Source organism: Streptomyces sp. NPDC002884, from assembly GCF_040295245.1.
In the GTDB taxonomy this organism is placed as follows: Bacteria; Actinomycetota; Actinomycetes; order Streptomycetales; family Streptomycetaceae; genus Streptomyces.
On the sequence record NZ_JBEOVB010000027.1, the window covers coordinates 1 to 111,509 of the forward strand.

Annotated in this window: 114 protein-coding genes and 2 pseudogenes (1 of these 116 running past the window's edge); 57 read left to right on the top strand and 59 right to left on the bottom strand. The window is 70.9% G+C overall.

Translation table 11 applies throughout. The annotated features are described in order from the left end of the window. Window positions 1-66: 66 nt before the first annotated feature. From ABT070_RS34755 to ABT070_RS34780, 6 genes are all read right to left on the bottom strand, one after another. Entirely contained in the window at window positions 67-1,740 is a 1,674-nt protein-coding gene (locus ABT070_RS34755) for a DoxX family membrane protein (RefSeq protein WP_351766640.1), read from the bottom strand. A gap of 205 nt (window positions 1,741-1,945) precedes the next feature. Next, window positions 1,946-2,887: a 23S rRNA (guanosine(2251)-2'-O)-methyltransferase RlmB gene (rlmB, locus tag ABT070_RS34760; RefSeq protein WP_351766641.1), complete on the bottom strand. Its 942-nt coding sequence runs from the start codon at window positions 2,885-2,887 to the stop codon at window positions 1,946-1,948. Window positions 2,888-2,988: 101 nt separating this feature from the next. Then, window positions 2,989-4,389 carry a cysteine--tRNA ligase gene (gene cysS, locus ABT070_RS34765; RefSeq protein WP_351766643.1) on the bottom strand — a complete coding sequence of 467 codons (1,401 nt, stop codon included), beginning with the start codon at window positions 4,387-4,389 and terminating at the stop codon, window positions 2,989-2,991. A gap of 131 nt (window positions 4,390-4,520) precedes the next feature. Beyond that, window positions 4,521-5,030: a 2-C-methyl-D-erythritol 2,4-cyclodiphosphate synthase gene (ispF, locus tag ABT070_RS34770; RefSeq protein WP_351766645.1), complete on the bottom strand. Its 510-nt coding sequence runs from the start codon at window positions 5,028-5,030 to the stop codon at window positions 4,521-4,523. After that, on the bottom strand, window positions 5,020-5,772 hold the full coding sequence (gene ispD / locus ABT070_RS34775) for a 2-C-methyl-D-erythritol 4-phosphate cytidylyltransferase (RefSeq protein WP_351766647.1): 753 nt from the start codon (window positions 5,770-5,772) through the stop codon (window positions 5,020-5,022). Before ispD ends, ispF begins: the two co-directional genes overlap by 11 nt. A 357-nt stretch (window positions 5,773-6,129) precedes the next feature. Next, window positions 6,130-6,612, bottom strand: a complete 483-nt coding sequence (locus ABT070_RS34780; RefSeq protein WP_003953493.1) for a CarD family transcriptional regulator — start codon at window positions 6,610-6,612, stop codon at window positions 6,130-6,132. 756 nt (window positions 6,613-7,368) lie between these two features. On the opposite strand from ABT070_RS34780, the gene ABT070_RS34785 reads away from it, so the two are divergent. After that, window positions 7,369-8,055: a copper chaperone PCu(A)C domain-containing protein gene (locus tag ABT070_RS34785; RefSeq protein WP_351766649.1), complete on the top strand. Its 687-nt coding sequence runs from the start codon at window positions 7,369-7,371 to the stop codon at window positions 8,053-8,055. 187 nt (window positions 8,056-8,242) lie between these two features. On the opposite strand, the gene phoP is transcribed toward ABT070_RS34785, so the two are convergent. Together phoP and phoR are read right to left on the bottom strand one after the other, a co-directional pair. Continuing rightward, window positions 8,243-8,914, bottom strand: coding sequence for a two-component system response regulator PhoP (gene phoP, locus ABT070_RS34790; protein ID WP_005476807.1), 672 nt, complete (start codon window positions 8,912-8,914; stop codon window positions 8,243-8,245). A 5-nt stretch (window positions 8,915-8,919) separates the two neighbouring features. After that, window positions 8,920-10,257 carry a two-component system sensor histidine kinase PhoR gene (phoR, locus tag ABT070_RS34795; protein WP_351766651.1) on the bottom strand — a complete coding sequence of 446 codons (1,338 nt, stop codon included), beginning with the start codon at window positions 10,255-10,257 and terminating at the stop codon, window positions 8,920-8,922. Between the two features lie 277 nt (window positions 10,258-10,534). On the opposite strand from phoR, the gene phoU reads away from it, so the two are divergent. The 3 genes from phoU to ABT070_RS34810 all read left to right on the top strand — a co-directional run bounded on the left by phoU (window position 10,535) and on the right by ABT070_RS34810 (window position 12,039). After that, window positions 10,535-11,278: a phosphate signaling complex protein PhoU gene (phoU, locus tag ABT070_RS34800; protein ID WP_351766653.1), complete on the top strand. Its 744-nt coding sequence runs from the start codon at window positions 10,535-10,537 to the stop codon at window positions 11,276-11,278. A gap of 169 nt (window positions 11,279-11,447) precedes the next feature. Further along, window positions 11,448-11,606 carry a hypothetical protein gene (locus ABT070_RS34805; protein WP_199825037.1) on the top strand — a complete coding sequence of 53 codons (159 nt, stop codon included), beginning with the start codon at window positions 11,448-11,450 and terminating at the stop codon, window positions 11,604-11,606. A 184-nt stretch (window positions 11,607-11,790) separates the two neighbouring features. After that, complete coding sequence (locus ABT070_RS34810; RefSeq protein WP_351766656.1) at window positions 11,791-12,039, top strand: SCO4226 family nickel-binding protein; 249 nt, start codon at window positions 11,791-11,793, stop codon at window positions 12,037-12,039. 115 nt (window positions 12,040-12,154) lie between these two features. Here the strand turns inward: ABT070_RS34810 and ABT070_RS34815 are convergent, their stop codons facing one another. Further along, window positions 12,155-12,598 carry a DUF4232 domain-containing protein gene (locus tag ABT070_RS34815; RefSeq protein WP_351766658.1) on the bottom strand — a complete coding sequence of 148 codons (444 nt, stop codon included), beginning with the start codon at window positions 12,596-12,598 and terminating at the stop codon, window positions 12,155-12,157. A gap of 76 nt (window positions 12,599-12,674) precedes the next feature. Here ABT070_RS34815 and ABT070_RS34820 point away from each other — a divergent pair, with 76 nt between their 5' ends. Together ABT070_RS34820 and ABT070_RS34825 are read left to right on the top strand one after the other, a co-directional pair. After that, window positions 12,675-13,124 (top strand): hypothetical protein, encoded by a 450-nt coding sequence (locus tag ABT070_RS34820; protein ID WP_351766660.1) that lies wholly within the window; start codon window positions 12,675-12,677, stop codon window positions 13,122-13,124. A gap of 160 nt (window positions 13,125-13,284) precedes the next feature. Next, window positions 13,285-15,102, top strand: a complete 1,818-nt coding sequence (locus ABT070_RS34825) for an FAD-dependent monooxygenase (RefSeq protein WP_351766661.1) — start codon at window positions 13,285-13,287, stop codon at window positions 15,100-15,102. Between the two features lie 92 nt (window positions 15,103-15,194). Here ABT070_RS34825 and ABT070_RS34830 read toward each other — a convergent pair whose 3' ends face one another. Further along, window positions 15,195-15,602 (bottom strand): NUDIX hydrolase, encoded by a 408-nt coding sequence (locus ABT070_RS34830; RefSeq protein WP_351766663.1) that lies wholly within the window; start codon window positions 15,600-15,602, stop codon window positions 15,195-15,197. A 330-nt stretch (window positions 15,603-15,932) separates the two neighbouring features. Here ABT070_RS34830 and ABT070_RS34835 point away from each other — a divergent pair, with 330 nt between their 5' ends. Then, on the top strand, window positions 15,933-16,337 hold the full coding sequence (locus tag ABT070_RS34835) for a hypothetical protein (RefSeq protein ID WP_351766664.1): 405 nt from the start codon (window positions 15,933-15,935) through the stop codon (window positions 16,335-16,337). 500 nt (window positions 16,338-16,837) lie between these two features. Here the strand turns inward: ABT070_RS34835 and ABT070_RS34840 are convergent, their stop codons facing one another. After that, window positions 16,838-17,266, bottom strand: coding sequence for a hypothetical protein (locus ABT070_RS34840; RefSeq protein WP_351766665.1), 429 nt, complete (start codon window positions 17,264-17,266; stop codon window positions 16,838-16,840). A 406-nt stretch (window positions 17,267-17,672) separates the two neighbouring features. After that, window positions 17,673-17,810, bottom strand: a pseudogene (locus ABT070_RS34845) (ATP-binding protein); the annotation flags it as partial. Between ABT070_RS34845 and ABT070_RS34850 the strand changes: the two are divergent. Both ABT070_RS34850 and ABT070_RS34855 read left to right on the top strand, forming a co-directional pair. After that, a pseudogene (locus ABT070_RS34850) lies at window positions 17,806-17,985 on the top strand (site-specific integrase); the annotation flags it as partial. The pseudogenes ABT070_RS34845 and ABT070_RS34850 overlap by 5 nt on opposite strands. A 40-nt stretch (window positions 17,986-18,025) precedes the next feature. Then, the gene (locus tag ABT070_RS34855; protein WP_351766666.1) at window positions 18,026-18,301 is read left to right on the top strand and encodes a ribosomal protein L7/L12; all 276 of its coding nucleotides are present in this window, start codon (window positions 18,026-18,028) and stop codon (window positions 18,299-18,301) included. Between the two features lie 357 nt (window positions 18,302-18,658). Here ABT070_RS34855 and ABT070_RS34860 read toward each other — a convergent pair whose 3' ends face one another. Then, on the bottom strand, window positions 18,659-19,132 hold the full coding sequence (locus ABT070_RS34860; RefSeq protein ID WP_351766668.1) for a hypothetical protein: 474 nt from the start codon (window positions 19,130-19,132) through the stop codon (window positions 18,659-18,661). A 997-nt stretch (window positions 19,133-20,129) separates the two neighbouring features. Then, the gene (locus tag ABT070_RS34865; protein ID WP_351766670.1) at window positions 20,130-20,948 is read right to left on the bottom strand and encodes a class I SAM-dependent methyltransferase; all 819 of its coding nucleotides are present in this window, start codon (window positions 20,946-20,948) and stop codon (window positions 20,130-20,132) included. Between the two features lie 58 nt (window positions 20,949-21,006). On the opposite strand from ABT070_RS34865, the gene ABT070_RS34870 reads away from it, so the two are divergent. From ABT070_RS34870 to ABT070_RS34925, 12 genes are all read left to right on the top strand, one after another. Beyond that, window positions 21,007-21,723, top strand: a complete 717-nt coding sequence (locus tag ABT070_RS34870) for a GntR family transcriptional regulator (RefSeq protein ID WP_351766838.1) — start codon at window positions 21,007-21,009, stop codon at window positions 21,721-21,723. Window positions 21,724-22,363: 640 nt separating this feature from the next. Continuing rightward, complete coding sequence (locus tag ABT070_RS34875) at window positions 22,364-22,621, top strand: DUF6284 family protein (RefSeq protein WP_351766672.1); 258 nt, start codon at window positions 22,364-22,366, stop codon at window positions 22,619-22,621. Further along, window positions 22,621-22,908, top strand: a complete 288-nt coding sequence (locus ABT070_RS34880) for a DUF6303 family protein (RefSeq protein ID WP_351766674.1) — start codon at window positions 22,621-22,623, stop codon at window positions 22,906-22,908. The genes ABT070_RS34875 and ABT070_RS34880 overlap by 1 nt, the downstream gene beginning before the upstream one ends. Then, window positions 22,905-23,879: a DUF2637 domain-containing protein gene (locus ABT070_RS34885; RefSeq protein ID WP_351766675.1), complete on the top strand. Its 975-nt coding sequence runs from the start codon at window positions 22,905-22,907 to the stop codon at window positions 23,877-23,879. Before ABT070_RS34880 ends, ABT070_RS34885 begins: the two co-directional genes overlap by 4 nt. Continuing rightward, window positions 23,879-24,220: an RRQRL motif-containing zinc-binding protein gene (locus ABT070_RS34890; RefSeq protein WP_351766677.1), complete on the top strand. Its 342-nt coding sequence runs from the start codon at window positions 23,879-23,881 to the stop codon at window positions 24,218-24,220. Before ABT070_RS34885 ends, ABT070_RS34890 begins: the two co-directional genes overlap by 1 nt. Window positions 24,221-24,298: 78 nt before the next feature. Further along, window positions 24,299-25,861 (top strand): hypothetical protein, encoded by a 1,563-nt coding sequence (locus ABT070_RS34895; RefSeq protein ID WP_351766679.1) that lies wholly within the window; start codon window positions 24,299-24,301, stop codon window positions 25,859-25,861. Window positions 25,862-25,863: 2 nt separating this feature from the next. Further along, window positions 25,864-27,987, top strand: a complete 2,124-nt coding sequence (locus ABT070_RS34900) for a hypothetical protein (RefSeq protein ID WP_351766681.1) — start codon at window positions 25,864-25,866, stop codon at window positions 27,985-27,987. A 234-nt stretch (window positions 27,988-28,221) separates the two neighbouring features. Beyond that, window positions 28,222-28,533, top strand: coding sequence for a hypothetical protein (locus tag ABT070_RS34905; RefSeq protein WP_351766683.1), 312 nt, complete (start codon window positions 28,222-28,224; stop codon window positions 28,531-28,533). 89 nt (window positions 28,534-28,622) lie between these two features. After that, window positions 28,623-29,483 carry a bifunctional DNA primase/polymerase gene (locus ABT070_RS34910; protein WP_351766685.1) on the top strand — a complete coding sequence of 287 codons (861 nt, stop codon included), beginning with the start codon at window positions 28,623-28,625 and terminating at the stop codon, window positions 29,481-29,483. Then, on the top strand, window positions 29,476-30,951 hold the full coding sequence (locus ABT070_RS34915; protein ID WP_351766687.1) for an AICE element replication initiation protein: 1,476 nt from the start codon (window positions 29,476-29,478) through the stop codon (window positions 30,949-30,951). Before ABT070_RS34910 ends, ABT070_RS34915 begins: the two co-directional genes overlap by 8 nt. A 444-nt stretch (window positions 30,952-31,395) precedes the next feature. Beyond that, window positions 31,396-31,638: a helix-turn-helix domain-containing protein gene (locus ABT070_RS34920; RefSeq protein ID WP_351766689.1), complete on the top strand. Its 243-nt coding sequence runs from the start codon at window positions 31,396-31,398 to the stop codon at window positions 31,636-31,638. Between the two features lie 82 nt (window positions 31,639-31,720). Beyond that, entirely contained in the window at window positions 31,721-32,959 is a 1,239-nt protein-coding gene (locus ABT070_RS34925; RefSeq protein ID WP_351766691.1) for a tyrosine-type recombinase/integrase, read from the top strand. 78 nt (window positions 32,960-33,037) lie between these two features. Here the strand turns inward: ABT070_RS34925 and ABT070_RS34930 are convergent, their stop codons facing one another. Next, on the bottom strand, window positions 33,038-33,799 hold the full coding sequence (locus ABT070_RS34930; protein WP_351766693.1) for a phosphoglyceromutase: 762 nt from the start codon (window positions 33,797-33,799) through the stop codon (window positions 33,038-33,040). A gap of 242 nt (window positions 33,800-34,041) precedes the next feature. Here ABT070_RS34930 and ABT070_RS34935 point away from each other — a divergent pair, with 242 nt between their 5' ends. Further along, window positions 34,042-35,379, top strand: coding sequence for an MDR family MFS transporter (locus tag ABT070_RS34935; RefSeq protein WP_351766695.1), 1,338 nt, complete (start codon window positions 34,042-34,044; stop codon window positions 35,377-35,379). A gap of 216 nt (window positions 35,380-35,595) precedes the next feature. Here ABT070_RS34935 and ABT070_RS34940 read toward each other — a convergent pair whose 3' ends face one another. Next, the gene (locus ABT070_RS34940; RefSeq protein WP_451100819.1) at window positions 35,596-36,123 is read right to left on the bottom strand and encodes a DUF2000 family protein; all 528 of its coding nucleotides are present in this window, start codon (window positions 36,121-36,123) and stop codon (window positions 35,596-35,598) included. An 85-nt stretch (window positions 36,124-36,208) separates the two neighbouring features. Here ABT070_RS34940 and ABT070_RS34945 point away from each other — a divergent pair, with 85 nt between their 5' ends. Continuing rightward, complete coding sequence (locus ABT070_RS34945; protein WP_351766697.1) at window positions 36,209-37,018, top strand: helix-turn-helix transcriptional regulator; 810 nt, start codon at window positions 36,209-36,211, stop codon at window positions 37,016-37,018. 24 nt (window positions 37,019-37,042) lie between these two features. After that, window positions 37,043-37,636: a hypothetical protein gene (locus ABT070_RS34950; protein WP_351766699.1), complete on the top strand. Its 594-nt coding sequence runs from the start codon at window positions 37,043-37,045 to the stop codon at window positions 37,634-37,636. Window positions 37,637-37,735: 99 nt separating this feature from the next. On the opposite strand, the gene ABT070_RS34955 is transcribed toward ABT070_RS34950, so the two are convergent. Further along, complete coding sequence (locus ABT070_RS34955) at window positions 37,736-38,239, bottom strand: type III secretion system chaperone family protein (RefSeq protein ID WP_351766701.1); 504 nt, start codon at window positions 38,237-38,239, stop codon at window positions 37,736-37,738. After that, window positions 38,232-39,569 carry a D-inositol-3-phosphate glycosyltransferase gene (mshA, locus tag ABT070_RS34960; protein WP_351766703.1) on the bottom strand — a complete coding sequence of 446 codons (1,338 nt, stop codon included), beginning with the start codon at window positions 39,567-39,569 and terminating at the stop codon, window positions 38,232-38,234. The genes ABT070_RS34955 and mshA overlap by 8 nt, the downstream gene beginning before the upstream one ends. A gap of 364 nt (window positions 39,570-39,933) precedes the next feature. Here mshA and ABT070_RS34965 point away from each other — a divergent pair, with 364 nt between their 5' ends. From ABT070_RS34965 to ABT070_RS34975, 3 genes are all read left to right on the top strand, one after another. Next, the gene (locus tag ABT070_RS34965) at window positions 39,934-40,752 is read left to right on the top strand and encodes a class I SAM-dependent methyltransferase (RefSeq protein WP_351766705.1); all 819 of its coding nucleotides are present in this window, start codon (window positions 39,934-39,936) and stop codon (window positions 40,750-40,752) included. Window positions 40,753-40,996: 244 nt separating this feature from the next. Beyond that, entirely contained in the window at window positions 40,997-42,088 is a 1,092-nt protein-coding gene (locus tag ABT070_RS34970) for a C40 family peptidase (protein WP_351766707.1), read from the top strand. A gap of 290 nt (window positions 42,089-42,378) precedes the next feature. Further along, window positions 42,379-43,860, top strand: coding sequence for a PP2C family protein-serine/threonine phosphatase (locus ABT070_RS34975; RefSeq protein ID WP_351766709.1), 1,482 nt, complete (start codon window positions 42,379-42,381; stop codon window positions 43,858-43,860). A gap of 173 nt (window positions 43,861-44,033) precedes the next feature. Here the strand turns inward: ABT070_RS34975 and ABT070_RS34980 are convergent, their stop codons facing one another. The 3 genes from ABT070_RS34980 to ABT070_RS34990 form a co-directional block, all read right to left on the bottom strand. Next, on the bottom strand, window positions 44,034-44,381 hold the full coding sequence (locus tag ABT070_RS34980) for a DUF2516 family protein (protein ID WP_351766842.1): 348 nt from the start codon (window positions 44,379-44,381) through the stop codon (window positions 44,034-44,036). 163 nt (window positions 44,382-44,544) lie between these two features. After that, window positions 44,545-45,222: a hypothetical protein gene (locus ABT070_RS34985; protein WP_351766710.1), complete on the bottom strand. Its 678-nt coding sequence runs from the start codon at window positions 45,220-45,222 to the stop codon at window positions 44,545-44,547. Window positions 45,223-45,308: 86 nt separating this feature from the next. Continuing rightward, window positions 45,309-45,737, bottom strand: coding sequence for a helix-turn-helix domain-containing protein (locus ABT070_RS34990; RefSeq protein WP_351766712.1), 429 nt, complete (start codon window positions 45,735-45,737; stop codon window positions 45,309-45,311). A gap of 162 nt (window positions 45,738-45,899) precedes the next feature. Here ABT070_RS34990 and ABT070_RS34995 point away from each other — a divergent pair, with 162 nt between their 5' ends. After that, entirely contained in the window at window positions 45,900-46,640 is a 741-nt protein-coding gene (locus ABT070_RS34995) for a patatin-like phospholipase family protein (protein ID WP_351766713.1), read from the top strand. 82 nt (window positions 46,641-46,722) lie between these two features. On the opposite strand, the gene ABT070_RS35000 is transcribed toward ABT070_RS34995, so the two are convergent. Then, on the bottom strand, window positions 46,723-48,873 hold the full coding sequence (locus ABT070_RS35000) for a HelD family protein (protein ID WP_351766715.1): 2,151 nt from the start codon (window positions 48,871-48,873) through the stop codon (window positions 46,723-46,725). A gap of 49 nt (window positions 48,874-48,922) precedes the next feature. Then, window positions 48,923-49,567 carry a TetR/AcrR family transcriptional regulator gene (locus tag ABT070_RS35005; protein WP_351766716.1) on the bottom strand — a complete coding sequence of 215 codons (645 nt, stop codon included), beginning with the start codon at window positions 49,565-49,567 and terminating at the stop codon, window positions 48,923-48,925. Window positions 49,568-49,677: 110 nt separating this feature from the next. On the opposite strand from ABT070_RS35005, the gene ABT070_RS35010 reads away from it, so the two are divergent. Next, complete coding sequence (locus tag ABT070_RS35010) at window positions 49,678-50,709, top strand: zinc-binding dehydrogenase (RefSeq protein ID WP_351766718.1); 1,032 nt, start codon at window positions 49,678-49,680, stop codon at window positions 50,707-50,709. Between the two features lie 105 nt (window positions 50,710-50,814). Here ABT070_RS35010 and ABT070_RS35015 read toward each other — a convergent pair whose 3' ends face one another. Together ABT070_RS35015 and ABT070_RS35020 are read right to left on the bottom strand one after the other, a co-directional pair. Then, window positions 50,815-52,920 (bottom strand): phosphotransferase, encoded by a 2,106-nt coding sequence (locus tag ABT070_RS35015; RefSeq protein WP_351766843.1) that lies wholly within the window; start codon window positions 52,918-52,920, stop codon window positions 50,815-50,817. Between the two features lie 360 nt (window positions 52,921-53,280). Further along, window positions 53,281-54,138: a GntR family transcriptional regulator gene (locus ABT070_RS35020; protein ID WP_351766720.1), complete on the bottom strand. Its 858-nt coding sequence runs from the start codon at window positions 54,136-54,138 to the stop codon at window positions 53,281-53,283. Between the two features lie 174 nt (window positions 54,139-54,312). Between ABT070_RS35020 and ABT070_RS35025 the strand changes: the two genes are divergently transcribed. Continuing rightward, window positions 54,313-54,495 carry a hypothetical protein gene (locus tag ABT070_RS35025; RefSeq protein ID WP_351766721.1) on the top strand — a complete coding sequence of 61 codons (183 nt, stop codon included), beginning with the start codon at window positions 54,313-54,315 and terminating at the stop codon, window positions 54,493-54,495. 12 nt (window positions 54,496-54,507) lie between these two features. Here the strand turns inward: ABT070_RS35025 and ABT070_RS35030 are convergent, their stop codons facing one another. Both ABT070_RS35030 and ABT070_RS35035 read right to left on the bottom strand, forming a co-directional pair. Further along, window positions 54,508-55,254 (bottom strand): HAD family hydrolase, encoded by a 747-nt coding sequence (locus ABT070_RS35030; protein WP_351766723.1) that lies wholly within the window; start codon window positions 55,252-55,254, stop codon window positions 54,508-54,510. A 29-nt stretch (window positions 55,255-55,283) separates the two neighbouring features. Further along, window positions 55,284-56,162 carry a winged helix-turn-helix domain-containing protein gene (locus tag ABT070_RS35035; protein WP_351766724.1) on the bottom strand — a complete coding sequence of 293 codons (879 nt, stop codon included), beginning with the start codon at window positions 56,160-56,162 and terminating at the stop codon, window positions 55,284-55,286. Between the two features lie 153 nt (window positions 56,163-56,315). Here ABT070_RS35035 and ABT070_RS35040 point away from each other — a divergent pair, with 153 nt between their 5' ends. Further along, window positions 56,316-56,510 (top strand): hypothetical protein, encoded by a 195-nt coding sequence (locus tag ABT070_RS35040; RefSeq protein WP_351766725.1) that lies wholly within the window; start codon window positions 56,316-56,318, stop codon window positions 56,508-56,510. Here ABT070_RS35040 and ABT070_RS35045 read toward each other — a convergent pair. The 3 genes from ABT070_RS35045 to ABT070_RS35055 form a co-directional block, all read right to left on the bottom strand. Then, entirely contained in the window at window positions 56,500-57,408 is a 909-nt protein-coding gene (locus tag ABT070_RS35045) for a FadR/GntR family transcriptional regulator (protein WP_351766728.1), read from the bottom strand. The genes ABT070_RS35040 and ABT070_RS35045 overlap by 11 nt on opposite strands. 362 nt (window positions 57,409-57,770) lie before the next feature. Further along, window positions 57,771-59,036 (bottom strand): GNAT family N-acetyltransferase, encoded by a 1,266-nt coding sequence (locus ABT070_RS35050; protein WP_351766729.1) that lies wholly within the window; start codon window positions 59,034-59,036, stop codon window positions 57,771-57,773. Between the two features lie 113 nt (window positions 59,037-59,149). Beyond that, a complete protein-coding gene (locus ABT070_RS35055; protein WP_351766731.1) occupies window positions 59,150-59,716 on the bottom strand; it encodes an RsiG family protein in 567 nt (188 codons plus the stop codon). A gap of 159 nt (window positions 59,717-59,875) precedes the next feature. On the opposite strand from ABT070_RS35055, the gene dtd reads away from it, so the two are divergent. Next, window positions 59,876-60,301 (top strand): D-aminoacyl-tRNA deacylase, encoded by a 426-nt coding sequence (gene dtd / locus ABT070_RS35060; protein ID WP_351766733.1) that lies wholly within the window; start codon window positions 59,876-59,878, stop codon window positions 60,299-60,301. Between the two features lie 227 nt (window positions 60,302-60,528). On the opposite strand, the gene ygfZ is transcribed toward dtd, so the two are convergent. From ygfZ to ABT070_RS35090, 6 genes are all read right to left on the bottom strand, one after another. Then, the gene (ygfZ, locus tag ABT070_RS35065; RefSeq protein WP_351766734.1) at window positions 60,529-61,494 is read right to left on the bottom strand and encodes a CAF17-like 4Fe-4S cluster assembly/insertion protein YgfZ; all 966 of its coding nucleotides are present in this window, start codon (window positions 61,492-61,494) and stop codon (window positions 60,529-60,531) included. Between the two features lie 10 nt (window positions 61,495-61,504). Continuing rightward, window positions 61,505-61,951, bottom strand: coding sequence for a Fur family transcriptional regulator (locus ABT070_RS35070; protein ID WP_020130354.1), 447 nt, complete (start codon window positions 61,949-61,951; stop codon window positions 61,505-61,507). Between the two features lie 16 nt (window positions 61,952-61,967). Next, a complete protein-coding gene (locus ABT070_RS35075) occupies window positions 61,968-62,543 on the bottom strand; it encodes a heme-binding beta-barrel domain-containing protein (protein ID WP_351766736.1) in 576 nt (191 codons plus the stop codon). A 231-nt stretch (window positions 62,544-62,774) separates the two neighbouring features. Then, window positions 62,775-63,869, bottom strand: coding sequence for a hypothetical protein (locus ABT070_RS35080; protein ID WP_351766738.1), 1,095 nt, complete (start codon window positions 63,867-63,869; stop codon window positions 62,775-62,777). Continuing rightward, a complete protein-coding gene (locus ABT070_RS35085) occupies window positions 63,866-64,714 on the bottom strand; it encodes a hypothetical protein (protein WP_351766740.1) in 849 nt (282 codons plus the stop codon). The genes ABT070_RS35080 and ABT070_RS35085 overlap by 4 nt, the downstream gene beginning before the upstream one ends. Continuing rightward, window positions 64,711-65,394, bottom strand: coding sequence for a hypothetical protein (locus ABT070_RS35090; protein ID WP_351766742.1), 684 nt, complete (start codon window positions 65,392-65,394; stop codon window positions 64,711-64,713). The genes ABT070_RS35085 and ABT070_RS35090 overlap by 4 nt, the downstream gene beginning before the upstream one ends. Window positions 65,395-65,697: 303 nt before the next feature. Between ABT070_RS35090 and ABT070_RS35095 the strand changes: the two genes are divergently transcribed. Further along, the gene (locus tag ABT070_RS35095) at window positions 65,698-66,060 is read left to right on the top strand and encodes a DsrE family protein (protein WP_351766744.1); all 363 of its coding nucleotides are present in this window, start codon (window positions 65,698-65,700) and stop codon (window positions 66,058-66,060) included. Window positions 66,061-66,069: 9 nt separating this feature from the next. Here ABT070_RS35095 and ABT070_RS35100 read toward each other — a convergent pair whose 3' ends face one another. The 8 genes from ABT070_RS35100 to ABT070_RS35135 all read right to left on the bottom strand — a co-directional run bounded on the left by ABT070_RS35100 (window position 66,070) and on the right by ABT070_RS35135 (window position 71,634). After that, window positions 66,070-66,342 carry a DUF3099 domain-containing protein gene (locus tag ABT070_RS35100; RefSeq protein WP_351766745.1) on the bottom strand — a complete coding sequence of 91 codons (273 nt, stop codon included), beginning with the start codon at window positions 66,340-66,342 and terminating at the stop codon, window positions 66,070-66,072. 143 nt (window positions 66,343-66,485) lie between these two features. Then, a complete protein-coding gene (locus ABT070_RS35105) occupies window positions 66,486-66,773 on the bottom strand; it encodes a DUF1416 domain-containing protein (protein WP_004986406.1) in 288 nt (95 codons plus the stop codon). Between the two features lie 39 nt (window positions 66,774-66,812). Continuing rightward, window positions 66,813-67,652, bottom strand: coding sequence for a sulfurtransferase (locus ABT070_RS35110; RefSeq protein WP_351766747.1), 840 nt, complete (start codon window positions 67,650-67,652; stop codon window positions 66,813-66,815). 137 nt (window positions 67,653-67,789) lie between these two features. Further along, on the bottom strand, window positions 67,790-67,873 hold the full coding sequence (locus ABT070_RS35115) for a putative leader peptide (RefSeq protein WP_351766844.1): 84 nt from the start codon (window positions 67,871-67,873) through the stop codon (window positions 67,790-67,792). A 256-nt stretch (window positions 67,874-68,129) separates the two neighbouring features. Next, the gene (locus ABT070_RS35120; RefSeq protein WP_351766749.1) at window positions 68,130-68,867 is read right to left on the bottom strand and encodes an LmeA family phospholipid-binding protein; all 738 of its coding nucleotides are present in this window, start codon (window positions 68,865-68,867) and stop codon (window positions 68,130-68,132) included. Between the two features lie 164 nt (window positions 68,868-69,031). After that, window positions 69,032-70,501 carry a hypothetical protein gene (locus ABT070_RS35125; protein WP_351766751.1) on the bottom strand — a complete coding sequence of 490 codons (1,470 nt, stop codon included), beginning with the start codon at window positions 70,499-70,501 and terminating at the stop codon, window positions 69,032-69,034. Between the two features lies 1 nt (window position 70,502). Continuing rightward, the gene (locus ABT070_RS35130) at window positions 70,503-70,757 is read right to left on the bottom strand and encodes a MoaD/ThiS family protein (protein WP_020130366.1); all 255 of its coding nucleotides are present in this window, start codon (window positions 70,755-70,757) and stop codon (window positions 70,503-70,505) included. A gap of 37 nt (window positions 70,758-70,794) precedes the next feature. Next, window positions 70,795-71,634: an alpha/beta hydrolase gene (locus ABT070_RS35135; protein WP_351766753.1), complete on the bottom strand. Its 840-nt coding sequence runs from the start codon at window positions 71,632-71,634 to the stop codon at window positions 70,795-70,797. Window positions 71,635-71,836: 202 nt separating this feature from the next. Here ABT070_RS35135 and ABT070_RS35140 point away from each other — a divergent pair, with 202 nt between their 5' ends. From ABT070_RS35140 to ABT070_RS35175, 8 genes are all read left to right on the top strand, one after another. Next, window positions 71,837-72,625 (top strand): winged helix-turn-helix transcriptional regulator, encoded by a 789-nt coding sequence (locus ABT070_RS35140; RefSeq protein ID WP_351766755.1) that lies wholly within the window; start codon window positions 71,837-71,839, stop codon window positions 72,623-72,625. Window positions 72,626-72,730: 105 nt separating this feature from the next. After that, entirely contained in the window at window positions 72,731-73,753 is a 1,023-nt protein-coding gene (locus tag ABT070_RS35145) for a LacI family DNA-binding transcriptional regulator (RefSeq protein WP_351766757.1), read from the top strand. Window positions 73,754-73,961: 208 nt separating this feature from the next. Next, a complete protein-coding gene (locus ABT070_RS35150; protein WP_351766759.1) occupies window positions 73,962-75,206 on the top strand; it encodes a S1C family serine protease in 1,245 nt (414 codons plus the stop codon). 29 nt (window positions 75,207-75,235) lie between these two features. Beyond that, on the top strand, window positions 75,236-75,445 hold the full coding sequence (locus ABT070_RS35155; protein WP_351766760.1) for a hypothetical protein: 210 nt from the start codon (window positions 75,236-75,238) through the stop codon (window positions 75,443-75,445). Between the two features lie 118 nt (window positions 75,446-75,563). Beyond that, window positions 75,564-76,301 (top strand): response regulator transcription factor, encoded by a 738-nt coding sequence (locus ABT070_RS35160; protein ID WP_020130372.1) that lies wholly within the window; start codon window positions 75,564-75,566, stop codon window positions 76,299-76,301. Beyond that, complete coding sequence (locus ABT070_RS35165) at window positions 76,298-77,761, top strand: HAMP domain-containing sensor histidine kinase (protein WP_351766762.1); 1,464 nt, start codon at window positions 76,298-76,300, stop codon at window positions 77,759-77,761. Before ABT070_RS35160 ends, ABT070_RS35165 begins: the two co-directional genes overlap by 4 nt. A gap of 118 nt (window positions 77,762-77,879) precedes the next feature. After that, window positions 77,880-79,982 carry a pectinesterase family protein gene (locus ABT070_RS35170; protein ID WP_351766763.1) on the top strand — a complete coding sequence of 701 codons (2,103 nt, stop codon included), beginning with the start codon at window positions 77,880-77,882 and terminating at the stop codon, window positions 79,980-79,982. Between the two features lie 53 nt (window positions 79,983-80,035). Beyond that, the gene (locus ABT070_RS35175; protein ID WP_351766845.1) at window positions 80,036-80,806 is read left to right on the top strand and encodes a response regulator transcription factor; all 771 of its coding nucleotides are present in this window, start codon (window positions 80,036-80,038) and stop codon (window positions 80,804-80,806) included. A 130-nt stretch (window positions 80,807-80,936) separates the two neighbouring features. Here ABT070_RS35175 and ABT070_RS35180 read toward each other — a convergent pair whose 3' ends face one another. The 4 genes from ABT070_RS35180 to ABT070_RS35195 all read right to left on the bottom strand — a co-directional run bounded on the left by ABT070_RS35180 (window position 80,937) and on the right by ABT070_RS35195 (window position 85,301). Beyond that, entirely contained in the window at window positions 80,937-82,745 is a 1,809-nt protein-coding gene (locus ABT070_RS35180) for an ABC transporter ATP-binding protein (protein ID WP_351766765.1), read from the bottom strand. 136 nt (window positions 82,746-82,881) lie between these two features. Next, complete coding sequence (locus ABT070_RS35185; protein ID WP_351766766.1) at window positions 82,882-83,016, bottom strand: hypothetical protein; 135 nt, start codon at window positions 83,014-83,016, stop codon at window positions 82,882-82,884. Window positions 83,017-83,107: 91 nt separating this feature from the next. Next, window positions 83,108-83,242 (bottom strand): hypothetical protein, encoded by a 135-nt coding sequence (locus ABT070_RS35190; protein ID WP_351766768.1) that lies wholly within the window; start codon window positions 83,240-83,242, stop codon window positions 83,108-83,110. 256 nt (window positions 83,243-83,498) lie between these two features. Continuing rightward, complete coding sequence (locus tag ABT070_RS35195; protein WP_351766770.1) at window positions 83,499-85,301, bottom strand: bifunctional metallophosphatase/5'-nucleotidase; 1,803 nt, start codon at window positions 85,299-85,301, stop codon at window positions 83,499-83,501. 249 nt (window positions 85,302-85,550) lie between these two features. Here ABT070_RS35195 and mshD point away from each other — a divergent pair, with 249 nt between their 5' ends. Then, window positions 85,551-86,477: a mycothiol synthase gene (gene mshD / locus ABT070_RS35200; RefSeq protein ID WP_351766772.1), complete on the top strand. Its 927-nt coding sequence runs from the start codon at window positions 85,551-85,553 to the stop codon at window positions 86,475-86,477. Window positions 86,478-86,687: 210 nt separating this feature from the next. On the opposite strand, the gene ABT070_RS35205 is transcribed toward mshD, so the two are convergent. The 5 genes from ABT070_RS35205 to ABT070_RS35225 all read right to left on the bottom strand — a co-directional run bounded on the left by ABT070_RS35205 (window position 86,688) and on the right by ABT070_RS35225 (window position 91,468). After that, window positions 86,688-87,401 (bottom strand): ABC transporter, encoded by a 714-nt coding sequence (locus ABT070_RS35205; RefSeq protein WP_351766774.1) that lies wholly within the window; start codon window positions 87,399-87,401, stop codon window positions 86,688-86,690. Further along, the gene (locus tag ABT070_RS35210) at window positions 87,389-88,939 is read right to left on the bottom strand and encodes an ABC transporter permease (RefSeq protein WP_351766777.1); all 1,551 of its coding nucleotides are present in this window, start codon (window positions 88,937-88,939) and stop codon (window positions 87,389-87,391) included. The genes ABT070_RS35205 and ABT070_RS35210 overlap by 13 nt, the downstream gene beginning before the upstream one ends. Continuing rightward, on the bottom strand, window positions 88,936-89,814 hold the full coding sequence (locus ABT070_RS35215) for an ABC transporter ATP-binding protein (protein WP_351766779.1): 879 nt from the start codon (window positions 89,812-89,814) through the stop codon (window positions 88,936-88,938). The genes ABT070_RS35210 and ABT070_RS35215 overlap by 4 nt, the downstream gene beginning before the upstream one ends. Window positions 89,815-90,006: 192 nt before the next feature. After that, window positions 90,007-90,849: a cupin domain-containing protein gene (locus ABT070_RS35220; RefSeq protein ID WP_351766781.1), complete on the bottom strand. Its 843-nt coding sequence runs from the start codon at window positions 90,847-90,849 to the stop codon at window positions 90,007-90,009. A gap of 67 nt (window positions 90,850-90,916) precedes the next feature. After that, the gene (locus ABT070_RS35225; RefSeq protein WP_351766783.1) at window positions 90,917-91,468 is read right to left on the bottom strand and encodes an RNA polymerase sigma factor; all 552 of its coding nucleotides are present in this window, start codon (window positions 91,466-91,468) and stop codon (window positions 90,917-90,919) included. Between the two features lie 121 nt (window positions 91,469-91,589). Here ABT070_RS35225 and ABT070_RS35230 point away from each other — a divergent pair, with 121 nt between their 5' ends. The 11 genes from ABT070_RS35230 (at window position 91,590) to pstB (ending at window position 103,549) form a co-directional block, all read left to right on the top strand. Then, window positions 91,590-92,039 (top strand): GntR family transcriptional regulator, encoded by a 450-nt coding sequence (locus tag ABT070_RS35230; protein ID WP_351766784.1) that lies wholly within the window; start codon window positions 91,590-91,592, stop codon window positions 92,037-92,039. Beyond that, complete coding sequence (locus ABT070_RS35235; RefSeq protein ID WP_351766786.1) at window positions 92,036-92,977, top strand: ABC transporter ATP-binding protein; 942 nt, start codon at window positions 92,036-92,038, stop codon at window positions 92,975-92,977. The genes ABT070_RS35230 and ABT070_RS35235 overlap by 4 nt, the downstream gene beginning before the upstream one ends. Next, window positions 92,974-93,993 (top strand): ABC-2 membrane transporter-related protein, encoded by a 1,020-nt coding sequence (locus tag ABT070_RS35240; protein WP_351766787.1) that lies wholly within the window; start codon window positions 92,974-92,976, stop codon window positions 93,991-93,993. Before ABT070_RS35235 ends, ABT070_RS35240 begins: the two co-directional genes overlap by 4 nt. Then, window positions 93,990-95,012, top strand: coding sequence for an ABC-2 membrane transporter-related protein (locus tag ABT070_RS35245; protein ID WP_351766789.1), 1,023 nt, complete (start codon window positions 93,990-93,992; stop codon window positions 95,010-95,012). The genes ABT070_RS35240 and ABT070_RS35245 overlap by 4 nt, the downstream gene beginning before the upstream one ends. A 178-nt stretch (window positions 95,013-95,190) precedes the next feature. Next, the gene (locus ABT070_RS35250; protein WP_351766790.1) at window positions 95,191-97,548 is read left to right on the top strand and encodes an RNA degradosome polyphosphate kinase; all 2,358 of its coding nucleotides are present in this window, start codon (window positions 95,191-95,193) and stop codon (window positions 97,546-97,548) included. Continuing rightward, window positions 97,529-98,632 carry a CHAD domain-containing protein gene (locus ABT070_RS35255; protein WP_351766792.1) on the top strand — a complete coding sequence of 368 codons (1,104 nt, stop codon included), beginning with the start codon at window positions 97,529-97,531 and terminating at the stop codon, window positions 98,630-98,632. The genes ABT070_RS35250 and ABT070_RS35255 overlap by 20 nt, the downstream gene beginning before the upstream one ends. 22 nt (window positions 98,633-98,654) lie before the next feature. Then, window positions 98,655-99,098: an NUDIX hydrolase gene (locus ABT070_RS35260; RefSeq protein WP_351766795.1), complete on the top strand. Its 444-nt coding sequence runs from the start codon at window positions 98,655-98,657 to the stop codon at window positions 99,096-99,098. A 256-nt stretch (window positions 99,099-99,354) separates the two neighbouring features. After that, window positions 99,355-100,482 (top strand): phosphate ABC transporter substrate-binding protein PstS, encoded by a 1,128-nt coding sequence (pstS, locus tag ABT070_RS35265; RefSeq protein ID WP_351766797.1) that lies wholly within the window; start codon window positions 99,355-99,357, stop codon window positions 100,480-100,482. A 142-nt stretch (window positions 100,483-100,624) separates the two neighbouring features. Further along, a complete protein-coding gene (gene pstC / locus ABT070_RS35270; protein WP_351766799.1) occupies window positions 100,625-101,644 on the top strand; it encodes a phosphate ABC transporter permease subunit PstC in 1,020 nt (339 codons plus the stop codon). Further along, entirely contained in the window at window positions 101,641-102,705 is a 1,065-nt protein-coding gene (gene pstA / locus ABT070_RS35275; protein ID WP_351766801.1) for a phosphate ABC transporter permease PstA, read from the top strand. Before pstC ends, pstA begins: the two co-directional genes overlap by 4 nt. A gap of 67 nt (window positions 102,706-102,772) precedes the next feature. Continuing rightward, window positions 102,773-103,549: a phosphate ABC transporter ATP-binding protein PstB gene (gene pstB / locus ABT070_RS35280; RefSeq protein ID WP_351766803.1), complete on the top strand. Its 777-nt coding sequence runs from the start codon at window positions 102,773-102,775 to the stop codon at window positions 103,547-103,549. Between the two features lie 125 nt (window positions 103,550-103,674). Here pstB and ABT070_RS35285 read toward each other — a convergent pair whose 3' ends face one another. Both ABT070_RS35285 and ABT070_RS35290 read right to left on the bottom strand, forming a co-directional pair. Continuing rightward, complete coding sequence (locus tag ABT070_RS35285; protein ID WP_351766805.1) at window positions 103,675-104,673, bottom strand: inorganic phosphate transporter; 999 nt, start codon at window positions 104,671-104,673, stop codon at window positions 103,675-103,677. A 7-nt stretch (window positions 104,674-104,680) separates the two neighbouring features. After that, window positions 104,681-105,301: a DUF47 domain-containing protein gene (locus tag ABT070_RS35290; RefSeq protein ID WP_057579445.1), complete on the bottom strand. Its 621-nt coding sequence runs from the start codon at window positions 105,299-105,301 to the stop codon at window positions 104,681-104,683. Between the two features lie 230 nt (window positions 105,302-105,531). Between ABT070_RS35290 and ABT070_RS35295 the strand changes: the two genes are divergently transcribed. Next, window positions 105,532-105,882 (top strand): metal-sensitive transcriptional regulator, encoded by a 351-nt coding sequence (locus ABT070_RS35295; protein WP_351766807.1) that lies wholly within the window; start codon window positions 105,532-105,534, stop codon window positions 105,880-105,882. On the opposite strand, the gene ABT070_RS35300 is transcribed toward ABT070_RS35295, so the two are convergent. Together ABT070_RS35300 and ABT070_RS35305 are read right to left on the bottom strand one after the other, a co-directional pair. After that, on the bottom strand, window positions 105,883-106,083 hold the full coding sequence (locus tag ABT070_RS35300; protein WP_351766808.1) for a hypothetical protein: 201 nt from the start codon (window positions 106,081-106,083) through the stop codon (window positions 105,883-105,885). A gap of 130 nt (window positions 106,084-106,213) precedes the next feature. Next, window positions 106,214-107,050 (bottom strand): SCO4651 family lipoprotein, encoded by an 837-nt coding sequence (locus ABT070_RS35305; protein ID WP_351766810.1) that lies wholly within the window; start codon window positions 107,048-107,050, stop codon window positions 106,214-106,216. 142 nt (window positions 107,051-107,192) lie between these two features. Here ABT070_RS35305 and ABT070_RS35310 point away from each other — a divergent pair, with 142 nt between their 5' ends. Both ABT070_RS35310 and ABT070_RS35315 read left to right on the top strand, forming a co-directional pair. Continuing rightward, window positions 107,193-107,363 (top strand): hypothetical protein, encoded by a 171-nt coding sequence (locus ABT070_RS35310; protein WP_351766811.1) that lies wholly within the window; start codon window positions 107,193-107,195, stop codon window positions 107,361-107,363. Between the two features lie 111 nt (window positions 107,364-107,474). Next, a complete protein-coding gene (locus tag ABT070_RS35315) occupies window positions 107,475-109,031 on the top strand; it encodes an FAD-binding oxidoreductase (protein WP_351766813.1) in 1,557 nt (518 codons plus the stop codon). Between the two features lie 9 nt (window positions 109,032-109,040). Here the strand turns inward: ABT070_RS35315 and ABT070_RS35320 are convergent, their stop codons facing one another. Both ABT070_RS35320 and ABT070_RS35325 read right to left on the bottom strand, forming a co-directional pair. Next, window positions 109,041-109,751, bottom strand: a complete 711-nt coding sequence (locus tag ABT070_RS35320; RefSeq protein ID WP_351766815.1) for a phosphatase PAP2 family protein — start codon at window positions 109,749-109,751, stop codon at window positions 109,041-109,043. A 168-nt stretch (window positions 109,752-109,919) separates the two neighbouring features. Next, window positions 109,920-110,927 (bottom strand): C40 family peptidase, encoded by a 1,008-nt coding sequence (locus ABT070_RS35325; protein ID WP_351766816.1) that lies wholly within the window; start codon window positions 110,925-110,927, stop codon window positions 109,920-109,922. A 306-nt stretch (window positions 110,928-111,233) separates the two neighbouring features. Between ABT070_RS35325 and ABT070_RS35330 the strand changes: the two genes are divergently transcribed. Further along, window positions 111,234-111,509 carry the beginning of a carbonic anhydrase gene (locus tag ABT070_RS35330; protein ID WP_351766847.1) on the top strand. Its footprint extends 426 nt past the window's final position, so only the first 276 of its 702 coding nucleotides appear in the window; the start codon lies at window positions 111,234-111,236; its stop codon lies off the right edge, out of view.

Consider the following 111,509-nt stretch of genomic DNA (forward strand, 5'->3'; position numbering starts at 1 on the left):
TCAACATCCTCGGGGGCGCCGGCGGGGTATCCCGCGGCCCCCACCCTCGGTGCTTCATTGCCGTCCCTACCCGAGCAGGCCGCCCACCAGGCCCGGCTGGCCGGAAGAGGACGAGCCGCCGTCCGAGCCGCCGCCACCGCCGCCGCTCGTCGAACCGCCCGAGGTGGCCGAGCCGCCGGAGGACGGGCCCGAGCTGGTCGCGGGGGCCTGCTCCACCGGGGTGGACTGCTCCGGCGGGGCCTCGCCCGCGGTGCCCTGCGTCTGACTGGGCGCGCCTGCGTCGCCGCTGCCGGTGGTGCCGGAGTCCTGCTCCGCGGAGGGCTCGCTGTCCGTGCCCGCCGTCGGGGCCGCCGAAGTGGCGCCCTGGGTGGGCGAGCTGGACGCGACGGGCTTCCGGGAGGCCTTGTGCGTGCCGGACTTCTCCGGCAGCGGCGAGCCGGGCAGCTCGTTGCGCGGGGGCTCGCCCGGGCCGGGCACGACCACCCGGTCGGCGTCGCGGACCGCGCCGCCGAGCAGCGAGCCGACGAGCAGGGTGAGCCCGACGGCGATCGCGGTGACCAGGGCCCCGCGACGCAGCACGTACCGGCGCAGCTCCCACAGGTCGGAGCGCGGGCCGAGCCGGCGCCACGCACCGGCGGCGAGCCGGCCGTCCACCGAGTAGACGGGGGCGCCGGCGATGATCAGCGGCGACCAGGCGGCGAGGTAGATGATGTCGGGGGTGTCGTAGACCGGGACGGTCTTCCAGCTGACGGTCACGATGAGCGCGGCCGAGAGCCCGGCGCCGACGACCGCGGCGACCCGCTGCCAGCACCCCAGGACCGTGAGAACGCCCACGACGACCTGGAGGAAGGCGATGACGAGGCCGGAGCCGACGGGGTGGTGCAGGGCGAACTGGCGCAGCGGCTCGGCGACTTCCCACGGGTGCAGGGTGACGAGCCACTTCACCATGGAGCCGCGCTTGCCGCCGTCGAAGTAGACGGGGTCGCACAGCTTGCCCATGCCGGCGTAGATGGAGATGAAGCCGAGGAAGATGCGCAGCGGGAGCAGCACCACGCCGAGGTTCATCCGGCGGCCCGGGTAATAGGCGTGCCGGGCGGGGTCGTCGGCGTGCCGCCGGCTGCGCGGCGCCGGTCCGGGATCGTCGTCGGCGTCCCCGAAGTCCTCGAACTGGGCGTCGTCGTAGGCGGGTTCGTCGTAGGCGCTGCCGACGCCCCGCATGTTCGGCAGGATCCGCTGCTCACCGCCGACGGGCGCCCGCTGGGCGCCGACGATCGGGGTCTCCAGGGTCTGCGCGGCGAGGCCGCCGTCGTACCCCCGGCCGCCCGCGTCGAGGCGGGGGATGACCTGGGTGGCTCCGGCGTCGGCACCGGGCGGTTCGCCGTGGCCTACGCTGCCTGCCCGCACGGCCTGGAGCAGTCGGTGGGCGCCGGTGTCGTCCGGGGCGGACTTGCCGCTCCACACGACGGCCCGCCGACGGCCACCGGAAGCGGCGCCCGCTCTGACCGCCGCCCCGACGGCGGAGACGCGCGCGGTGTCATCGATGGCGCTCACGTGCCGGGCGATCCGCGGGGATTGGTTACGCCGCGCCGACGCGCCCAGCTGCACACGGAAGCTCGCGTGGCTGACGATGATCTGCGCCGGATCGCTCGGCACCTTCACCATGCTCAGCGCGGGAGCGTCGTCGAATCCCGACGAGCGGTCCCCCGTGGGTGTGCGGGGTGTTCTGGTGTCCACACTCATCTAACCGAGTGACGTGTGTTTAGGACACTGCTTTGACCCGCCGGATCTGTCCGGACTCCGTCAAGGTCGCACTACCCGTCGGCATTAACCCGTCCGAGTGAACTGTTTCCCTCTGCCGCCCCGGCACGCCACGTGGCTCCGGACGGCTGCGCCGGCCTGAGACCGGCGGGCTCCGCCGGCCCGGGCCGGCGGAGCGGAGCCTGCCTCAGCCCCGGCGCCGCGAGGCCTCGTACAGCACGATCCCGGCCGCGACACCCGCGTTCAGGGATTCCGCGCCGCCCGGCATCGGGATCCGTACCCGGAAGTCGCAGGTCTCGCCGACCAGGCGGGAGAGGCCCTTGCCCTCGCTGCCGACGACGATGACGACCGGACCGTCCAGAGCCTTCAGCGTGCCGACCTGGTGCTCGCCGTCGGCGGCCAGGCCGACCACCGCGATTCCGGCCTTCTTGTAGGCCTCCAGGGCGCGGGTGAGGTTGGTGGCACGGGCGACCGGGGTACGGGCGGCCGCACCGGCGGACGTCTTCCAGGCGCCGGCCGTCATACCGGCCGCGCGGCGCTCGGGGACGACGACGCCGTGGCCGCCGAAGGCGGAGACGGAGCGGACGACGGCACCCAGGTTGCGCGGGTCGGTCACGCCGTCGAGGGCGACGATCAGCGGGTCCTCGCCGTTGTCGTAGGCGGCCGAGGCCAGGTCCTCGGGGTGCGCGTACTCGTACGGCGGGACCTGGAGGACCAGACCCTGGTGGTTGAGGCCGTTGGTCATGCGGTCCAGCTCGGGACGCGGGGCTTCCATGAGGTGGATGCCGCCGCGCTCGGCGGCGAGCTGGAGCGCCTCGCGCACCCGCTCGTCGTTGTCGATGAACTGCTGCACGTACAGCGTCGTCGCGGGCACGCCCTCGCGCAGCGCCTCGACGACGGAGTTACGGCCGACGACCATCTCGGACGTGCCCTTGCCGCCACGGCCGCGCTGTGCGGGCCGGCGGACGGCCTGCTTCGCCTTGGCGGTCGCGATGCGGTTCGCCTTGTGCTTCTTGCGCATCTCGGCGGGCGGGGTCGGACCCTTGCCCTCCAGGCCTCGGCGCCGCTGGCCGCCACTGCCGACCTGCGCGCCCTTCTTGCCGGACATGCGGCGGTTGTTGGCTGCCATGAATCTCTCGTCTCCGTGAGCTTTCGTACGTACGTCTTATGCAGTGTGCCGCCCGGAAGGCCGGGCGGCACAGTCGATCAAGGACAGGCCCTGAGGCCGCCCTAACGCGGGCCGAGGCTCCAGCGGGGCCCCTGCGGGCCGTCCTCGATGGCCAGGCCGGACTGGGTGAGCTGGTCACGGATGGCGTCCGCGGTCGCCCAGTCCTTGCGCGCGCGGGCCGACTCGCGCTGGTCGAGGACGAGTCGTACGAGGCTGTCGACCACGCCGTGCAGGTCCTCGCCCCGGCTCTCCTCGCCGGCCCAGTGCGCGTCGAGCGGGTCCAGACCGAGGACGCCGAGCATGGCGCGGACCTCGGCGAGGCGGGCCACGGCGGCTTCCTTGTCGTCGGCGGCGAGGGCCGAGTTCCCCTGCCGGACCGTCGTGTGCACGATGGCCAGTGCCTGCGGGACGCCCAGGTCGTCGTCCATCGCCTCGGCGAAGGCGGGCGGCACCTCGGCCGCAGGCTCGACGACCCCTCCGGCCTTCTCGACGACGCGCTGCACGAAGCCCTCGATCCGCGCGAACGCCGACTCGGCCTCGCGCAGCGACTCCTCGCTGTACTCGATCATCGAGCGGTAGTGGGGCGTGCCGAGGTAGTAGCGCAGCACGATCGGGCGCCACTGCTTCACCATCTCGGAGACGAGGACGCTGTTGCCCAGCGACTTCGACATCTTCTCGCCGCTCATGGTGACCCAGGCGTTGTGCACCCAGTACCGCGCGAACTCGTCGCCGTAGGCCTTGGCCTGGGCGATCTCGTTCTCGTGGTGGGGGAAGATCAGGTCGAGGCCGCCGCCGTGGATGTCGAAGACGGGGCCCAGGTACTTGTGCGCCATCGCCGAGCACTCGAGGTGCCAGCCGGGACGCCCGCGGCCCCAGGGGGTCTCCCAGCTCGGCTCGCCCGGCTTGACGGACTTCCAGAGCGCGAAGTCGCGTTGGTCGCGCTTGCCGGTCTCGCCGTCCGCCGAGGGCTGGAGCAGGTTGTCCAGCTCCTGGTTGGACAACTGGAGGTACTCCGGGAACGAGCGCACGTCGAAGTAGACGTTGCCCTCGGACTCGTAGGCGTGACCCCGCTCGATCAGCCCGCGCATCATCTCGATCATCTCGGGCACGTGCCCGGTGGCGCGGGGTTCGTACGTCGGCGGCAGGCAACCCAGCGCCTGGTAACCGTCGTTGAACGCGCGCTCGTTCTCGTACCCGATCGACCACCAGGGGCGACCCTGGTCGTGCGACTTGGCGATGATCTTGTCGTCGATGTCGGTGACGTTGCGGATGAACGTGACGTCGTAGCCGCGGTGGGCGAACCACCGGCGCATGATGTCGAAGTTCAGGCCCGAACGGATGTGCCCGATGTGCGGAGCCGCCTGCACGGTGGCACCACACAGGTAGATCGAGACACAACCCGGCTGGAGCGGGGCGAAGTCACGGATCTGCCGGGCACTGGTGTCGTACAGGCGAATGGTCACCACTCCAGGGTAGTGGGCGCGGAGCGATGCCCCGAGCCCCTTCCGCCCAAGGGCCACACATTCGTGACATGCCATGGCATATGTCGGCCGGCGCGGCCGTCGCCGGCGCGGCCCGCCGGTCAGCCGCCCGGTCAGCCCGCCGGTCGGCCGGTCCGCGCCACCAGTGCCGTCGCGATCGCCATCAGGCCCTCGTCGCGTCCCGGGAACCCGAGCCCGTCCGTCGTCGCGCCCGACACCGACACCGGGGCTCCCGCCGCCTCGGACAGGACCTTCTGGGCCTCGTCGCGCCGCTTGCCGATCTTGGGGCGGGGTCCGACGACCTGAACGGCGATGTTGCCGATGTCGAAGCCGGCCGCGCGGACGATCCGGGCCGCCTCCGTGAGCAGGGTGACGCCCGAGGCGCCGGACCACTCGGGGCGCCCGGTGCCGAAGTGCTGCCCCAGGTCGCCGAGGCCGGCCGCGGAGAAGAGCGCGTTGCAGGCGGCGTGCGCGACGACGTCCGCGTCGGAGTGCCCGGCCAGTCCGGTGCCCTCCCCTTCCCACTTCAGGCCCGCGCACCACAGCTCGCGGCCCTCCTCGAAGGCGTGGATGTCGGTGCCGATGCCGACCTGGGGAAGCGGGGGCCTCGTCTCAGAAGCCATCGTTGAGCCTCCTGCGGGCCAGGACCGCCTCCGCGAGGACGAGGTCGAGGGGCCGGGTGACCTTGAAGGCCTCCTCGTGACCGGGGACGACCACGACGGTGAGACCCAGCTGCTCGATCATGCTCGCGTCGTCGGTGACGTTGTCCGTGACCGTCTCGTGGGCGCGGACCAGGGTGGCCCGGTCGAAGCCCTGCGGGGTCTGCACGGCACGGAGGCGGGCGCGCTCGGGCGTCGCGACGACCGGCTCGGGGTCGCCGACGGTCCCGGCCGGTTCGACCTCCTTGACGGTGTCCGCGAGCGGCAGCGCCGGGACGACGGCGGGGGCGCCCTCGCGTACGGCCTCGATCACGGCGTCCACCGTGTCGACGGGGACGAGGGGCCGGGCGGCGTCGTGCACGAGGACGATGTCGTGGCCGGGCGGCAGCGCGTCCAGGCCGAGCTTCACGGACTCCTGACGGGAGTCACCGCCGGGCACGACCAGGAAGTCGGTGCGGTCGGGCAGCGCGTGCGCGTCGAGCAGCGACCTCACCTCGGCGGCGCCGTCCGGCGGCGCCACGACGACGACCAGGGAGACGGCACGGGAGGCGGCGAGGGCGCGCACCGCGTGGATCAGCATGGGTGTGCCGCCCAGCGTGCGGAGCGCCTTGGGGGCGCCCGGACCGAGGCGGACGCCCCGCCCTGCGGCCGGAATCACCGCGGCCGTGCGGGCGGGCGCGGGGGAGGGACGCGAATCGTCAGACATCGGTTCCTGTCAGGTTTGTGTTCCGGCCCGGCGTGGGTATGGCCCTGGAAGTGCCGGGCGCGACGCCTTGACCGGACCCTTCCGTGACGTGCCGGTCGAGGCAGCAGCCCGGGCCCGGCACACCAAGTATCGAAGCATCGGTCGCATTATCGGGGGCGGTTCGGGGCTGTGCCGGCCGACCACCCCTTCGGGGGTGGGGCGTACGGCGGTTGTCCTGGCGCGAACATGCCGCAGCGCCCGGCGACGGGAAATTCGTCATCGGGCACCGCGGCATTTCAGTGTTCTTCGGCGTGCGTGTTCTTCAGCGTGCCGAGACCGGTCTCGGGCCGGAGTCAGCACGTGAAAAACGCGTCGAGCTCAGGACGCGAGCACCTCGTCGAGCAGGGCTTCGGCCTTGTCCTCGTTGGTGTTCTCCGCGAGAGCGAGCTCGCTCACCAGGATCTGGCGGGCCTTGGCGAGCATGCGCTTCTCACCGGCGGAGAGTCCGCGCTCGCGCTCACGACGCCACAGGTCACGCACGACTTCCGCGACCTTGATGACATCGCCGGAGGCGAGCTTCTCCAGATTTGCCTTGTAACGACGCGACCAGTTCGTGGGCTCCTCGGCGTACGGCGCGCGCAGCACCTCGAAGACCCGGTCCAGCCCGTCCTGACCGACCACATCACGTACGCCGACGAACTCCGCATTGTCCGCTGGCACACGTACCGTCAGGTCACCCTGGGCGACCTTCAGCACCAAGTAGGTCTTGTCCACGCCTTTGATCTGGCGAGTTTCGATGGCCTCGATCAGCGCGGCCCCGTGATGGGGATAGACCACGGTGTCGCCAACCTTGAACGTCATGTGACAGGTACCCCTTCCGTGGCTATCCAGGGTAACACGGAAACTGCGGGTTCTGAATGGCGTTTTCGCAGGTCAGGGCATATCTCGGGGCTTGACAACAGTAACAGGAACGTGCTGCGCAGGGCCGACGGAAGCAGGTATTCGCAGGTCGGAGGCGCTCTCCGAGGGGGGAGAAACGCGCACGTTACACACATCCGAAGCCCCGCCCGAACGGCCGAACGTCCACATATGTCCGCTTTCAGGAGTGCGACTTCCGCTACTCCGTTCGGTTCACGTGGCCGGATACGAGTCGTTTCCGGAATTGATCATCGACCCCTCGGCCCGGGCCGTGATCAATTCCGGGGATGACCTCGCATTCCTTCACCGAAAATCCGTGAGCGGACGTCCGGTGCGGTTATGCGAATGGCCGGTGAGCCGGAAGAGGACCGGAAGACGGCAGGAAGAGGAGAGGAAGACGACGGGAAGGCGGGCGGGAAGGCATCCGCGAAGACGGACGAGAAGACCGACGAGAAGACGGACAAGAAGACGACGGGTGAAGCCGAGGTGACTCGTGGGTCACTCGCGGGTCACTTGTGGCGGTCGGGACAGGTGGTACCGGAGACCGTTCAGCTCGTCCGTCGAGGCACGGGATCGCTCTAGAGGCGGGTCGGGTGCGGTGGTGCGAGAACGGCTCGGTAACCTAAGGCCGCTGACAGACCCTTAGGACGGCTTTATCCAAAGGAAAGCCGCCCGTGTGTTCAAGGAGTTGCCGCCGCCGTGAGCAGCAGCCTTCGACGCGGTGCCCTCGCCGCTTCCGCCATCGCGTTCTCGATCGCCTCGCTCGCCGCCTGTGGGGCCGGCAACGACTCCCAGACCCTGGAGATCAAGCCGGACAACGCCGCCACGAGCGTCGGCGACATCAAGCTTCAGAACGTCATCGTCATCACCCAGCCCGACCCGGAGTCGACCGGTCCCGCCGTGATCTCGGCGACCGTCTTCAACAGCGGCAGCACAGCACAGACGCTGGAGTCCATCACCCTCGACGGCGGCAAGTCCGCCACGCTCTCGCCCGCCAAGGGCAAGGGCGCGCTGACCGTCCCGGCCGGCGGTTCGGTCGTCATCGGCGGCGCGAACAACGCCTCCGCCGTCCTGTCGAGCAGCCGCGAGGCCGTCAAGGACGGCGACGCCCAGAAGGTGACCTTCACCTTCAGCGACACCGGCGACATCAGCCTGCGCGCCTTCGTCGTCCCCGCCGAGAGCTACTTCACCAAGTGGGGTCCGAGCGACATCCCGAGCGCCGCGGAGTCCCCCTCCAAGAGCGCGTCGGCGTCCCCCTCCGGGTCGGCTTCCGGCGCGGCCGGGGAGAACGGCACCTCCGAGTCCGGATCGGCGTCCCCGTCGGACTCGGCCTCCGCGTCGGACTCAGCTTCCGCGTCGGCTTCGGAGTCGGCCGCCGGTCACTGACCCGTACGCGCACCCGTACACACGAGGAGGGCGGCACCCCACCCGGGGCGCCGCCCTCCTCGCTCACTCGTCCGTCCCCGACACGAGCCGGTCCACGGCTCGGACGCGCAACCCGGGCCGCGGACCACGACCAGGTACCGCGGGGCGCCCGGGCCGGGCTCGAGCACCCGTCCCCGACGGCCCGGGTCTACGGCTCGAACTTGTAGCCCAGACCGCGGACCGTGACCAGATAGCGCGGGGCCCCGGGGTCGGGCTCGATCTTGGCCCGCAGGCGCTTGACGTGGACGTCGAGGGTCTTGGTGTCGCCCACGTAGTCGGCGCCCCAGACCCGGTCGATGAGCTGCATACGGGTCAGCACGCGGCCGGCGTTGCGCAGCAGCATCTCCAGCAGGTCGAACTCCTTGAGGGGGAGGTCGACCTTGGAACCGGAGACCGTCACGACGTGGCGGTCGACGTCCATACGGACCGGGCCGGCCTCCAGAGCCGCCGGGGTCACCTCCTCCGGCTCACCGCGGCGGCGCAGGACGGCCCGGATACGGGCGACCAGCTCGCGCGAGGAGAAGGGCTTGGTGACATAGTCGTCGGCTCCTATCTCCAGGCCGACGACCTTGTCGATCTCGCTGTCCTTCGCGGTCACCATGATCACGGGGACGTTGGAGCGGCCGCGCAGCTGACGGCACACCTCCGTACCGGGCAGGCCCGGCAGCATCAGGTCGAGCAGCACGAGGTCGGCGCCGTTGCGCTCGAACTCGTCGAGTCCGTCGGGCCCGGTGGCCGCGATGGCGACCTCGAAACCCTCCTTGCGGAGCATGTACGACAGGGCGTCGGAAAAGGACTCCTCGTCCTCGACGACGAGCACTCGGGTCACGGAAGGACCTCCGGGGCGGAAAGCGTCCGGTACGCGGACGAATCGGGGGATGAGGCGCGGGGTGTTGTCTGGGTCGTGCGGTGAGGGGAGGAGTGGCCGACCTCGTCGAGGCCGTCGACGTCATCGAGGTCGTCGACGTCGTCGACCTCGTCCGGGTCGGGGTGCTGATGCGCGCGGTCGCGGGCCACGCCCGCCTCCGGAAGACGCAGGGTGAACGTGGAGCCCTGGTTCTCGGCGCTCCACACCGTGACCTCCCCGCCGTGCGAGGCGGCCACGTGCTTGACGATCGCCAGGCCCAGTCCCGTACCGCCCGTCTGGCGGGAGCGGGCCGGGTCGACGCGGTAGAAGCGCTCGAAGATGCGCTCCTTGTCCTTGTCGGAGATGCCGATGCCCTGGTCGGTCACGGCGATCTCGATCAGGTCCCCGCCCGGCGCGCTCACCCGGCGGGCGGCTATACCGACGCGGGTCCGGGCGGGTGAGTAGTTGACGGCGTTCTCGACCAGGTTGCCGAGGGCCGCGGCCAGCTGGCCCCGGTTCCCGAAGACGCGCAGGTCGGCGGTGCCGCCGGCGGCCATCGTGATCTGCTTGGTGCCCGCCTGGTGACGGCAGCGATCGACGGCCTCGGCGACCAGCTCGTCGATGCCCACCGGCTCGGCGTCCTCGAGGGGATCGTCGTTCTGGACCCTCGAGAGGTCGATGAGCTCCTGGACCAGGCTGGTCAGCCGGGTGGCCTCGATCTGCATACGGCCGGCGAACCGCTCCACCGCCTCCGGATCCTCCGAGGCGTCCATGACGGCCTCGGAGAGGAGGGAGAGAGCGCCGACCGGCGTCTTCAGCTCATGGCTGACGTTCGCCACGAAGTCCCGCCGGACCGCCTCGATGCGACGGGCCTCGGTGAGGTCCTCCACGAGCAGGAGGACCAGCCGGGAGCCCAGCGGAGCCACTCTGGCGGACACGGCGAGAGCCTCGCCGCGCCCGGTCCCGCGCCGGGGAAGGTCCAGCTCGACCTGGCGTATCTCTCCGTCGCGTCTGGTGTCCCGGGCCATCTTGAGCATGGGCTCGACGCTGAGCCGGCCGCCGCGCACCAGCCCGAGGGCGTAGGCGGCGGAGCTGGCCTTCACGACGGCGTCAGCCTCGTCGAGCACGACGGCGGAGGAGCGAAGCACGGAGAGGACGGTGTCCACACCCGGCGGAAGCACCGGGTCCGTGTGCAGGGAGGTGCGCGTGGGGCGCTTCTGCTCCCGCTCGCTCCAGCGGAACGCCAGCATGGCGATGACGCCGGTGAGTACCCCGGCGATCGCTGCTGCTGCGGCGACCGCCGCGTTCACGTCCATGCCACCAGGTTAGGCACGCGATCGGTCCTGGCCACAGCTATCGAGGTGCGACCTCGAACACTCGTCGCCCAGAGTTCACCTTGGAGCCAGTGGTGGTTCATTTGAGGTGCCGGAAATCGACGCGTACGGGGCGGACCGTGGCACCGTGGGGTTCGCAGCACCGGTTCCACGGCCGGTCGGCGCCGGTGCAGCAGCCGGTTCCGGCTCGGTTCGCAGCCGGTTCTGGCCCCCGGAACCGAACCCGAACCCCAAGCACGACGTACGAGAGGGAACCCTGATGCGGGACGCGTACCACGAGGAACTGGACTCGATCGGCGACAGCCTGGTGGAGATGGCCCGGCTGGTCGGGTCGGCGATCGGACGCGCCACGACCGCCATTCTCGACGCCGACCTGAAGCTCGCCGAGAGCGTCATCGAGGCCGACAAGAAGGTCGACGAGCTGCAGCACGACCTGGAGGCACGGGCGATAGCGCTGCTGGCCCGGCAGCAGCCGGTGGCGACGGACCTGCGGATCGTGGTCACGTCGCTGCGGATGTCGGCCGACCTGGAGCGCTCCGGCGACCTGGCCCAGCACGTGGCGAAGCTGGCGCGGCTGCGCTTCCCGAACCGTGCGGTCCCGCAGGACCTGCACGCCACGATCCTGGAGATGGGCCAGCTCGCGCAGCGCCTGATGGCGAAGGCGGCGGAGGTCGTCGTCACCAAGGACGTCGACCTCGCGCTCCAGCTGGAGTCGGACGACGACGCGATGGACCTCCTGCACCGCACCCTCTTCCAGCACCTGCTGGACGACCGCTGGAAGCACGGCATCGAGACGGCCGTCGACGTCACGCTGCTGGGCCGCTACTACGAGCGGTTCGCCGACCACGCGGTGGCCGTCGCCAAGCGCGTGGTGTTCCTGGTGACGGGCGAGCACGCGGACGATCTCCAGGCGGACATCCAGCCGGACATCCAGCCGGCGCCCGGAGCGGGCACGGCAGCCGGCACGGGAGCGGGAACGGGAGCGGCAGCCGAGGAGGTCTGAGCCCGGCCGTGACGGGTGTGACCACGGGTGTGACCACGGGGGCGTCCGGCCGGAGGCGTACCGGATCCCTCCTGGGCGCGCGCAAGCCACCGTGCGCCCTTGAGCCGTTGATGCGCCCAGCGGAACGGGCATGCAATGGGCACAGGTCCTACGCCTCCGGGAGGAACCCATGGCCGAGTCCCCCGTCACTCCCACGCCCGACCCCGCACAGGAACGCCCGACCGAGCAGCCCGCCGAGATCAGGAACCTGATGCTCATCGGCGCGTGCGGCTGCGGTTCCGGGTGCGGCTGCGGGTGCCAGTCGGGCAACCCCTGCCAGTGCGGCTGAAGACGCCCGACGAACGCAGGTGACGAGGGGCCCGGTGCCGAGGTCGGCGCCGGGCCCCTCGTCATGCCCGGGCCGCTCCCCGTCGGGTCGCCGCGCGGGGAGCGCGAGCGCAGCATGGAAGAGCGGGCGCGCGAGCGCCGGCACGGACGCAGGCACGACGAAGACCGGAAGGGGGCGGGCAGTCATGACCCGCTTCATGGACGTCCACCACGGCATGCAGGGCATCACCGCCGACCAGCTCCTCGAGGCCCACCGGGCGGACCTCGCCATCGAGGGCGAAGAGGGTGTGCACTTCGACCGAGCCTGGGCGGACCCGGAGTCCGGCACCGTCTACTGCCTCTCCGAAGCGCCCTCGGCGGAGGCCGTCCTCCGCGTCCACGAGCGCACCGGCCACATGGCGGACGAGATCCACCCGGTGCCGCTGACGGTGTGAGCTCCTCGCCCGGACCGTCCGCCGAACGACGTCGACGGACGGTGTGAGCTCGCTCGGCACGTTCACCGAAGAGCGCCGAAGGACGCCGAAGGACGTCGAAGGACGTCGCCGCGGGTCAGGAAGGCTTGACCGCCGAGACGGCGGTGACGGTCACCTTGTTGTCGCACTGCGCGAACTGGCCGTCGTCCAGGGCGACCTGGTGCTTGCCCGCGCCCGGCAGTCCGACGACGAGCGTGGGGTACACCACGGGCTCCGCACCGGACTCGCAGAACCCGTCGGCCTCCCCCTGCACCTGCACGAAGGTCAGCTTCACCCACGCCTTGCCCTTGGGGGCCAGCTTCACCGACGAGGCGGTTCCGGTCGTCGTGACGGAGAGCGGGGCGTTCTTCTCGGGAGAGCCGTTGCCGGCTCCCGCGACGGTCGGATGCCCCTTGAGGACGCAGGCCTTGGCCGAGCTGTTGGTGAACTCGACCACCGCCGCCCCGATCCCCGTACCGGCCGGCCGATCGGCGGCCTGCCGGGCGGCGACCTTCAGGCTCCCCGCGGAACAGACCGGCACGGCACCACCCGGAGGGCTGGCCACGGCGGGCGTCACGACAGCGGTGCTCTCGGCGGACGAGGCGGAGGGGGACGCCGTGGAAGGGGACGCCGTGGAAGGGGAGGTCACGGGGGCGGGTGTGGCGGAGGAGGGCGTGGCGGAGGAGGGGCCGGCGGAGGCGGGATCGACGGAAGCGCTGGAGGACTCCCCCGCATCGCATCCCGTCAACGTCAGAGCGGCGGAGGCCACGACGGCCGCCATCACGGAAGCCCGCATTCCGAACCTGTTCCAGCGCATGTGCCCGTTCCCGTTCCTGTTCGTGTTCGCGTTCGCGTTCGTGTCGGTGTTGCTGTTGGTGTTCGCGTTCTCGTCGGTGTTGGTGTTGGTGTTGCTGTTGGTGTTCGCGTCGGTGTTCCCGTACTGCATGCCGCGCCCCCGAATCCGATCGCCGAGGGCGTCGGCCCTCGGCACCCACCCACCCGCGTGCCGTCCGTCGACACAGACAGAACGGGCAGGCGCCCAGGTTCTTCTGACGGTCGATCTGTGACGCATCGGTGACGATAACGGGCCACATCGACCGAACCCCGCACATCGGAACAAACGGTCGATCGTGGCGGCTACCCGCCCGGCTCGCCCTCCGGCCGCAGCCGGGTGACCATGGATGACGGGACCGCGCCGGGGGCCGAGCACCGCACTGGGAGGCACCCGTGACACACCCCGGAACAACCGACGTACTGATCGCGGGCGCCGGCCCGGTCGGGCTGAGCGCGGCCGCGGAGTTGCGCCGGCAGGGGGTGCGCTGCCGGCTCGTGGACCGCCTGCCCGCCCGCCTCCCGTACGCGAAGGCCGTCGGGATCCAGCCACGCACCCTGGAGATCTGGGACCGGATGGGCCTGGCCCGCACGATCCTGGAGGCCGCCGCGACGCTGCGCGGTCAGTTGGTCTACGTCAACGGCGAGGAGCGGGCGCGCATCGAGCTCACGCTGCCGCCCGAGGTGCCCTACGCGTTCGCCGCGCTACCGCAGTACGAGACCGAGCGCCTCCTGGAGGAGTACGTCGCCGGCCTCGGCACCTCCATCGAACGCGGCACCGAGCTGCTGTCGTTCACCCAGGACCAGGACGGTGTCACCGTCCACCTGCGCAAGGCCTCCGGTGCGGAGGAAGAGGTACGGGCCGGCTACCTGATCGGCTGCGACGGAGCCCACAGCACGGTGCGCAAGGGGCTGGGCCTCGACTACGAGGGGGCGGCCTTCGACGAGGAGTACATGCTGGGCGACGTCGAGACCGACTGGGACCTGCCCCACGACTACGCCATCCGCTCCAGCCACCTGGCCGCCGACGGCTCCACCGACGACCTGCTGGTCTGCGTCCCGCTCCCCGGCCCCGGCCGCTACCGCATGTCGATGCGCGTCCCACCCGAACTCTCCACACGAACGATCACCACCGACGAGGCATCCGGCGACGGTGTGGCAGGCGGCGACCGTGTGGCGGGCGGCGACGGTGTTGCGCACGGCGACGGTGTGGCGCACGGCCTGGAGAGTGGCCGCGCCCCTGAGCTGCACCACCTCCAGGCCGTGGTCGACCGCCTCGCCCCGACCCCGGCGCTCCTCTCCGGGCTGCGATGGTCCTCCGTCTTCCGCATCAGCCACCGCATCGTCGACCGATACGCCGACGGACGGGTCTTCGTCGCGGGCGACGCCGCCCACATCCATCCGCCCACCGGCGCCCAGGGCATGAACACCGGCATCCAGGACGCGTGCAACCTGGCCTGGAAACTCGCCCTCGTCGTCCGGGGAGAGGCCGGACCCGCCCTCCTCACCACCTACGACGCCGAACGCCGCCCGATCGGCGAGGAGGTCGTCGGCCGGACGGTCCGCCACGCCACCCGGGGCATCGAGGCCGACCCCGACGACCCAAGCACCGTCTTGCTCCGAGAGGCCCAACTCCTCGTCGCCTACCGCAGCGGCCCCCTCACCCCCACCGCGCCCGGCGCGCCCGGCGCACCCGGCGCACCCGGCGCACCCGGCGCACCCGGCGCACCCGGCGCACCCGGCGACCATGCCACCGACGGCCCGCCCGAAACCCCCCGTCCCGGCGACCGCGCCCCGGACTGCACCGGCCTGACCGCTCCCGGGTCCGCCTACCCCTGGCGCCTGCTCGACGTCCTGCGCGGACGCACGGCCCACGTGGTCCTCTTCTACGCGACGGCAACGGACCCCAGCTCGGTGGCGGCGGTGGCGGCAGCGGCAACCGAGGCCATGAAAGCAACCGCGGCCGCCGCTCCCGACCTCCAGGTCATCGCCGTACTCCCCCGCGAGACCACCCCCGACGCCCTGCCCGTCGCCGCCTACCGCGACGCCGCAGGCGAGTTCGCCCGCCTCTACCGCCCCGACGGCCCGACCGCCTTCGTCATCCGCCCCGACGGCCACCTCGGCACCCGCTTCCCCCTCCCCGACACCGCGGCGGCCCTGCCCGCCTACCTGGCAGCCCTGTCCACAACACCGCGCACACCCGACGTCACCTGACCCCGCTCACGTTCGGAGGCGTGATCACGAAAGCGGCGCCGGCGATTGCCGTGGCAACCGCTGCACTCCACCGCGGTACAGCGGTCACGGGATCAGGAGAGCCGTCCGGCCTCGTGCAGCGCATCGAAAGCCATCTCGTCGACGGCCGAGACCCGGTCCCGATCGACGTAGCGGAACCACGCCTTCTCGGCGATCTCCCTCGACGGGGTCAACTCACCGCGGTGATCGGCCGTGTAGCAGATCATCCGGAAGGGGCCGTGATCCGGATGGCCCTCACCGATCTCGAACGTGCCGAAGTGCACCATGGAACGGGGGTCGATCGCCGCCCGCAGTTCCTCGTCGATCTCCCGCACCAGGGTCTCGCCGTCGGACTCGCCCGGCTCACGATGACCGCCCGGGAGGTAGAAGCGATCCCTGCCGTGACTACGCGTCACCAACACCCGGTCGTCCCGGACCAGGACCCACGCCACCTTCTCCGGCACACCGTCGCCCTTCGCCATGGCTCGGGACCGTATCGAAGGGCATCGTCCACGTCAGCACCGTCCGGACCCTGAGCTCGGGAAGCCCGGGCGCCGGATGTCGACTTCCGTATGCGCCCTCAGAGCACGACATCTGACGCCATGAAAGCCGTGCCGAAGCACGAAACAGCACGAAACAGCACGGAACAGCACGGGAAACGAGGGGGCCAGCGGGAACGAGATGGCCCGTGATCGCGCGGTGAAAAAATATGATCGAAGAGTGTGCCCACCTGACATAGGGTCACTACCGCTCGCCGGACTGCCCGCGCGGGCACAAACAGGGGGTACACGATGCGCCACAAGATTGCGGCCTTGGCCGCGACAGTTCTTCTCGCCGGCGGGGCACTCGCCAACGCGACGTCGGCGTCGGCGACTGTCGATCCGCCCAGCGGTGGTTGGGACCACACGTGGACCACCTCGGACTCCAACCCGGGTGGCACGGCCTACATCGCCGAGTACGGCGACATCGTCTCGGTCTGTGACACGGACGCCGACGGAGTCTCGCCCCGGGTCCAGATCGCCGTCCAGTACCCGAGCGGCGCGTATCACATCCGCTACACACTCACCGCCTCGGGCGGAGAGGGCGCATGCGCCTCGGCTCGTGCTTCGCAGGGGGGCATCTACGACCTCCCCGAGGACACTTCGATCAGCGTCGCGGTCTGGCTGGGCCCGGACTACGGCAGCGTGACCACGCACTACTACGTCAACGACCACTAGCCGGGCCGCAGGGGCGGAAGTGCCCCTGCGCGTCCTGCGCCGCTTCCCGCCTCGTCGTCGAACCTCCGAGGCCGACCGAGACGGGAACTGAGACGGCAGAGCGAAGAGGGCGGCACCCCGCGCGGGGTGCCGCCCTCTTCGCTCCCGCCCGGCAGGCCCAAGAACGACATCCGGGTCCCCCGCAGACCCCGCCACACCAAGGTCCCCCAGAGGTCCCAGGCCGCGCAAATCCCCCCACCCCACGCCGTATGCGCAGGCCGGGGACATGATCACGATCCCCACTTCGCCTTGCCCTGGGTCTTGCCGGGGATCTTGGTGAGCTGGGTTTTTGCTGGTCAGGGTCGGTCGGACCGTGCGCCTGGCGGCTGATCACTGTGCGTGCGGCACGGGTGCAGGCCGGGCTGGAGCGGGGCGGAGTCAGGAGCGTAGGCCCGGCCGGGGGTCGGGGCGCGCGCGGGGTGTGGAGCGAGCCGCCTTGAATCAGTAGAGAGAGTTGTGACTCAGTCGGCTGTCAGGGGCTGTTCGGCCTCCGCCGCAGGGTGGCTGTGGGGCGCTGCCTCGTCTCGGAGCCGTTGGTCCGAGGCTCGGAACTCGTCCAACAGCTCGAAGAACATCTCCATGGCCGGCCTGTCGGCCCGCTCCGCCTCGTGCTCGATTTCCACTGCCCAGCCCAATGAGGATTCGCGGCCGAGTCGTTGGCACAGCCAGTCGGAGAAGCGCCCCGGGCGGCCGAGGTTCCAGAAGTCGAACGGCTCCGCGACATCGTGCACCCCAAGGGCGACACGGTATCCGGTGAGCATGGAGTCCAGATGCTGCAACGAACCTCGACGGACCCACATGTTTGGACGCAGCCGCACTTCCTCCAGGAAGTCGTACACATCGGTGAGTTCGTCGAAGGGCTTTGGCCTTGGCTTGCGCGTCTCCGTCATAAGAGGACCCTAAGGACATGCGTGGGCTGTCCAACCCTTGTCGTGGGGCTTGAAGTCATCTGCACATGAAGGAAGTTCGATGCCTTGGCGGTGTGCCATGGACAGGAGAAGCACTGGTCGGACCGTCCATGTGATGCGCGTGCTGACGTGGGTGACGGACACCGTCCAGGGCTCCCGGCGCAGGCGGGCTTGTCTCGTGTCGATGCGGTCGTCGTGGAGCCGCGTCCACGCTTCCGTAGAAGCTGCCGTGTCGAGGGCCGGTGAGATCGTGCGCAGATCGTCGCCAACCAGTTGTTCGCCTCGACCGCCGAGCAGGCGTCGAAGGTTCCGAAGAGCGCCGGCGGCTGCTGCCCGCCCAGCCCTTCCGTCCAGCACTCGCACCAGAAGCCCGGACCGGTCGTCGTCCTCAGCATGGGTGGCCTCCTCGGCGTACGTCCGTGAAGGGCTCCGCGGAGACCGTGTGGCCGCCGTCGCTGTCGTGGATCACGACTCGATGGGCGATCGCGCTGACCATGCCGAGGCCTCGGCCGTGTTCGGCGTCCTCGGTGCTCCTGGACGCCGGGGAGAACATCAAGGCTCTCGCCGAGTACCTGGGCCACTCGGACCCGGGCCTGACGCTCTGCGTGTACGCGCACCTCATGCCGTCCAGCCAGGAGCGGACACGCAAGGCCGTAGCCGCCGTCTTCGACGCCGCCGAAACGATGCGACATGGCGGCTGAGGGCTCGTACCCTCCGAATCGGAGAGGGGCGGGGAGAGCGATGGCAGACGAGTACTTCTTGCTGGTGTGCGACGACGTGCCTCATGACGTGGTGCTCACCGACCCAGGTGTCCGCGTGATGGACGTCGTCCAGGTCGTGCGTCGGCTTACGGGGCTGAGCCTCTGGCGCAGCAAGATCCTGACGACGCTGGTTCCCGCCGTCGTCCTCACCTGCGTGCCGGAGGAGGACGCGGCGGCAGCCGTCTCAGTCCTCCGCGATGCGGGAGCCCGGGCAGAGACGAGAGAACAGTCGGAGCCGGATCTCCTGAAGCGCTGAGCACGGCCCGATCAATCGGCTGACGGCCCAGGGACCGCCCAGCCCCACCAAAAAGCCCCCGACCGGCCGAGAAAACGCAGGTCGGGGGCTTGCTGGCGTCCGGTTACTTCTTCTTGCCCTGGGTCTGGCGGGCCCGCATTTCGCCCCTGGTCAGAGGCGTGCATACCCCAACTGACCTGCGGTTGGGCCGTCGTTGTTGGTCGTTGTTGGTCGTCGTCGGTCAACCTTGGAGGGCCCAGAGAGGGCCCGGCGGCGTCACCCTGGGCCTCACTCACGAAGAGGAGCAGCCTCCGCCCGGCTTGCGAGCGCAGCCTTCCCCTCGCCCGCAGGTCCGCGCCAGCGCCGGCCCCTCTGCCGTCAATAGTTGCGATCCACGGCAAGGCCATGCTTGTCGCTTGTCTCTCCATGGATCGTTACGAAAACTGCCGGCGGCTCGTCGTCTTCGCTCCGGGCCGTCTCTTCCAGAAGTGTCAGCAATTGCTCGGCCGCGTTCAGCTCGAACCACTCGCTGGTACCTGTGGCGACGGTCAACCACCTAGCAGCAGTGGACAGGCCAGGAACGAAGACCTCTAGGACGAACTGTCCATCCGCGTTGTCGTCAGCTTCGCGCACTCGGGCGCTCACGATGTCCTCGCCTCGCACCCACGTGCTGGCTGCTGAGCATCGCGTGTCCAACCAGACACGCGGCCTCTGGGCCGTGAATGCACCCTGCAACACTGCGTACGTCACGGCCGCGAGACCCTCTCCAACCGCGTCGGTCAACTGGCCTTCGCCTGTCCGGTTCTCGGCACGCTTGGCCTGCGCCGCAGCCTTCTTCTCCCACGTCGACACGAATCGTCCCCCTCCGTTGGTTGCCTATCGGTCCTGCTCTCCCCACCACCGCGACCGACACACCTGTCGGGGGCAGCGATTCGATCGAGACCCGGCACCACGGCGGTTTCCAAGAGCGTCACGCAGTCCGCATCCCTAGCCTGTCTGACCTGCTAAAGCGTCATCCCGGCAGCCCTCGTTGGCCAGAGGATGGCCGCAAGGCTCGCTATGGCTGGCGAGATCCGCCACCGGACGAACCGCCGCCCCGCACCATCTGTGCCAGCGGAACCACCACGGCGACGACACCAGCGGAAGTCCCGATTGGTGCCGCCAGGCTAGGGAGGGCTAGAACCAACGTCACCACGGCGATCCCGAGCACGGTGAGACTGGCCACCGCGAGCCCCCAGCCTCGGGGTGACTTCGCACGACTCGGCCCATTCACATCGCCATCAACACCCTCCCGAGAGTGCGGCGGCTCGGGCTTCATGGGTACGGTCATGGCAGACCTTTCTCACGTCTAGGGGCAAGGTCGGGGCGGCTCCCGTTGGCGCGGGGGCCGCCTTTTCTGCGACCACGCCACCCGTCAGCAGCAATAGTGACAGCGTCTTGCGGGTCCGCCAATCTGGTCATCCACAACCCCTGTGGATAACGCGTCGATCACTGTGGGCAAGCGGGTTTTAGCTGTGCACGACCCGGTGGATAGGGCTGCGAACAACTAACAGATGAAGCCCCAAAATGTCCCTTGACCAGGGCAAACAGTATTGCCGCACTAGGACAGAAAAAAACTTTTGAGACCGGACCTAGATCACTCCAAGTCGCAATGGAAGCCTTGATTCCATCCTTATCTCTATCCGCGTAGATACGCTCGGTAAGCGCCACTCATTGATTGCATCCCTTACCGGATATGGAGCTGCTAGCGCCCCAATCGCCCCATCTCGCCGCACCCCATCAAGGGGACTAGATCGTGAATTCCTCGATCGCTCCGGTTGCTCGTATCCAACTTGGGCCACAGAGCCAGTCAGGCAGAGGCACCGGCCGGCGCCCGCCCCACGGCGAGCAGGTGAGAGCTCGCGGCGAGCAACTCCGGGTACGGCTCAGCCATACGAGCAGCTGCGATGGCAGAAGCAATCAAGTCCTCGGTGGGGCCGTCGCCAGGCTGCTGTTCGACTGCCTTGACAAGTGACCAAGCTGGGCCCTCGATGCCGAACACCTGCACGTCAGTGAGCCCCGACTCGCGTAGCTCGTCGGCCAGTTCTTCCGCGCGGTGGAAGTAGGCCAGGGTGAAGTGTTCCCCGTCGTGTACGGCTGTGCGAAGAATCTTGGACACCGGTTCGTGCATGCGCTCGGTGTGCAAGTGGGCATACGTGACGTGCTCGAAGAGTGAGGCATAGCGGTTGATCGCCGCTGCCGCTACGAGTCCGCCTGGCTTGGCCACCCGCCGTGCTTCAGCAAGCGCCGTACGGCGATCAGCGGCATCGGGCAAGTGGTAGAGCGGGCCGAGTAGTTGAACCACGTCGTAGCTGTCGTCGCTAGCGTCCAACGCTCGGGCGTCCCCAATGGACGCCGAGCAGATGGCTGCTGCCTGCTCAACATGACGCGGGACGGGATCCACCAGGTGCACGGTGTACCCGTCCTTGACCAGCCACTCGGCGTGCACTCCTGGACCCCCGCCGACGTCCAGCACGCTCGCGGGCGCCGACGGCAGGAAGCGCCGCAGCAGCTCTTGAGTGCGCATCAGCTCAATGCGGCCATCCGCTGAGCGATGCAGGCGCCTGCTCTCGTCCACCGTTTCGCCGTAGAAGCGCAGAACGGAAGGAGCCAATCCGACATTCGACATAGCGGCAGTATGCTGTGTACCGGTGGACCAGTCCAGCACGCCCGGTAGAGAGGCAGCCATGGCACTACTGAAGTACGAGGAGATCGCCGAATCGCTACGCGCCCGCATCGCCTCCGGCGAGTTCGCCCCGGGCGAGATCATTCCGTCCGGGCGTGACCTGGCGGAACAGTGGTCAGTGTCGCGTGCGACAACCGTCAAGGCGTTGGACGTGTTGCGAAACGATGGTGTCGTCACGGCCAAGCAGGGGACAGGCTTCGTAGTGACGGAGACGCCCGTCGCACGGCCTGCGGGGGCGCGACGGGCGGGATCCGCTCGCATAACGGGTGGCATGCCCTTCCTGCGCGTCGGTGAGCCGGATTGGGCGGAACCGCCAACGCGGGTGGCTAGCGTGCTTGGGATGGCTCCCGGCGCCACCACTCTGCGGCGGATCCGTGTCCTGCAACTCCCGGACGGAAGTCCGCACAGCTACGCGGAAGCGTGGTTCCCGCCGGACATCGCGGAGGCTTCCCCCAGGCTCGCGCAGACTGCACCCATCCCGGAGGGAACAACTCGCTACGTGCGCCGGCAGACTGGCCGCTCTCCCGCTGAGGGAGTGGACGTGACTACGGTGCGCCTGGCAACCGAGACGGAAGCCCACCACTTGGGCCTGGCTGAGGCAACGGCAGTCGCCGTGGTTCTCCACACCGCATACGACCAAGAGGGGCGCCCCCTCGTGTGCGAGGAGGGCGTCACACCCTCCCCTCACTATGAACAGGTAGACACCTATGCGATGTAGGCCTGAGTGACCCATAAGGGAGCTGGACCGGTCCGCCGGTCCAGCTTTTTTCATGCCGCTCAACCTCCCTGACCAGCGCGAACGCCCAACTGCCCCAAAGGGAGGGTGACTTGGCGCTTGACTGGACCGGTCCACCGGTCCAGTCTATGGGTGTGTCGCCGAGCAACTCCCAAGCAAGTCGGGGATGTTCCGGCATAACTGTTTGACCTGCACGAATGCTTAGGGCGGGGACGCTGCAATCCCGCTAAAGGCCAGGAACAACAGGGTTTCGGCCCGTACTGGCGAGGTGGCCCGGCGACCGCGAGCAACGGCCGGAGTGTGGGGACGTGGTCCCCCTTGCAGTGATCTTTCGTGCCCCTTCGACCGAGGAGTCCCGATGAGCCAACGAACGCTCTGGGTGTCGCCGTGATGGACCGACCGGCGTCGCCTGTGCAGTAGCTCGGTCCACTCTCTTCAGCTTTCGCGGCGGCTCACGTCGCGCCGGTTGCCTCCCCTGGCCGTCCGGTCCCGCATCTTGCGGAGTCCGTACGGGCGGGGTTGAGGGGAGCCGGATCTACCGACTTCAACGGCGCGCGGCCCCGGAGGTGCAACTCCGGGGCCGCTGTTCGGGCCGTCCACCTGTGGAAGGACACACGACCCAATGGACCACATCGTTACTGTTCAGGACGCTGTTACTGCGTTCGCCGAGTGGATGGAGCCGACCGACTCCGAGCTGGACGCGATCGAGGCTGAGATGCCGCGGATCCTCGCGGACGTCGAAGCGTTGGACGTACAGATCGCCCTGCTCGACCAGGTGCCCACCGAGCTGGACGAGCGGCGCGCCCGTCGCGGCCGGCGCCGGGTGCTGTCCGAGCGGGCGACGCTCGCCAACCGTGTCGTCTCGGGTGCGGTGGCGTGATGGCGCGGGAGCTCCGGGCGCAACTGTCTGCGAGCCAGGGTGGCTGGCGGCTGTACGTGGTGGTGCGCGGTTCGCTCGATCCGTGGCCCGAGCACAGCTTCGGCCCGGGCGATCGGGTGCCGACGTTCACGGAGCGGGCGCAGGCGCTCACGGCGCTGGGGTTCGTTCAGGCGCCGGCAGCTGAGTGGGAGTGGACGGAGTTCAGCACGGACCCCGCCGACCCTGCCTCGCCGGTGTGGCTGCTCGCCTCCGTCTGGGTGCGTTCACGGCAGGAGGCTGCCGCGTGAACAGCGTTCATATCCGTTCAGCGGAGCGCGCGCTGAACGTGGGGACGTGGCTGATCGTGTCCGGCGCCATGCTGTACTCGATCCTCACCGTCACCCCGCTCATGTCCGCCCACACCCCCGCCAAGTGGGGGTGGACGGCGCCGATCCTTCCGCTCGTCGTGGACGCCGCGGTGGTCATCGTGGTTCGTCTCGACTCCGTCCTTGCCCGCCTCGGTGGGCACGGCGGACGGTGGCCGATCGTGCTGCGCTGGATGACCGGCACCATGACGCTCGCCCTGAACACTGCCGACTCCGCCTTGCAGAAAGACCTGGTCGGAGTAGCTGTCCATTCGGTGGCGCCGCTGCTGCTGATCGTCACCGCGGAGACCGGGCTCGCCTACCGGCGCGCCATCACCGCAGCCGTCACGGCGCTGGAATCACGGCAGCGGGCCGAACGCGAAGCAGCCCAGCAGGCCGCCCGCGAACGCGCGGAGGCTGCCCGTCGGGAGGCGCGCGAGGAGCGCGAGCACGCCGCGACGCTGGCGCGTGAACAGCGTGAACACGAAGCCCGATTGGCCGCGGAAGCAACCGAGCGGGAGGAGCGCCGGCGGCGGGAGGAGCGCGAGGACCGCGCCGCCCGCGAGGCTGCCGAACGCGAGGGGCGTGAACGCCGTGAACGCGAGCGTGAACAGCGCGAGCGCAATCGTGAACACGCTGAACGAGAGGCCGCCGAACGGGTAGCGAAGGAGGCCCGGGAGCGTGCGGAGGCCGCCCGCCGTGAGCACGCCGCGCTGCTGGACGGCCCGCCCGTGAACACCAAGCTGCCCGAGGACCACGCCCGGCGGATCGTCGCCGCCGCGGTCGCCGAGGGCGTGTCCGTGCGGCGCGCGGCCGATCTGTGCGGCTGGTCGGTCGGCTGGGTCTCCGCCCGCTACGCCGAGTACCGCGACCCCGGCGAGGGTGGCGCCGAACTCGCGATCGGGAACCGGTGATGGCCGCCTTACCGGTCTACCCCTGGCGCCTCGCGCCGGACGGCTTGGCCACCCGCCGGCAGCTCCGTGCGAACGGGCTGCGGCCAGGTGGGCAAGACGTCGTCGCGCAGATCGAGCGGCCCCGCTACCGGCGCGGCCCGCTGATCGCCTACCTCTACCGCGTCGACGCAGCGAAGCCCGTTCGCCCAATGACGCCTGCCAAGCAGGCGGCACTGGACAAGGCCAACCAGGCTCGCCGCACCTGCCCGCAGTGTCTCCGGGATGCCGGCTACGTCATCCCCGCGCAGCTGGGCGTGTGCGTGCCCTGCGCCTACCCCGCCGATGAACAGCGCGCCGCGTAACCCCACTTCAGCAGGCCCGACCGGCAACTTTCCAGGGCTTCCGGTCGGGCCCTACTCCCCTGAAGGAGTGCTCACAGCATGACGGAACTCAGCACTGAGCCGGTAGTAGTCCCGGCCGCACCGCCCCCACCGCCCAACACCCCGCCCGCTACGGCCAAAGCGACAGCGGTGAAGGAGGTGGAGCACACGCCCGGCGGGTGGCCCATCGTCCCTCTCGCCCTGTCCGGGGCGAACAGCACCGTTGGCGCGGTCGCCGCCGCCTCGCTGGCCGGTGGTCCGATCGCCGCGGCCGTCGCCGCTACCGGCATGGTCGTGCTCGGCACGGTCGCCGCCGCCCGCTCCCGCAAGCCCAACCCGCGCCGCGAGGCGCGCAAGTCCGCGGCCCGCACGGCCGGCCGGGCCGCCGCACGCTCCACGGGCCTGCGCAGTACCGGAACGGGCGCCCGCGGTGGCTCCGGGAGCCGTGCGGGTGGTTCGCGTGCTGGTGGTGGCGGTGGCAGGTCGGGCAAGGTGCCCGGCCAGCACCGCCGTAGCACCGCCGCTACGAGCAGCGCGAAGACTCCCAGCAAGACCGGACATGGCCTGTCCAAGCACGCGGCGAGCGCGGGCAAGGGTGCTGCGGGTCGGGCCGGGCAGGTCAAGGCGCTGCGGGCCGCACAGAAGGCCGCGGCAGGTTCGCGCGGCGGGCAGCGGGCGCAGACCACCAGCGCGCGGCGCGCGGTCGCCGATGCGCGCCGCAACGCCAAGACCGCTGCCGGCACCGCCCGATCGGGCAAGCGTCCTGGTCTGGCCGGCCGTCTGAAGGGCGGCGCGGTCCGCAAGGCGCGCGCGGCCCGGGATGCGGCGGTCACCAAGCAGCGCAACAAGCGGGACGCCAAGGCGGGCGCCACGGTCGCGGCGCAGCGGGCGCAGGTGCGGAAGGCCCCGGCCCGCCGGGCGGCGCGCAAAGCGCTGCGCAGGTCCGCGGCCCGCTTCCAAGGTCGCCGGCTGCTGGCCGCGCTGCTCGCGCTGCCGGTCGGGCTGCTCGGGATGGTCACCACGCCAATCGGACGCAAGTTCGATATCCCGTGGCTGATGTACCCCGGGCGCCGCCTGTTCTGGCAGATCGTCCGCACCGCCACCGAGCAGCGCGCGACCCGTGATGAAGCCACTCGCAAGACCCTGCGCGAGGAGGAGGCCGCCGCCGATGCGGCAGCCGCACAGGACGGCACGGACGGTCTGGGCGAGCAGGTGGAGCGCCCGGCCGCCGACATTCCCACCCCCAGCACCACATCTGCGGTGAGTGAAGGAGAGCACGTGTCCGGTTTCCAGTTCGAAGAGGCCGCTTCCGAGATGGAGCAGGCCGCCAACCAGTACGACCCCGAGAACGCCATGGAGATCCTGGCCATGGTCGAGAGCCTGCCCGCCGCACTGACGTCGGTGGCGAACGTGATGAAGATCCTCGCGGAGCGCTCCGACTCCGAGTTCCCGCTGGAGAAGGAAGTCGCGGACGGCTTCAACGACATCTTCGGCGCCCTGATGAGCGCCGTCGCGGTCGCCGAAGACATGGGGCCGCTGTTCCGGCAGGCCCACGAGCAGGACATCGCCCGCCACGAAGACCCCCGCAACGGCCCCGAGGCTGAGAAGGGCTGGAACGTCTAACCATGAGCAGCACCGCCACCGCCACCGCTAACGCGAAGAAGAAGCAGGTCAGCAGTGGTCCGGTGCTGGACTGGGCGGCCGGTCACGGACCCGTGACCGGCGCCCTGTCCGCCACCACCGGAGCCTTCGCCCTCGCCACCACCGGCGCCGCCACCGCCATGCCCCCCGGCTGGGCACTCGCCGTCGGCACCGCCGGCGCCCTCGGTCACACCGTCGCCGGCCTGCGGATCCGCAACGCCGGCCGCACCCTCGCCACTCGCGCCGCCTCCTGGCTCGTCGGAGCCGGCTGGACCACCTGGGCCATGACCACCGGCCCCCTCACCTGGGCCGCCCTCGGCTCCCTCGCCACCATTGGCGTGGGCATCGGCGCCGCGGCCCGTTCGAGCGCGCTGTACGAGGAGGCGCGCGAGGACGAGGCCATTGCAGCCGAGCAGCGGGCGATCGCTGCGGAGTTGTCCGCGGAGCGGCGGGCGATCGCTGAGGCGTGGGTGGAACGGATCCAGCGGATCTGTTCGATCTCCGTGCGCGTCCTCGCGGTGGAGATGTGGCCCACAGGTACCGGCTACTCGCTGGATCTGGAGCCGCAGGGCGGGATCACCTGGGACCGCATCGCGGGCTACTCCGTGCCCCTGTCCGGGGATGCCAAGCTGCCGCACGGCTGCACCGCCGCCGCCTCCCCCGGCATCCATCAGGGCCGCACGATCCTGGACGTGACCACGGTCAACGTCCTCAAAGAAGCCCTGGACTACCCCGACGACTACAGCCGTCTCTCCGTCCTCACCGGCCTGCCGTGGGGAGTGCGCACCAACGGCGAGACTGTCTCCGCCTACCTGCGCGAACAGTGCGCCCTGGTCGTGGGCCCGACGGGTTCGGGCAAGACGAACATGCTGCACGGCATCCTCGCGAGCTTCGCCCGCGCCGATGACCTGCTCACGTTCGTGATCGACCTCAACGCCGGATCAGCCGGCCTGCCCTGGGTCCTGCCCGCCCTCAAGGGCGAGCTGAAGACTTCGGACGACAAGCCCGTGCGGCCCGGCGTCGACTGGCTTGCGGGCACCTACGAAGAGGCGCTGATCATGTTGGACGCGGTGCTGGCCATCGGGTTGCACCGCAAGAAGGCGTACCAGGACCTCCTGTCGAAGGCGAACACCGATCTCCTGCCGATCAGCGCGAAGATCCCGCAAATCATGCTGGTCGTCGACGAGGGCGCCGAGATCCTGGTCAGCACCGACCGACAGATGAAGGAACTCGCGAAGAAGATCCTGGAAGTCATCCGGATGCTGCGCGCCATGGGCATCCGCACCGTCCTCACCGCCCTCGGAGCCACCGGGTCAGTGCTGGGCAACCTCATGATCCGCCGCGAGGGCAAAGTGCGCGTCGCCCTCACCGGTGGCGAGACGGAGGGGATGGACCTGGGGAAGATGTTCCCTGGCCGCCGCGGACTGCGTGTCGAGCAGGCCCCGTACAAGGGGGCCGGGTTCATGGGCACCCCGGAGTCGCCGGCCGCGCTGTTCAAGGCCTGGCGGATCCTCCCGAACCAGATCCGCGAGATCACCGTCGCCACCTCCGACCGGCACCCCCGCCTGGATGAGGTGTCCGCGAAGGCGGCCGGGCCGGCATACGCGCGCCGTTGGGATGCCGACCGCACCGCTTGGATGCTCGATCTCACCCCCGCGGACGACGACTCGAGCGAGGCAGGTCCGGCCGGGCAGGGTGGGCTGAACCTGTCCGCTCTGCGCGGCCAGGACGGCGGGCAGGGCTCGCCTGAGGATGAGATGCTGCGCCGCTTCCGGCAGGAGATCGACGCGCAATTCGGCACCGCACCCGACCCGCAGACCAGTGGACAGGGCGCCGGGCCGGAGCAGCCGACCGGACTGAATCTGTCGGCGCTGCGGGGCGAGCAGGACAGCCCCGCACAACAGGCCGCGCTCGCCGCGCTGCTCGCCGCGGGACCGGAGGGGACCGGGGCGTCGGCGATCGCCCGCGCGCTCGCCGATGCCTACGGGACGACGCGTCAGACGGTCGTCGGGTGGCTGAAAACGTGGATGCAGGACGGCACCTGTGTGCGGGTCGGGGAGGGCACCAAAGCCCGCTACGTCCATCGCTCCCACGCACCCGACGACTGATCACTTGTCGCTTGTCGTCTCCGCTCGACCACATGCCGCTTTCTGGGGTCTGGAGCCCCATAACCGGCTTGTGACCTGGGAGGCGACAAGCGACAAGACAAGCGACAAGACAAGCAAGACGACAAGCCGCACGACAAGCGAGACGACAAGCCACGCGACAAGCACACCCACCCACCGCACGGGCCCGCGCCACCTGTTGGCGCGGGCCCGCGGCACACCCCGAGGGAGCCTGAAATGCGCCAGCACACCCCGCCCGGCCAGATCGCCCCGCACATCCCCGCCGACGTCTTCCAGCGCGCACAGGCCACCGGGCAGCCGGTCGTGTTCGTCGTCAACGACCGGCCCCCGGCCGGGATCGAGTGGCGTCGGTTACTGCTGCCGTTCGCGATCGCCGGCGCGACCGTCGCCGGCGGCTGGGGACTGGTCGCCGCCCTCTGCTTCCTGATGGATGCCGCCGCCCACACCTTCACCGTCATCGCCGGCGCCGCCGGACCCATCGGGGCCGGCGGGATCACCCTCAAGCTCGCCCGCGGCAAGAGCCACTAGCTACGCCAAGGGCGGCCCCCTCGTCTCGCCAAAGTCGCGGGGCCGCCCTTGTCCACCTACCACCAACTGACTTGTGGAGGCATCCCAGCATGACCCAACCGACCGACATTCGGGGAGAGCATCTGCCTGCCGCTCTCTCCCTGGCAGCCTCCGGCATCCCGGTCCTGCCGTTACGAGGGAAGGTGCCGTTCGGGAACTGCCGCCGCTGCGCGGACAACGCGTGCGGCGGCCGGCCCAACATGAAGACTGCCGGGCTGTGCGCCTGCCCCGGCCCCTGCCATGCCTGGGCTGCTGCGACCACGGACCCGGACGTCATCCAGTCCGGCGTCTGGCGCCGGGCATGGATGCGGGCGAGCGCGGTCGCCTATCACCCCGGCGGTGCCTGGCTGACGGTGGTGGACCTGGACAACGCTGAAGCCATTGCGTGGGCCCGCGAGGCTCTGCCCGCCACGCGAACCGTGCCGACGACCCGCGGCGAGCACTGGCTCTACATGGGGCCCATGCAGTCCGCCAACGCCGTACGCCCCGGCGTCGACATCAAGTCGACGATGTCCTACGCCCGGTGGCTCGGTCCCGGAACCGGCACCATGACGGCCCTACCGGACGTCGTCCGCGCGCTGCCCGTGAAGGAGCCGACCACCGTCCGGCCGGCGGCCGTCACCGTGCCCGCGCTGGCCGGTGGCGGGCAGTGCCCGCACCGTACGCCCACCTATCTGGACCGTGGGATCGCCATGGCCGAGCAGCGCATCACCGAGGCCCGCGGCGCGGTGCACGCCACGGTCTACCGCACGTTTCTCGCGGTGCTGTCGACGCACGGTCGGTGTGGCTGCCTCACCGAGGCGCACACCGCGCGGCTGTTCACCGCGGCGCAGGCTAAGGGTGAATCGCCCCGGCACTGCACTGACGCGTGGACCAACGCCCTCAACACGTTGGGACTGAGCCATGCCTGAGGACGACAAGACTCCCGCCCGCGAGATCATCGCGGACTACGCGCAAGCGCACTTCCGGTACTTCCGCACCGCCGAAGGAACCGTGTACGCACAGAAGAACGGCCACCCCGTCGCCCGCCCGATCCGCTCCCAGGGCACCACCGGCAGCCACCGGCAGGAACTCATGGTCGGCCTGTACAGGGACGGGCGCGGAGCGTTCAACGGGTCCGCCCTCAAAGAGGCGTTGGACCTGATCGAAGCACTGGCCCTGTCCGAGGACGTCCAGCCCGTCCACATCCGCGTCGCCCCCGGGTTCGACGGGGCGACGTGGTTGGACCTGGGCCGCGATGACGGGCAGTCGGTCCGCATCCACCCCACCGGGTGGGACATCGCCGTCCCGGACCCTCGGGAGGTGTGCTGGCGGCGCACCCAGCTCACCGGGGAACTTCCGCTGCCTGCCAAGGACACGGGCGGCAAGGGCATCGATCTGCTGATGCGGTTGTGTAACTTCGCCAATGCCGAGACGGAGTGCCTGGCCATCGTGTGGCTGATCGGCTGCCTCGGTCCGTCCGTGCCCGTTCCGGCGCCGTTCCTCACCGGACCCCAAGGGGCGGGCAAGTCCACCGGGGGCCGGATGCTCACCAGGATCATCGAGGGGATGAGCGGTGACCTGCGCCGGGCACCGAAGGACGAGGAGAACCTGATCGCGGCGGTGGCGGCCGGATGGGTCACGGCCCTGGACAACCTCTCCCACGTGACGCCGGATCTTTCGGACGCGATGTGCTGCATCGTGACCGGGGTCGAGAGCGTCAAGCGTGCTCTGTTCACCGACGGGGACGTGTTCCGCGTCGGCTACCGCCGGCCCCTGCTCCTCACCGGTATCGACGTCGGTGTCATCCGGCCCGACCTCGCGGACCGGCTCCTGCCGCTGCGGCTGGAGCGGCCCCGCGTCCGGCGCACCGAGGCGGAACTGTGGGCGGACTACGCGGAAGTCCTCCCCGTTGTTCTCGGCTCGCTCCTGGACCTCACGGTCAAGGTCCGCGCAGCCCAGGCAGAAACTCCGACCGATCTGCGGATGGCGGACTTCGCGCACCTGTGCGCGCAGTTCGACGCCGCGACCGGTCTGGGGGCGCTCCCGGCGTACCGGGCCAGCCTGGACGACCTGAACGACGACGTGATCGAGGGCGACCTCCTCGCGCAGACCGTCCTCCAGCATGCCGAGACCATCGAGCCCGGCGGGGCGCAGCGGATGACGTCCACCGAGTGGCTGTCCTGCCTCAGCCGCCTCTACAGCGGCGACGACTGCCGTCCCCTGCCCAAGGGGTGGCCGACCACCGGCAAGGTCCTCTCCGACCGTCTCAAGCGCCTCCAGCCGACGCTGGCCGCCCGGCGCGTCCTCGTCGACTCGGGCCGCACCAGCACGGGCCGCTACCTCGAAATGACCCGAACGGCGCCCACACCCCCACACGAGCAGCAGCGGATGCACTGACCCGCGCCCGCTCACCCGGACAAGCAAGAGGAGCACCACCGGCGATGCGTGCTCCTCTTGCGGTTCGGCGCTTGCGCCGCCCCAAGGTCGCGCCGCGCAGCGGCTCCTTCTTCACGCTGTGAGGCGCACCGAACTACAACAGGCAGCCCCCTCTTTGTCCTAAGAAGGAAGACCCTGCGTCATGCGCGTCATGCGAGACGGGAAACGGCCCCTGACCTGCAACGACAGGCATGACGCAGACGGCTCCCTCTGCGTCATCCTGCGTCATCTGCGTCATCCAATGACGCACCCCATGACGCCAACATGACGCATGCCCTAACCCCTGCGTCGAGCAAAACCCCAGGTCAGAGCCCCGAGTGACGCTCATGACGCCATGACGCAGAAATCCACACCTCGGACAGGCGCGCCGACGCAAGCCCCTCGCCCGCGCACGGAGGACACGCCATGAGCACCGCACGTGAACAGCCGGACCCGCGCGCCACACTCCGCGGCGGGCTGCCGGACCGCTACCTCACCCCCGACGACATCGCCGAGATCTTCGAAGTGCCCAAAGAGACCGTCTACCAGTGGCGGAAGAAACGAATTGGGCCGCCCGGATTCCGCATCGGCAAGCACATCCGCTACGACCCCGCCGACGTGCTCGCCCACGTCGCCGAACGCAAGATCACCGACCAAAACGTCGCCTAACCCAACGCCCACCTCAGACAGCAGGGAGAGCCGCCACCCGGCGGCTCTCCCTGCTTCATGCTGGGAAAGGACTCCGTCTCTGATGGCAGGAAGCATTCAAGACCGTTGGTTCAGGACCGAGAGCGATGCCAACAACAAGACCGTCCGTGTCAAGACCGAGCGCCACGGCACCGGCCTGCGCTACAGGGCTCGCTACTTTGCGCCCGACGGCAAGCGCAAGAGCAAGTCGTTCGCCGACGGACAGAAGCGCCTTGCGGAGCAGTGGCTGAGCAAGATGGCTGCGGACGTGGCACGGGGCGACTACATCGACCCGAACGCGTCCCGGACTTCGTTTCAGGAGTTCGCTGAAGGCTGGCTCGCGAGCCAGAGCGGAGACCCGAACACCCGGGCGTCGATGCAGTCACAGCTCAAGCTGCACGCGTTCCCGCGCATCGGGTCCCGCGCGCTTGGGTCGTTCCAGCCGAGCCACATCCGCGAGTTCGTGACCCAGCTCGAAGCATCCGGCATGTCCGGCGCATACGCACGCGTGATCTTCTCCAACGTGCGCGCCGTCTTGTCGGCAGGTGTAGAGGATGGCTACCTGCGCCGGAACCCCTGCAACTCGCGCACAGTGACGCTCCCTGAGATGGGCATCCGTCGTGTCGTTCCCTGGCAGCCAGACCGCGTCTTCGCCATGCGGGCTGCCATGGTCGAACGCTTCCGGCCCATGGTCGACGTGGGCGCCGGCTGCGGTCTACGGCAAGGCGAAATTCTCGGGCTGTGCGTCGATGAGGTGGACTTCGACAGCGGCACCCTGCACGTGGTGCAGCAACTGAAACTCAGCCTGAGTAAGGCCGTGTTTGCGCCCCCGAAGGGCGGCAAGCTCCGTGACGTCCCGCTGCCCGAACCCGTGGCGCAAGCGCTCAAGGAGCACATCAAGCGGTTTCCGCCCGTTGAGATCACGCTGCCGTGGATGCGAGCGAACGGCCAGCCCGTGACCAAGCGCCTGATCTTCAGTGGGCCCAACGGGGGCCACGTCTGGCGTGCGTCGCTGAATCAGGACCACTGGAAGCCCGCCCTTGCGTCCGTCGGCGTCATCCGTAAGGCCAAGAGCCGGGAACACGCTGCCGCGCGGGAGCACGGCATGCACGCTCTCCGGCACTTTTACGCATCCGTTCTGCTGGACGCGGGCGAGAGCATCAAGGCCGTGAGCGAGTACCTCGGGCACTCCGACCCGGGACTCACGCTGAAGGTCTACGCGCACCTGATGCCCAGCAGCCGGGACCGTGCTCGGAAGGCACTCGCTCTGGCACTCCAGCCGCCGCAGGATCCTGCGCACTGAGGGCCCACAGTGGGCCCAGGCCGTGAAAACGCCCCCGATCCGCGCTGTCTGCGCAGGTCGGGGGCATGATCACGAACCCTACTTCTTCTTGCCCTGGTTCTTGACTGCTTCGATCGCTGCCGCGGCCGCGTCCGGGTCGAGGTAGGTGCCGCCCGGGTTGACCGGCTTGAAGTCGGCGTCCAGTTCGTAGGCCAGCGGGATGCCCGTCGGGATGTTCAGGCCCGCGATGTCGGCGTCGGAGATGCCGTCGAGGTGCTTGACGAGGGCTCGGAGCGAGTTGCCGTGGGCGGCGACCAGGACCGTGCGGCCGGACAGGAGGTCCGGGACGATGCCGTCGTACCAGTACGGGAGCATGCGGACGACGACGTCCTTCAGGCACTCCGTGCGGGGGCGGATCTCCGGCGGGATGGACGCGTAGCGGGGATCGGCGGCCTGCGAGAACTCCGAGTCGTCCGACAGCGGCGGGGGCGGGGTGTCGTAGGAACGGCGCCAGAGCATGAACTGCTCCTCGCCGAACTCCGCGAGGGTCTGCGCCTTGTCCTTGCCCTGGAGGGCGCCGTAGTGGCGTTCGTTCAGGCGCCAGGAGCGGTGGACCGGGATCCAGTGGCGGTCGGCGGATTCGAGGGCCAGCTGGGCCGTGCGGATCGCGCGCTTCTGCAGCGACGTGTGGACCACGTCGGGGAGGAGGTCGGCATCCTTCAGGAGTTCGCCACCGCGGACCGCCTCCTTCTCGCCCTTCTCGTTGAGGTTGACGTCCACCCATCCGGTGAACAGGTTCTTCGCGTTCCACTCGCTCTCGCCGTGACGGAGGAGGATCAGCTTGTACGGTGCGTCGGCCATGCGTATGAGCGTAATCCACCGCTCCGATCCGTTGTGCGCCCGCTCGTACAGCGGACAGGCCCCCTGACGGTTGACGGAATCTGTTAATCGAGTGGCCTCCCGCGCTTCGCTTCTCGTAAGTTCTGAGCGCCGCCTGAGCCACTTACATCGGCGACTCGTACCGGCGCCGTGCATCAGCGGCGTGCACCAGCGCCGTGCACCAGCGCCTTGTGTCAGCCACTTGCATCCCGGGGGGATCCGTCATGTCCGTCGCCGTCCTGAGACGTGCCGCCCGCGAGACCCTCTCCGGGCTGCCGCGCGAGTTCTGGTGGCTGTGGACCAGCACCCTCGTCAACCGGCTCGGCGGCTTCGTCGCCACCTTCATGGCGCTGTACCTGACCCTCGACCGCGGGTACTCCGCCTCCTACGCCGGGCTCGTCGCCTCGCTGCTCGGGCTGGGCGGGGTCGTCTCGTCGCTCGGCGGCGGGATCATGGCGGACCGGCTCGGGCGGCGGCCCACCCTGCTCGTCGCGCAGACCTCGACGGCCGCGTCCGTGGCGCTGCTCGGGTTCGTGGAGCATCCCGTCGCCATCGCCGGCGTCGCCTTCCTGGTCGGCATGGCCTCGAACGCCTCCCGGCCGGCCGTGCAGGCGATGATGGCCGACATCGTGCGCCCCGAGGACCGGGTCCGCGCCTTCTCGCTCAACTACTGGGCCATCAACCTCGGGTTCGCCGTCTCGTCCATGGCCGCCGGGTTCATCGCCGAGGTCAGCTACCGCGCCGGGTTCCTCCTCGAAGCCGGGATGACCCTCGTCTGCGCGGTCGTCGTCTTCCTCAAGCTGCCCGAGTCCCGGCCCGAGCGGGAGGAGAAGGCCGTACGGGAGGACGGCGTCGGGCTGGGGGCCGTGGTGCGGGACGGGCGCTTCATGAGCGTCGTCGGACTGTCCTTCCTCGTCGCTCTCGTCTTCCAGCAGGGGTCCGTGGGGCTGCCCGTGGCGATGGGCGCGGCCGGGTTCACACCGGCCGACTACGGCATGGCGATCGCCGTCAACGGCGTGCTCATCGTCGCGCTGCAGATCCCCGTCACCCGGTTCATCGAGCACCGGGACCCGCGGCGGCTGCTGGTCGTCTCCTCGGTGCTCGCGGGGTACGGGTTCGGGCTCACCGCCTTCGCCGGGTCGGTCGGCGTCTTCGCGCTCACCGTCTGCGTGTGGACCCTGGCGGAGATCGTCAACGCACCGACCCAGACCGGGCTCGTCGTCCGCCTCTCCCCCACCCATGGGCGCGGGCGCTACCAGGGCATGTACACGCTCTCCTGGGCCGTGGCCTCGCTGGTCGCCCCGGTGATGTCCGGCTTCGTCATCGACCGGTTCGGAGCCGAGTGGCTGTGGGGGATGTGCGCGGTCGTGGGGACGGCGGCGGGGGTCGGATACGCCGTGCTGATGCGGCGCCTTCCGGACGGGATCGAAGGCCGAGCCGAAGGCAGGGCCGAGGGTCGGGCCGAGGGTCGGGCCGAAGGCCCGGTCGAGGTCCCGGAGACCGTCCTCGGCGGAAAGGCCGCCGGCACTGCCGCCGAGCCCGCGGCAGCCGGCGCCGTCTGAGCGACTGACACGGGGGATTCAGCAGACTCGAGGGCCCCGGGAGGCCCGGGAAGCCGGGGGGATCCGGCAGACCTGCGGGTCTGGGGATCCGGGAGGCCCGGGGGACCGGGAGGCCCGGGGGACCGGGAGATCCGGGAGCCCGGGAGATCCGGGAGACCTGCGGGCCTGGGAGGCCCGGGGGATCCGGAAGCCCGGGGACGTGTGGGACACGCGGGGTCAGGGGTGCATCCGTGCGCCCTTCAGCACCTTGTCCACCGCGTTCCTCGGGCCGTGGACCGCCAGGCCCACGACGTCCAGCCCGGCCGTCGGGACGGCACGCACCGCCGCGCGGTTGTCGCGGTCGTTGCCGGTGGCGAAGAGGTCGCTCGTGAACACCGCGCGCGGGAGGGACCGGGAGAGCACGCGCGCGTGAGCCGCGGTCAGCGTCTCCTTCGTCCCCTCGAAGACCAGCACCGGCTGACGGAGCATCGACAGGTATCGCACGCCGTCCGCGTCCTCGTACGGCTCCCCGATCACCTCGGGGAAGGCCGTACCGAGGCCGCTGACCAGGAACGCGGTGACGTTCAGGCGCTGCCAGGTCTCCAGGTCCTCGCGCAGCAGGACAGCGATCTTCGTGTCGAAGCGGACGGGTCCGGCGGCCGGGCCCGGGCTCCCGGCCGGTCCGGCGGCCGGGCTCGTGGTCCCGGTCGGTCCGGCGGCCGGGCTCGTGCCCTCGGTCTCGGTCGTGGCCGGGCTCGTGTTCAGGTTCGTGCTCGTGTTCAGGTTCGTGCTCGTGGTCATACAGCGAGACTGCCGAGCGTCGTACGACTTCGTCTTGTACGTTTTTTGCATGGCACCCCGGCAGGAAGTCTCCGCCTGGCGTCCGGCCGTCCCGGGCATCGTGGAGGTCTTCCACGCCCACTTCACCGAGTACGCGTACCCGATGCACGTCCACGAGGCGTGGACCTTGCTGATCGTCGACGACGGCGCCGTACGGTACGACCTCGACCGGCACGAGCACGGCACCCCGCACGACACGGTGTCCCTGCTGCCGCCGCACGTGCCGCACAACGGCTCACCGGCCACCTCGGGCGGCTTCCGCAAGCGGGTCCTGTACCTCGACGCCGAGGTGCTCGGGGAGGACCTCATCGGGGCCGCCGTCGACGCGCCCGACCTGCGTGATCCCGTGCTGCGCCGACGGGTCGGGCAGCTGCACTCCGCGCTCGCCCTGCCGGGCGACGAGCTGGAGGCCGACAGCCGGCTGACGTTGATCGGGGAGCGGTTGCGGACCCATCTGCGAGAAGGGCTGCCCACCGCCGCCGCGCGCCGCGACCCGGACCTCGCGCGCCGCCTGCGCGAGCTGCTCGACGAACACGTCGTCCAGGGCCTGATGCTGGACGAGGCCGCCGGGCTCGTGTCGGCCCATCCCGCCCATCTGGTGCGGGCGTTCAGCGCCGCGTACGGCATCGCGCCGCACCAGTACCTCACCGCCCGCCGGGTCGACCTCGCCCGCCGGCTCCTGCTCGACGGGCGGCCGCCGGGTGAGGTCGCGGCGACGGCCGGCTTCTACGACCAGGCTCATCTCACCCGGCATTTCCGCAAGTTGGTGGGGGTCACGCCCGGGCGGTACAGAGATCGACGGAAGTCCTTCGTCCGCTGATGACCGGCGCATAGCGTCGCTTCCATGGACATCGACGAGACCCAGCACTCCTCCGCCACACCCGACCCTCAGAACTCCCGGGGGCCTTCCGCCCGGGGCGGCTTACACGCGAGACGGATATCGGTCGCCGTCGTGGGGGCGGCGGCCCTGGTGGCGCTGAGCGTCGGCATCGCCCTCGCGGCCGCCTCGGACGAGGGGCCCGCCACTCCCCTGCCGAGCGCGTCGTACACGCAGCCGTCGGTCACCGCGGAGCCCGCCGACACCGGGGGCGACACGGGGAGCGACATCTCCGGCGGGAGCAGCTCCGGAGTCGACGGCGGGACCAGCGTCGGCGCCGACGGCGGGACCGGCGGCACCGACCCCGACGCGACGGAGACCCCGTCCACGCCTACTCCCTCGCCCTCCGCGCCGGCCGACCTGGACGACATCGACCGGCGCCTGACCGAGCTCGACCGCAAGCTGGACCAGCTGCCCACCAAGCAGGAACTGGCGGACGCCCTGCGCGCCTTCGCCGACCAGCTGGACGCTCCGGCCACCCCGACCGCGCCCGCCCCGGACCCCGACGACCCGGACGGCCAGGACGGCCAGGACGGCCAAGACGGCCAGGACGCTTCCTGACCGAATCCCGGACGCTTCCCGACCACCCCGCGACCAACCCCCGACCGGCCCCGACCGGCTCCCGGCTGCCTCTCGACGGCTTCTCGACCGTTTCCGGGGTCAGTCGGCCGGGCGGCGGGTCAGATGCGCGAACGCGTCCAGGTTGCGCGTCGGTTCACCCCGGGAGATCCGCCACTCGTACTCCTTGCGGATCGCGCTCGCGAAACCCAGCTCCAGGAGCGTGTTGAAGGCACCGTCGGCGGCCTCGAGGACCTGGCCCATGAGGCGGTCGATCTCGTCGGCGGTGACCGAGGCGAGGGGGAGGCGGGCGGTGACGTAGACGTCGCCGAGCCGGTCGACGGCGTAACTCACGCCGTACAGCTTGAGGTTGCGCTCCAGGAGCCAGCGATGGACGCCGGACTCGTTCTCGTCGGGGTGCCGGACGACGAAGGCGTTCAGGGAGAGGGAGTGGCGGCCGACGATGAGGGAGACGGTCGTCTTGAGTTTGCGGGTGCCGGGCAGCTGGACCACGTAGTTGCCGGGGGCCGGGCTCTCCCACTCCAGCTCCGCGTCCTGCAGGAAACCCTCGATGACCTGTGCGGCCGTCTTCTCCACGTCACCCATGCTCGGAGCGTACGCGACGGCGGTGGGACTGGGCCGCGGCCGCGTAGACGTCGGCGGTGGCGGCCGCCGCGGTGTCCCAGCCGAAGGACTGGGCGTGCGCGGTGGCGGCGGCTCCCATCCGGGCGGCGAGGTCGGGGGCGTCCGCGAAACGCGCGAGCACGCGCGCGTAGGCGGCCGGATCGTGGCCCTGCACCAGGAAGCCCGTCTCGCCGTCCCGCACGGCCACCGGGAGCCCGCCGACGGAGGCCGCGAGCACCGGGGTGCCGGCCGCCTGCGCCTCTATGGCGACCAGCCCGAAGGACTCGCTGTAGGAGGGCACGACCAGCAGCGACGCCGCCCGGAACCAGTCCGCGAGCTGATCCTGGCCGACCGGCGGACGGAACCGTACGACGTCCGCGATGCCGAGCCGCGCGGCCAGCTTCTGCAGGCCCTCCGGCTTTGCGAGGCCACTGCCGCTGGGACCGCCGACGACCGGGACGACGATGCGGGAACGCAGTTCCGGGCGCTCGTCGAGCAGCACGGCCACCGCGCGCAGGAGCACGTCCGGAGCCTTCAGCGGCTGGATGCGGCCCGCGAAGAGGGGCACCAAGGCGTCCTGGGGCAGGTCGAGGCGGGCGCGGGCGGCGGCCCGGCCGTCCGCCGGGGTGAAGCGGTCGAGGTTGACGCCGGGGTGCACGACGGCCACCTTGCCGGGGCCGGCGTGGTAGTGCCGTACGAGTTCGTCGGCCTCCTCCGCCGTGTTGGCGATGAGGCGGTCGGCGGCGGCGACGATCTGGGTCTCGCCGATGACGCGGGCGGCGGGCTCGGGGGTGTCGCCGTCGGCCAGGTTGGCGTTCTTGACCTTGGCCATGGTGTGCATGGCGTGCACCAGGGGGGCGCCCCAGCGCTGGGCGGCCAGCCAGCCGACGTGGCCGGAGAGCCAGTAGTGCGAGTGCACGAGGTCGTAGTAGCCGGGGCGGTGACCGGCCCAGGCCTGCATCACGCCGTGCGTGAAGGCGCACAGCTGGGCCGGGAGGTCCTCCTTGGCGAGACCCTCGTAGGGGCCGGCGTCGACATGCCGGACGAGGACGCCGGGGGCCAGCTCGACGGTCGGCGGGAGGCCGCCGGTGGTCGCGCGCGTGAAGATCTCGACCTCGATGTTGATCGCGGCGAGGCGCTGCGCGAGCTCGACGATGTAGACGTTCATGCCGCCCGCGTCGCCGGTACCGGGCTGGTGGAGCGGAGAGGTGTGCACGGAGAGCATCGCGACGCGGCGGGGGCGGCGGTGGAGCCTGAGCCGCGAGGGTGCCGCCGTAGAGCGACGCCCGAGCCTGTTGGTGTACTGGCTCACGGGGCGTTCCTCCTTGCTGCGGACATGCCGGAAAGAGGGTCCTGGAGCCCTCCAAGGGGGTGCAACACCGGAGGAAGGCGTTCCCATTCCGGGCGGCTTTCGGAAGCGGACGGTTTTTGCCCAGTCATTACCGCGCATCGCTCAACCGTTCGAGACCGGTGTGCGTCGCATCCTCGGGCGGCTCGGGCGGCTCGGGCGGCTCGGGCGGCTCGGGCGGCTCGGGCGGTTCTCGCCCCCGCCGCCCGTTCCCGGCCCGAACCGGTCGCGACGCCGAACCGGCCGAGACTCCGGGCGGGACGAGATGCCGGGCGGGCGGGGCGAGGCCCCGGTGGGCGGAAGGCGGGGTCGCATTACCCTCGTAGGCATGACATCCCGCGCCCCCGCCCGCCCCGTGGGCACGGTCACGCGCGGGACGACGAACCCCAACCGGCTGCGCCGCATGGACCGCTGGATCGCCGTGACGCACGGCGCCGAGCTGCGCCGCGCCGCCGAGCCGCTCGCCGTCGACCTCGGGTACGGGGCGGCGCCCTGGACGGCCGTCGAGTTGCTGCGGCGGCTGCGTTCCGTCGCGCCACGCGCGCGTGTCGTGGGCGTCGAGATCGAACCGGCCCGGGTGGCGGCCGCCAAGCCGTACGAGCGCGAGGGGCTGGACTTCCGGCACGGCGGGTTCGAGATCCCGGTACCCCGGCGGCCGCACCTGGTACGCGCCGCCAACGTGCTGCGGCAGTACGACGAGGACGAGGTCGCCGCGGTCTGGCAGCGGCTGTGCGCGCGGCTCGCGCCGGCCGATCCGGCGACCGGGTCCCGCGGCGGTCTGCTCGTCGAGGGGACCTGCGACGAGATCGGACGCCGGCACGTATGGGTCGCGCTCGGGCCGGAAGGGCCGCGCACGGTCACCTTCGCGACCCGGCTGGGGTCTCTGGAGCGGCCCTCGGACCTGGCGGAACGGCTGCCCAAGGCGCTGATCCACCGCAATGTGCCGGGCGAACCGGTGCACGCCTTCCTGCGCGACTTCGACCGCGCCTGGGCGGCCGCCGCGCCCTACGCGTCGTACGGCGCCCGCCAGCGGTGGATCCGCACGGTACGGGAGTTGACGGCGGACTGGCCGGTGACGGACGGGCCCGCGCGCTGGCGGCAGGGGGAAGTGACCTTGCGGTGGGGGGCGTTGGCGCCCCGGAGCTGAGCCGGCGCCTCCCGCCGGGCTGAACCACGGTTTCTCCGAGGGCGCCGGGAACGATCTCCGTGAGTCGTTCGTCACACTGACGGGGAGATCGTCATGGTGGGAGGGCGAAGAGGGGAAGGACTGCTTCGGTCGCTGTGCGGCTCCGGCGTTCCGTCGTCACCTCTGTCGTTTTCGGCCGTGACGTGGCACGATCCCCCGGGCACTGTATGTTACTGACGGTTAATCAGGGGTTGGGGGACGGGGTATGGGAACGGGCAAGCGCGGCCTGCTCACCGCGGCTGTGACGGTGGTCTGTGCGGTCACCGTGCTGGGCGCACCCGGCACCGCGTTCGCCAGCCCGAGTCCCACACCGTCGCCGTCGGCGAGTTCCACGACCCCGCCGCTCCCCTCCACCGCGTCCAACAAGGACCTCGAGGCCGTCCGCACCAAGCTCGAAGCGCTCTACCACGACGCCGCGGTGGCCACCGACGCCTACAACGCGGCGGAGGAAGCGGCGAAGAAGCAGTCCGCGGAGATCGTCGAGCTGGCCAAGAAGATCGTCGCGGGCCAGGAGAAGCTGGACGACCTCAAGGACCGCGCGGGTGCCGCGGCCCGCGCGCAGTACCGCACCGGCGGCCTGCCGGACGAGGCGCAGTTGATGCTGACCGACGACCCGTCGGAGTTCCTCGACGGCGCGGGCCGGGTGCGCCAGGGCCAGCGCGCGACCAAGGGCCTGATCGGCGAACTCACCCGCACCCAGCAGGACTTGGAGCAGTACTCCAAGGACGCCTCCACCCAGTGGCAGAAGCTGGAGGCGGGCCGCAAGACGAAGGCCACGGCCCAGAAGAAGATCGAGAAGCAGATCGCGGCGGCCGAGAAGCTCGAGTCCCAGCTCGAGAAGAAGGAGAAGGAGCGCCTCGAACAACTGGAGGCGCAGGTCGCGCTGGAGGCGCAGACCGCCTGGCTGGACACCGGCATCCTCGACGAGATCGACAGCTCGGCGTCCGTCCAGGGCAAGAAGGCGGTGCAGTTCGCCACCGCCCAGATCGGCAAGCCGTACGTGTGGGGCGCGGAGGGGCCGAACAGCTTCGACTGCTCCGGACTGACCTCCGAGGCCTGGAGGAGCGCCGGACAGGCGATACCGCGCACCTCGCAGGAGCAGTGGAAGCAGCTGCCGCACATCGCCGTCGAGGACATGCGTCCCGGTGACCTGATCATCTACTTCGCCGACGCCAGCCATGTCGCGTTGTACGTGGGCGACGGCGCGATCATCCACGCCCCGCGCCCGGGCCGCACGGTCACGCTCGCGGGGGCGGGCACGATGCCGATACTCGGGGTGGTCCGGCCGGACGCGTGAGGCCCGGCGGCCGGGCGGCCGGGCGACTCCTCGGGGCGTATTCCGGCACGTGACCCAGGCCACCTCGGCCCCGTCGCCAAACTCCACGCGGACGTGACGTTCGTCATCTCCGCACCACACCCGCCCCGCCCAAATGCGGTACAGAACGCGGCATATGACAGTGGCCAGAGATCAAGCGGCCTGTCGCACACCATTCCGTTGCGGCGCCTTCTGCCGCTATGGTCCCCGTCGGTGGGTCGAGGTCCCTCGTCCCCGCCATGCCCTCGGGGGGAGGGAAGGAACCCAAGACGATGCCCGTACCCGTACCGCGGCAGAGAGCGATCCCGGCCGTGGAAAGTGGTCAGGCGCAGGCCGCGCCCGCAGTCGGCGGCCCCTCCAAGGAAGAAACCCTTCGCAACGAGGCGACCACGGCCGAGAACCGGAACAACGCCGCGCACGACCACAGCGCACACCACACCGCGCTCAACGCCACGCCCGCCGACGGCGTCCACCAAGGCGTGAGCCCGACCGGCGTGAGCGCCACGAGCATGAGCGCCACCGGCGTCGGTGCCTCCGGCGTGAGCGCCGCCGGTGTGAGCGCCGCCCACACCACCCTCACCCTGCTGCTGATCGAGGACGACCCCACGGCAGCGCCGATCGTCCACGACCTGCTCGACGCGGACGGCAGGCCGATCCGGGTGCGCACCGCCCGCAACCTCACCGAGGCCGAGCGGCTGCTCACCCATGACGTGCACTGCATCCTGCTCGACCTGGCGCTGCCGGCGCCCGGCAGGGCGGGCGAGTCCGACGACGAGCTCGCCGTCCTGCGGCACGTGCTGCGGCTCGCGCCCCGGCACGCCGTGCTCGCGCTCACCGCGTCCGGCGACGCCGAGCGCGGCGCCGAGGCGGTACGCGTGGGCGCCCAGGACTACCTCTACAAGGACGAGCTGGACGGCCGGCTGCTGAGCCGCGCGATCCGCTACGCGGTGGAGAGGAAACGTTCCGACACGGCCGAGCGGCGGCTCGCCGAGGGCAAGCTGCGCGCGCAGGAGAACGCCCGCCTGGAGCGCGGCCTGCTGCCCACGCCCCTCCTGGAGGGGTCCCCGCTGCGGTTCGCCGCCCGCTACCGCCCCGGCCGCTCACGCGCACTGCTCGGCGGCGACTTCTACGACACCGTCCGCACGCCCGACGGCACCGTGCACGCCATGATCGGCGACGTCTGCGGGCACGGCCCGGACGAGGCGGCGCTCGGCGTGGAGCTGCGCATCGCCTGGCGGGCGCTGACGCTGGCGGGCCTGTGCGGGGACGAACTGCTGAACACGCTCCAGCAGGTGCTGGAGCACGAGCGCGACGACGACGAGATCTTCGCGACGCTGTGCACGGTGGACATCGCGCCCGACGGCCGCCGGGCGGGCCTGTGCCTGGCCGGCCACCCCGCGCCGCTGATCGCCCGCCCGGACCGGCCCGCGCGTCTGCTGCCGTACGACAACAACGGCCCCGCCCTCGGGCTGCTGCCGGGCGCCCGCTGGCCGCGGATGCAGGTCGAGCTGGGCGCCGAGTGGAGCCTGATGCTGTACACCGACGGCCTCATCGAGGGGCGGATCGGCGAGGGCCGGGAACGGCTGGGCCAGGACGGCATGGTGGAGATGATCCGCCGCCAGCTCTCGGAGGGGCTGAGCGGCGAGGCGCTGCTGCGGGCCGCGGTGAACGAGGTGCGCCAGCTCAACGGCGGCGAGCTGACGGACGACGTGGCGGTGGTCCTGCTGGACCGCGTCCCGGTCCCGGTCCCGTAGCCCGACACCGGCCGCGAGGCAGGGCCCTGGCGTCCGTGCCGCCGGGTGCCCGCCGCCCAGGCCGTCCTGGGCGGGTCGGTCGGGCCGGTCGAGGCCGTGCGGCGGAGCCGGATGTGCACGACGCCCCCGCGCCCCGGACAGGGGCCGCGGGGGCGCGCGAGGTTCTATGTGGGTCAGCGGCCGCCGTTGTACGGGCCGTACGGGCCGTCGCTGCTGCTGCCGCCGCCGCTCCTGCGGCCCCAGCCGCCGCCCCCGCCGACCTGCCTGAGGGCGGGCCGTACGTCCACGAAGAAGACGATCGTGGCGACGAGTCCCGCGAGCTGGAGGAAGAGCATCGGCACCAGGAGGTTCACCGCCACCGTGACGCCGAGGATGATCAGCCAGAAGCCCTTGTTCTGCTTGTCGGCGGCCCGGTAGGCGTCATCACGGAACAGAGCGGCCATCACCAGCGCCACCACGGCGAGGACCAGCATGGCGAGGTAGAGCAGCCACACCAGCCCGGCGAAGCCTTCGATCAGCACAACGTCCACCACCCGACTCGACGCGATTCGACTCGCTCGTCCTTACGCGGTCACCGTACCCGCAACCGCGCTCCCGCTACCCGTACAACGGGCCGGGCACCATGTGAGTGCCCGGCCCGTGACCGTATGTCCCTGTCCGCCGTGTCCGTACCGGCCGTCGGTCTCACTTGGTCGGCGGCGTGGTCTTCTTCGCGACGGGCTTGCGGACCGGAGCCTTCTTGGCGGCGGCGGCCTTCTTCGCCGCGGCGGACTCGGACTGCGCCTCGGCCGTGGTGGGCTTCGGCACGTCCTTGACCACGACCGGCTGGACCACGGGCGCCGGCTTGGGCTCCGTCTTGGGCTCGACCGCGATGGCGAGCTCCTCGATCTCCTCGGCGGCCTCGCCGCGCCAGGTCTTCACGGCCTGCTCGCCGTGCTCGGCGACCTTCTCGTACGTCTCACGGGCCTTGACGGCGTACTCGGCGGCGACGCCGACCCCGCGCAGCGCGAGGTCCTGGGCGGACTCGCCGAACTTCTTCAGGTCGGCGTCGAGGGTGCTGCCGATCTTCTTGATGTCCCCGTCGAGGCTGCTGATGAAGTCGGTGACCTTGGTCTGGAGGGTCTCCTGCGCCTCCTTGGCCTTGGCGGTCGCCTCCTTGGCACGGGCGCCGGCCTTCTCCTGCACGGCCTTGGGGTCGGTGTTGCGGACGGCCTCGAAACGAGCCGGGGCCTCGGTGCGCAGCTGCTCCACCAGACCCGGCACCTTCTTCGCCTGCTGGAGGGCCAGATCGGCGGTGCCCGCGGCGAAGTAGAACGGAGTCGGGTCGCTGAAGGTCTTGCGCAGGTCGTCGGTGATGGCCATGGTGAAGATCCTCCCGGATTCACATACGTCGTATTCGGCTGAGGGTCGTGCAGGTCCGCAGCGGTGCGGCCGGTCCCCTGGTCCGGTCAACCGGCCGTCTGCTGCGGGTCGGCGTCGCTCTCGTTCTTCCGTGGGCCCGCCGTACCGTCGCCGTCCGCGAATCCGTTCTCCTTGCGGAAGGACTCGTAGATCTGCAGCAGCACCTGCTTCTGCTGCTCGGTCAGCGTGGGGTCGGCGAGGACGACCGCGCGGGTCGCGCCGTCCCGGTACTCCTCCCCGTCCCGTTCCGCGTCGAGGATGCCGGCCCGCACGTACAGCGTCTCGGCGGAGATCCGCAGCGCCTTGGCGACCTGCTGGAGCACCTCCGCGCTCGGCTTGCGCAGCCCGCGCTCGATCTGGCTCAGATACGGATTGGACACCCCGGCGGCTTCGGCGAGTTGCCGGAGCGACAGCTGCGCGTTGCGCCGCTGCTCGCGCAGGTACTCACCGAGATTGCCGACGTTGAGCGATGCCATGGCTCCACTGTGCACCAGCCCTGCTAACTATTGCAAGCACCTGCTTGCAATAGTGTGTCGCGCCACTCCAGACTGAGCGCCCCACCCCGGCGCCCCACCGCAACGCCCCACCGGAGCGCCCCACCCGAACATCGACACCCCACCCGGAAAGGGAGCGCGCACGTGCCCTCGCCGAAGCCGCCCGCCGTCGGTCTGGTCCTGTCCAGCGGGGCGGCCCTCGGCGCCGCGCACGCCGGTGTCCTGCGAGCCGTCGAGGAGGCCGGGATCGAGGTGTCCGTGGTGACCGGGTCCAGCGCGGGGGCGCTGATCGGCGGCGCCTGGGCGGCCGGGACCGCCAGCGAGCGGATCACCTGGCGGCTGCTGCGCGCGCAGTGGGCGGACTTCGGGTCCGCCGCGCTCGCCCCGCGCCTCGGGCTCCTGGACACCACCCCCCTGGCCCGCAACATCGAGGAGATGCTCGGCGATCTGCTGATCGAGGACCTGCCGACCCGGTTCGGCGCGGTGGTCACCGAGCTGCGGTCCACGACACCTCGGCTGGTCGACTCCGGCTCGCTGACGGCGGCCGTACGCGCCAGCAGCGCCGTGCCCGGACTGTTCCCGCCGGTCCGGCTGGAGGTGGGCGGCGCGCTCTGCGTCGACGGCGCCGTGCTGTCGCCTTCCCCGGTGTGGGCCGCGCACCGGCTCGGCGCCGAGCGGGTCATCGCCGTGGGCTTCGGCCGCGGCAACACCCGCTGGCGCCGCTGGTTCGAGTCCCGCCCCGACCACCCGGCGAACGGCCGCCACGCCGACCTGGCCGTCACCATCGACACGACCGGCCACTCCTCCTGGTCGGCCGCCGGCGTCCCGGACCTGATCGACCGGGGGTACCGGGCGACGCGGGAGGCCCTGGAGGACTGGACCTGAGGGCACCGGGCCGCCGTCCACAGCACCATTGGGCCGCCGTCGCCCGCCCTCCGCCGCACCACCGGCCCGCCCTCTCCCTTCCTCACACCTCCCAGGGCAACTCCCTTTCGTGCACCACCTCCAGCCGGGAGACCGCGCGGGTCAGCACCACGTACAGCCGGTTCAGGCCGCGTTGCTCCGACTGCGCGATGGCCGCCGGTTCGACGGCGACGACGTGGTCGTACTCGAGGCCCTTGACGAGGGTCGCCGGGACCACCGTCACCCGGGCGGCCGGGTCGTCCGGGCCGGAGGTCGGGATGCCGGCTCCGGTCAGGGCCTCGCGGACCCCGTCGATCTGGGGGTCCGCGGCGATGACGCCGATCGAGCCCTCCCGGGGGAGTGCGTCGCGTACGGCGGCGACGACCGCGGAGCGCAGGTCGCCGTCGGCTCGCCGGACGCGCAGTTCGCCGTCCCGGCGCAGGGAGTCGGCGCGCGGCACATCGGCGTCGAGGAGGTCGAGCAGGCGGCCCGCGAGAGCGAGGACGGCGGCCGGGACCCGGAAGCCGGTGGTCAGCGGGACGATCGTCGCGTCCGGCTTGCCCAGGTGGGCCAGTTGCGTCCGCCAGGAGTCCGCCGCCCAGGGGGTGGTGCCCTGCGCCAGGTCACCGAGGACCGTGAGCGAGCCGAAGCGGACCCGGCGGGCGACCGCCCGGCACTCCATCGGGGAGAGGTCCTGGGCCTCGTCGACGACGACATGGCCGTACCCCTGGGGATGGTCGAGGAGGCCGGCGATCTCGTCGAGGAGGACGAGGTCGGCGGGCGACCAGCGCGCCGACCTGGGTGAGCGGGGCGGCCGCTGCCAGTGCAGGGCCCGCTGCTCCTCGGCGTCCAGGAGGCCGTCCGCGGCCCGTGCCAACTCCTCCGCGTCCATGAGGAGTCGGGCCAGGACCTCCTCCGGGCGCGCCTTCGGCCACAGCGCCTCCACGCACGCGCTCACCGGCCGGGCCCGTTCGATACGGCGCGTCCAGGAGGCCGGGCGCGGGCCGCTCCGGCGTTCCACCTGCTCCTGGATCCGGCGCACGATCCGGCTGCGCACCCGCTCGCGCCCGATCTCGTACGGCGGCTCCTCGGCGAGCACCCCGGTGACGATGTCCGTGAGCCGGTCGCCCGCGATCCGCCGGCGGGAGGAGCCGTCGGGGACGGAGAGGTCCTCGGCGCGGTCGGCCGTCACCCGTCCGTACACCGCCCGGCGCAGCACCTCGGCCATCCGGGCGTCGTGCTTGACGGCGGCGGCCCGGCCGGGGTCCGTCCCGGTCGCCGGTCCGCGGGCGATCTCGTCGTGCAGGGTCGACTGCCGTACGCCGGTCTCGCCGAGGGAGGGGAGCACCTCGGCGATGTAGGAGAGGAAGGTGCGGTTGGGGCCGAGGATCAGCAGGCCGCCGCGCTGGATGCGCCGCGGGTGGGTGTAGAGGAGGTAGGCGGCCCGGTGCAGGCCCACGGCGGTCTTGCCGGTGCCGGGGGCGCCCTGTACGCACACGGACTCGGCGAGCTCCCCGCGGACGAGTTCGTCCTGCTCGGGCTGGATGGTCGCGGCGATGTCCCGCATCGGTCCGACGCGGGGCCGTTCGATCTCACGGGCGACGATCCCGCCCGGCCGCCCCACCCCGCCCGACCCGCCTGCCCTGTCCGCCCCGCCTGCCCCACGAAGCCCGGTGCGTTGCGCGTCGTCGTCGGCGTGTTCGCCCGGGGCGAGGTGCTCGTCCTCCAGACCCGTGAGGTCGGCGGAGTCGCCCCGGCTGCCGGGGGCCCAGCCGAACCGGCGCCGGACGGCCACGCCCTGGGGGTCGCGGGCGCTCGCCCGGTAGAAGGCGCGGGAGACGGGGGCCCGCCAGTCGACGACGAGGGGCGGGGCGGCCGGGTGCTCGCTGATGCGGAGCCGGCCGATGTGGTGGGCGAGTCCCTCGTGCTCACCGCCCGTGCCGTGCGCGAAGTCCAGCCGGCCGAAGAACAGGGGCCCGTCGGGCAGTTCGTGCAGGGCCTTGGCGTGGCTGCGCAGCCGGAACCCGAGGACCTCGGCGTCGGCGCCGGAGGCGGAGACGTCCTCGCCGGTGACGACCTGGAGGTCGGCGCCCTCGACCATCGCGGCGAGGGCGGCGCGGCAGACGTCGTGGTGGGCGCGTTCGTGGTGCAACGCGATGCCGAGATCCGGCGGACTCTTCGGGTCGCCGTCGGGGACCGGCTCGGTTGTCGTCATACGACAAGGGTAACGAATAATGTAACCGAGTCACATTTTTTACTCAGTATCAGTCGGTTGCCGGCCGGCCGAGCTGCGGCAGACCCGCCGCCAGTACCGCGAACGCCCGCTCCGCCGCCGCCTCCGCGTCCCCCCGTACGTCCTCCACCCGCTCCCCCGCCGCGATCCGCCGCCAGTTCTCCTCGGCCAGGATCCGCCGGACGGCGATGATCTGGCCGGCGGCCAGCCGGGCGTCGAGGGCGTCGGGCAGCTCGTCCGCCAGGGCGTCGGCGAGGGCGCTCTCCGAGCGTTCCAGATAGCCGTGGAGACGGGCGACCAGGGAGGGCGTGCCGTAGAGCAGGGCGTAGAAGGCGCGCACGTGCGGGTGGTCGTTGAGGCCGGTGACGGGGTCGGCGGCGGCCAGTCCGGCGAGGAAGTGCCGGCACAGCGCGGGCAGTGGCGCGACCCCCTCGGCCCGCGCCGCCGTGACGACCCGGGCCGCTTCCTGCTCATGGTCGGCGATCCGGTGCAGGACCAGGTCCTCCTTGGCCGGGAAGTACCGGAAGAGGGTCGGCTTGGAGATCTCGGCCGCCGCGGCGACCTCGGCCACGGACACCGCGTCGAAACCGCGCTCCATGAAGAGCCGGACGGCGATGTCCGACACGGCCTCGTACATCCGCCGCCTCTTGCGCTCACGCAGCCCGGTCTCGCTCATGGACCGAGCCTACGGGGCCGGCCGTCACCCGACGCCGCTTGACCTCAACCGGGGTTGAGGTCGAAGACTCCATGCACGCGCATCGAACGGCACCGCAGTGGAGGTATGTCATGCGAGCAGCACAGGTGAAGGCGTTCGGCGGACCGGAGGTCCTGGCCACGGTGGAGCTGCCGGACCCGGTCCCGGGCCCGGGCGAGCTCCTGGTCGAGGTCGCCCACGCCGACACGATCTTCGTGGAGACCCAGATCCGCGCCGGCCGGGCCCGCGCCTGGTTCTCCGTCGAGCCGCCGTACGTTCCCGGTGGCGGCGTCGCCGGCACGGTCGCCGCGGTCGGCGCGGGCGTGGACGCCGGGTGGGTGGGACGCAGGGTGGCCTCCTTCGTGGACGGCAGCTACGCCGAGCGCGTGACGGTCCCGGTCACCGCGCCGACCCCCGTCCCGGACGGCGTGGACCTGCGCACGGCCGCGGCACTCGTCCATGACGGGGTGACGGCCGCCGGTCTGCTGGAGCGCACCGCCGTGGCCCCCGGTGACCGCGTCCTGATCCTCGGCGCCTCGGGCGGCATGGGCACCCTGCTGATCCAGCTGGCCCGCGCCCGGGGCGCCCGGGTGGTGGCCGCGGCGCGGGGAGCGCGGAAGGCGGCGCTGGTGCGGGAGCTGGGGGCGGACGCGGTGGTGGACGTGTCGGAGCGGGACTGGGTGGAGCGGGCGCGGGAGGCCCTGGGGCGGCCGGCGCCCACCCGCGCCACCGAGACCACCGCCACCGAGACGGCCGCCGCCGAGACCGCTGCCGAGCCGGCCGCCGATGTCGTACTGGACGGTGTCGGCGGTGAACTCGGCCTCGCGGCCTTCCCGTTGACCGCCGACGGCGGGCGTTTCTCCGCGCACGGGGCGCCGACGGGCGGCTTCGCGGCGGTGGACGCGGCGGAGGCGGAACGCCGGGGCGTCACCCTGTTCGGGATCGGGGACGTGCAGTTCGGCGAGGCCGAGGCGCACCGCCTGACCTCGTACGTCCTGGCGGAGGCGGCCGCGGGGCGCCTGCGGCCGGTGATCGGCGCCCAGTTCCCGCTGACGGAGGCCGCCGCGGCACACGCGGCGATCGAGGGGCGGGAACTGGTCGGGAAGGTGGTGCTCGGAATGTGAACCGAAGGGGGAGGCCGGCCCCTTCCCCGGGTCAGCCCTCACCCGAGGTCAGCGCTCCCCCGGGTCAGGCGCTCCCCGGCTCAGCCCCGACCCCGGGTCCCCGGCTCAGCCCCGGCCCCGGGTGAGGGCCAGTTCGAGATAGGGGTTGGTGGTGCGTGAGGCCGGGAGGCCGAGGGAGGCGGTGGCCGCGGCCAGCGTCTCGGCGTAGGAGTCCACGGCCCGGCGGACGTTGGGGGCGTCCAGGCCCGTCCTGGTCACCAGCCGGTCGAGATCGACGTAGGCCGACCGGATGATCTCGATCCAGCGGTACACCGGCCAGTCCAGGCGCCAGTTCCTGCTGTACTCCGGCGGCATGATCCGCTCCCACCGGCGGAACATGCGGTCCCTGATCTCCGGCCGGGTCGGTGTCAGGTGCATGTGCCGGACCAGGTCGTAGAGCGGGTCGCCGACCATGGCCATCTCCCAGTCGATGATGGTCAGCAGGTACCGGCCGCCGCGCACCAGGTTCCACGGGTTGAGGTCACCGTGCAGGAGGGCGGGCGCCCGGTGGGTCAGCGTGTGGCGGGACAGGATCTCCCCCAACCGCTCGTGGTGGGGCAGCCCGAGCATCCGGGCCAGCTGTGTCGACTCCTTCGGCAGCGTCTGCACCAGCTTCACGAGCTGGTCCCGCAGCCACACGTAGAAGCCGTCGTTGCCCGAGACCGGGTCGACCAGGCTGTGGTCGACCTTCGTCAGCGCGCACAGCTGGTCGACGAGCGCGTCCGCCTCGCGCGGGCGCAGACCGTTCACCGGGTGCTCGGGGAGTCCGCCGCGGCGCGGGCCGACGTAGGTGTGGATGGCGAACGGGTCCTTCGTACAGCTCTCGCCCAGGGCCAGGATGCGCGGGGCCTCCACCTTCACGCCCGACTTCTCGATCGCCCGGAGCACGGCGTGCTCGCTGAGGATGCTGGGCTCCCTGCGCTGGACGTTGGAGAGCAGCCGGCGTACGACCACGGGTTCGGCGTGCCCGCTCACCCGGACCACCGTGTTGAGGTGCGCGGTCCCCTTGAAGACGTTCCCCGCGGGGGCCGCGCCCTCGGCCAGCAGCGCCTCCCTGACCGCGCTCGCCGGGAACTTCGGGTGCGGGGGAAGCCGCCGGTCCGCCGTCCACGAGATGGCGGGTCCGATCCAGTCCCGGCCGCTGATGTCGCCCTTGTTGCGCGAGGCCAGCCAGCGGTAGAGCGCCTTCTCGATCTCCGCGGGCTCCGGCACGTCACGCAGCCTCAGCGGCGCGACCGCCGCCACCAGGGCCCTGCGCACCTCCCCCGTCGCCTCGTCCAGGCTCTTCTGGGTGAACGACTCCTCCAGCGACCGCGCGGCGCGCATCACGTCCGGGTAGACGGACTGTGCCCGCTCGAAGGAGAGGTAGTGGGCCAGGTCCCTGACCAGGCCGTTGGTGGCGGCGGGCCGGAGTTCCAGCATGGCCTGCGCCCAGGCGTCGACGACCTCGGCCCACTGGTGGGCCGGGTACTGCATGCGCACCAGGTGCGTGGCCAGGTCGTGCAGCGGGTCGCCGTAGGTGGCGAGTTCCCAGTCGACGCAGACGAGGGGCGGGTCGCCGTCGTAGGACACGATCAGGTTGTCCCGGTGCAGATCCGCGTGCAGCAGGCTGTACGGCCGCCGCGCCATGGCGGGTACCCGCTCGGCCAACCGGGTCAGCGCGTCGTCGGGGATGCCGAGCGTGTTGAACAGCCCCCCGAACTCCGCCCAGTTCTCCTGGCGGATCTGCTGGTCGGCGAGGTGCGCCAGCGTCCTCAGGAAGCCCTGGCTGTCGGTGCGCTCGGCGGGCCAGGCGCCCGGCAGCGGGGGCAGGTCCGACGGTCGCACCCGGGTCATCAGGGCCAGCAGCTTGGCCAGCTCCCCGATCAGCAGGGAGTCGACAGGTTTACCGTTTCCGCAGACCCTGGAGAGCGGCACGCCCTCCACGAAGCTGTGGATCGCGAAGTCCGTTCCCGGCACCAGGCATTCGGGTGCGTGCGGCAGCACGCCCTGCATGGCCTTGAGGACGAGGGCCTCGTCCTGCCAGGTCCTGATCACGACCTGCGGCGCGTCGCCGCGTCGGACCCGCACGGTCACCGAGGTGCCTGCCTCCCGGCCCAGCAGGCGCGCCACGGGCTCGGTCAGCGGGAGCACGTAGTTGCGGTTGTGATGACCGCTGGACTCCTTCCCCATCGCCTGCGCGGTCCTGGCGAAGGCCCGGTAGACGGCGTCGTGCTGCTCGGCAGTGGCTCGCTCCCCGGGACGGCACTGGGGAACTAGAGGGTCGCGCACTGGCCACTCCGGTAGTCGCGCAGGGATGGATCGGGCAAACGGTAAGCCGACGGTAGAGGGTCCGCACGGCCGGTGCGTGGACGAGTGAGCACAATGGGTGGTCTGCCACTCGGCTACGTCAGACCGTTCGAGACAGGCTTGTTCGCCGTCTCATACGTACGAACGGGAGCGGTTGCTCGCGCGGTGCGGCGCATGCTAGCGCAAGCACCTCGACTCCTCGGCGAACCTGCCGGCCGACGAACCGGCTGTGCGGCGGACACGCTATACGGCGAGATGTTCCCAGACGGAGTCGAACCACTGCTGCCAGCTGTCGACGAAGACCGAGCCCGGCGATCCGGGGTCGGCGTCCCTGACCTGACTGGTGAGCCTGGCCCCCAGACCGAGCACGTCGAGCGCCTCGATCTCCTCGCCGGAGTCCAGGGTGATCCGGCGGTCGATCACCTTGTACGGACCGTGCAGAGCGACGGCGCGGTCGAAGAGGTAGAGCTTGAAGGCCGGGGTCAGGGGAGCGTGCCGGATGTGCAGCTCGGCGGAGTGCACGAGCCCCTCGGTCTCCAGGTCCCGGAGCAGGCCGCGCAGCGAGTCCGTGGCCCGCTGGGTGATGGTGTGCAGCCGGTCCCGCAGCCGTACGTCGTCCTTGTCCGCCCTGGCCCGCGGATAGGGCACGGGCAGGTCCTCGGCCGGGAGGATCATGCGCAGGACGATGCGTTCGGGGGCGCGCGGCCGCAGCCGAAGCCGCTCCGCCTGCACCCGGATGTGGGCGTAGAGCGACTCCGCCGTCAACGTGTAGACGTCGAGGGCGACTTCGGGTCGGCCGAAGGCCTCGTCGAGGAGGGTCTCCAGCGTCTCCTGTACCGGCGGAACGGCCGGCTGGACCGGCTGGTCACCGAGCACCCGTGACCCGCTGCCCTGCCGGGACTCGATCCGCCCCTCCTCGGCCAGCTTCTGCAGCACCCGCTGCACGGTGTCCCGGGAGACCCCGAACTCCGCGGCCAGGTCCCGCTGGGACGGCAGGAAGGAGCGCACCGGGTACGTCTCGTCGTCCATGCGGGAGCGCAGCGCGTCGGCGACCCGGTGGAACTCCCTGCCGCCTGTGTCACCGCCCTGCCGTTCACTCACACCGCGACCGTACCGCTCACCGGCCTGTGGCAAACCACTTTCAGTCAAGTGCCGTCCAGAGAAGTCCAGTTGGTTAAGGGATCAATCGGGCAGGGAAAAACCAGCGCAAGTCAACCGGTCCAATTGGACCGCTAGTCGCAAGCTTCACCGACAATGGCAGGCAGGTGGAAGGTCATGCTCCTGTTATCGGCGCTCCGGGAGGCCCTCGGGCTCTGTGCGGGGCTGGCGGCGCAGAGCAGGCTCGGGGCAGTGGGGTTGATATTGCTCTTCATGCTTGCGGTGGGGGTTCGAGCCCGGCACAGCGGCCTCGCGGTCGGGGCCGCCGTGGTGCTCGTGCTCCTCATGGCACAGGCGTGAGCTTGCATCGCCTCAGACTTGCCTGACGACCGTCAGAACCTTCTCCAGCGAGTTCACCACCGTCGTGGCGCCCGCGCCCCTGAGCAGCTTCTCCTTGCGCTCGTTACGCGCGTAGCCCAGGAAGGGCACGCCGGCCTCACTGGCGGCCAGGAAGTCGGAGGGGGTGTCGCCGATCATCAGGGCGGTGGCGGGTGCCGAACCCATGGCGCGCAGGGCCCGGTTCAGACAGTGCGGGTGGGGCTTGAGGTGGCTCAGTTCCTGGGTGCGGCCGTAGACGTGCGGCGCGAAGCAGGCGGTGAGGCCGCGGCTCTCCAGGTAAGTGGTCGCCACCCGGGGGGAGTTGTTCGTGGTGATGGCCAGCCGCAGCCTCAGTGCGACCAGGGTGCGGATCAGGGGGTCGGCCCATGCCGTGGGCATCGCCGAGGCCGTGGCCTTCAGTTCCTCCTGGGTGAGGCGCTCCTCCAGCTCCGTGACCAGGTCGCTGCCCGGATGCCGGCGGTCCACCGCGCGCAGCACGACGTGCGGGTCCAGCGAATCCCGCTCGGAGTCCGTCAGCAGGCCGTGCAGACCCCGCCCTTCGAGCCACTCCACGAGACCGTCGGCCACCCCTTCCGCCGAGTGACCGGCGAAGAGCCGGCAGATCGGCCCGTCGAAGTCCCAGAGGACGACCCTCGCGCGGGTGATCAACTCCCGCAGATCCTCGGTCCCGTTCTCCGTGTCGTCGTTCCCGGTGTCGTCGTTCCCGGTGTCGGCTGCCACCTGTTCAGTCCGCGTCGTCTCAGAGGTCACTAGGAGAGTGTCAGGTCCGTCGTGATGGTTTCCCAGAGGGCGTCGAACCACTTCTGGGATTCCTCCACGAACGCGGCGTCGCGCTGACCGGCGGTCTTCTCGAAGGAGAAGAGGAGGGACTCGGTGCCCCGCACGTCGTACATGTCGAGGGTTCCGCTGTCGGTGGTCTCCTCCGTGCGCGCGACCATGTAGTACGCGATCAGCGCTTCCGTCCCGTTGAGGAGATACAGCTTCACCGGCGGGGTGAACGGCAGCGCGCGGAAGGTGATGGTGACATCGACGCCGTGCGAGCGCAGCGCGCGGAGGTTGTAACTCAGCACCTGGCCCTGCGCGTTGCGCATCGACAGCCAGCGGTGGTGGACCGGGTCCTCGTCGTCGCCGCGGCCCTCGACCGGGACCGGGAAGGCGAGGCTGATGTCCCGGGACGGCAGCAGGATGCGGACGTCGATCTTCTGGGGCCGGATGCTGCCGGCGTGGATCAGCCGCAGGGGCTCCCCCAGGGCCGGGATCAGGCTCTCGGCGGTGAGGCAGGCCGCGTCGATACGCACATGCGGGACCCCGAAGGCCGCGGTCAGCCGCGGGGCCAGGCCCACCATCGTGGGCTGGGGCTCGCCGCGGTCCGGCGCCGGCGGCTCCGCGATCCGCGGGGGGCTGCCCTTGCTCACGTTGGTGAGCAGTCCGTCGTCCTGGAGTGCCCGCAGGGCCTGGCGGACGGCGCCGCGCTCCACGCCGAACTCGTCGGCGAGCTCGGCCTGGGTGGGCAACCGGTCGCCGGCCCTGAGATCCCCGACGCGGATGCGCTCGCGCAGGACATCGGCGATCTCACGGGGTGAGAGCCTGCTGCCGTTCACTGCCACGTTCTCCTGGGTCACGACCAAACGCTACAACTTACATCCATCTGGCGGGAGTTGTTTGAAAGTTGTTTAGCAGTTGCCACCAAGTGGGGACAACATAGTCATAGTTGGCAACCAACTTGGGTGAGTTGGCGGAAGTTTTGCCTCCCACTCCAGTCTCCGAAGGGGGGAACCACCATGCCCGTCCTCGTCCTCCTCTGCGCCGCCTTCGTCGTCGGTGTCGAGCAGACCATCCAGTGGAAGTACGGCACCGCCGGCGCCCTCGGCCTGCTCCTGCTCAGCTTCGGCATCAAGGCCAAGAGCCCGGTCATCAGCTCCGTCGGCGCCGTGATCCTCGCCCTTCTCGCCACCGGGCCCGCCGTCAGTTCGTGAGCACCAGTTCCGAGCTGATCGTCTCCCACAGTGCGTCGAACCACAGGTGGGACTGTTCCACGAACGTCGTGTCACGCGGTCCGGCGCCCTGTTCGAAGGCGAACAGCACCGACCGCGTGCCTTCGGCGTCGTACATCTCCAGGTGTTCATGGTCGATCGTCTGCTTGCGCCGCTTGACCGTGTAGTAGGCGAACAGCGCTTGCGTCCCGTTGAGGAGATACAGCTTCACGGGCGGGGTGAAGGGCAGTGCGCGGAAGGTGACGTGCACGTCGATGCCGTGCGTGGAGCGCAGGGTGAGCAGGTTGTGCCGCAGCACCTGGCCCTGGGAGTTGCGGTGGGCCAGCCAGCGGCGCTGGAGCCGCCCGGTCTCCGCGATGTCCACCGGCGCCGGAAAGGCGAGCTCGATGTTACGGGACGGCAACAGGACACGGACGTCGATCTTGGCCGGTTTCAGTCGCCCCGCGTGGATCTGCCGCAGGGGCTCGCCGATCGCGGCCGTCAGCGATACCGCCGTCAGGCACAGGGCGTCGACCTCCACGTGGTCGGCGGCGAAGGCCTCGGTGATCCGCGGCGGAAGCGCCACCATCGCGGGCTGCGGCGTCGCCGCGGGGCCCACCGGGAGGCCGACCGCGCCCGGCCGCGCGGCGACGGTCGCCGGACTCCCCTTGGAGACGTTGGTGAGGAGCTGCTCGGACTGAAGAATGCGCAGCGCCTGCCGTACGGCACCCCGCTCGACACCGAACTCGTCCGCCAGCTTGGCCTGCGTCGGCATGCGCTGACCCGGCCGCAGCACTCCGGTCCTGATCCGGGTGCGCAGCTCGTCGGCCACCTCGCGATGTGACCGCTGCGGCCGCACCGCCCTCCTCCGCCCATTGACGGAGGCATGTTCCGGCTCCACGTCCGCACACTACAACTTCCCGCCATCTTTGGGCAGTTCAAAGAGAGATGGTTATAGGACGCTTCCAAGCGGACATAGTTACAGTGAAGTTGGCAGCCAACTTCAACAACATGGTCAAACTTTCAGACGGTTGGCCGGTCGGGCTCCCTTCCGGAGGGGAGCCGGGAGCCCGAACAGTCGGCATCGACGTACAGCCACAACTGAACATCGCCCGTACAGCCACAACTTCAGATCGATCGCACAGCCACAACTGAACAGCTACGGATACCGCAGTCACAGACACACAGGTACGCAGGTACGCAGGCACGCAGGCACGCAGGCACGCGGAGACACGAGCCACGCGGCCACGCAGAGAGGAGCCGTCAGAACATGTCCGGGCACCAAGGCCGCCCGGACGTGCGCAGCAGGGCGTCGGCCCCTCGGGCGGCGCCCGCTCGTTCTTCCCGGAGCCGGCCCAGCGCCGCCAGCCGCCCCGCGGACTCGTCGCCCAGCCACAGCGTCGCCAGCTCGGCCACGTCCAGGGTGAGGTCGGCGCTGCGGGTGGTCGGCGTACAGGAGGCGCCGTCGGGGGTCGCGTCCAGCAGGAAGCGGCCCCCGGCCAGGCCCGCCCGGTCGACGACCTCGAGGACCAACGCGCCCGGCGCATCGTACGTCCGTGCCTCCAGGGCCCGTACGACGTCCAGGATCCGCACCCACAGCCAGTCCGCCTGCGTGGTGATGCGCGCCGCGCGCGGGTCCGGCAGATGGAGCGGGAGCAGGTCGTCCGGCGAGCGCCAGCCGGTCTTCACCCGGGTGATCCAGTCGATGGAACAGAGGTAGTGCCACAGGGCGCGTTCCGCGGCCGGGGTCACCGCGCTCAGCCAGTTCACCGTCGCCGTGTTCAGCGGCTGCTTGGCGTCGCTCCACTCCTCGTCCGCGCGGTAGGAGGCCATGCCCTCCACCACACCGTCCGCCGAGCGGTAGACCACGAAGAACGGCTCGACCCACGCACTGCCGTACAGCCACAGCTGCCCGGTGCGCGCCGCCCACCAGTGCTCGTCCCGGTCGATGGCGCCCGGCTGGGCGCGACGCAGCCGCTCGTGCAGCTCGGGACCGATCCGGCGGATCTCCTCGCCGTCGGCGAGGTCGATCCGCCCACCGTCCTGCGGGCCCGACCAGTTCGGGTCGAGGCCCGCGCGCGGCACGTCGATCGACCACTCGGTCATCGTGGTCGCCGGACCGAAGCCGTACCGGCCGTAGATCCGGTACTCGGCGGCTATCAGGGTGGCCACGACGTCCCCGCGGTCCTTCGCCGCCGTCAGGTCTTCGGCCATCAGCCGGGTGAGGATTCCGCGGCGGCGGTGCGTGGGCGCGACGGTGACGTTGGAGATGCCGTCGGCGGGGACGGGGGCGCCGCCGACCGCGGTGAGCTCCTGGTCGAAGGAGCGGAACGTCGCCACGCACCGTCCCGCCTCGAAGGCGCCGGAGACACGGGAGTCGGCGAACGCGACACGGCGGTCGGCGAGCATCCGGTCGGGAGCGGTGGGCGGGCGCAGAAAGCCCGTGTTCACGGCACGGGTCCAGTCGGGAAGCTCCGCGTCGGTGATCGGGCGGACGTCGAGGGGCTGCTGCATGGCTCGGCGGGTCATGGGATCACCGTAGGCAGGGGCGGGCGGCCGGTGCGAAGATTTTTCCGCCTCCGCCTCCGCCGCCGCCCCACCTCTGCCGCCCCGGCGCCGGCCCCGATGGGGCCTCGCCGGAGTCACACCAGCAGGTCCTCCACCTGCGCCTCTCCCTCCCGGTACCGCCGCGTGATCTCCGCACCCGACTCGTCGGCCGTCCGCTGGAGGCTCTGGCGGCGGCTCGAGACCTGCTGCTCGTAGCGGACCAGGCAGACCATCCCCTCCTGGAGCTCGGGATCGGTGCGCGCGTCCAGGTCGGAGAGTTCGACGTCGGCGAGCATGTCGGTGGCCAGGCGCCGGTACTCCTCGCTCTGCGGGGTGCACAGGGTGACGTGGCGGGCCGAGGAACGGTGCCGGGCCGGGGCGTCGGTGAGGATCTCCGACAGCCGCTCCACGACGGAGGCCGCACCCGCAGGAGAACGGCGGGCCAGCTCCGCGCGCAGGATGTCGATACGGCCCTGGAGCAGCCGTCGTACATAGCTGAGGTCGGCTTCGTCGCGCTGGGCGTCCCGGCGCAGGGTGCGCAGTTCGGGCAGGCTCAGCCGGGTCAGGTCGTGCTCGGGCGGTTGTGCTGGCAGCACGGGGCTGTCGCTGCGCTGGGCCGGCGGCCGATGTGTGGCAGGCCGCCCGGTACTCGGTGTGCTCATGTCCTTCTACCGTCCCCTCGACCGGCGTGTGGGAAGCATCGTGCCACCCCGATCGGTCGATGAGTTACCGAGTCCCCCCGAACGGCCCCAGATAGGGGCTTAAGGATCAAAAATGGGCCCCTCGCGGGTCCGCGCCAGGCACCCGGCATCATGGTCCGCATGCGAGCGGTGGTGCAGAGGGTGGACGGCGCGAGCGTCGTCGTGGACGGCGAGACGGTCGGGGAGATCAGCGGCGAGGGACTGTGCGTCCTGGTCGGGGTCACGCACGAGGACACCGAGGAGAAGGCGGCTCAGCTCGCCCGCAAACTCTGGTCGGTCCGCATGCTGCACGACGAGAGGTCGTGCAGCGACATCGACGCCCCGCTGCTGGTGATCAGCCAGTTCACGCTGTACGGGGACGCCCGCAAGGGACGCCGCCCCACCTGGAACGCGGCCGCCCCCGGCGATGTCGCCGAGCCGCTCGTCGACGCGGTCGTCGCCCGGCTGCGGGAGCTGGGCGCGACGGTGGCGACGGGCCGGTTCGGCGCGCAGATGCGCGTGTCACTGACGAACGACGGCCCGTTCACCGTACTGATCGAGATCTAGGGCCCCACCGATGCCCGGGGCTGCGCCGGTGTCCGGGGCCCACCGGTATCCGAGGCCTTAGCGGTATCCGGGGCCCCACCGATGTCCGGGGCCCACCGCTATCCGGGCCCCCGCCGGTGTCCGGGGCCCACCGATATCCGGGCCCCCGCCGGTGTCCGGGGCCCACCGATATCCGGGCCCCCGCCGGTGTCCGGGGTTGGGCCGGGGTCTCAGGGGCCGGGCCGGGTCTAGGGTTCCACGACCACTTCCTGGGCGGCCGCCGTCGTCCCGGCCAGCAGCGGCGCGTCCACCGGCACGTTCCGCTTGACCAGGGCCAGGGCCACCGGGCCGAGTTCGTGGTGGCGTACGGACGTGGTGATGAAGCCGATCTTGCGCCCGTCGGGGGCGTCGTCGGCGACGCGGAGTTCGGTACCGGCTACCGGCAGAAGGACCTCGCTGCCGTCGAGATGCAGGAAGACGAGGCGGCGGGGCGGCTTGCCGAGGTTCTGCACCCGGGCCACCGTCTCCTGGCCGCGGTAGCAGCCCTTCTGGAGGTGCACGGCGGTACCGATCCAGCCGAGCTCGTGCGGGATGGTGCGGTGATCGGTCTCGAAGCCGAGCCGCGGACGGTGGTGCTCGACGCGGAGTGCCTCGTGGGCGAGGATCCCGACCGGCGGACCCGCCTGCCCGGCGTACGCCTCCAGATCGGCGCGGGGAACGAAGAGATCACGGCCGTACGCGGTCTCCCGGACGACGGCACCCGGCGGGACGGGCGCGATGGAACCCGCGGGGAGATGCACGACCGCGAAGTCGGCGGTGCGGTCGGCGACCTCGACCCGGTAGAAGAACTTCATCGACTCCAGGTACGCGATCAGCGCCTCCTGGGTGCCGGGTTCGACGTGCAGCCAGACCGTCTGGCCGTCGTCCACCAGGTAGAGCGCGTGCTCGATGTGGCCGTTCGCGGAGAGGATCAGCGCTTCGGTGGCCTCGCCGACGCGGAGGTCGGTGAGGTGCTGGGTGAGGAGAAGGTGCAGCCAGCTCAGCCGGTCCTCGCCGGACACGGTGACGACCCCGCGGTGCGAGAGATCGACGAAACCGGTGCCGTCGGCGAGGGCGCGCTGCTCGCGGAACAGGTCGCCGTAGTGGCCGGCGACGCCTTCGTCCACGCCCTCGGCGGGGACGGCGCCGGGCAGGGACAGCAGAGGGCTCTTCATGGTCCCCAGCCTACGACTTGGTAATTGAACCCTTGAGGGTGCAGTCCTTGCACCGCCCGAAGATCGCGAAGTGCTTCATGTCCGTGTCGAAGCCGAAGGTCTCGCGCAGCTTGTCCCGGAACTCCGCGGCCACCTGTACATCCGCCTCGATGACGTTGCCGCAGTCCCGGCAGACGAGGTGGATGTGATGGTGCCGGTCCGCCAGGTGGTACGTCGGCGCCCCGTGCCCCAGATGCGCGTGGCTGACCAGCTCCAGCTCCTCCAGGAGCTCCAGGGTCCGGTACACGGTGGAAATGTTGACCCCCGACGCCGTCTTCCTCACTTCCACGAGGATGTCGTCGGGGGTCGCGTGCTCCAGGGTGTCCACGGCTTCGAGGACAAGCTGTCGCTGCGGCGTCAGCCGGTAACCGCGCTGCCGCAGGTCGCTCTTCCAGTCAGTGCTTTCAGTGCTCACCACACCGAAGAGTCTAGAACTACTTGAAGAAGGCGATCCCGTCGTCCGGCATGTCGTCGGGGAGGGCCTTCGCCCAGCGCTCGACGTCCTCCGGGGTGACGACCTTCTTCAGGTGCGCCGACATGTAGGGGCGCAGCTCGACCTCGGGGGTCTGCTTCTCGCCGACCCACATGAGGTCGCTCTTGACGTAGCCGTACAGACGCTTGCCGCCGGTGTAGGGGCCGGAGGCGGCCGTGCGGGCCACGGCGTCGGTGACGAGGTCGATCTGCGGCTTCTTGTCGGCGAGCTCGCCGTACCAGATCTCGACGACGCCGTCGTCACGGACCATGGTCACCTCGACCTTGCGGTCGGCGTCGACGCGCCAGAAGCCGGACTCCGACTCGAGCGGCCGGATCTTGGCGCCCTCGCCGTCCAGGACCCAGGTGTGGGAGTGGTACTCCAGGAAGTCGCGGCCGTCGTGGCCGAAGGTGACCTCCTGCCCGAAGTTGCACTTCTCCGAACCGGGGAAGTCGTGCACGCCCGCGCCCGCCCAGCTGCCCAGCAGGAAAGCGAGGGGGACGAGGTCCTTGTGGAGGTCGGACGGAATCTCGATCATGAGTGACAGTTCCTGGACGTGGTCGGTCAGCGCTGGCCCTGGTACAGCTTCTTCACGGTCAGACCGGCGAAGGCGAGGGTGCCGACGCAGACCAGGACCAGCAGGGCTTCGAAGAAGATCTCCACAGGGTGCTCCTCGGATGAGCGTGCTTCGGGGTACGTACTACGGGGCCGGCCCCCAGCTTACGCGGCCGGGGGCCGGCCCTCCCTGCGAGGTACTCCCTCACAGGGTTCAGCCCAGCAACTGACTCTGCAGGGTGACGGTCTGCTGGAAGGGGACGGCCGCGGCCGTGCCCTTGCGGGACTGGAGCACCACGGCGATGACGTCACCCGCGCGGAGGTAGGCCTGCCGCAGCTGCTCCGCGCCGTACGGCTTCACCTCGTCGTACGAGTACCGCATGACGCTCATGGTGTCGAAGTCGGCGGCGGTGGGGTACTTGTCGTCGAACTCCGCCGCGGGGGCGCCACGCACGGCGTGCAGGGGCGAGCCGTAGGTGGTGAGCTCGCCGTAGACGTCGTCGGCCACCGTCCCCGTGTCGAACTGGAGCAGGTAGACGCGGGTGTCGGTGCCGTCCTGGGTGGTCCAGCCCCGGGCCGCGATGTGCCGCAGCCCGTGGTCGGTGAACAGCTGGCCGACGTCGTCCTGGTCCTCCTTCGCCTCGAACACGGTCAGGAAGTCCTTGGTCGGCAGCCAGCCGTCGGCGCCTCGCAGCGTCTTGTCGTCCGTCGCCCCCGCGGGCGCGGGCAGCAGCAGCGCGCGCAGGTCCGCGGAGTGGGACTGCGCCCAGTTCCTGGTGTCGAACGGCCTCGGGCTGCCGGAGGGCAACGGCGGCCTGGTGATCTCCGGGTACGCCCAGCGGCCGTCCGACTCGGTGGCGAGACCGGGTACGTCCGTGCGCTCCATGCTCGTGATCCCGTACGCCGTCCCGGCTCCGAGCGCGGCGAACACCGTGACGACGGCGGTCCAGCGCAACAGAGCCCGCAGGACACGCCGGTCCTTCGGAGCGACGGGGACCACCGGGCCGGCCGGGTCCTCCGGGACAGCCGTGCCCTCCGGGGCGGCCGGGTTCTGCGGGGCGGCCGGGTCCTGCGGGGCGGCCGGGTCCTGCGGGATGGTGGGTGTTTCCGTGGCCGGGAGCTCCTTGGTGGTGTCCGGTCCGGCGGCGGCCTGCTCGGCGACGGCATCGGAGGGCGCGGTGGCGGCTGTCACGTCAGCTGTTGCGTGGGCTGCCGAGGCAGCTGTCGCGTCGGCTGTCTCGGGGCGCGCCGCGTCGGTCGTCCCGACGGGCGGTTCGGCGGTGGCCGGCGTCTGCTGTTGCTCGGTCATACGGCCTGTCCCGGGTCGTCGATGCGGTCGAGTTGTGCGGTGAAGAACTTGGCGACGAACTTCGCGTCGAGTACACCGGGGGCGTTCGCGCTGACGCTGACCAGCACGTCTCCCACGTAGGCGGTGCAGAGCGCGAAGCCCAGCTCCTCGTCCTTGTCCTTGCCCTTGGGCGTCAGGAAGCACTGGGCGTCCTTGTTGCCCGCGATCTTCGGACCCTTGCGGAAGACGTCCGTGGCGGCGAGGAAGCCGTTGACGGACGTCGCCGCCTCCCGCACGGCGGTGCGGTTCTCCATCCGCGACAGGTTGACGTCGAACGCGATCGCGTCCGTGGTGTTGTAGTCCGACCGGCCGACGACGTAGCTGCGCATCACCACGCCCTTGATGCGCTCCTTGTCGATCAGCTTCTCCAGCTGCCGACGGGACTTGCTGGGCAGGTCTTTGATCGACTCCTTGCGCAGGGCGGTGGCCTGCGCGCCGCTGAACTCCGCGTCCGCGCCGAACTCGCCGAGGTCGGGACCGCGCTCGAAGCCGTCGGTGCCGTAGGGCACCAGCAAGGCGCTCAGTCCCGACCCCGTCGCACCGCCCTGCTTGGTCCTCTCGTCGTCCTGGGCGGCCGGGGGCGCGAACTTCCACGTCGGCTTGCCGGGATCGCGGTCGGCGTCCTGGACGGTCACGACGGTGTAGCCGACACCGCCGACGAGCGCGCAGGCCAGCAGCGCGGCTCCCGCCACGGCGAGGATCCGGCCGGGCCGCAGCACCCGCCGGGCGGGCTTCTCTGGCGTCGCCGGGCTCTCCGGGCTCTCCGGGCTCTCCGGGTTCTCGGGGTTCTCGGGGTTCTCGCTCACAGCTTTCCCACCTGCCGCTGGGCCAGGTCCATGATCTTCGCCTTGGAGATCGGCTTGGTGTCGTAGACCTGGATCTCGACGCAGATGTCACCGCGCCAGGCGTAGGCCTCGGCCGTGTACATCGGGAGGTAGCCCGCCTCCTCTTCGGGTGTGTCGTGCACGTACGCCGAACCGTTGCCGTCCCCCGTGCCGGGGATGGGCCAACTGCGGGTGTCGTCCTCGTCCTCGGCCCAGTAACCGGCGCTCTCGGCCCACTCGGACGCGGCAGCCTTGCTCTCCTGGTGGAACTGCACGAGGGCGATCTCGACGTTGTACGACTCGCCCACGCGCCACGAGACCATGGCCGCGCGGCGGAACTCGTCGTCGACGAGGTTGTTGAACGTGGCGCCCGGTCGCGTGTACTCCTCCGCGTACGTGGACAGATCCGCCCAGCCGTCGCTGTCCACCGCGAAATCGGCGTCCTTGGCTCCCTTGGGACGGGTGATCAGCAGCTTGCGCAGATCGCCGTCCGTCTTGACCCGCCGGTCCTGCGCCGCCGACAGCGGCTCGACCTCGCCCTTGCCCTGTCCGAGCACGGGCTGGGAGAGCGGCGGCAGCGCGGTCGGCTCGCGGTCGGCCTGGACGAGGAAACCGGCGCAGGCGCCGGCGACGATCCCGAGCACAGCGGCTCCGGCGATCATCAGCGTCGTACGGCCGCGGCGACGGCGGGGACGCGGAAGAGACGGTTCAGCCTGTTCGGCCGCAACGGCTGCGACTGCGGCTGCCCCGGCCTCGACGCCCCCCTCCGCTTCCTCTGTCCCCGCTGCCCCCGCTGCCTCGGCATCCGCCTCGACCGCCCCGGGTTCACCGGTTACCGCTTCGGCCCTTTCAGGACCTTCCACAACATCCCCCTCAGAAGCGTGAAGCGCGTATTCCGTATCGCGCTTCACAGGAGACCCATGGTCAACTCCGGGAGTTGTAGTTGAGTTGATTACGATTCAGGCATGGCGAAGAAGCTTGTGATCAAGGTGACGGCAGGGGCCGATGCGCCCGAGCGGTGTTCTCAGGCGTTCACGGTCGCGGCCGTCGCCGTGGCCAGTGGGGTCGAGGTCTCCCTCTGGCTGACCGGGGAGTCCGCCTGGTTCGCGCTGCCGGGCCGGGCCGCCGAGTTCGAGCTGCCGCACGCGGCCCCGCTGCCCGGCCTGCTCGATTCGATCCTGGCCGGTGGCCGCCTCACCCTGTGCACCCAATGCGCGGCCCGCCGGGACATCACGGAGAAGGACGTCATCGAGGGCGTACGGATCGCGGGAGCGCAGGTCTTCGTGCAGGAGGCGCTGGCCGACGGCGTCCAGGCGCTCGTCTACTAGGGCAGCCCCCTAGGGCCGGTCCTGGGGGCGGCGTTTCTTGCCGTCCAGCTCGTCCCACCACTCGTCGGACTTCGGATCGCCGGAGGGGTCGTCCCACCAGCGGTCCTCGGGACCGCGCCGGTTGGCGACCATCGCGGCGAGCGGCGGAATCACCATGGCCACCACACACATCCCGACGGCCACAGGCATCGACCAGAGACGCACGACTCCCCAGGCCAGGACGAACAGCACCACACAGCTGCCCATCATGGCGAAGTAGACGTGCCGACGGCGGGCGTACATACATCCAGGGTAGATCCGGCACAGCCGATCGGGGCGGGGCCGATCGCGGCGGGGCCGGGCATGGCGGGGCCGGGCATGGCGGAAGGGCCGTGCCCCGGGGGTGAACCCGGGGTACGGCCCTTCCGGCGTCGGGGTCCGAGGGATCAGACCGCGATCGCGACCTCCGCGAGGCCGCCCTGCTGGGCGACGACCGTGCGGTCGGCGGTGCCGCCGGGAACGAGGGCGCGAACGGTCCAGGTGCCTTCGGCCGCGTAGAAGCGGAACTGCCCGGTGGCGGAGGTCGGGACCTCCGCGGTGAACTCGCCGGTCGAGTCCAGCAGACGGACGTAGCCCGTCACCGGCTCGCCGTCGCGGGTCACCTGACCCTGGATCGTGGTCTCACCGGGCTTGATCGTCGAGGCGTCCGGGCCGCCGGCCTTCGCTCCACACATGTGCTTCTCCAGAGGTCGTTCAGGTCGGTCTTCGGATGGTTACTTGTTGGCGCCGAGCTCGATCGGGACGCCGACGAGGGAGCCGTACTCGGTCCAGGAGCCGTCGTAGTTCTTGACGTTCTCCACGCCCAGCAGCTCGTGCAGCACGAACCAGGTCAGGGCCGAGCGCTCGCCGATGCGGCAGTACGCGATGGTGTCCTTGGCCAGGTCGACCTGCTCGTCGGTGTAGAGCTCCTTGAGCTCGTCGTCCGACTTGAAGGTGCCGTCGTCGTTGGCGTTCTTCGACCACGGGATGTTGCGGGCGGACGGGACGTGGCCCGGACGCTGCGACTGCTCCTGCGGCAGGTGCGCGGGAGCGAGCAGCTTGCCGCTGAACTCGTCGGGCGAGCGGACGTCGACCAGGTTCAGCGAGCCGATGGCCGCCACGACGTCGTCGCGGAAGGCGCGGATGGACTTGTTCTGCGGCTTGGCCTGGTAGGAGGTCTCGGCGCGCTCGGGCACCTCTTCGACCAGCTCGCGGGCGTCCAGCTCCCACTTCTTGCGGCCACCGTCGAGAAGCTTGACGTTGTCGTGGCCGTAGAGCTTGAAGTACCAGTAGGCGTAGGACGCGAACCAGTTGTTGTTGCCGCCGTAGAGGATCACCAGCGTGTCGTTGGCGATGCCCTTGGCCGACAGGAGCTTCTCGAAGCCCTCCTGGTCGACGAAGTCACGGCGGACCGGGTCCTGGAGGTCCTTGGTCCAGTCGATCCGGATGGCGTTCCGGATGTGGTTCTTCTCGTACGCGGACGTGTCCTCGTCGACCTCGACGATGGCGATGTCGGCGTTGTCGAGGTTGGCCTCGACCCAGTCGGCGTCGACCAGGACGTCACTGCGGCTCATGCTCGTTCTCCTCCGGGGCAGTTGCGGCGGGGGTGTGCAAGAAAGGAGGGGTGCGCGGCCGGGGCTCGCCGGCGGCCGCGCACGGACGCCCTCGAGTGAGGGCGCCGGGAGGCGCGGAAGGCCGGCGGCGCTTCCGCTCAGAAAGTGCGACAGAGCATGGCGGCGACGCGGCACAGGTCTACTGCCCGCCGCTTCGTGAGATCCGCCTGTCGCTGCATCATGTCGACGATCGTAGGGACGGACAGGCGGGCATGTCACCAGCATGCCGAATGGTGAGATGCGATCGTCCGGATAGTGGGACGCAACAAGCGCCCGGGCCGTCGTCGTACGGCTTCCGGGCGCTTGTGTCCGTCGTCACCCCTACGGTACGGACGGTGGTGTCTCGCCTGTCGGACGCTCACCGTCCATCGGGGGTCCGCCAGGAGCCGGCCCGGGGGCGATCCGGAAACCGGTCCGGGAGTCGGTCCGGGAGCAGCCCTACCCGGCCAGCCTGACGTTCGAACCCTTCACCGAGATGTCCACACCGTTCGTCCCCGCCTGGACCTTGTCGAGCTGGATCCCGCCGGGCAGGTCGTCGATCTTCTGCTCGAAGTCGGTGATCGAGCGCACCTCGCTCTCGGCGGCCTGGACCCCGCCGAAGCTGGGCAGCGAGTCGGCGTGCACGCGGACGGTGTCGCCCTCGACGGTGACCGTGCTGAGGACGTAGACGGGCTGCGGCAGCTTGGTGCCGAGCACGGTGGCCTCGACGGCGACCTTGATCTTGCCGTTGCCGCCGTCGGAGAGACCGACCACGTTGGCGGTGACGCCCTGCATCACCTGCGTCGGCTCGGACTTCGCCGTCTTCAGCAGCTCGGCGTAGGTGATGGACGCGGTGCCGGTGGCACTGGAGGCGGTGGCGGAGCTGTAGTCGCCGGAGAACTCGACGCCCTTCATGTCCGCCTGGAGGTCGTCGATGCGGATGGACTGACCGCTGGTGCCGGTCGCCGCCTCGTAGTCCTTCATGCCGACCTCGACGTCGTCCAGCGAGCCGCCGACGACCTGGGTGAGGAAGGGGAAGCCCTTGATGGACACGTCCGGGGTGGTCGCGAGGCCCTCGTTGGCCTTCAGCTTGTCGGCCACCTCGCCCTCCGCGAAGTTCACGGCCAGCCGGTCCGCGAGCACGAACAGGCCGCCCAGGACCACGACGACGACCAGCAGTATTCGAAGCGCACGCATGCGGTAGTTCCCCCACCCGGATGACCTGAACGGTTCATTGACAACGGTTCAAGGTAACCCCGAGCGGAAGGGGTACCGGCGATTTGTCGATCACCTGTGACAGACCATCACCGCGCTTTACCCCTTACTCCCCGCTCACTCCCGGCTCACTCCCTGCCCGCCCCTCACGCCAGCGCCCGTCCGAGCACGTAGACCGCCGGCGCGGCCGCGGCCAGCGGCAGGGCCACGCCCGCCGTGAAGTGGACGAAGCGGGAGGGGTAGTCGTAGCTCGCGACCCGGTGGCCGATGAGCGCGCAGACCGCCGCGCCCGCGCCGAGCAGCGCGCCCTTGGCGCCCAGGCCGGTCATCCCGCCGACCGCGATGCCCGCACCCGCCGCGGCGAGCAGGGCCACCACGACGGAGGCCGGGGTGGGCAGCGGCAGCGCACGGGCCAGGACGGCCACCGCCACCGCGGCCGCGCCGACCGTCACCGCGTCCGGCTCGGCGCCGAGGTGCCCGGTGGCGAGGACGGCCAGCGCGGAGGAGGCGATGGTCGCCATCAGCCCGTACATGCGTTCGTCGGGGTCGGCGTGCGAGCGCAGCTGGAGCACCAGGCAGAGCAGCACCCAGACGCCGAGCGTGCCGAAGATCGCGGCGGGCGCGTTCTCCCTGCCCGCCGCGAGGAGCGCCACGTCCGAGACCAGCGCGCCCAGGAAGGCGAGCGCGATGCCCTGGCGGGCCGGCCACATGCCGTTCAGCCGGAACCAGCCCGCCGCCGTGACGGCCTGGAGCGCGACGAGCGGCACGAGGAGCGCGTACGAGCCGATGGCCGCCGCGCCGGACAGGAGCAGACCGAGGAGCGCGGTGAGCGCGGCGGGCTGTATCCCCGGCTCGATGATCGGCGAACGCCCCTCCAGACGGGCCCGCTGGGCGTCGGTGACGCGGGCGTTGCCGGCCAGGGTTGCGGGGCCGTACGTCATACCGGTGCCTCCGGTCGCGGTCGCGGGTTCCGGCACGGGCGCGGAAGCGAGGGGGGCGGCAGGCACCGAGGGCTGCTGGGAGGCCTGCTGCGGCGCCGGGGCCGCCTGCCAGTTCCCCGCGTGAGCCTGGTTCCCCGCCTGGACGTGGTTCTGCGCCTGGACATGGTGCTGCGGCTGGACATGGTGCTGCGGCTGGGGGTGGTTCTCCGGCGGCAGGGCCGCGCCCGCCGCGGGGCCGCCGCCGTACGACGGGCCGTTCCCGTACGACGGGCCGTTCCCGTACGACGGGCCGTTCCCGTACGACGGGGTGTTGCCGTAGGCGGAGGCGTTTCCGTATCCGGGGGCGTCGTCGTACGCGGGGGTGTTGCCGTAGGCGGGCTGCCGGCTGCCGTGGATCGGCGCCTCGCCCGTCTGCGGGGGCAGATAGGCGGTCTGGGCCGGGTCGGCCGGGGGGACCGGCGCCTGGACGCTCGTCTCCCAGGTCTGGCCCTGCCACTGCTGCGTGTGCTGGAGGTGGGCCTGCGGCTCCTCGTACCCCTGCTGCTGCCCCGGCCACGCCTGCTGAGCCTGCTGGGGCTGCTGGGCTTGCTGGGGCTGCTGCTGGGCGTACGGGTCGTAGCCCTCGTACCCCTCATACCCCTCGTAGCCCTGGGGGTCGTACGGCTGGTCGGTCATCTCACCCTCCTGCGAACGGCGGGAGCACCTCGACCGTGCCGCCGTCGGCCAGCCGTACCGTCTCATGTTCGCGGGTGCCCACGGGGTCACCGTCGACGAGGAACGAGCATCGCTGCAGGACACGCACGAGTTCACCGGGGTGTCGCGCACGTGCGGCATCGAGCGCCTCGGCGAGCGTGGCCGCGTCGTGCGGCTCCTCGGCGACCCCGGCCGCGGCCTTGGCCGCCGCCCAGTAGCGCACCGTGACCTTGGGCATCAGGTTCCTCAATCGATCGGCTGTGTACACGGTCAGGCTAGCCCGCCCGCGCGACCGCCCAGTCCCCGATACGGGCCAGCAGTCCGTCGTCGGCCGCGTGCTCGGCGTGGCCCATGCCGTGCTCCAGCCAGAGTTCGCCGTGGCCCGCGGCGGCCTCGGCCAGCATCCGGGGGTGGTCGAGGGGGAAGTAGCCGTCCTGGTCGCCGTGCACGATCAGCAAAGGGGTCGGCGCGATCCTCGGGACCGCCTCGACCGGGGACAGCGGAACGGGGTCCCAGTCCCGGCGGTGGATACGGGTGCGGAAGCCGTAGCGGCCGACCAGGCGGCCCTCGGGGCGGGTGACCATCCAGTGCAGCCGGCGCATCGGGGCCGTGCCCCGGTAGTACCAGCGGGCGGGGGCGCTCACGGAGACGACGGCGTCCACCGTCCCCTCGTACAGCGCCGCGTGCCGCAGGACCACCGAGCCGCCCATCGAGAAGCCGACGGTCACCACGCGCGCGTGCCCGAGCGAGCGCGCCCACTCCACCGCGGCGGCCAGGTCGAGGACCTCGCGGTCGCCGACCGTCGAGTGTCCGCCGGAGCGGCCGTGCCCCCGGAAGGAGAAGGTGACGACGGCGCCGTACCGCGCGAGGGCGGCCGCCACGCGCCGCACGTGCGGGCGGTCCACGTCCCCGGTGAACCCGTGGGCGACGACGAACACCGGGTGACGGGTGGATGGCGCGGAGGCGTCGTATACGACCGCACCCGGTTCGTATACGGAATCGACCGCAATCCCGTCGGCGGTGGGCAGAAACGTCCGCAATGGTGCACGCGTGCCCGTCTCGGAATTCGGACGAACGGTGGAACGTGCCACATGACCTGCCGGACCGCTGCTCATGTGGGCTATTCTGCTGGACAGAGGACTCGGGCAGCGTAGCCCCCGGGTCCTTTTGTGCTTTCGGAAGCGTTGTATACGAAATGGGAACCGGGCGGGAAACGCCAGGTGACCGCGGGTGTACGGCCCCCCGGGATCGCAGAGCAGTGCCGCAAAAGCCGCTGTGCCGCAATGTCCTCGCAGGGACCGAGGAGGAACCAGACATATGAGTTCTCTGCTGCTCCTGACCAACGCTCTCCAGCCGTCGACGGAGGTCCTTCCGGCCCTCGGCCTGCTGCTGCACAACGTCCGCGTGGCTCCGGCCGAAGGCCCCGCCCTCGTCGACACCCCCGGCGCCGACGTCATCCTGATCGACGGCCGCCGCGACCTGCCTCAGGTCCGCAGCCTCTGCCAGCTGCTGCGCTCCACCGGACCCGGCTGTCCGCTCATCCTGGTCGTGACCGAGGGCGGCCTCGCCGCCGTCACCGCCGACTGGGGCATCGACGACGTACTGCTGGACACCGCGGGACCGGCCGAGGTCGAGGCCCGGCTGCGGCTGGCCATGGGCCGCCAGCAGATCGTCAACGACGACTCCCCGATGGAGATCCGCAACGGCGACCTGTCGGTCGACGAGGCGACCTACAGCGCGAAGCTGAAGGGGCGGGTCCTGGACCTCACCTTCAAGGAGTTCGAGCTCCTGAAGTACCTGGCCCAGCACCCGGGCCGGGTGTTCACCCGCGCACAGCTGCTCCAGGAGGTCTGGGGCTACGACTACTTCGGCGGCACCCGTACCGTCGACGTCCACGTACGACGTCTGCGCGCCAAGCTCGGCCCCGAGCACGAGTCGCTGATCGGAACCGTCCGGAACGTCGGTTATCGATTCGTTACCCCTGAGAAGGGGGAGCGCGCGAGTGACGACGCGAAGGCCAAGACGGACCGCCCGGAGCGGGCAAACACGGACGATGCGGACAGCGCGGCCGTCCTGGACGCCACAGAGGTCACGGCGGAGGCGTAGTACCCGCCGGTAAGCCCGGCACCCGCTCGGGAAGGGCATCGCCCGCGCACAGCGAAGCTCCTGTACGCCCTGCCCAGAGCGGGTCCATCCGCGTAGACTCCGCGCGTGGCCAAGGTGACTCGGGATGATGTGGCGCGACTGGCGGGTACTTCGACCGCCGTCGTCAGCTATGTCATCAACAACGGACCCCGGCCGGTCGCCCCGGCCACGCGCGAGCGTGTCCTCGCCGCCATCAAGGAACTGGGGTACCGGCCCGACCGGGTGGCCCAGGCGATGGCGTCACGGCGCACCGACCTCATAGGCCTGATCATCCCGGACGCCCGTCAGCCGTTCTTCGGCGAGATGGCGCACGCGGTCGAGCAGGCCGCCTCCGAACGCGGAAAGATGGTGCTGGTCGGCAACACCGACTACGTCGCCGAGCGCGAGGTCCACTATCTGCGGGCGTTCCTCGGGATGCGCGTCTCGGGCCTCATCCTCGTCAGCCACGCACTGAACGACCAGGCGGCCGCGGAGATCGACGCCTGGGACGCCCGGGTGGTGCTGCTGCACGAGCGCCCCGAGGCCATCGACGACGTCGCCGTCGTCACCGACGACCTGGGCGGCGCCCAGCTCGCCGTACGCCACCTCCTGGAGCACGGCTACGAGTACGTGGCCTGCGTCGGCGGCACCGCGGACACCCCCTCCGTCGGCGACCCGGTCTCCGACCACGTCGAGGGCTGGCGGCGCGCGATGGACGAGGCCGGCGTCAGCACCGAGGGCCGGCTCTTCGAAGCGCCGTACAACCGCTACGACGCCTACCGCGTCTCCCTGGAGCTGCTGGCCGGCCCGGACCGGCCGCCGGCCGTCTTCTGCTCCACCGACGACCAGGCGATCGGCCTGCTCCGCGCGGCGCGCGAGCTGCGCATCGACGTGCCCGGCGAGCTGGCGGTCATCGGCTTCGACGACATCAAGGAAGCGGCCCTCGCCGACCCGCCCATGACAACGATCGCATCGGACCGCTCGGCGATGGCCCGGGCGGCGGTCGACCTCGTCCTGGACGACGGTCTGCGGGTCGCGGGGTCGCGGCGCGAGCGGCTGAAGGTGTTCCCGTCGCAGCTGGTGATACGGCGGTCCTGCGGCTGCGAGTAGCCGTTCACGGGCCTGTGCGAGCACCGTCCACAGGCCCGCACGAGCCGTTTACGAGCCGCTCGCGAGCCTGTACGAGCCGTGTATGAGACCTCTCTGAGAGGCTCCCCCGAACTTCGGGATCGCTCTTTATATCGGGCATACGAGGTTCTGGCGGGCTTCTCAGGGAGCACTCAGGGAGCTCTCATGGTCGGGCGAGAAGCTTCGTTCCATGACCGAGAGCATCCGCCGCAGCGGCGAGTACGAGAACTTCGAGAACCCGTACCAGGCCCCGTACGAGGGCGCCCAGCAGCACGCCTCCTCCCCCACGGGCTCCTCCCCGGTGAACCCGGAGTGGCCGCCGCCGCCGGCGTACGAGCCGGTCGCGCAGCAGCAGTCGGTGCAGCAGCAGCCCGTGCCGCCGGTGCAGCAGTCCGCGCACCAGCAGCAGCCGGTCGTCGAGCCCACCGCGGTGTGGCAGACCCCGGCAGCGGCCGGCGGCGCCGACAACGGCGGCTACGGCGGCAACGGCGGCGGAACCGCTCTCCTCACCCCCGTGGCCTCCGAGCCCGCGCCCGCCAGGAAGAAGCGCGCCCGCGGACCGTTCGCGCTGCTCGCCGCCGTGGCGATCGTCGCGGCGGCCATAGGCGGCGGCACGGCCTACGGCATCCAGGAGCTCACCGGCAAGGACGAGGTGGTCTCCTCGTCCACCACCACCAGCGTGGTGCCCTCCAGCAAGACGGGCGACGTGGCCACCATCGCGGCCGCGGTCAGCCCGAGCGTCGTCGAGGTCAGCGCCACGCTCAGCAACGGAACCTCCACCGGCTCCGGTGTGATCATCACCAGCGGCGGCGAGATCATCACCAACAACCACGTCATCTCCGGCGCCACCTCGATCAAGGTGTCGACGAGCGACGGCAAGTCGTACACCGCCAAGGTCGTCGGCACGGACAGCAAGAAGGACCTCGCGCTCATCGAGCTGGAGAACGCCTCCGGCCTGAAGGCGGCGACCCTCGGCAACTCCGACGGCGTCAAGGTCGGCGACACGGTCGTGGCGATCGGCTCCCCCGAGGGCCTGACCGGCACCGTCACCAGCGGCATCGTCTCCGCGCTCAGCCGGGACGTGACCGTCTCGACCGACGAGAGCCAGAGTCAGAGCCAGGGCCAGGGAAGCCAGGGCGGCGACGGCAGCTGGCCGTTCCAGTTCGGCGGCCAGCAGTTCAACGGCGACACCGGTACGTCCACGACGACGTACAAGGCGCTCCAGACGGACGCCTCCCTGAACCCCGGCAACTCCGGCGGCGCGCTCATCGACGCCAGCGGCAACATCATCGGCATCAACTCCGCGATGTACTCCGCCGCGACGGACTCTTCCTCCTCCTCCGACGCCGGCAGCGTCGGCCTCGGCTTCGCCATCCCGATCAACACCGTCAAGGCCGACCTCGCCACGCTGCGGGCCGGCGGCTCCGACAGCTGACAACCCACCATCGAGTCAGGGAGTACGTCATGATCAAGCAGGTTTCGCACACGGTGACCGGTTTCGGTGCGGCCGACCTCGGCCTCGCCCTCGACGTGGCGTACGAACTGCACCCGCCGGTCGCGCCGACCCGCGCGCCGGAGGTGGCGGCCCCGCAGCTGATGGGCCTGCGCACCACGGCGGCCCGCCCGCACCAGCGCAAGGTGCCGCTGAACCGGCTCGCGGCCCTGCGCGGCTGATCTCACCCCCAACCCACTCTTTACGCGCACACCGGGAACCGTGCGAGGCTGAGGACACTCAGCACGTTCAGCAGGTCCAGCCTCCCGTCGTCCCACCGCACCCGAGGAATCCACGCCCATGAGCCCCGCCGAAGGCGACCGTGACACCCAGCGCATCCTGATCGTCGACGACGAGCCGGCGGTGCGCGAAGCACTCCAGCGCAGCCTCGCCTTCGAGGGCTACGACACGCAGGTCGCCGTGGACGGCGCGGACGCTCTGGAGAAGGCGACGGCCTACCAGCCCGACCTGGTGGTGCTGGACATCCAGATGCCGCGCATGGACGGCCTCACCGCCGCGCGCCGCATCCGCGGGGCCGGCGACACCACGCCCATCCTGATGCTGACGGCCCGCGACACGGTCGGCGACCGGGTCACGGGACTGGACGCCGGGGCGGACGACTACCTGGTCAAGCCCTTCGAACTGGACGAACTGTTCGCCCGCGTACGGGCCCTGCTGCGGCGCAGCTCCTACGCGGCGGCGGCCGGAGCGGGCGCCGTGGAGGAGGACGAGGCCCTCACCTTCGCCGACCTGCGCATGGACCTCGCGACCCGTGAGGTCACCCGCGCCGGACGCCCCGTGGAACTGACCCGCACGGAGTTCACCCTCCTGGAGATGTTCATGGCCCACCCGCGCCAGGTGCTCACCCGTGAGCAGATCCTGAAGGCGGTCTGGGGCTTCGACTTCGAGCCGTCGTCCAACTCCCTGGACGTGTACGTGATGTACCTGCGCCGCAAGACGGAGGCGGGCGGAGAGCCGCGCCTCGTGCACACCGTGCGGGGCGTCGGGTACGTGTTGCGGCAGGGCGGGGCGGAGTGAACAAGATCGTGCGGCGGTTCCGGACCCTTCCCATCCGGGCCCGGCTGTCGATGCTCGTCGCCGCCGCCGTGGCTTTCGCGGTGGCGGCGGTCTCGGTGACCTGTTGGTTCATCGTGCAGGGGAAGTTGTACGACCAGGTCGACGAGGATCTGACGAAGTCGCGGATGAAGGGGCCTGGGCAGGCCGTCCAGATGCAGAGCGCGCTGGACAACTGCACTCAGACCCCGCAGTCGAACAACAACCCGTTCCGCAACGACCTCTACACGCAGGTACTCAAGACCGACGGAACCCCCTGCGTCATCGAGGAGTCCGAGGGCTCGATCAAGGTCACCCAGGCCGACAAGGACGTGATCAAGAACGCGAGCAGCGGGAAGTTCCTCATCCGGAACGGGACCGACGAGAGCGGCGACTCGGTGCGTGTGATGACCACGCCGATCACCCTCCAGAACGCCGCGACCGGCGAGCAGTCCTACGGGGCCGTCATGGTCGCCGTTCCTCTCAAGGGCACCGAGTCCACCCTCAACGACCTCGCCCTGGTCCTGCTCCTGGTCTCCGGCATCGGAGTCGTGGGCGCAGGCGCGGCCGGGCTGGCGGTCGCGCGTGCGGGGCTGCGGCCCGTCGACAAGCTCACCGAGGCCGTGGAGCACGTGGCCCGTACCGAGGACCTGAACGTGCGCATCCCGGTGGAGGAGGACACCGACGACGAGATCGCGCGTCTCTCCCGTTCCTTCAACTCGATGACCGCCTCCCTCGCCAACTCCCGTGAGCTGCAGCAGCAGTTGATCGCGGATGCCGGGCACGAGCTCCGCACCCCCCTCACCTCCCTCCGTACCAACATCGAGCTCCTCTCCCGCAGCGAGGAGACGGGCCGCCCGATCCCCCCGGCGGACCGCAAGGCACTCCTCACCTCCGTGACGGCGCAGATGACCGAGCTGGCGTCACTCATCGGCGACCTCCAGGAACTGTCCCGTTCCGAGGGCCAGCGCGGCGAACGCGTGCAGGTGGTCTCGCTGGAGGACGCGGTGGAGTCGGCGCTGCGCCGGGCCCGGCTACGCGGCCCGGAGCTGACCATCACGGCGGCGCTGGAGCCCTGGTACACCCGGGCGGAACCGGCCGCGCTGGAGCGGGCGGTGGTCAACATCCTGGACAACGCGGTGAAGTTCAGTCCCGAGGGCGGCACGATCGACGTCCGGCTGAGCCACGGGACGCTGACCGTCCGCGACCACGGCCCCGGCATCCCCACCGAGGAACTCCCGCACGTCTTCGACCGCTTCTGGCGTTCCCCCAGTGCGCGGGCCCTCCCGGGCTCGGGCCTCGGTCTCTCGATCGTCGCCCGTACCGTGGAACAGGCCGGCGGCCAGGTCGGCCTGGCCCGCGCGGACGGCGGCGGCACGGTGGCGACGGTCCGGCTGCCGGGGGCTCCGACCCCTCCGCCGGAGGATCCCGCCATCGCCTCGTAGGAGGCGGCCGGCTCTCTTCCCATGTGTGTCCGTGAGTTCGGCAACCTTTCCGATCCGGGCGGCGACCCAGGAGCGCAACAACTCCCCCCGCCCCGCCCCGCACGGAACGGAATGTCGTATGAGCGCGCACCGCAGCAGAGGAACCGGCAAGCCCCGTCACCGCAGGCGCGGCACCGCGCTCGCGATCGGTGTCCCCCTCGCCCTCACCGCCGCCGGCACCCTCGCCTACGGCACGGACCTCGGGCTCTTCGGCGCGGACGCGCAGGCGAGGGCATCGGCCGCGACCGCGGCCACGCCCGCCTGGGCGACCGCCACCGCCGACGGCTTCGCCTCCGTCGACGCCCTGGGACAGAACGGTACTTACGGCGGCCGGGACGGCAGGACCGTCACCGTGAAGACGCTCGCCGACCTCGAGAAGTACGCGACCGCCGCCGAGCCGTACGTCATCGTCGTGGCCGCGACGATCACCATGGACCCGGTCGGGAAAGAGATCAAGGTCCAGTCGGACAAGACGATCGTGGGGTCCGGGACCGCCGGGCAGATCGTCGGCGGCGGCTTCTTCCTCGGCCAGGGCGTCCACAACGTGATCATCCGGAACCTGACGATCCGGGACGCCTACCAGGGCGTCTGGAACGACAAGGAGCACGACTTCGACGCGATCCAGATGGACGGCGCCCACCACGTCTGGATCGACCACAACGATCTGCGGCACATGGCCGACGGGCTCATCGACAGCCGCAAGGACACGACGTATCTGACGGTCTCCTGGAACAAGCTGAGCCAGGAGAACAAGGCGTTCGGCATCGGCTGGACCGACAACGTCACCGCCGACATCACGATCCACCACAACTGGATCCGCGAGACCGAGCAGCGCAACCCGTCCACGGACAACGTCGCCCACGCGCACCTGTACAACAACTTCCTGGAGGACGTGGCGGGGACGGACATCAAGTCCTCGTACGGCAACTACTCGCGCGGCGCGACGAACATGGTCCTGGAGAACTCCTACTTCCAGGGCCTGACCAACCCCGTCGTCCGGGACGCGACCGCCACCCTGGTCCAGCGCGGCAACGTGTTCTCCGGCACGACCGGCAAGAACGAGAGCGGCGGCACGGGCGCGGCCTGGGACCCGAAGACGTACTACGCGTACACCCTCGACAAGGCGGCCGACGTACCCGCGCTCCTCAAGTCGGGTGCGGGCCCGCGCAGTTCCATCGGCACCTCCGCGAGTACGGCGACGACGGCCACCACGAAGGCGGCCGCCGCCACCACGCTCACCGTCGCCAAGGACGGCAGCGGGCAGTACACGACCGTGCAGGCCGCCGTGAACGCCGTACCGGCGAACAACCCGGCGCGCGTCGTGATCGCCGTCAAGCCGGGCACGTACCGCGAGCTGGTCAAGATCCCGTCCAACAAGCCGCACGTCACCGTCCAGGGCACCGGCGGCAGCCGCAAGGACACCACGATCGTCTACGACAACGCGTCCGGTACGCCGAAGCCCGACGGCTCCGGCACGTACGGCACCGGCGGCAGCGCGACCTTCGCCGTCGACGCGGACGACTTCCAGGCCCGTAACCTGACCATCTCCAACGACTTCGACGAGGCCGCCCACCAGGACATCGCGAACCAGGCGGTCGCCCTGCGCACCTCCGCCGACAAGGTGTTCCTCGACGGCGTCATCATCAGCGGCGACCAGGACACCCTGCTGGTGGACACCGCGGCCAAGGACAAGCTGGGCCGCGTCTACCTCACCAACTCCTACGTCATCGGGAACACCGACTTCATCTTCGGTCGTGCCACCGCGGTGATCGACAAGTCCGTCATCACCCTGAAGAAGCGCTGGAACGGCACCTCGGCCGGCTATGTCACGGCCCCCAGCACGGCCGCCGACCGCAAGGGCATCCTGATCGCCAACTCCACGGTCAACGGTGACGTCTCCGACCGGAGCTTCTTCCTCGGCCGCAACTGGCACGCAGGCGGCGACGCGACCCTCGACCCGCAGACCACCGTTCGCAACACCTCCCTCAGCGCCGCGATCAAGACCACGCCCTGGTCCGACATGGGCGGCTTCTCCTGGAAGGACGACCGGTTCGCGGAGTACAAGAACACCGGCGCGGGCGCGGGCGCCGCGAGCTCCGACCGTCCCCTCCTGACCGACGCCCAGGCAGCCGCCCAGGAGGTCGCGGACTGGCTGGGCGACTGGACCCCCACGGCCTCCTGACATCCCCCTGCCAGCTCCGCCACAGCCCCTCGCCGCACCGTGAGGGAATGGTGATGCGAACGGTGAAGGGGACGGCGGCGGGGGCGGCAGCGACCGGGGGCGCGGGTACGGCGGGGAGGATACTGCTGGCCGACGACGACGCGGACATCCGCGAGGGGCTCGGCCGGCTGCTCCGCTTCGAGGGCTACGAGACCGTCCTCGCCGAAGACGGACGGCTCGCCCTCGACCTCGCCCTCGACCTGGTCGGAGCCCCCGGCAACGCCCCCGACCTGGTCCTGATGGACGTCACCATGCCCGGCCTGGACGGTCTGGCCGCGACCCGGCGGATCCGGGCCTCCGGCTCCACCGTCCCGATCCTGATGATCACCGGCCGGGACGCGGTGGGCGACCGTATCGTCGCCCTCGACAACGGCGCGGACGACTACCTGATGAAGCCGTTCGCCGCGGAGGAGCTGCTGGCGCGGGTGCGGGCCCTGCTGCGCCGGGGCACCCGACGGACCTCCCCGCCCGTCAGGACGGCTTCCCCCCGGCTGGCCTTCCAGGACATCGCCATGGACCTGTCCTCGCGCACGGTCACCCGCGCCGCCCGCCCGCTCGACCTCACCCCCACCGAGTACTCCCTCCTGGAGTACTTCCTCCGCCATCCGGCGAAGGTCCTCAGCCGTGCCCAGATCCACAAGGACGTCTGGGGCTTCGACTTCGAACCGACGTCCAACACGCTCGACGTGTACGTCATGTACCTGCGGCGCAAGTTGGAGCAGTACGGCGGGCCCCGGCTGATCCAGACGGCGCGGGGGCTCGGGTACATGCTGCGGGCGGGGTGACCCGGCGCCGCGGCTCTGTCGGCGATGCGGTGCTGTAGCGATGCCGTGCTGTAGCGATACGGCACTGTGGTGGTGCGGTGCCGCGGTGGGCGGTGGTGCGGTGTGCGGTGGTGCGGTGTGCGGTGGTGCCTCAGAGGCGGAGCACCAGGGTGTCGTCGGCGAGCCGCTCGGCCGCCGTGGTCCGCCGCGCCGTGGTCCGCCGCGCCGTCTCCGACCACGGTTCGACCAGCCTGGTGTAGGCCTCACAGCGGGCCATCAGCTCGTCGTGCGTGCCCGCGTCCAGCAGCCGCCCCTCGTCCACGACCAGGATGCGATCGGCGTCGGGGGCGAAGCTCAGATCGTGGGTGATCATGAGCGTGGTGCGGCCGGACATGAGGCGGCGCAGGGGTTGGACGATCTGCCGGGCGGCCACCGAGTCGAGGCCAGCGGTGGGCTCGTCGAGGACGAGGACCGGAGCCGCGCGGAGCATCGCGCGGGCGATGGCGACCCGCTGGAGCTGGCCGCCGGAGAGGGCCGCGGTGCCGGGGGCGATGCGGGTGTCGTAGCCGTCGGGAAGGGCGGCGATGAACTCGTGGGCGGCGGCCGACCTGGCCGCCCGCTCGATCTCCCGGTCCGTGGCGCCCGGGCGGCCGCACTCGATGTTCTCCCGGATCGTGCCGTTGAGGACGAGGGTCTGCTGGGGAAGCAGCGCCGTGTTCTCACGGACGAACTCCAGCGGGACGTCCGTGAGCGGGACCCCGTCCAGGCGGACGACGCCCGCGTCGGGGTCGTAGAAACGGGTGAGGAGTTTGGAGAGGGTGGACTTGCCGGCCCCGCTCGCGCCCGTGACCAGGACCAGTTCGCCGGGGCCCGCGGTGAAGGTCACGTCCCGCAGTGACGCGCGGGCCGCGTCGGGGTAGCGGAACGAGACGCCGTGCAGGCTGACCCAGCCCCGGACCGGCCAGGCGGGGACGGGGACCTCCGGGTCCCTCACCGACGGCTGCGCGTCCAGGAGTTCCGCGATGCGTTCCGCGCCCGCCGTGGCCGCGGTGACCGTCAGACCGAGCTGGCCGAGGCTGCGGACCGGCGGGTAGAGGTAGCCGATGAACGCGGCGAAGGCGAGCAGGGCGCCCAGGGTCATCCGGTCGGCCGAGATCTCCCAGACGCCCAGGCCGATCACCGACAGGACGCACAGGGTCTCGACCACCTCGACGAACTGCTCGTACATCTCGCTCAGCCGCGCCCCGCGCACGCTGGCCCGCATCCACGCGCGGGCTTCCTTGTCGAGGCGTCGCTCCTCGTCGCGGCGGCGGTTGTACGCCTGGGTCAGCACGACGTTGACCAGCGACTCCTCCACCACCGAGGTGATCGCGCCGTCGGCGACGCGCTCGTCCTGTGAGGCCTGCTTGATCCGGCCGGCGAAGCGGCGGGCGGCGAGGAGGAAGAGCGGGGCGAGGACGAAGGTGGCGAGGGCCAGGTCCCAGCGGAGCCAGAGGGCCGCCGCCGCGTAGAAGACCGCCGAGAAGGCGGCGGAGATCGTGCCGACCACACCCGACACGACCAGTTGTTCGATGGCCTCCACGTCTCCCGTCAGGCGTTCCACCAGGTCGCCCCGGCGATGCCGCTGGAAGAAGTGGGGCGGGAGGTCCTGGACATGACCGAAGACGTTCGCGCGCAGCCGGAGGACGAAACGTTCCGCCGTCCAGGTCGCCAGCGAGTTGCCCAGATAGCCGACGAGCGCGCCCACCGCGGCGACAGCCAGCCAGGCTCCGGCCGGACCCCAGAAGGCGGAGAGCGAGCCGGCCTCGAGGGCGTTGTCGGTGAGTTCGGCGAACAGCAGGATGGAGGCCGTCTCGGCGAGCGCGGACACCACCACGCACCCCACGATGACCAGCATCCATCTGCGGTCGCCGCGGGTCAGCGGCCAGAAGCGGCGGAAGGCCTCGCGGGCTTCCCTCATGTCAGCAACTCCCTCGACTCCCTGCGTGCATGTCCCTGCTCGTGCATGTCCCTGCGTGCGTGTCCCTGCCCGTACGGAGGCATGGCCGAGGCGGGGTCACCGGCTCGCACCGGTGACCCCGCCTCGTGGCGTGCCGTCAGCCCTTGTGCGCGACCGGGCGTCGCTGCGGGGCGACCTTCTTGGCGGCCTTCTTCTTGGCCACGGGCTTCGGCGCCGGGGCGGAAGCGGTCTTGCGGGCCTTCTTGACGGGGGTGATCTTGTGGAAGCTCATGGGAATTACCTCTCCATTTATCAGGTGCTGATTATGTTGGTTTTACGCGTGGCTTATTTGTCGCGAGTTTGCAACAGCGCCGACTTCGGCATCAGCCCTTATGGGAGACCGGGCGTCGCTGCGGGGCGACCCTCTTGGCGGCCTTCTTCTTGGCCACGGGCTTCGGCGCCGGGGCAGCAGCAGTCTTGCGGGCCTTCTTGACGGGGGTGACCTTGTGGAAGCTCATGACGTTCTCCGTTCGCTCTGTTCGCTCTGTTCGCTTTCGCGTCGTTCGCTGTCGACATGGAAAACATTACGGGACGCCGGAGCCGGAAAAAGCCAATTCCGCTGAGACCTCGATGAATTGCGACTGAGATGAGTTTTCAGGCGGCAGCGGGAACCAATCGGGAACTCACACAGGTTTTAATACGAAGAGGCGGCCCCGTCGGTGACGAGGCCGCCTCTGCGCTGTCCTGCGGGTCCTGCGGGTCCTGCTGGAAGGGTTACTGCACGATCGCGATCCGGTTCGCCGTCGGCGGGGCGATCGGGCCCGTGGCCGAGGAGTTGGCGAGCAGGTACTGCTCCAGAGCGGTCAGGTCGTCGGCGCCGACGAGGTCGTTGGTGCCCTGGCCCAGCGTGGTGAAGCCGTCGCCGCCGCCCGCGAGGAAGCTGTTCGTGGAGACGCGGTAGGTGGCGGCCGGGTCGATCGCCGCGCCGTTCAGCTTGATGGAGTCCGTGACGACGCGGTCGGCGCCGCTCTTCGTCAGGTCCAGCGTGTACGTCAGGTTGGCGGACGGCTGAAGGATCTTCGGCGCGCTCGCGTTCGTCCCGCTCACCTGCTCCTTGAGGACCTGGACCAGCTGGGCGCCGGTGAAGTCCTGGAGGTTCACGGTGTTGGAGAACGGCTGGACGGTGAAGCCCTCGGCGTAGGTCACCACGCCGTCGCCCTCACTGCCCTTGGCCGCGTAGGTGAGGCCCGCCCGGACGCCGCCCGGGTTCATCAGCGCGAGGTCCGTCTCCGGGTCGAGCTCCTTGCCGTACCAGAGCTGGGCGTCCGCGATCAGGTCGCCCATCGGGGACTCGGTGCCCGTGCTGGGCACGTCCGCGGAGATGTAGCCGATCGCCCGGTTGCCGACGGGGGCCGCCAGGGTGTTCCACTTGGTGATCAGCTCGGTCATGTCCGGCGCCTTGGCGACGGTCCGGGTGACCACGTGGTTCGCCGACTTGACCGCCGTACGCGCGATGTCACCGGTGAAGCGGTCGTACGTCAGCGTGGTGTCCGTGTACAGCCGGCCGAAGGACGCGGCCGAGGTGACCGTGCGCGGCTTGCCGGACGGGTCCGGGATCGTGCACGCGTACGCGGCGTGCGTGTGGCCCGTCACGAGCGCGTCCACCGACGGCGTGATGTTCTTCGCGATGTCGACGATCGGGCCGGAGATGCCGGCGCCCGCGCCCGCGGAGTCACAGTTGTAGTTGTAGGAGCCCGAGGCCGGCAGACCGCCCTCGTGGATCAGCGCCACGATCGACTTCACGCCCTGCTTCTGGAGCACCTTGGCGTACTTGTTGATCGTCTCGACCTCGTCCTTGAACTTCAGGCCCTTGACGCCCTCGGCGGACACCACACCGGGGGTGTCCTCCAGCGTCACGCCGATGAAGCCGATCTTGACGTCCTTCTTCTTCCAGACGAAGTACGGCTTGAGGATCGGCTTGCCGGTCTTCTCGGACAGGACGTTGGCCGCCAGGTACGGGAAGTCGGCCCCCTTGAACCGCTTGTCCGTGTAGCAGCCGGCCGTCGGGTGGCAGCCGCCGTTCTGGAGCCGGGCCAGTTCCTTGGCGCCCTCGTCGAACTCGTGGTTGCCGACCGACGTGACGTCCAGGTCGAGCTTGTTCAACGCCTCGATGGTGGGCTCGTCGTGGAACAGACCCGAGATCAGCGGGGAGGCGCCGACCATGTCGCCGCCGGCCGCGGTGACCGAGTACGCGTTGCTCTTGCGGGCCTCGCGCAGGTGCGTGGCGAGGTACTCCACACCGCCCGCGTCGATCGTCTTCGTCGTGCCGTCCGCCTGGAGCTCCGTGACCCGGCCGGAGGAGCCGGACGGGGGCTCGAGGTTGCCGTGCAGGTCGTTGAAGGACAGCAGCTGCACATCCTGGTAGCGGTTCGGCAGCGGCTTGGAGTGCTTGGCGTCATGGGCGTCCGCCGGGAGCGCGGCGGCCATCGCACCTGCGGTGGCGAGACCCGCGGCGGCCGCGAGAAGACGGTACGTACGACGTCTGCCGTTCGGATGCGGCTGGGAAGTGGCTGGCATGCGCCCCCCTGAGGTGTCTGCCTGTGGCGTCTGCGTCCCCCGGGCCCGACCGGCCCTGAGAGACGTATGAGGAAGTGGCCCCGTCCGGCGCAGCCTAGAGTCAACGCGCGTAGCGCGACAGGGGGTTCTTGGTTACATCCTGGTTTCCCTTTGTCCTCCGCTTACCCTGCGCTTTGCCTTTCCGGACCGCGGCCTTCCGCCTTTCCCCTTGCCGCCACTTTGTGCGGCCCGCCCCTTACCCTCGTACGCATGACCAGCGACGACATCGCACGGATCCCCGGCTCCCGATCCATCGAGACTCACTCCGAGCTCTCCCCCGAACAGACCGGGGCCGTCCTCGAACTGCTCGCGGAGGCCGCCCGGACGGACGGCCAGCAGGCGGTGTCCGAACAGGGCCGCCTACAACTGCGCGGAGGCGCCCGCGAGGGCATCTCCCACCTGGTCCTCAACCTCGGCGACGAACTCGTCGGCTACGCCCAGCTGGAGGACACCGATCCGGTCGAGGCGCCCGCCGCCGAACTGGTCGTCCACCCCTCGCACCGCGGCCACGGACACGGCCGCGCGCTCGGCTCCGCCCTGCTCGCCGCCTCCGGCAAGCGGCTGCGGGTGTGGGCCCACGGCGGACACTCCGCCGCCCGGCACCTCGCCCAGGTCCTGGGACTCTCCCTGTTCCGCGAACTGCGCCAGATGCGGCGGCCGTTGACCGACCTCGAGCTGCCCGAGCCGGTGCTGCCCGAGGGTGTGACCGTCCGTGCCTTCGTCCCCGGGAAGGACGACTCCGCCTGGCTCGCCGTCAACGCCGCGTCCTTCGCCCACCATCCCGAACAGGGCTCCCTCACCCAGCGCGATCTCGACGCCCGCAGGTCCGAGCCCTGGTTCGACCCCGCCGGCTTCTTCCTCGCCTTCCGCGGCGAGCGGCTGGTCGGCTTCCACTGGACGAAGGTGCACGCCGAGGAGCAGCTCGGCGAGGTGTACGTCCTCGGTGTCGCCCCCGGCGCGCAGGGCGGCGGCCTCGGCAAGTCCCTCACGACGATCGGCCTGCGGCACCTCGCGGCGCAGGGCCTGCCCACGGCGATGCTGTACGTCGACGCCGACAACAAGGCCGCGGTGTCGGTGTACGAGCGACTCGGGTTCATCACCCATGAGACGGACCTGATGTACCGGACGGAGACCTGAGCCGGGCAAGAAGAGCCGGGCAAAGGAGAGTCAGGGGAAGGAGAGCCGGGGGAGGGAGAGCCGGGCCCGGTGGAAACGGCGGACCGGCGGGAACGTCGGGAGCGGCGGACCGGCGGGAACGGCGGACCGGCGGGACCAGCGGACCGGCGGGACCAGCGGGAGCCGTGGGCCGGTAAGAACTCGGACCCGTGGGCGCCCGCGGCCTCGGACTCATCCGGAGGGACAGCCCCCGGATCGGCCGAGCCGGCCCGACCCGTGTCCGCGGGGTCGTCCCCGCAGCGGCTCCGGTGTCCACAGCACGCTCAGCGCGACCGTCGCCGCCAGCACCAGCGCCCATCTGATCTGCGTCGCCGCCCAGTAGGGATCCTGCGACGTGCCCAGCAGACCCCAGCGGTTCGGGACCAGTACCGCCACCGCGGCCGCTGTCCCCAGCCAGATCGCCGCGTCCCTGCCCACCTCCGGGGTCTGTGTGAAGCGGACGGCGATCGTCGCGAGGGCGAGGGCCGCGCCGGCCATCCCGGCGGCCTCGATCGTGGCCGGGCCGAGCGCGGGGCGGGTCGGCGCGGGAGTCAGGAGCAGCACCGCCGCCCACCACAGGGCCGGCAGGGGTGCGACGACGGCCAGCCGCAGCACGGTGCGGCGCGGGCGTCCCACCGGTGTCGTCGCCGTGGTGTTGCGGGCCGGGTCGTCCAGCAGGAAGGCCAGGCCCAGCGCGCCGGTGAGGGCGGCGAGACGCAGGACCAGCCGCCCCAGTTCGGCGTCCGGAGCGTGGTCCGGCAGCCGGGTGGTGCCGGCGAGCAGCAGGCCCAGCCCGCCGGCCATGGTCAGCGCCCGCCAGGGAAGACCGCGCCACACCGGTGGCACCAGGGACCGCAGCAGGTCCGTCCGGGCCCCCGTCGATTCTGCTCGCGCTACTCCTCGCACTGATCCGCCTCCTTCGGCACCTCGACGCCCAGCAGCTTCGCGGCCTGGGCGGTCGTCGTCTTCGCGGACGTCAGTTCCGTCCAGTGGGCCTTGACCCGGGCCGTCGTCCCGGCACGCGGCTGGTCCAGCAGTTCCCGGATCACCGTCGTCTGCGTGCTCGACAGGCTCAGTCCGTTCGTCGGGGCCAGGACCGCGCCCGAGCCGGTCGTGCTGTCGTCCAGCCGCACGTTCTGGAAGGTGGCCAGCGGGGTGGGGTCGTTGCCCAGGACCAGCCACATGATGGTCACCGCACGGGCGTCGCACATCGGCTCGGTCGTCACGTCCTCCGAGCCGCCCACCAGGACCGAGGCCACCCCGACCGCGAACTCGGGGACACGGTTGCCGCCCCAGCGCGTGCCGACCGTCACCTCGCCCGCGGTGGTCGAAGGGTCGAGCGCGCCGTCGATCTCCACCCCGCCGTCGGTGTAGACACGCTGGCGGACCGTCAGCCGGGCCTCCGCCGCGCCGCCGGCCCCGGACCTGACACGGTCGACGACCTCGGCCCAGTCGTCCCGCACACCGCTCCACTCGGGGAACGAGCAGTAGGTCGAGCCGTTGTACGCCGAGCACGACTGGACCTTCTCCGGGGACTCGAACGCCGTCCTGCGCGCCGCGTCCAGGGACACCGTGTCGTGCGGGAGCTGACCGATCACACCGGCCACGGTGGCCGCGAGGGCGAGTGCGGTCGCCGCCTTGACGGCTCGGGTACGGCCTCCGGCCACCAGCAGGGCCGCGCAGGTCAGCACGGCGCACAGGCCCGTCACGTACAGGGCGTGCCAGCCGGCCGGGCGGCCCAGCAGGTCGCTGGGGACCGGGTCGCCGCCGCTGGACGAGAAGGCCTGGATCGGGTCGAGCCCGCCCACCCAGCCCGGGTCGGTGCCGATGAGGCCGGAGACCAGGGTGCCGAGCACATACACGGCGATGACGAACAGTATGGGCACGAAGGGGGAAGGCAGCAGCCGGGCCAGCAGCACGCCCGTGATGCCTGCCAGCAGGACGCTCAGGGGGCCGACGGCCAGTTCGCCGAAGGAGCCGTGGCCGATCGCGCCGGGCTTCAGCGCCTCCCGGGTGTACTCGGCCGCGACGGTGAGCGCGGTGAGCCCCGCGTAGGGGATCACGGACAGCACATGGGCGAGGGTGCGCCGCCAGGGTTCCATGGCCAGCACCCCGAACTGCTGCACCGTGCCGTGCTTGCGCGAGCGCAGCGCGGCCGCGTTGGCGCAGATGAACAGGGCGAGGGCGAACAGCAGGGGCGCCGCCTGGGTACGCCGGTCGATCGTGTTGAGGACGGGGAAGGCGTCCATGCCGTCCCTGCTCATCAGCCGCAGGGCGATGAGGACGACGTACAGGGCGAAGAAGAACAGCACCGGGATCTGCAGGAGCAGTTCGCGGGCCTCGAAGCGGGCGAGGGCGAGGACGGCCGCGGTGCGGCGGCCCTCGCGTGGCGGCTCGGTGAGCGTGAGGGCGGGTTCCGTGCTCGTCGGGGTCGTGGTGCTCACGCCGTCACCCCCGCGCTCTCGCCGTCGAGGGCGAGCAGGTAGCCGTCCTCGAGGGTGGGCTCGAGGAGTTCGGCGCCGGTCGGCGGATCGCCGATGTTGCGGAAGCTGCCGGTGCCGGTGCGCCAGCCCGCCAGGGCGTCCGGATCGCGTTCCGTGCTGCTCCAGACCCGGCCGGCCGCGCGGGCGGTCAGGTCGGCCGGGGTGCCCTCGAAGCGGACGCGGCCCTGGGCCAGCACCACGACGCGGTGGCAGAGCATCGCCACGTCCTCCGTCTGGTGGGTGGACAGCAGCACCGTGCGGCCCTCGCCGGCCTGGGCGATCAACTCACGGAAACGCATGCGCTGTTCGGGGTCGAGGCCGACGGTCGGCTCGTCCAGCACCAGGAAGCCGGGGTCGCCGACGAGCGCGGCGGCCAGGGCGACGCGCTGCCGCATGCCACCGGACAGCCGCTTGATGCGGGTACCGCGCACCTGCGAGAGGTCGACGGCCTCGAGCACGCGCCGCACCTCGCGCAGCCGGTCGCCGCGGTCGGTCAGCTCCTTCAGGATGGCCACGTAGTCGACGAACTCGAAGGCCGTGAAGTCCGGGTGGAAGCCGGGGGTCTGAGGCAGGTAGCCGAGCGTGCGGCGCAGGGCGAGGCGGCCGGCCGCGGTGCCGGGGTCGTGCCCGAGGGCCGTGAACGCACCGCTGTCGGGCGGCACGGCCGTGGCCAGCACCCGCAACAGGGTGGTCTTGCCGGCGCCGTTGGGGCCGAGCAGGCCGGTGACTCCTTGGGTCAGCCGCAGCGAGACTCCGTCGAGGGCGCGGGTCCCGCCGAACCGCAGGGAGAGGTCGGTGGCCGTCAGACCGGCGGGGCCGGTGGAAGCGCTGGTCATGTGGAGCTCCTGGAAGTCCGGTGGGCGGGCGGGGCCGGGGCGGGGGCCGTAGCGGCGGGTGACCGCCTCACCCGGCGCCGCCGTCGGGGAAGCCGCCGAGCGGGCGGGCGGGGCGGGGCCGGCCGGCGGGCGCGGCCGACGACCGGGCCGGGGAGAGGGCCGGGGAGAGGGCCGCACGGGCGGCAGGCCGCCTCACCCGGCGCCGCCGTCCGGGAAGCCGCCGAGCGGGCGGGCGTCGAAGCGGTCACGGGCCTGGTAGAGCAGGAGGGCGGCGAGGGCCGCCACGGCCGCCGCGGCCGACTGGCCGGCCGCCGTGAACGGGGCGAGCGTGTCGTGCGCGTGTTCCTGGCTCTTCGCCACCACCAGCAGCGTCACCCACGCGCCGCCGACCAGGGCGGGCGCGACGACCGGACCCAGCCGGGCGGTCAGCGCGAGCCCCGTCGCGGTGAGGGCGAGGGCGGGCAGCAGCCAGGCCAGGGCCAGCAGCCCGTACCCCGGCAGTGCCAGTGTCGCCAGGCCGTTGAACACCAGGCCCGCGGTGAGCACCGCGACCGTGCGGATCATCAGCAGCCGGAAGCCGTGCAGCGGGGCGACGACGGCCATCTCGTACGTCGGGTCCAGGGACGGGCCGTACGACAGGGCGACCCCGGCGAGCGGGAGCAGCGGGGCGAGCGCGAGGAACAGCGCGGGCCGGTCCGCCACCCGCACCGCCAGCACGGTCATGACCAGCAGGAACAGCACCGACAGAAGCCAGGAGCGGCGCAGTACCGGGGTCGCCGTCAGCAGCCGCGCGGTGTGGTCGGCCACACCGAGCCGCACCAGCAGCCGTTCGAGCAGTCCCTGGCGTGGCGCGTCCAGCTCGGCGTCCAGCCGCTCCCAGCCGGCGTCCAGCGCGACGGGGTCGGTGGTTGCCGCGAGCCGGGCCCGGCACTGTGCGCACCCGGTGAGGTGGGTGTCGGCGGACCAGAGCAGCGGCGGTGCCAACTCGCCGTGCGCGTACGCCCGCAGGTCCTCTTCAGCAACGTGCCACGTCATGCCACGACCTCCCTCGACTGTCCGTCGCCCGCGCGTCCGCGCGGGTCCACTCCGCACACGTGCCGCCTCATGCCAGCGCCTCCCGCAGTTGCTTGCGGGCACGCTGGGCCCGCGTCTTGACGGTGCCGGGCGGGATGCCGAGCAGAACGGCCGCCTCCCGGGTGGTGAGCCCGTCGATGACGGTCGCCTGGAGGACCGCCCGCAGCTCCGGCGAGAGGCGGGTGAGGGCCCCGGCGAGGTCCCCGTGCTCCACCCCCGCGAGCACGCGTTCCTCCGCCGAGGCCTCGTCGCGGTGGCGCAGCCGGTACAGCGCCTGGCGCAGCCGGCCGCGCGTCCCGTCCCCGCGCACGGCGTCGATCAGACGCCGGGAGCCGATGCGCCACAGCCATCCGGCGGCGTCGTCGGAGAAGCCCTCCTGGCGGTGGCGGGCGGTTCCGCGCCACACCGCGAGGAAGGTCTCCTGCACGACGTCGTCGACTGTCCCGGCGTCCGCGCAGCGGCCGCGCAGGCGGGCGGTCAGCCAGGGTGCGTACCGCCGGTACAGCTCCTCGAAGGCGTGACGGTCCCGGTCTGCCGCGATGGCCCGCAGCAGCTCCCCGTCGCTTCTCGTTTCGCTCACATCCCCTCATCGGACGTGCCCCGCCGATCGGTTCACGGTTCGCCGCACGATTTTTTCTTGACTTTCCGCACCACCTTCCACCACCCTTTCACTACTCAATTAGTGAAAGGGTGGTTGTCCAGTGGTCGAATACCGCATCGACCGGCACAGCGGCGTGGCCACCTACGTCCAGATCGTCCAGCAGACGAAGCAGGCCCTGCGCCTGGGCGTGCTTCGGGCCGGCGACAAGCTGCCCACCGCCCGCGAGGTCGTCGAGGCGACCGCCATCAACCCGAACACCGTGCTGAAGGCGTACCGCGAACTGGAGCGCGACGGGCTGGTGGAGGCCCGGCGCGGCGTCGGCACCTTCGTGCGGCGCGGGCTGAACACCACCCCCGCCGACTCGCCCCTGCGCACGGAACTGGACGCCTGGGCCGTCCGGGCCCGGGAGGCCGCACTGGACCGCGACGACGTGGCCGCACTCTTCACCGCCGTACTCGACGAGCACTTCGCCGTACCGGACCCGAACGGCCGAACCGACCGGAACGCCCCGCACGACCGGCACGACCTGAATCCTGGAGACCCCTCATGACCGACACCGCCATGGCGGCAACCGCGCTCGGCAAGCGCTTCGGCCGACGCGGGGGCTGGGCGCTGCGCGACTGCACGTTCCGCCTCCCCGCCGGGCGCGTCTGTGCCGTGGTCGGCCCCAACGGCGCGGGCAAGTCCACGCTCCTCGCCCTCGCCGCGGGCCTGCTGGCCCCCACCGAGGGCAGGGTCACCGTCCTCGGCACGGATCCGGCGTCCGCACGCGCGCGTGTCGGTTACGTCGCCCAGGACAAGCCGCTGTACCCCCAGCTCACCGTCGCCGAGACCCTGCGCGTGGGCGCCGATCTCAACCCGGGCCGCTGGGACGCCGACACCGCCGGGCAGATCGTCGCCGCGGGCGATCTCGACCCCGGGAAGAAGATCCGCGCCCTCTCCGGCGGCCAGCGCACCCGGGTCGCCCTCGCCCTGGCCCTCGGCAAGCGGCCCGAACTGCTCCTCCTCGACGAGCCGATGGCCGACCTCGACCCGCTGGCCCGGCACGAGCTGATGGGCACCCTGATGGCACGGGCGGCGCAGTACGGCACGACGATCGTGATGTCGTCGCACGTGGTCGCCGAACTGGAGGACTCCTGCGACCACCTGCTGCTGGTCGGCGGCGGCCGGGTGCGCCTCGCCGGTGAGATCGACGACCTGCTCGCCGCCCACGCGCGCGTGAGCACCACCGCGGACTCCGCCCGGCCCGGCCCCGTGGACGGCTCACCGGACAGCGCCCCGGACGGCCCGCCGGAACTCGCCCCGCACACGGTCGTCGAGTCCCGGGTCACCGGCCGCCAGCTCACCGCCCTGGTGCGCCCCGCGGGCCCGCTCTCCGGCGACTGGCGCACCTCGACGCCCTCCCTGGAGGAGCTCGTCCTCGCCTACCTGCGCAACCCGCAGGCCGCCCCGCTCACCCCGGCCGAGCCCGAGGAGGCCGCCGTATGACCGCACTCGCCCTGTCGCCCGACTCCTCGAGGACCACCGGGCGCGCCCCCGGAGCCGGCTGGCTGTTCCGCCTGCACCGGCCCGCGCTGTACGTCTGGATCGCCGTCGTCGCCGTCCTCGCCGTCGGCCTCCTGTGGCTGGAGGGCCCGCTGACCGATGCGTCGGCCGCGGCCTGGCGGGAGTACAACGAGTTCTGTCTCAAGCGCGGTTCCTGCTACTACGACCCGGATGCGATCGTCCGCTACAAAGACGTGTACGGGTACACGACCGGCGCGCTGACCGCGCTCCCCTTCGTCGTCGGCGCCTGGGCGGGCGCCGCCCTGTTCGGGCGCGAGCTGGAGCACGGCACCGCGCAGCTCGCCTGGACGCAGGGTCTCTCCCCGACCCGCTGGCTGGCCACCAAGCTGATCGTGCCCGCGGTCCTGGTCACCGCGGGCACCGGCCTGCTGGTCGCGCTGCACCGCCTGATGTGGTCGGCGGGCGACGGCCGTATCGACACCGCCAAGACCTGGTACGACAGCCCCACCCTGCACACCAACGGTCCCACCACCGTGGCCTTCGCCCTGACCGGCCTGGCCGGCGGCGCCCTCGGGGGTGTGCTGCTGCGCCGTACGCTGCCCGCGCTCACGCTCGCGCTCGTCTCCGTCGCCGCCACGCGGTTCCTGGTCGAGCTGCTCATGCCGCACCTGTGGCCGGCCGTCACCCGGGTCTCCAGCCTCGCCGACGGCTACCGGGGCTCGGGCCTCGGCGTCGACTCGGGCCTGGTCACCGCCACCGGCGCGCACATCGCCGACCCCGGCTGCGGAACGGCCTCCAACTGCAAGACGGTGTACGCCGACCTCGACGTCACCGGCTTCTACAAGACGTACCACCCCGAGTCCCACTTCTGGCCGCTCCAGCTGACCACGACCGCCCTCGTGCTGACCGTGGCCGCCGCCCTCGCCGTGGCCGCGTTCGTCCTGCTCAGGCGCTCGACCGCCACCCCCGCCCACATCGGCGCGGAGTCCGCCGTATGACCGCCGTCGCCGTCGAGGACGCGCCCGCCGGACCGGCCCGCCGCAGCGGCGTCGACGGCCGTGCCGCCTGGGGCACCGCCCGCACCGTGCTGCGCCTGCACCGCACCGCCCTCCTCGTCTGGGCCACCGCCGTACTGGCCCTGAGCGGCTGGCTGGTGTGGCTCAACGAGGTCGCCGTCAAGGACGAGCTCGCGGACTGGGAGGCCTGCGAGCAGGCGAACCGGTACCCGTGCGACATGGCGATCGGCTGGGTCGGCTACAGCGAGTCGCTCAGCTGGGTCGGCCTGCTGATCTCCTACTGCTTCCTCGCCGTCGCCGCCTTCGCGGGCAGCGCGCTGATCGGCCGCGAGCTGGAGAACGGCACCGCGCGCCTCGCCTGGGCCCAGGGCATCACCCCCGCCCGCTGGCTCACCGCCAAGCTCGCCGTCCCCGCGCTCGCCCTGGTCGCCGGCGCCACCGTGCTGACCTCGGTGTACCGCTGGGCCTGGGGCGCCCACCAGAACCTGACGTACAACGGGTGGATGGGCGACGACGCGTACCTCTCACGCGGCCCGGCCGGCCCCGCGTACGTCCTCTGCGCGCTCGCCGTCGGCGTGCTCACCGCGCTCCTGCTGCGTCGCGCGCTGCCCGCACTGGCCGTCTCCGTCGTCACGAGCGGGCTGTTCGCCTTCGTCGTCGCGCGGTACCGCGGCTCCTTCCGGCCCGCCGTCACCCGCACCTCCACGGCGGGCGTGGTCGACCTTCCGGACAACGTCTGGGAGCTGGAGAACGGTGCGCTGATCCACGGACGGCGCACCCCGGACGTCCATTACTGGACCTGCGACGGCACGGCCGCCGAAGCGCGGCGCTGCCTCGACGACCTGGGCGTCACCGGCTACTACACGACCTATCACCCGGAGTCCCACTACTGGCCGCTCCAGCTCGTGGAGACCGGCGTCGTCCTGGCCGTCGCCGCCCTCGTCACCGCCGCCGCGTTCCTCCTCCTGCGCCGTCGCACGGCCACCGCTTCCGCGGCCTGATCCCGCCCCTCGCCGCGGGGTGTGCGGGTCCCTCCACGGGGGGAGGGACCCGCACACCCCGCGGCACGTGCCCGTACACAGCCGCTCCACGACATCGACCCCCGCGAGCCGCTCCCCGATATCCCGCACGCCATGTCGCCGTAACCATCGGTTCAGACGACCTTGCGACCCTCGGCGAATGAAGCCCGCCGTGCCCGAGCCTTCGCCGCCTCCCGGGGGAAATCAGCCCCTCGGAGGTCCCCACGCGATCCCGCCCGCACGTTCCGACGCGCCTGTCACGCTCCTGGCGCGGAAGAATGGGTCCATGAGCCAGTCAGACGCCCATGCCGAGGTCCAGCACGCGCAGCCCTCCGTGGGCTCCATAGCCGCGCACCGCCCGCACACGGTCTCCGCCGTGGTCTCCGATCTCGAGCCCGACATCGACGCCGACCTCGACACGTACGAGGAGGCGCCGTACGACGGCCCGCAGCTGCCGCAGGGCCGCTTCCTCGACCGGGAACGCAGCTGGCTCGCGTTCAACGAGCGTGTTCTGGAACTCGCCGAGGACCCGAACACGCCCCTCCTCGAGCGGGCCAACTTCCTCGCCATCTTCGCCAGCAACCTGGACGAGTTCTTCATGGTCCGGGTGGCCGGTCTGAAGCGCCGGATCGCCACCGGCGTCGCCACCCGTTCGGCCTCCGGTCTCCAGCCGCGCGAGGTGCTGGAGATGATCTGGGCCCGCTCGCGCGAGCTCATGGCCCGGCACGCCGCGACCTACCACGAGGACATCGCCCCCGCCCTCGCGGAGGAGGGCATCCACCTGGTCCGCTGGGGCGAGCTCACGGAGAAGGAGCAGGCCCGCCTGTTCACGCTCTTCCGGCACCAGATCTTCCCCGTGCTGACCCCGCTCGCCGTCGACCCCGCGCACCCCTTCCCGTACATCTCGGGTCTCTCGCTCAACCTCGCGGTCGTCGTGCGCAACCCGGTCAGCGGCCACAAGCACTTCGCGCGCGTCAAGGTGCCGCCGCTGCTGTCCCGCTTCCTGGAGAGCTCCCCCGGCCGGTACGTCCCCATCGAGGACGTCATCGGCGCCCATCTGGAGGAGCTCTTCCCGGGCATGGAGGTCCTGGAGCACCACGCCTTCCGGCTCACCCGCAACGAGGACCTCGAGGTCGAGGAGGACGACGCCGAGAACCTCCTCCAGGCCCTGGAGAAGGAACTCATGCGGCGCCGCTTCGGGCCGCCGGTGCGCCTGGAGGTCGAGGAGTCCATCGACCGCGAGGTACTGGACCTGCTGGTGCGCGAGCTGAAGATCAGCGAGGCCGAGGTCTACCCGCTGCCCGGCCCGCTCGACCTCACCGGTCTCTTCCGCATCCACGGTCTCGACCGGCCCGAGCTGAAGTACAAGAAGTTCATCGCCGGCACCCACCGCGACCTCGCCGAGGTCGAGTCGGCGTCCCCGCCGGACATCTTCGCGGCCCTGCGCAGCCGGGACGTCCTGCTGCACCACCCGTACGACTCCTTCTCGACGTCCGTGCAGGCGTTCCTGGAGCAGGCGGCGCTGGACCCGGACGTCCTCGCCATCAAGCAGACCCTGTACCGGACCTCGGGCGACTCCCCGATAGTCGACGCGCTCATCGAGGCCGCCGAGTCCGGCAAGCAGGTCCTCGTCCTGGTCGAGATCAAGGCCCGCTTCGACGAGCACGCCAACATCAAGTGGGCGCGCAAGCTGGAGGAGGCCGGCTGCCACGTCGTCTACGGCCTCGTCGGCCTGAAGACGCACTGCAAGCTGTCGCTGGTGGTCCGTCAGGAAGGCGACACGCTGCGGCGCTACTGCCACGTCGGCACCGGCAACTACCACCCGAAGACGGCCCGGCTCTACGAGGACCTCGGCCTGCTCACCGCCGACCCGCAGGTCGGCGCGGACCTCTCCGACCTCTTCAACCGGCTCTCCGGCTACTCCCGCCGCGAGACCTACCGCCGCCTCCTCGTCGCCCCCAAGTCCCTGCGTGACGGTCTGATCGCCCGCATCGACAAGGAGATCCAGCACCACCGCGCCGGACGGCCCGCGCACGTCCGTATCAAGGTCAACTCGATCGTCGACGAGGCGCTCATCGACTCGCTCTACCGCGCCTCCCAGGCGGGCGTGCGGGTCGACGTGTGGGTGCGCGGCATCTGCGCGGTGCGTCCGGGCGTGCCGGGCCTGTCGGACAACATCCGGGTCCGCTCCATCCTCGGCCGTTTCCTGGAGCACTCCCGGGTCTTCGGGTTCGGCAACGGCGGCGAGCCCGAGGTGTGGATCGGCAGCGCCGACATGATGCACCGCAACCTCGACCGCCGTATCGAGGCCCTGGTCAGGGTCACCGACCCGGCCCACCGGGCGACCCTGAACCGGTTCCTGGAAACAGGCATGTCCGATTCCACCGCCTCCTGGCACCTCGGCCCGGACGGCGAGTGGATCCGGCACTCGCACGACGCGGACGGCGCGCCCCTGCGCAACGTCCAGGAGATGCTCATAGACGCCCGGAGGCGCCGGCGTGGCACAGCGACACCATGACCTGACGGACCCCGTGGCCGGGCCCGTGTCCACCGGGGACGCCCTGGCGGGCTATCTCCGGGGCCAGGCCACGGAGTTCCTCCGCGCGCTGCGCCTGCACCGGGAGACGGGCGGCGCCGTGTCGAACGGCTCGTCGAGCGCCTCGGCGGGCGGTGCGGCGAGCGCGGAGGTACGCGTCGACGCGGTGCGCGCCCTGCGCCGCTCGGCCCGTCGGATCAGCGGCAGCCTGCACACCTTCCGACCGCTCCTCGAGCCCGAGTGGTCGGAGGGGATCCGCCCCGAACTGGCGTGGCTGTCGGGCACGTTGGCCCTGGAGCAGGCGTACGGGGCCCGTCTGGAGCGGCTGCTGCTGGCGCTGAACCGGCTGTCGGGCTCGACGCCGGTGCCCAGCCAGCCGGGAGGTCCGGCGGGCCCGCACGCGGACGACCGGGCCGGCGCCCACCCGGCGGCCCCGGACCGCGGCAACCTCACCGTGGGCGCGGCGAAGGCGGGCGCCCTGCTGGACCGCCAGCTCACCCTCGCCCGCACCCGGGCCCATTCGACCGCCCTCCAGGCCCTCGGCTCGTCCCGCTTCCACGCCGTCGCCGACAAGGTCGCCGTCCTCGCCAGCGAGGTCCTGCTCACCCCCGCTGCCCCCGCCACCGACCTGCGTCCCCTGGCCACGGCGGCCGAGGAGCGCCTCGCCGCCGCGGTCACCGCGCTGCCGCTCGTCACCGCGGGCAGCCCGTACAACGCCGAGGCCCTGATCCACGGCCTCTCCCCGGACCCGGCCCCGCACCCGCAGGACGCGCCCTGGCACCAGGTCCGCCTGCTGCTGCGGCTGCACCGCTACGCCTGCGAGGTCGTGCACGGCCGGAACACCCCGCTGGACGTCCGCCTGCTCGCGGCGGGTGAAGCCCTGGACCGGCACCGTGACGCCTCGGAGGCGTCCTCCGCCGCGGCCCAGGCGGCCCGCACCCCCCGTATCGCGCCCGCGACGGCGTACGCGCTCGGCGTGCTGCACGCGGACCAGCGGCACGAGGTGGAGGCCGCGCGGTACGCGTTCCAGCGGTCGTGGCAGAAGCAGACCATCGGCGCACCCTGACCGGACAGGTGGTGAGGACCAGGTGAGCACTGCGGACAACCCCGACGACAACCCCGACGACAGCCCCGTCCAGGCGGCGGGCTGTGTGCTGTGGCGCCGCTCCCCGGCGGACGGCGGGCTGGAGCTCTGTCTCGTCCACCGCCCCAAGTACGACGACTGGTCGCACCCCAAGGGCAAGCTGAAACGTGACGAGGACCCGCTCGCGGCGGCCCTGCGGGAGGTCCGGGAGGAGACGGGCTACCGGGCAGCGCCCGGCACCCGGCTGCCGACCGTGGACTACGAGGCGAACGGCCGTCCCAAGCAGGTCCGCTACTGGGCGGCCGAGGCCGTGTCCGGCGCGTTCGCCCCGAACGACGAGGTGGACCGTCTCCTGTGGCTCCCTCCGCCGGCCGCCCGCGACCGGCTCACCCAGCCGAGGGACCGCACGCTCGTGGACGCCCTGCTGCACGTCCTGCACCTGGCATAACGGGTGGGCACAGCGGGCCGGTCGCCGGAATCGCCCCGTGTCCTCGACGTAAGCGTTCCGTGACCTAACCGCACCGCCTCCAGGGGTTCACCCCCCGTTCACTCGCGCCCGTAGGCGCCTTCACCTGATCTGCCTAATTTCGGCCTTACGCGGTGCGGTGCGCGACCCAGGTGGTCGTGTCCGTGCCGAGCAGACTTCTGCATACTCCGCACGCCGCCGGATTCAGGACGGCGGCTCCTGGAAGGATCTTCCTCAAGTGAAGCTTCAGCGCATGAACCGGCGGGCTCTCTCCCTCGGTGCTCTCGCCGTCTCCGGCGCCCTGGCCCTCACGGCGTGCGGCTCCGACGACACCGGCTCCAGCAGCGGCAGCAGCTCCTCCGCCACCGCGGCCGCCGGATCCATCAAGTGTGACGACGCCAAGGGCCAGCTCCTCGCCGACGGCTCCTCCGCGCAGAAGAACGCGATCGACGCGTGGGTCAAGAACTTCACGCAGGCCTGCTCGGGCGTCCAGGTGAACTACAAGGGCTCAGGCTCCGGCGCCGGTGTCACCGCGTTCACGCAGGGCCAGGTCGCCTTCGCCGGCTCCGACTCCGCGCTCAAGCCCGAGGACGTCACCGCCTCCAAGGCGGTCTGCTCCGGCGGCCAGGGCATCGACCTGCCGATGGTGGCCGGTCCGATCGCCGTCGCCTTCAACGTCTCGGGCGTGGACGACCTGACGCTGGACGCCGCGACGATCGCCAAGATCTTCGACGGCAAGATCACCAACTGGAACGACGCCGCGATCGCCAAGCTCAACCCCGACGCGAAGCTGCCGGACCTGAAGATCCAGCCGTACCACCGCTCGGACGAGTCCGGCACCACGGACAACTTCACCAAGTACCTGATCGCCGCCACCCCGGACAACTGGAAGTACGAGGGCGGCAAGGCCTGGCAGGCCAAGGGCGGCCAGGCCGCGGCCGGCTCCTCCGGTGTCGCCCAGGGCGTCAAGCAGACCAACGGCGCCATCGGCTACATGGAGCTGTCGTACGCCAAGGACGGTCTGGGCACCGTCGCCGTCGACACGGGCGCCTCGGCCCCGGTCAAGGCCTCCTCCGACGGCGCCACCAAGGCCGTCGCCGCGGCCCAGGTCGTCGGCACGGGCAGCGACCTGTCGCTGAAGCTGGACTACAACACCAAGGCCGAGGGCGCCTACCCGCTCACCCTGGTCACGTACGAGATCGCCTGCGACAAGGGCAACAAGGCCGCCACCCTGCCGGCCACCAAGGCGTTCCTGCGCTACATCGCCAGCGAGGACGGCCAGGGCATCCTGTCGGGCATCGACTACGCGCCGATCCCCGACGCCATCATCGCCAAGGTCCGCACCACCATCGAGGGCCTGAGCTGATCCCAGTGGTGCGGTCCGGCGCCGGGGGAAACCCGGTCCGGACCGCACCCGTCCGGTGCACCGCCGCCAGGGGCCGTCCGCAACCCGGCCCCACCCGAGCCGCCCCCACACCCGCAGGCGGCTCCGCAGACCGGAGACCTCCATGGACATATCGACACAGAACACAGACACGGACGACACCCCTCCGCCCACCGCCCCGCCGGCCGTGAACGCCGAGCAGAAGCGCGCGGCGCGCGGTGCCACCCGGCCCGGTGACCGGATCTTCCTGGCCCTCTCCCGCGGCTCGGGCATCTTCCTGTTGGTGATCATGGCCGCGATCGCGGTCTTCCTCACCTACCGGGCCTACCTCGCCATCAGCAAGGACGACGCCAACTTCCTGACCACCTTCGAGTGGAACACCGGCCTCGTCCCGCCGAAGTTCGGCATCGCGGTCCTGGCCTTCGGCACGGTGGTCTCGTCGATCATCGCGATGGTCATCGCGGTGCCGATCGCCGTAGCGATCGCCCTCTTCATCACCCACTACGCCCCGCGCCGCATGAGCGGCCCCGTGTCGTACGTGATCGACCTGCTCGCCGCCGTGCCGTCCATCGTGTACGGCCTCTGGGGCGCCCTGGTCCTCGTACCGCACATGGACGGCCTGTTCGGCTGGCTGAACCACTACCTGGGCTGGACCGGCGTCTTCTCCTGGGACGACGGCGCCCCGCGCTCGATGCTCACGGTGGGCATCCTGCTGGCCGTGATGATCCTCCCGGTCATCACCAACGTCAGCCGCGAGGTCTTCCGCCAGGTCCCGCAGATGCACGAGGAGGCGGCCCTGGCGCTGGGCGCCACCCGCTGGGAGGTCATCCGCATGTCGGTGATCCCCTTCGGCCGCTCCGGAGTCATCTCGGCCTCGATGCTCGGCCTCGGCCGCGCGCTGGGCGAGACGATGGCGGTGGCCACCGTCCTCTCCCCCGACTTCGACATCCACGCCAGCCTCCTCAACCCCGGTGGCGGCACCTTCGCCCAGAACATCGCCAGCAAGTTCAACGAGGCGACGGAGTTCGGCCGTGACGCGCTCATCGCCTCCGGTCTGGTCCTGTTCGTCATCACCCTGCTGGTCAACGGCGCGGCACGCATGATCATCGCCCGCCGCAGTGAGTACTCGGGGGCCAACGCATGAGCCACGCAGCAGCAGTAGCCGACAAGTCCCCGAGCACGCTCCAAGGTGCCAGCCTCCCGCGGTGGTCGCCCTGGGCCATCGCGGCCGGTTCGCTCGCCCTCGCGATCGGCATCGGCCTCGCCGGCGGCCTGGACAGCAAGGTCCAGTGGGGCCTGATCGCCGGACTCCTGTTCATCTTCGGCACGTTCGGCATCGCCGCGAAGGTGGAAGGCCGCCGCCAGGCGAAGGACCGGGTGTCGACCAGCCTGGTCTGGACGGCGTTCATCCTGGCCGTGGTCCCGCTGGTCTCCCTCCTCTGGACGACGATCCAGCGTGGCGTGAAGGTCCTGGACGTCTTCTTCCTCACCCACTCCATGGGCGTGGTCGCGGACAGCGAGCCGGGCGGCGGCATCTACCACGCCATCCTCGGCAGCCTGGAGCAGGTGGGCCTGGCGACCGCGATCGGCGCCCCGATCGGCATCCTGACGGCGATCTACCTGGTCGAGTACGGCCGGGGCGCCCTGGCGAAGTCGGTCACGTTCTTCGTGGACGTCATGACCGGCATCCCGTCGATCGTCGCGGGCCTGTTCATCCTCAGCCTGATGCTGATGCTCGACATGCAGCCCTTCGGCTTCGCGGGCTCCCTCGCCCTGGCGATCCTGATGATGCCGGTCGTCGTACGCTCTACAGAGGAAATGCTGAAGCTGGTCCCGAACGAGCTGCGCGAGGCGTCCCTCGCCCTGGGCGTCCCGAAGTGGCGCACGATCCTGAAGGTGGTAGTCCCGACCTCGATCGGCGGCATCATCACGGGCGTGATGCTGGCGATCGCCCGTATCGCGGGCGAAACGGCGCCGGTGCTCCTCCTCGTCTTCGGAAACCCGTTCATCAACGCGAACCCCTTCGAGGGTGCGCAGGCGTCGCTGCCGCTGTACATCTACCAGCAGTACTCACAGAGCGCGGGTTCGACGGCGGCCTACGACCGCGCCTGGGCGGCGTCGCTCACACTGATCGCCTTCGTGATGATCCTCAACCTCGTGGCCCGCGGCATCGCCCGCTGGAAGGCCCCGAAGACCGGTCGCTGAAACAGCGATCCGCGGCCACCGCCGCACGGGGCCCCCTCAGCGACTGACTGGAAGTGAAGTAGAAAAAATGGCGAAGCGAATCGACGTAAGCGGTCTGACCGCCTACTACGGATCCCACAAGGCGATCGAGGACATCTCGATGACGGTCGAACCGCGCTCGGTGACGGCCTTCATCGGCCCCTCCGGCTGCGGCAAGTCGACGTTCCTGCGCACGCTGAACCGTATGCACGAGGTGACGTCGGGCGGCCGGGTCGAGGGCAAGGTGCTCCTGGACGACGAGGACCTGTACGCCGCGGGCGTGGACCCCGTCTCGGTCCGCCGCGAGGTCGGCATGGTCTTCCAGCGCCCGAACCCGTTCCCCACCATGTCGATCTTCGACAACGTGGCGGCGGGCCTGCGGCTGAACGGCTCGTACAAGAAGAGCGAACTGGCGGACGTCGTCGAGAAGTCCCTCAAGGGCGCCAACCTCTGGAACGAGGTCAAGGACCGTCTGAACAAGCCCGGCTCGGGCCTGTCCGGCGGCCAGCAGCAGCGGCTGTGCATCGCGCGCGCCATCGCCGTGGAGCCGAAGGTCCTGCTGATGGACGAGCCGTGCTCGGCCCTGGACCCGATCTCCACCCTGGCGATCGAAGACCTGATCGGCGAACTCAAGGAACGCTTCACGATCGTCATCGTGACGCACAACATGCAGCAGGCGGCGCGCGTCTCGGACCGCACGGCCTTCTTCAACCTGTCCGCCGTGGGCCAGCCCGGCAAGCTGATCGAGATCGACGACACGGAGCGCATCTTCTCCAACCCGTCGGTCCAGGCGACGGAGGACTACATCTCGGGCCGCTTCGGCTGACCGACCCCCCGACCCCTCGCGGTGCTGCATGGCGGTGCCACCGCGAGGACGCAAAAGGGCCCGCCCTCCGGACAGGAGGGCGGGCCCACATGCGTGTCCGGCCCGAACCGGGGCCGGGGGAACCGCTAGAGGAACGCCACGTTCACGACCCAGAACGCGCACGCGGCGACGAACCCGGCCGCGGGCATCGTGATGAACCACCCCAGGACGATGTTCTTGGCGACACCCCACCGCACGGCGTTGATCCGCTTGGTCGCCCCGACACCCATGATCGCCGAAGTGATCACATGCGTCGTCGAGATCGGCGCCTTGAACAGGAACGCCGTGGTGAACATGATCGACGCCCCGGTCGTCTCCGCGGCGAACCCCTGCGGCGGATCAAGCTCGATGATCTTCCGCCCGAGCGTCCGCATGATGCGCCACCCACCGGCGTAGGTCCCCAGCGAGAGCATCACGGCACAAGCGATCTTCACCCAGACCGGAATCGGATCGTCGGCCCCCTGCACATCGCCGATGACGAGCGCCATCACCACGATGCCCATCGTCTTCTGCGCGTCCTGGAGGCCGTGCCCCAGCGCCATGCCCGCGGCCGAGACCGTCTGGGCGATCCGGAAGCCCCGCTTGGCCTTGTGCGGGTTGGACCGGCGGAACATCCACAGAATGGCCGTCATCACCAGATAGCCGACGATGAGCCCCACGACCGGCGAGACGAACATCGGGATGACGACCTTGTCGAGGACGCCGGACCAGATGACCTCGGTGCCGCCGGCGAGCGCCGCGCCCACCATGCCGCCGAACAACGCGTGCGAGGAGGACGAAGGCAGCCCGAAGTACCAGGTGACAAGGTTCCAGACGATCGCCCCGATCAGCGCGGCGAAGAGGATCCCCATCCCCTTCGACCCCTCGGGCGTCTCGATGAGCCCCTTGCTGACGGTGTGCGCGACCCCGCTCCCGAGGAACGCGCCGGCGAGGTTCATCACCGCGGCCATGGCCAGCGCCGCCCGAGGCGTCAGCGCCCTGGTCGAAACAGACGTGGCAATAGCGTTCGCGGAGTCGTGAAAGCCGTTCGTGTAGGTGAATCCGAGCGCGACGCCAATGGTCACAATCAGAGCAAAGGTGTCCATTAAGTGCTCAGGACTCCTTGACCGCGATGGTCTCCACCGTGTTGGCCACGTGCTCGAAGGCGTCGGCGGCCTCCTCCAGCACATCCACGATCTGCTTCAGCTTGAGCACCTCGATGGCCTCGTACTTGCCGTTGAAGAGATGCGCGAGCAGCTTGCGGTGGATCTGGTCGGCCTGGTTCTCGAGCCGGTTGACCTCGATCCAGTACTCGGTGAGGTTCTCCATGGTCCGCAGGTTCGGCATGGCCTCGGCCGTCAGCTCGGCCGCCCGTGCCAGCACCTCGATCTGCTGCTCGACGCCCTTGGGCAGTTCCTCGACGTTGTAGAGGACGACCAGGTCGACGGCCTCCTCCATGAAGTCCATGATGTCGTCGAGGGAGGACGCCAGGTTGTAGATGTCCTCACGGTCGAACGGCGTGATGAACGAGGAGTTCAGCTGGTGGAAGATCGCATGCGTGGCGTCGTCACCTGCGTGTTCAGCGGCCCGCATACGCTCTGCGATCTCGGCCCGGCCGGCGGGGTCCGCCCCGAGCAGTTCCATCAGGAGTTTCGAGCCCGTGACGATGTTGTCCGCGGATGCGGCGAACATGTCGTAGAAGCTCGTCTCCCTGGGGGTCAGACGAAAGCGCACGTGGGGTCCTCAGGATGCATCGGTTTCGGTCAGGCTGATGCTAGGCGCATCATCCGGCCACGGCTAATGGGCCGTACACCAGTGTCGCCCATCGGACAGAGCCACCGGGAGGGGGGCGACCGACGGGTGCGGGACCGGCGAAGTCCCTGCTCGGGGCGTATACCCACCGAAGTTCGGTACGATATACCCAGTAGGGGTATATGTGCGGAGCCGGAGCGCTGGAGGACACGATGACGACCACAGAGGCCGGCGGACCCACCGCCGCACCCGGCGTCGGACCGGACCACGCGCCCGGGACGGTCCACGGCTACCACAAGCAGAAGGACGAACACCTCAAACGCCTGCGCCGCATCGAGGGCCAGATCCGCGGCCTCCAGCGCATGGTCGACGAGGACACCTACTGCATCGACATACTCACCCAGGTGTCCGCCTCCACCAAGGCCCTGCAGTCGTTCGCGCTCCAGCTCCTGGAGGAACACCTGCGCCACTGCGTCGCCGACGCGGCCCTCAGGGGCGGCGACGAGATCGACGCGAAGGTGGAAGAGGCGACCAAGGCCATCGGCCGCCTGCTGCGCACCTGATCAGCGCCCCGCGCCGGCCCCCGCACCGGAGTCGCCGGCCGCCCGTTCCTCCCCCACCCGCAGCACCTGGTCGATGCTCTCGAGGCTGAGCCGTTCCTCCCCGGCCGCCGAGGCGGCGATGATCAGCTCCCCGCACAGCTCGATCTCGGCGAGTGCCTCGTGGTCCTGAACTGCCGTACCGCCGCCCGGAGCCACGCGCATCACCTCGTCCCTGCCGTCACCGACTTCCTAGAGTAGGGAGCGCCGCACACCGGGCGCATGGCACGGACGGGCTAGTCCTTGTGTCCACCCGGTGGCCGAAAATGTCTGTCCCGGCCCGCCCGGCCCGGGCTCATTCCTCCGCGATCCGCCCCGCGTAGATGTCGGCGGCGGCCGGCAGCCGCACCTCGACGGGCGCCCCGAAGTCGTACAACAGGGTCGTGGAGGCCACCGCGACGGCCTCCTTCCGCTGCCCGTTCACAAAGCTGAACCGGTGCCGGACCTTGCGGATGCGCCCTTCGTCGTCGAGGTAGACGTCGAACGGCACCCGCGCCGTGGCGAACCCCTTCGCCGCCGCCCGCAGCGCATCCCGTCCGCCCGCCGACGCGTCGGCGGCGGCCGCCGCCAGATCGGCGATCCCGCGGTAGTGCCGCACCGCCGTCCCCGCCACCTCGGTCCGCCCCACGTACGTCGCCGTACGCGTCCCCCGCAGCACCTCGGCGGCGGCGAACGGATCGGTGGCCCCGCCGGTCACGAGGTTCCCGTCGGACAGCACCGCCGTCTCCACCCGCACCCACTTGTCGTCCGGCACCCCGGCCCCCCGGTTCTTCATGAACAGGGCTCCGGGTGCGAGGAGTTCGGTGATGGGGCGGTGCTCACTGGTCCCGGCCGGATCCTGCGGCAGCAGCACCTTCAGCTCGCCGCGCTGCGTGCGGTAGTCGTACACGCCCTGGCCCCGGATGGTCACCCGGGTCCCGCCGGTGGCCATCTCCATCGACGTACGGGCCTTCGACGTGCCCGCCTCCACGAGGGCGTCGGCGGCCCGGTGCAACGTCTCGACGGGATCGGCCGCCCGGCCGTCCTCCGCGGCGGCCCCGCCGGCGGAACACCCGGCGGCGCCCGCGCAGACCCCAGCCACGAGTCCCGAAAGGACCTTCGCACCCCACTGCCTGGGCCGCCGCTCCGCCATGACCTGTGCACCCCCAACCGGTACGTCCGTCACAGGCTTCCTGTCGTTCCGGTTAACGACGGGTAAGTGCCCCCGTCACGCCGGTCCGAAGGCTTGCGACCGCCATACGGGTTCATTACCGATCCTGGGTAACGTTGTCCCTGTGACGCAGCAGGACGGCTCGACCCACCCCCGCACCGACGGGGAACACCGCACCACGACCGTCGAACAGGGCAGGTTCTGCCTGGCCCGCTGCACCTGCGGCTGGCGCGGACCGGCCCGCAGAGCGAGAAGCATGGCGAGAACGGACGGAGAACTGCACACCGGCGGCTGACGTCACCGTTCCGTCACCGCCGGCCCCCGCCGGAACCTGTGATCCCATGACCCCGTCTCGCTCCACGAGGCGGCATGCAGCCGACGGGCGGCCGAGGGAAGGCGCAAGAACATGGAACGGCGTACGTTCATCGCGGGCGGCACGGTCGCGGTCGCGACGGCAGCGACCGCGTGCAAGGCGAACGGCGGCGGGGCGGGCGCCTCCGCCTCGGCCACCGGCGACAGCAAGACGGCCCCCCTGACCACGACCAGCGTCGCGGCCCCGGCCGACTGGGCCGCGCTCGCCCGCGACCTGGACGGCACCCTGGTCCGCCCCGGCGAGGCCTCCTGGGCCGCCGCCCGCCAGCTCTACAACACCCGCTTCGACAGCCTCAAGCCGGCGGCGGTGGCCTACGTCGCCCACGCCGACGACATCCGCACGGTCCTGGCGTACGCCCGCGCCCACAAGGTCAAGGCCGCGATCCGCAACGGCGGCCACTCCTACGGCGGCTGGTCCTCGGGCGACGGCCGGCTGATCGTCGACGTCTCCAAGCTGAACCGGGTCCGGGCGAGCGGCACTTCGGCCGTGGTCGGCGCGGGTTCGAAGCTGATCGACGTCTACCGGGCGCTCGCCGCGAAGGGCGTGACGATCCCGGCGGGCTCCTGCCCGACGGTCGGCGTCTCCGGCCTGGTGCTGGGCGGCGGCCACGGCGTCGTCTCCCGCGCCTACGGTCTGACCTGCGACAGCCTGACCCGGGCCACGATCATCACCGCGGACGGCAAGCAGCTCACCGCCGACGCGACGACGAACAAGGACCTGTTCTGGGCCCTGCGCGGGGCCGGCAACGGCAACTTCGGCATCGTCACGGAGCTGGAGTTCAGGACCCATCCCGCGCCCCAGGCGGTGACGGGCTACCTCACCTGGCCCTGGTCGAAGGCGGCGGCGGTGGTGAAGGCCTGGCAGGAGTGGGGCCCGTCCCAGCCCGACGAGATCTGGTCCTCCCTCCACCTGGCCAACGCCACCGGCGGCACCCCGACCATCTCCGTCGCCGCCTTCTGCATCGGCACGTACGGCCAGCTCCAGAACGCGGTCGACCGCCTCGCGGACCGCGTCGGCGCCCCCGCGACGAACGTCTCCCTCCGCCGCCGTACGTACGAGGCGGCGATGGAGATCTACGCCGGCTGCTCGTCGTTCTCCTCCGACGCCCAGTGCCATCTGCCGGGCTCGACGCCGGGCCGCTCCCCGCAGGGCGCGCTGGGCCGGGAGACGTACGCGGCCCGCTCGGACTTCTTCGACGTCTCGCTCTCGGCGGCGGGCATCCAGACCCTCCTCAAGCAGATGGCGTCGGTCCAGGGCGGCTCGGGCAGCATCGCCCTCACCGCGCTGGGCGGCGCGGTGAACCGGGTCTCGCCCACGGCCACGGCGTTCGTCCACCGCCGCTCGCGCATGCTGGCGCAGTACATCGGCGCCTGGCGGGCCGGCACGGCGGGGACGGCGGCCCAGTCCTGGCTGACGACGGCCCACAAGGCGATGGCCCCGTACGCCTCGGGCGCGGCCTACCAGAACTACGCCGATCCGACGCTCACGAACTGGCGCAAGGCGTACTACGGCGACGCGCTCACGCGCCTGACCCAGCTGAAGAAGCAGTACGACCCGAACGGCTTCTTCAGCTATCCCCAGGCGCTCTGACGTACCGCTCTAGGCGGCGAGGTCCCGCTCCTCGGCGGCGACCTCGGTCCGCGCGCCGGGGATGAGCCCGTCCCGCTGCCCGGTCCGGGCGGCCCGGCTGCGCACGACCCAGCCGACCCGGGGCGACCGGTCGACGGCCTTCAGCACGGGGGTGAGCAGCATGGAGGCGACGGGCGACAGCAGCAGGGCCACCGCGGTCCCGAGCGCGAACCCGCCGACGACGTCCGTCGGATAGTGCACACCCATGTAGATCCGGCAGAACCCCTCGATCAGGGCGATCCCTATCCCGGCGAGCCCGAATCTGCGGTGGGCGACGAACAGCCCGACGGCCATGGCCATCGTGAGGGTGGCGTGGTCGCTCACGAAGGAGTAGTCGGTCTTCCCGGAGACGAGCACCTCCAGCCCCTGATGGTCGAGAAAGGGCCGGGGCCGCTCCACGAATCCCCGTATGGGGACGTTCACCAGCACGGCGACGCCTGCGGCGAGCGGCGCCCAGATCAGGGCGGCGACGGAGGACGCGGCCTCCTCGGCCCCGCCGGGCCGCCGCCTGACCCCCCACCAGCACCACACGATGAGCAGCAGCATGGCGAGGAGCAGCCCGTACTCGCCCACGAACTCGACGGTCCGGTCGAGCCAGTGCGGAGCGTCCTTGGCGAGCCCGTTGATGTCATAGAGCAGGTCGACGTCGGGGTTCGACCCGGATTCGGCGAGTCCAGCCATGGTGCTGCGGCCCCTTCGTCGTGTTCCGCTCGGCGCACCTCACATGCGCCCGCTCCAACAGGAACGCACGGCCCCGGTTGATACGTTCCGCTCTCCACTGAATGATCACTCAGACGTTATCGAAGAGAGATAGATCGCCGCAGCTCAGGGGGCGGGTGCGGAGATCCTTCAGACGGTCGTGGGGAGCGCTTTCGCGCCATCTTCGGTGACGCGCGTGGCCCCGAAGTACTCGGCCGTGTCGATGGGGTCGAACCGGATGACGGCCCCGGTGTAGGGCGCGTTGATCATGTACCCGCCCCCCACGTAGATCCCGACGTGGTGGATGGCCCGCGAGTTGTTCGGATCGGTGGAGAAGAACACCAGGTCCCCCGGCAGCAGCTCGCTGCGCCGCGGATGCGGTCCCGCGTTGTACTGGTCGTTGGCGACCCGCGGCAGGGTGATCCCGACGCTCTCGTAGGCGGCCTTGGACAGCCCGGAGCAGTCGAACCGTCCTCCCTGGTCAGCGGTGCCGTTGCCGCCCCAGAGATAGGGCGTGCCGAGCTTCTTCTGGGCGTAGTAGATGGCCCCCGCGGCCTGCTCGGACGGATCCACCCGGCTGACCGGCGCGGCGAAGGACTCCGCCAGCGTCGTGATGGTCTTCACATAGTTCTGGGTCTCCTTGTACGGCGGCACGCCCCCGTACCTGATGACCGCGTAGGCCCCCGCGTTGTACGAGGCGAGCATGTTGTCCGTGGCGTTGCCGGGGACGTCCTTCACGTACGAGGCGAGCTGGCAGTCGTACGAGGCGGCCGACGGAATCGCGTCATTCGGATCCCAGACGTCACGGTCGCCGTCGCCGTCGCCGTCGATGCCGTGCGTGGCCCAGGTGCCCGGGATGAACTGCGCTATCCCCTGCGCGGCGGCGGCGCTCTGCGCCCTCGGGTTGAACCCGCTCTCCTGGTAGAGCTGGGCGGCGAGCAGCGCGGGGCTGATGGCGGAGCACAGACTGCCCCACTTCTCCACGAGCGTCTGGTAGGCGGCGGGCACGGCGCCCTTGGCCAGTGCTCTGCCCGCGCCGCCCACGCCGCTCGTGGCGCTCCCGCCGACGAGGTACACCCCGATGACGAGCGCCATCATGAAGGCGGCACCGGCACTGACGGCAGCGGTCGCCACGATCCACGCCTTACGCACCGTCAACCGCCCCTCGCCGCCCAGGAGTCCGCCCCCGACAGTGTAGAGGCGGCTCCCGCCCCACGGGGTGATCACGAACAGCGTCGGACCGGACTTCTGCGCGGGTCACCGTCGGGGCGCGCGGACCGGGTCGCGTAAAGGGCGGGCATGGGACAGCCCAAGCGCCCACCATCGGCCGGCCTCGGATCACCCTTCCCCCGTCATGATCGGGCAACGTGGGCACCGGGGTTCGGGCTCGGACATACGTTCCCTCCCGTGATCACCGAAGAGACCTCCCCCACAACCGCCCGCCGCGCCCTGCTGCGCGGTGGCATGGCCGGGGCGTTGGCCCTGGGCGGCGCGGCCCTCGGCACCGCCCCCGCGTCCGCCACCGCCCCCGCGTCCGCCGCCGGCCCCACGACCGCCGCCGGCCCCCGCACCACGCACCGCCCCGGCACGGCCGAGGAGGCCTTGCGGGAACTGGCGGCCGGCAACCGCCGCTGGCGCACCTTCCGCGAGCGGCACCCGGACGAAACACCGTCCGTCCGGGCCGCCCTGACGTCCGGTCAGCAGCCCTTCGCCCTCGTCCTCGGCTGTATCGACTCCCGG

Coding starts and splice junctions, on each gene's coding strand:
- ABT070_RS35100 (WP_351766745.1), bottom strand. CDS start 66,342: ATGTACGCCCGCCGTCGGCACGTCTACTTCGCCATGATGGGCAGCTGT.
- ABT070_RS35240 (WP_351766787.1), top strand. CDS start 92,974: ATGACCGCACTCGCCCTGTCGCCCGACTCCTCGAGGACCACCGGGCGC.
- ABT070_RS35110 (WP_351766747.1), bottom strand. CDS start 67,652: ATGAGCCGCAGTGACGTCCTGGTCGACGCCGACTGGGTCGAGGCCAAC.
- ABT070_RS34805 (WP_199825037.1), top strand. CDS start 11,448: ATGGCCGAGTCCCCCGTCACTCCCACGCCCGACCCCGCACAGGAACGC.
- ABT070_RS34965 (WP_351766705.1), top strand. CDS start 39,934: ATGACATCCCGCGCCCCCGCCCGCCCCGTGGGCACGGTCACGCGCGGG.
- pstB (WP_351766803.1), top strand. CDS start 102,773: ATGGCGAAGCGAATCGACGTAAGCGGTCTGACCGCCTACTACGGATCC.
- ABT070_RS34985 (WP_351766710.1), bottom strand. CDS start 45,222: ATGGCCATCACCGACGACCTGCGCAAGACCTTCAGCGACCCGACTCCG.
- ABT070_RS35130 (WP_020130366.1), bottom strand. CDS start 70,757: ATGCCCAAGGTCACGGTGCGCTACTGGGCGGCGGCCAAGGCCGCGGCC.
- ABT070_RS35160 (WP_020130372.1), top strand. CDS start 75,564: ATGAGCCCCGCCGAAGGCGACCGTGACACCCAGCGCATCCTGATCGTC.
- phoR (WP_351766651.1), bottom strand. CDS start 10,257: ATGGACGTGAACGCGGCGGTCGCCGCAGCAGCAGCGATCGCCGGGGTA.
- ABT070_RS35195 (WP_351766770.1), bottom strand. CDS start 85,301: ATGCCAGCCACTTCCCAGCCGCATCCGAACGGCAGACGTCGTACGTAC.
- ABT070_RS34955 (WP_351766701.1), bottom strand. CDS start 38,239: ATGGGTGACGTGGAGAAGACGGCCGCACAGGTCATCGAGGGTTTCCTG.
- ABT070_RS34890 (WP_351766677.1), top strand. CDS start 23,879: ATGGCCGCCTTACCGGTCTACCCCTGGCGCCTCGCGCCGGACGGCTTG.
- rlmB (WP_351766641.1), bottom strand. CDS start 2,887: ATGGCAGCCAACAACCGCCGCATGTCCGGCAAGAAGGGCGCGCAGGTC.
- ABT070_RS35000 (WP_351766715.1), bottom strand. CDS start 48,873: ATGACGACAACCGAGCCGGTCCCCGACGGCGACCCGAAGAGTCCGCCG.
- ABT070_RS35305 (WP_351766810.1), bottom strand. CDS start 107,050: ATGGCGGAGCGGCGGCCCAGGCAGTGGGGTGCGAAGGTCCTTTCGGGA.
- ABT070_RS35215 (WP_351766779.1), bottom strand. CDS start 89,814: ATGACCAGCGCTTCCACCGGCCCCGCCGGTCTGACGGCCACCGACCTC.
- ABT070_RS34755 (WP_351766640.1), bottom strand. CDS start 1,740: ATGAGTGTGGACACCAGAACACCCCGCACACCCACGGGGGACCGCTCG.
- ABT070_RS35250 (WP_351766790.1), top strand. CDS start 95,191: ATGAAGCCCGCCGTGCCCGAGCCTTCGCCGCCTCCCGGGGGAAATCAG.
- ABT070_RS35155 (WP_351766760.1), top strand. CDS start 75,236: ATGATCAAGCAGGTTTCGCACACGGTGACCGGTTTCGGTGCGGCCGAC.
- ABT070_RS35315 (WP_351766813.1), top strand. CDS start 107,475: ATGGAACGGCGTACGTTCATCGCGGGCGGCACGGTCGCGGTCGCGACG.
- ABT070_RS35080 (WP_351766738.1), bottom strand. CDS start 63,869: ATGACCGAGCAACAGCAGACGCCGGCCACCGCCGAACCGCCCGTCGGG.
- ABT070_RS35090 (WP_351766742.1), bottom strand. CDS start 65,394: ATGATCGCCGGAGCCGCTGTGCTCGGGATCGTCGCCGGCGCCTGCGCC.
- ABT070_RS34880 (WP_351766674.1), top strand. CDS start 22,621: ATGGCGCGGGAGCTCCGGGCGCAACTGTCTGCGAGCCAGGGTGGCTGG.
- ABT070_RS34870 (WP_351766838.1), top strand. CDS start 21,007: ATGGCACTACTGAAGTACGAGGAGATCGCCGAATCGCTACGCGCCCGC.
- ABT070_RS35050 (WP_351766729.1), bottom strand. CDS start 59,036: ATGACCCGCCGAGCCATGCAGCAGCCCCTCGACGTCCGCCCGATCACC.
- ispD (WP_351766647.1), bottom strand. CDS start 5,772: ATGTCTGACGATTCGCGTCCCTCCCCCGCGCCCGCCCGCACGGCCGCG.
- ABT070_RS35220 (WP_351766781.1), bottom strand. CDS start 90,849: ATGACGTGGCACGTTGCTGAAGAGGACCTGCGGGCGTACGCGCACGGC.
- ABT070_RS35295 (WP_351766807.1), top strand. CDS start 105,532: ATGACGACCACAGAGGCCGGCGGACCCACCGCCGCACCCGGCGTCGGA.
- ABT070_RS35180 (WP_351766765.1), bottom strand. CDS start 82,745: ATGAGGGAAGCCCGCGAGGCCTTCCGCCGCTTCTGGCCGCTGACCCGC.
- ABT070_RS35040 (WP_351766725.1), top strand. CDS start 56,316: ATGCCCGTCCTCGTCCTCCTCTGCGCCGCCTTCGTCGTCGGTGTCGAG.
- ABT070_RS34865 (WP_351766670.1), bottom strand. CDS start 20,948: ATGTCGAATGTCGGATTGGCTCCTTCCGTTCTGCGCTTCTACGGCGAA.
- ABT070_RS34950 (WP_351766699.1), top strand. CDS start 37,043: ATGGACATCGACGAGACCCAGCACTCCTCCGCCACACCCGACCCTCAG.
- ispF (WP_351766645.1), bottom strand. CDS start 5,030: ATGGCTTCTGAGACGAGGCCCCCGCTTCCCCAGGTCGGCATCGGCACC.
- ABT070_RS34935 (WP_351766695.1), top strand. CDS start 34,042: ATGTCCGTCGCCGTCCTGAGACGTGCCGCCCGCGAGACCCTCTCCGGG.
- ABT070_RS34945 (WP_351766697.1), top strand. CDS start 36,209: ATGGCACCCCGGCAGGAAGTCTCCGCCTGGCGTCCGGCCGTCCCGGGC.
- phoU (WP_351766653.1), top strand. CDS start 10,535: ATGCGGGACGCGTACCACGAGGAACTGGACTCGATCGGCGACAGCCTG.
- ABT070_RS35115 (WP_351766844.1), bottom strand. CDS start 67,873: ATGATGCAGCGACAGGCGGATCTCACGAAGCGGCGGGCAGTAGACCTG.
- ABT070_RS35095 (WP_351766744.1), top strand. CDS start 65,698: ATGGCGAAGAAGCTTGTGATCAAGGTGACGGCAGGGGCCGATGCGCCC.
- ABT070_RS35235 (WP_351766786.1), top strand. CDS start 92,036: ATGACCGACACCGCCATGGCGGCAACCGCGCTCGGCAAGCGCTTCGGC.
- ABT070_RS34910 (WP_351766685.1), top strand. CDS start 28,623: ATGACCCAACCGACCGACATTCGGGGAGAGCATCTGCCTGCCGCTCTC.
- ABT070_RS35320 (WP_351766815.1), bottom strand. CDS start 109,751: ATGGCTGGACTCGCCGAATCCGGGTCGAACCCCGACGTCGACCTGCTC.
- ABT070_RS34830 (WP_351766663.1), bottom strand. CDS start 15,602: ATGGCGAAGGGCGACGGTGTGCCGGAGAAGGTGGCGTGGGTCCTGGTC.
- ABT070_RS34975 (WP_351766709.1), top strand. CDS start 42,379: ATGCCCGTACCCGTACCGCGGCAGAGAGCGATCCCGGCCGTGGAAAGT.
- ygfZ (WP_351766734.1), bottom strand. CDS start 61,494: ATGAAGAGCCCTCTGCTGTCCCTGCCCGGCGCCGTCCCCGCCGAGGGC.
- ABT070_RS34930 (WP_351766693.1), bottom strand. CDS start 33,799: ATGGCCGACGCACCGTACAAGCTGATCCTCCTCCGTCACGGCGAGAGC.
- pstA (WP_351766801.1), top strand. CDS start 101,641: ATGAGCCACGCAGCAGCAGTAGCCGACAAGTCCCCGAGCACGCTCCAA.
- ABT070_RS34905 (WP_351766683.1), top strand. CDS start 28,222: ATGCGCCAGCACACCCCGCCCGGCCAGATCGCCCCGCACATCCCCGCC.
- ABT070_RS34840 (WP_351766665.1), bottom strand. CDS start 17,266: ATGACGGAGACGCGCAAGCCAAGGCCAAAGCCCTTCGACGAACTCACC.
- pstC (WP_351766799.1), top strand. CDS start 100,625: ATGGACATATCGACACAGAACACAGACACGGACGACACCCCTCCGCCC.
- ABT070_RS34990 (WP_351766712.1), bottom strand. CDS start 45,737: ATGGCATCGCTCAACGTCGGCAATCTCGGTGAGTACCTGCGCGAGCAG.
- ABT070_RS35025 (WP_351766721.1), top strand. CDS start 54,313: ATGCTCCTGTTATCGGCGCTCCGGGAGGCCCTCGGGCTCTGTGCGGGG.
- ABT070_RS35055 (WP_351766731.1), bottom strand. CDS start 59,716: ATGAGCACACCGAGTACCGGGCGGCCTGCCACACATCGGCCGCCGGCC.
- ABT070_RS35135 (WP_351766753.1), bottom strand. CDS start 71,634: ATGAGCAGCGGTCCGGCAGGTCATGTGGCACGTTCCACCGTTCGTCCG.
- ABT070_RS35120 (WP_351766749.1), bottom strand. CDS start 68,867: ATGCGTGCGCTTCGAATACTGCTGGTCGTCGTCGTGGTCCTGGGCGGC.
- ABT070_RS35010 (WP_351766718.1), top strand. CDS start 49,678: ATGCGAGCAGCACAGGTGAAGGCGTTCGGCGGACCGGAGGTCCTGGCC.
- ABT070_RS35190 (WP_351766768.1), bottom strand. CDS start 83,242: ATGAGCTTCCACAAGGTCACCCCCGTCAAGAAGGCCCGCAAGACTGCT.
- ABT070_RS35285 (WP_351766805.1), bottom strand. CDS start 104,673: ATGGACACCTTTGCTCTGATTGTGACCATTGGCGTCGCGCTCGGATTC.
- ABT070_RS35140 (WP_351766755.1), top strand. CDS start 71,837: ATGAGTTCTCTGCTGCTCCTGACCAACGCTCTCCAGCCGTCGACGGAG.
- ABT070_RS34780 (WP_003953493.1), bottom strand. CDS start 6,612: ATGACGTTCAAGGTTGGCGACACCGTGGTCTATCCCCATCACGGGGCC.
- dtd (WP_351766733.1), top strand. CDS start 59,876: ATGCGAGCGGTGGTGCAGAGGGTGGACGGCGCGAGCGTCGTCGTGGAC.
- ABT070_RS35005 (WP_351766716.1), bottom strand. CDS start 49,567: ATGAGCGAGACCGGGCTGCGTGAGCGCAAGAGGCGGCGGATGTACGAG.
- ABT070_RS34895 (WP_351766679.1), top strand. CDS start 24,299: ATGACGGAACTCAGCACTGAGCCGGTAGTAGTCCCGGCCGCACCGCCC.
- ABT070_RS35125 (WP_351766751.1), bottom strand. CDS start 70,501: ATGACCGACCAGCCGTACGACCCCCAGGGCTACGAGGGGTATGAGGGG.
- ABT070_RS35175 (WP_351766845.1), top strand. CDS start 80,036: ATGCGAACGGTGAAGGGGACGGCGGCGGGGGCGGCAGCGACCGGGGGC.
- ABT070_RS35015 (WP_351766843.1), bottom strand. CDS start 52,920: ATGGGGAAGGAGTCCAGCGGTCATCACAACCGCAACTACGTGCTCCCG.
- ABT070_RS35185 (WP_351766766.1), bottom strand. CDS start 83,016: ATGAGCTTCCACAAGATCACCCCCGTCAAGAAGGCCCGCAAGACCGCT.
- ABT070_RS34915 (WP_351766687.1), top strand. CDS start 29,476: ATGCCTGAGGACGACAAGACTCCCGCCCGCGAGATCATCGCGGACTAC.
- ABT070_RS34925 (WP_351766691.1), top strand. CDS start 31,721: ATGGCAGGAAGCATTCAAGACCGTTGGTTCAGGACCGAGAGCGATGCC.
- ABT070_RS35245 (WP_351766789.1), top strand. CDS start 93,990: ATGACCGCCGTCGCCGTCGAGGACGCGCCCGCCGGACCGGCCCGCCGC.
- ABT070_RS34920 (WP_351766689.1), top strand. CDS start 31,396: ATGAGCACCGCACGTGAACAGCCGGACCCGCGCGCCACACTCCGCGGC.
- ABT070_RS35105 (WP_004986406.1), bottom strand. CDS start 66,773: ATGTGTGGAGCGAAGGCCGGCGGCCCGGACGCCTCGACGATCAAGCCC.
- ABT070_RS35170 (WP_351766763.1), top strand. CDS start 77,880: ATGAGCGCGCACCGCAGCAGAGGAACCGGCAAGCCCCGTCACCGCAGG.
- ABT070_RS35300 (WP_351766808.1), bottom strand. CDS start 106,083: ATGCGCGTGGCTCCGGGCGGCGGTACGGCAGTTCAGGACCACGAGGCA.
- ABT070_RS35075 (WP_351766736.1), bottom strand. CDS start 62,543: ATGATCGAGATTCCGTCCGACCTCCACAAGGACCTCGTCCCCCTCGCT.
- ABT070_RS35150 (WP_351766759.1), top strand. CDS start 73,962: ATGACCGAGAGCATCCGCCGCAGCGGCGAGTACGAGAACTTCGAGAAC.
- ABT070_RS34970 (WP_351766707.1), top strand. CDS start 40,997: ATGGGAACGGGCAAGCGCGGCCTGCTCACCGCGGCTGTGACGGTGGTC.
- ABT070_RS34875 (WP_351766672.1), top strand. CDS start 22,364: ATGGACCACATCGTTACTGTTCAGGACGCTGTTACTGCGTTCGCCGAG.
- ABT070_RS34810 (WP_351766656.1), top strand. CDS start 11,791: ATGACCCGCTTCATGGACGTCCACCACGGCATGCAGGGCATCACCGCC.
- mshD (WP_351766772.1), top strand. CDS start 85,551: ATGACCAGCGACGACATCGCACGGATCCCCGGCTCCCGATCCATCGAG.
- ABT070_RS34900 (WP_351766681.1), top strand. CDS start 25,864: ATGAGCAGCACCGCCACCGCCACCGCTAACGCGAAGAAGAAGCAGGTC.
- ABT070_RS34855 (WP_351766666.1), top strand. CDS start 18,026: ATGGCAGACGAGTACTTCTTGCTGGTGTGCGACGACGTGCCTCATGAC.